Here is a 114425-nt window from a genome sequence, read left to right as displayed (position 1 = left end):
GTCAAGGTACTTGGTGACGTTCGGCTGCTTCGCCCGGTCCATCTCCTGGACCCACCCCAGCCGCACGAACCGCGCGCACATCCAATCGCTCATGACGATGAGGTCGCGGCCGGTCTGCTGGTGGTTCATCAGCGCGGGGCTGATCTTGCCGAAGAACTCGTCGTTGTCGTTGATCTCCTCGGTGTACTTGACGGAGATCCCCGTGCGCTTCTCGAAGGCCTCAAGGGTGGGCCGGCTGTTCGGGTTGTCGTCGTCCGTGTCGATGTACAGCGGCCAGTTCGCCCAGGTCAGCCGCTTGTCGCTGGCCGACATGTCCGCGACGGCCCGCTGGCCGGGCTTCACATACGCGGCCGGCACCCCGCACCCGGCCAGACCGCCGAGCACGGCGCCCCCGCCCAGCACACGCAGCAGGGACCGGCGGGAGAGCGGGGGAGTCTTCGAAGTCAGGGGCATTGACGCAGCATGCCGCCCCCACCTGTGGACGAACAATCGACGCTGCGTCGAGCGGACCACCGGGTCCGACGGACACCTTGTCGATCGCTCTCACCAGGTCAAGGCAATGAGCCAGGTTTACGGCCTTCGGGGCGCGGGCCGCGGGGCGGCAAGGGGTGCCGCGGCGGGCGGGGAGGGCGTGTCGGCGGGCGACGAGGCTGCGGCAGCGGCCGGTGGAGACGCGGCAGCGGCTGGCGGAGACGCGGCGAGCGGCGCGGACGGCGTGCCGGGCGGCACTGGCGCACCGACGAGCCCCGACGCCGGCGCGGCAGCGGCAGCGGCAGCGGCAGCGGCAGCGGCAGGCGGAGACTCGGCGAACGGCGCGGCCGACGGGCCCGGCGGCACTGGCGCACCGACGAGACCCGAAGCCGACGCGGCAGCCGACGCTGACACACCAGCGACCCGCGAGGGTGTCGCGGACTGCGCGGTAGACGGCGCGGGCGCACCAACAGGGCGCGGGGGCGACGCAGCAGCCGACGCGGGCGACACGGCGAACGGCGCGGGCGACGGGCCGGGCGGCACTGGCGCACCAACGAGACCCGAAGCCGACGCGGCAGCCGACGCTGACACACCAGCGACCCGCGAGGGTGTCGCGGACTGCGCGGTAGACGGCGCGGGCGCACCAACAGGGCGCGGGGGCGACGCAGCAGCCGAGGCGGCGGACGGCACGGGCTGCGCGGCGGACGGCACGGGCGACGCGGCGGGCAGCCCGGGCGACACGGCAGCCGACGCGGGCGGCGCAGCAGCCGACGCAGACGACGCGACGGGCGGTGCCGGTGCTGTGCGCTCGCAGCATGGCAGGGTCACCTCCACGGTCAGTCCGCCCGTCGGTCGTGTCCGGGCCCGTACCCGCCCGCCGTGCGCGGTGACGACGGCCGCGACGATGGACATACCGAGGCCCAGTCCGTCCCGCTTGCGCACCCGGTCCGGACCGAGTCGGCGGAACGGCTGGAAGAGCCCCGCCGCCTGGTCCGCCGGGATCACCGGCCCGCTGTTCTCGATCCGCAGCCCGGGCGCCCCCGCCGCGTCCACCCCCGTCCACACGGTCACCCAACCCCCCTCCCCCACCGGGAGGTTGTGCCGTACGGCGTTCTCGATCAGGTTGACCACCAGCCGCTCGATCAGCTGTGGATCCCCCAGCACGGGCGCCGCCTCCAGCCGCGCCTCGACCCGGGGCCCACCCACCGGCAGCCGCTCCCCCACGACCTCGGCGAGATCGACGAACTCCCTCCGCTCAAGCCCGCGTTGACTGCGCGCCAGCGTCAACAGGGCGTCGATCAGCCGCTCCTGCTCCTGCCCGGCGGCCCGCACCCGGCGCAGCGCGGCCCGCAGAGCCTCTTCCGTCGCGTCCGGGTCGGCGAGGGTGACGTCCACGATCGTCTGCTGGAGGGTGAGCGGGGTGCGCAGCTCGTGCGAGGCGTTGGCGACGAACTGCTTCTGCGCCTCGAACGCCCCCTCCAGCCGCGCGAGCACGTCGTCGAAGGTGTCCGCCACCGCCTTCAGCTCGTCCTCGGGCCCGCCGACCGCGAGCCGCTCGTGCAGATTGTCGGCGGAGATCCGGCGGGCGGTGGCGGTCATGCTCCGCAGCGGCGACAGCACCCGCCCGGCCATCAGCCAGCCCAGCGCGAGGGAGGCCAGCGCCATCACCGCGAGCGCGAGGACGGTGTAGACGAGCAGGTCGTGCAGCTGGTCCCGGCGGACCACCTCGGCGACGGCCCGGACCGTCGCCGGCGGGGCCGGGGCACCGTCCGCGACCGACACCCCCGGCCCCTCGACGGAGGTGATGGTCCGCGACGGGCTGCCCGCGGAGTGCGCGGCGAGGAAGTAGACGAAGCCCAGCAACAGCGAGCCCGCGACCACGAACAGCGCGCTGTACAGCAGCGTCAGCCGCCACCGGATGCTGCGCGGCCGCCAACGGAACTCCCGCATACGGCGGTTCACGGGATCCGGTACCCGGCCCGGTCCACCGTCTCGATCAACGGCGGCTCCCCCAGCTTCCGGCGCAGCCTGCTCACCGTGACCTTGACCGTCTGGCTGAACGGATCCGCGGCCTCGTCCCACGCCCGCTCCAGCAGCTCCTCGGTCGACACGACCGCCCCCTGCGCCCCGAGCAGCAGCTCCAGGACGGCGAACTCCTTGGGACTGAGCGGCAGTTGGCATCCGTCCCGCATGGCCTCCCGGCGCGCCGGGTCCAGCCGCAGCGCCCCGCGCACGAGAACCGGCGGCAACGCGGGCTGCGCACGGCGCGCCAACGCCCGTATCCGCGCGACGAGTTCGGCGAAGGCGAACGGCTTCGACAGATAGTCGTCGGCCCCCAGCCCGAGCCCCGCCACCCGGTCGGCCACGGTCCCGGACGCGGTGAGCATCAGCACCCGCGCCCGACTGCCCCCGCCGGCCAGCCTCCTGCACACCTGATCCCCGTGCAGGCCGGGCAGATCACGATCGAGTACGACGACGTCGTAACCGTTGATCTCGGCGCGCTCCAGCGCGGTCGGGCCGTCGAGGGCGAGGTCGACCGCCATGCCCTCCCGGCGCAGCCCCACGGCCACCATCTCGGCGAGCTCTTCATGGTCCTCGACCACCAGCACACGCATGGCCTTCAGTGTGGCGCGGGCGTGGTTACACGCGGATAAGCGCGGCCGTTCCGCCGCTGTAACCGCGCAGGGAGTTGCCTGGGCGGCGTAAGCGACAGCGACTCAACACCAGGAGGAACCATGCGTGTTCCGGTGACCCGGCCGCAGCGGCTCGCCCTCGGCATCGCCGTGCTGACGGCCGCCGCGCTCGGCACGGTCAGCGCCTCGGCCGCGCAGGCGTCCGGCACGTCGACCACCACGACCGAGCCGCACCACGTGCGCACCGGCTTCGGGGTGTCGTACCACCCGACGTCGAACGCCCCCGGCGACGTCAACACCGCCAACGACGACTTCGCCGCCTGCATGAAGGACCAGGGCCAGTCGGTCTACCCGGCCTTCCACGCCTCCAAGGACGCCGAGGGCCGCGTACGCCTCGAAGTGAAGGTCGGCGGCGGCGACTTCGACCCGACGTCGAAGGCGTACAAGAAGGCGATGAAGAAGTGCGGCCCGATCATGGAGAAGGCAGGCATCACCTTCCCCGCCCTGTCGGACCTGCCGCCACTCCCGGGAAAGCCGGGTAAGGAGGGCCCGACCCTGCACACGGAGAAGGGCGGCAAGGGCGAGGACAGCGGCCCCGGCCTGACGACCAGTTTCAAGGAGGCCTGACAGCAACGCCCCAAAGGGGCGCGGGGAACTGCGCGACCAGCCCCCACGCCCCTGCAGGCAACAAACAACCGACTACGCGTCCAGCGACGTCATCACATGCTTGATCCGCGTGTAGTCCTCGAACCCGTACCCCGACAGGTCCTTGCCGTACCCGGACTTCTTGAACCCGCCGTGCGGCATCTCCGCGACCAGCGGAATGTGCGTGTTGATCCACACGCACCCGAAGTCCAGCTTCTTCGACATCCGCATCGCACGCCCGTGGTCCTTGGTCCACACCGAGGACGCCAGCGCGTAGTCGACGCCGTTGGCCCACTCCACCGCCTGGTCCTCGTCCGTGAAGGACTGGACGGTGATGACCGGCCCGAAGACCTCGTTCTGGATGATCTCGTCGTCCTGCTTCAGCCCCGAGACGACGGTCGGCGCGTAGAAGTACCCCTTGTCACCGACCCGCTGGCCGCCCGCCTCGACCTTGGCGTGCGCCGGCAGCCGCTCGATGAACCCGGAGACCTGCTTGAGCTGGTTCGGGTTGTTGAGGGGACCGAAGAGCACGTCCTCGTCGTCCGGCTGCCCGGTCTTCGTCTCGGCCGCGGCCTTCGCGAGCGCGGCCACGAACTCGTCGTGGATGCCCTCCTGCACGAGCACGCGCGTGGCGGCCGTACAGTCCTGGCCGGCGTTGAAGAAGCCCGCCACCGAGATGTCCTCGACGGCCTTGGCGATGTCCGTGTCCTCGAAGACGACGACCGGCGCCTTGCCGCCGAGCTCCAGGTGGACCCGCTTGAGGTCCTTGGAGGCCGACTCGGCGACCGACATGCCGGCCCGCACCGAGCCGGTGATGGAGGCCATCGCCGGGATCGGGTGCTCGACCATCAGCCGGCCCGTGTCACGGTCGCCGGTGACGACGTTGAAGACGCCCTTGGGCAGGATCGAGCCGATGATGTCGGCGATCAGGACGGTGGAGGCGGGGGTGGTGTCCGACGGCTTCAACACCACCGTGTTGCCCGCCGCGATGGCCGGCGCGAACTTCCACACGGCCATCATCATCGGGTAGTTCCACGGCGCGACCTGCGCGCAGACGCCGACCGGCTCACGGCGGATGATCGAGGTCATCCCGTCCATGTACTCGCCGGCCGAGCGCCCCTCCAGCATCCGGGCCGCACCCGCGAAGAAGCGGATCTGGTCGACCATCGGCGGGATCTCCTCGGACCGCGTGAGCCCGATCGGCTTGCCGGTGTTCTCCACCTCGGCCGCGATCAGCTCCTCGGCCCGCTCCTCGAACGCGTCCGCGATCTTGAGGAGGGCCTTCTGACGCTCGGCCGGGGTGGTGTCGCGCCAGCCCGGGAAGGCCGCGGCGGCGGCCGCCATCGCGGCGTCCACGTCCGCCGCTCCGGACAGCGGCGCGGTCGCGTACGCCTCGCCCGTCGCGGGGTTGACCACCTCGGTGGTCCGTCCGTCGGCGGCGTCCCGGAACTCACCGTCGATGTAGTTGCGCAGACGACGCAGCTCGGTGCTCACTGCCGGCCTCCTGTGTCAGGTCGAACTGTCCATTGGCTGAGACACCCACCCTAATCCGCACGCCCACGTTTTCAACACCCCTGATCGCGCCAAGACTGCGGAATCCGCAGATCTCGCTCGCGTAAACAACGAATTTCATCGGTCCACCCTTGCGGAACCGTCGAGACGTCGTGCACAGTGAGGTCGTGGCCAGTCGAAGCGCAGAGCAGCGGGACTCGCGGGAGTCCAGGAACGGCACTCCCCATCTGGATGCCGTCTCCCTCGCCATCATCGAACAGCTCCAGGAGGACGGCAGGCGTCCGTACGCCGCCATCGGCAAGGCCGTGGGCCTGTCCGAGGCAGCCGTGCGCCAGCGCGTCCAGAAGCTGCTCGACCAGGGCGTGATGCAGATCGTCGCCGTCACGGACCCGCTCACCGTGGGCTTCCGCCGGCAGGCGATGGTCGGTGTCAATGTCGAGGGCGACGTCGAGTCCATAGCCGAGGCGCTGACTGACATGTCGGAAGTCGAGTACGTGGTGATGACCGCGGGCTCGTTCGACATCCTCGCCGAGATCGTCTGCGAGGACGACGACCACCTGCTGGACGTCATCAACAAACGCATCCGGGCGCTGCCCGGCGTGCGCTCCACCGAAAGCTTCGTCTACCTGAAGCTGAAGAAGCAGACCTACATGTGGGGAACCCGATAACCGTGAGCCAGAAGGACCTCAGCAAGACCGCGTACGACCACCTGTGGATGCACTTCACCCGCATGTCCTCGTACGAGAACTCCCCCGTCCCGACCATCGTCCGGGGCGAGGGCACCTACATCTACGACGACAAGGGCAAGCGCTACCTCGACGGTCTCGCGGGCCTGTTCGTGGTCCAGGCCGGCCACGGCCGCACGGAGCTTGCCGAGACCGCCTTCAAGCAGGCGCAGGAGCTGGCGTTCTTCCCGGTGTGGTCCTACGCCCACCCGAAGGCCGTGGAGCTCGCGGAGCGGCTGGCCGACCACGCGCCCGGCGACCTGAACAAGGTCTTCTTCACCACCGGCGGCGGCGAGGCGGTCGAGACCGCCTGGAAGCTCGCCAAGCAGTACTTCAAGCTGGTCGGCAAGCCCACCAAGTACAAGGTCATCTCCCGCGCGGTCGCCTACCACGGCACCCCGCAGGGCGCCCTGTCGATCACGGGTCTGCCCGGCCTGAAGGCGCCGTTCGAGCCGCTCGTCCCCGGCGCCCACAAGGTCCCGAACACCAACATCTACCGCGCCCCGATCCACGGCGACGACCCGGAGGCCTTCGGCCGCTGGGCCGCCGACCAGATCGAGCAGCAGATCCTCTTCGAGGGCCCGGACACGGTCGCGGCGGTCTTCCTGGAGCCGGTCCAGAACGCGGGCGGCTGCTTCCCGCCCCCGCCCGGCTACTTCCAGCGCGTGCGCGAGATCTGCGACCAGTACGACGTACTGCTGGTCTCGGACGAGGTCATCTGCGCCTTCGGCCGCCTGGGCACGATGTTCGCCTGTGACAAGTTCGGTTACGTCCCGGACATGATCACCTGCGCCAAGGGCATGACGTCCGGCTACTCCCCCATCGGCGCGTGCATCGTCAGCGACCGCCTGGCGGAGCCGTTCTACAAGGGCGACAACACCTTCCTGCACGGCTACACCTTCGGCGGCCACCCGGTCTCGGCCGCGGTCGGCCTGGCGAACCTGGACCTCTTCGAGCGCGAGGGCCTGAACCAGCACGTCCTCGACAACGAGGGCGCGTTCCTCTCCACCCTCCAGAAGCTGCACGACCTGCCGATCGTCGGCGACGTCCGCGGCAACGGCTTCTTCTACGGCATCGAGCTGGTGAAGGACAAGGCCACGAAGGAGTCCTTCAACGACGAGGAGACCGAGCGCGTCCTCTACGGCTTCCTGTCGAAGGCGCTCTTCGACAACGGCCTGTACTGCCGCGCCGACGACCGCGGCGACCCGGTCGTCCAGCTCGCCCCGCCGCTGATCTCCAACCAGGAGACGTTCGACGAGATCGAGCAGATCCTGCGCGCGACGCTGACGGAGGCGTGGACGAAGCTCTGACCTCCGGCGGTTAGACGGCTTATACGGCCCGGGGTGCACCCGTTCGAGTGAGAACGGTGCACCCCGGGCCGCGTGCTGTCCGGCCTCGGCGCCCCCGCTCCCTAGCGTGCCTGGTAACCGATCGGCCCTGCTTTCGTTCCCCCGCACGGGGGATTGCAAGGCACTACGGACCAGAACGAGGTGTACGCCGATGGAGGCACCGCCGGACAACGACGTGCTGTGGGCTCGCGCCCTGCACTTCACCCACCAGGACGGCTCACCAGGGCTGACCGGTGTCTCGCTCGGCGTCCAGGAGGGCGAGATCCTCGCCGTCGGCGGCCCGCGCGGCAGCGGCAAGACGACCCTGCTGCGCTGTCTGTCGGGACTCGTCCCGGCCCAGCGCGGCGAGGTCTGGTTCAACAGCGTGCCGGTCCACACGATGGGCCCGCTGACCCGGGAACGCCTGCGCCGCGACCGCTTCGGCTGGATCGACCCGGCGCCGGTCCTGGTCCCCGAGCTGAACGCCTGGGAGAACGCCGCGCTCCCGCTGATGCTCCGCGGCACGAGCCGCCGCCGCGCCAAGACGGCCGCGCTGGAGTGGCTGGAGCGCCTGGACATCGGCGACAGATCCCGCAGCCGCCCGCACGAGATGACGCAAGCGGAACGCCAGCGCGTCTCCATCGCCCGGGCCCTGGCCCCCGCGCCGACGGTCCTCTTCGCGGACGAACCCACGGCCCCCCTGCACCGCGCCGACCGAGCCCATGTCCTGCGGACGCTGACCACGGCAGCCCGCTCCCACGGCATCACGGTCGTCCTGGCCACCCACGACGCGGAAACAGCAGCCCTGGCCGACCGCACACTGACCCTCCTGGACGGCCGCCGCGTAAACACCCTCCACCTGCCACCGCTGCCGGAGCCGGGGGACCGGGGGGCGGCGCGGCAGGGCAGGGAAGCGACGCGGCAGGACAGGGAAGCACCGCGTCAGGGCGGGGGAGCACCGCGACAGGACCGGGAAGCGACGCGGCGAGACCGGGAGGCGGCGCAGGAAGGCAGGGCTGGCGGGCCGGAAGGCAGGGTGCGCGAGCCGAAGAGCAGGGTCGGCGGCCCGGAAGGCAGGGTCCGCGAGCCGAAGAGCAGGGTCGGCGGCCCGGAAAGCAAGGTCCGCGAGCCGAAGAGCAGGATCCGCGAGCCGCAAGACAGAATCCGCGAGCCGGAGAGCAGGGTCCGCGGGCAGGAGAGCAGCGCAGCCGGCGCGGAAGGCAGGCCCGGAGGGCCGGAGGGCAAGGTCCGCGGGCTGGAAGGTCGGGAAGCCTGGGCGACAAGCCGGGAAGCCGCAGCGGGAAGCCGGGGCGCCAGACCGGAAGGCTGGGACGCCGCGGACGGAAGCCAGGAAGCCGGGGCGGGAAGCCGGGATGCCAGGCCGGAAAGCCGGGACGCCGCGGACGGAAGCCAGGAAGCCAGGCCGGAAAGCCGGGACGCCGCGGACGGAAGCCAGGAAGCCAGGCCGGAAGGCCGGAGCGTCGCGGCTGTCACCCGGGGAACCGCGCAGGACGGTCGCGGGGCAGTGCGAGGGGCTCGCGCGGACGCGCAGCAAACGGCATACGGGAAGGCTCACGAACCCCCGACAGACCCACGGCCCGCAGCCCACGACAACGCTCACGAACCCCACGCGGACGCCCAGCGGGTAACCAGCGGAGACGCACAGCAAGCAACCCGCGAGGACGCCCGGCAAGCGACCCGCGGAGACGCACAACGAGCGACCCGCGGAGACGCCCAGCAAGCAACCCACGCGAACGCCCAACATGCGACCCGCGGAGACGCCCAGCAAGCAACCCACGCGAACGCCCAACATGCGACCCGCGGAGACGCCCAGGTAGCTCCGGAGGCCGAGCAGGGTGGTCGGGTAGCCGAGCAGGAAGGCCGGGGGGCCGCGTGCTCGCTCTCCGTCTGACCCGCGCCGCCCGCCCCGCCGTACACCTGCGCCGCCTCCTCGTGGCCACGGCCGCGGCAGGCACCGGCTTCCTCCTCCTGTGCACCCTCGGCTACGCCATGACCCACCCCGACTCCCCCTCGGCCTCCGTGCTCCGCCTCGCCTGGTGCCTCACCCCGCTCGCCGCCACGGTCCACTTCGCGGTCGCGGTGGCCCGCACGGACCCGGCCACCAAACCCCGCCCGGGCCTCTCGGCGATCGGCCTCGGTCCGGCCCGTCTGATGGCCGTCTCGGCAACGACAACCGCCCTGTCCTGCACCCTCGGCTCGATGGTGGCCCTCCTCTTCTTCCTCCACCTCCGGGGCGACCTGACGGGCATGCCCTTCGACGGCGCGGCCTCCGAATTCCTCGCCGCGGACAAGCCGTTGCCCCTACCCGCGGCCCTGACCCTGCTGGCCCTGGTCCCGGCGATCGCGTCACTGGCTGTGGGCGTGGTCCTGCGCCCCCGGGACGCCCGGCCGACCCCGACCCGGCCGCCGGGACGCTCGTACGGCCGCTTCGGGGCGTACGGACGCTCGACACGACGAGAGACGTTCGGCGCATACGGCCGCTTCGGCGCACGGTTGCGTCCGGATCCGGCCAAGAACCGGGCAGGCGATACGCCCCCCACGGCAACCCTCACCCCCGGAACCGATCCCCACAACCTGCACCCCGTCGAGGCAGCGGCCCCCCACGACCCGGACCCCACCGCTCCCCCAGCCCCCCGCACCGCCCCCTCCGGCCTCCCCTGGGGCACCGCGATCCTCGCCGTCGGCCTGGCCGTGGAGGCCTACGCCGGCCGCACCGCGGCCACCTCCACCCCCACCCTCGGCCTCCCCGGCGGCCTCACCGGCACCACCCCCGCCATCCTCGTCGGCTTCCTCCTCACCGCGGTCGGCCTCGCCCTCGCCGCCCCCGGCCTCACCCACCTCACCGGCCGCCTCCTCCAGTCCGCCCGCCCCGGCGCCCTCCGCCTCCTCGCCGGCCGCGTGCTCATGGAGGAAGCCACCCGCATCGGCCGTCCCCTCGGCATCGTCTGCGCCGTGGCCTCCGCCGCGTACGCGATGACCGCCCTTTACGACCCCGCCGAACCCTCCTTCGGCCCCCTCACCACCCTCGGCACACTCCTGGTCGCCGGCTGCACCGTCGCCACCCTCCTCACCGCGGCCGTGGAAGCCAGACAGGCCAGGGCCGACACCACCGCCGCCCTGCTCCGCCTCGGCGCCCCCGCCACGATGCTCCGCAGCGCCGCCGCCCTCCGGGCCGCCGCCCTGCTCGCCCTCTTCGGCCCCCTGACCCTCCTGGTCGCCGAACTGGCCGCCCTTCCCCTGACGCCCTGAAAATTCCTGGGATCCAAATCCCCGCTCACCGATGAGTTCCGCACGACCCCCGGGTCTACCCACCGAACAGCACGCACCAGACACGCTGCACTCGACGGGAGAGCCCCCATGTACCAGCAGATGATCTTCGTGAACCTCGCCACCGACGACGTCGTCGCCTCGAGGAAGTTCTTCACGGAGCTCGGCTACACGATCAACCCGCAGTTCTCCACGGACGACTGCACCTGCGTCGTGATCAGCGACACCATCGTCGCGATGCTGCTCAGCAAGCAGCGGTACGCCGACTTCACGAAGAAGGAGATCGCCGACTCGACGAAGACCAGCGAGGTGCTGATCTGTCTGAGTGCGGAGAGCCGCGAGAAGGTCGACGAGCTCGTGAACAAGGCGGTCGCGGCCGGCGGCACCGCCAACGACGACATCCAGGACCACGGATTCATGTACGGCCGTTCCTTCGACGACCTCGACGGCCACTCCTGGGAGGTCATGTGGATGGACCCGGCCGCCGTCCAGGGCTGACCCCGCCGCAGCCGAACGCCGTGCCTAGCATGGGCCCGTGCAGACCAGCCCGGCCCATGCGGCCCATCACGACGACCGCGAGATCGAGACGCTCGAGGACTTCGACGCGACCGTCTCGGCCCGCGGAACGCTCTCCGGACACCGAGTGCAGGCCGTCGATCTGACGGACCGCACAAGGGAGTTGCTCACCACCGACACGTCCGACGCCGTCTTCCTCGGCTGCCCGATGCGGCCGGACGCGGAGGCGAAGGTCCGCGCCGAGGGCGCCCTGGTCTTCCCGCCCGTGCCGGGCCTGCCCTTCGACCCGTACCGCGGGCATCTCTACCGCGCGGAGGAGCTGTTCGCCGGCCTCGACCAGGGGTACGAGCGGACCCCGGACGCCCTCGCCTACGCGTGGTTCCAGACCACCAAGGCCGACGGTGACATCTGGGCCTCCATGCTGCGCGCCGTGCACGACGACTCCATCTCCGACGCCCTCGACGAACTCCTGCGCGGGGCACGGGTGGTGGGCGTGATGGGCGGCCACGCGATGGCGCGCGGGACGGCGGCGTACGCCGGCGCGGCCCGGCTCGGGCGGGAGTTGAGCCGGTCCGGGCTGACCGTCGCGACCGGCGGCGGGCCGGGCGCGATGGAGGCGGCGAACCTGGGCGCGTATACCGCGCCGTACGAGGACGAGGTGCTGGAGGAGGCCTGCCAACTGCTGGGCGGGGCACCGTCGTTCACGCCGTCGATCACCGAGTGGGCGCGGGCCGCCTTCGAGGTGCGCACCCGCTGGCCGAAGGGCAACCACTCGATCGGCATCCCGACCTGGTTCTACGGCCACGAGCCGCCGAACCCCTTCGCGTCGCACATCGCCAAGTACTTCGCCAACGCCACCCGCGAGGACGGCCTGCTGGCCCGCTGCAACGCGGGAGTGGTGTTCCTGCCGGGCGCCGCCGGGACCGTACAGGAGATCTTCGACAACGCGACGCCCAACTACTACGAGTCGCGCGGGGAACCGACCCCCATGGTCCTGGTCGACCGGGCACACTGGACCGAGCGGTTGCCGGCCTGGCCCCTCTTGCAGTCACTCGCCCGGGAACGGTCGATGGAGTCCCGTATCGCCCTCGTTGACCGGATCGAGGAGGCTCCGGACGCGTTGAAACGTCTCGGTGGTTAATAACGAGGTAAAGCCAACCGTCAAGGCGTGCCTACGGATTGACACTCCTTATGGAACGCTTATAGACCTGTGAGACTCCTGGGGAACGTGAAGCCTCACCTCATCGTCGCCTCACTTCCCCTTCAAACCCCCCGCAGTTGTGCCATCCCGTGAAGGGCAAAAGTGTCCATAACTCGCCGCACCGCGCGTCGTTCCGTGCAGATCCTGGGCGTCGCCGCCGCCTCCTCCGCGCTCGCGCTGAGCGCCGCGGGCTCCGCGCTCGCCTGCAACATCAGTGAGTTCTCCGCCGAAGCCAAGTGCGACGGCAGCAAGGGCGTCATCGTCGTCACCGACAAGGACGCCTCCGGTACGCCGGCGACGATCACCGTGTTCCTGGAGAACAACGGCTCCGACGCGAAGACCGTCGGTTCGCAGGACGTCACCGGCACCAAGGAAGGTGTCGACGTCACCTTCGAAGAGGACTGGGCGCCGAACGCCGAGTACCGCATCCGTGTCCAGGCCGGCAAGGACAAGGATCACCTGATCGTCGACAAGGACATCACTCCGAACCTGACCACCCCGTCCGAGGGCTGCTCGAAGGACGAGTCGACCCCGCCGGCCACCCCGTCGCCGTCGGACTCGACCACGCCTCCGGCCGAGGAGTCCGCGACCCCGACCCCGTCGGCCTCGGAGAGCAGCACCGCTCCGGCCGACACCTCGTCCAACGCGCCGTCCCCCGCGGCCGGTGACTCCAACCTCGCCGAGACCGGTGCGAGCTCCAACACCGGCATGATCGCCGGTATCGCGGGCGCGCTCGTCGTCGTCGGCGGTGGCGCCGTGTTCTTCGGCATGCGCCGTCGTGGGGCGAACAGCAGCCGCTGACGCTCCTCGCGCACTACGCCGTGGCCCGTCCCCGTATCCCCGGGGGACGGGCCATCGTCGTTCAGGCCCTCATCCGAAGCTCGCCCGCTCCAGCCAGAACTCCAGCAGCTCCCGCTCGCCGACGATCTCCAACTCCGGGCTGTCCAGCGGGAGTCGGCGGTAAAAGGCGAGCAGCACGGAGGTGAGGGGGCCGCGCAGGGCGACCGTCGCCTTCTCGTGGCCGCGGCGCCAGGCGATCCCGTCCTCGGTGAGCTCGACGAGCCACTCGGCGTTCAGCCCGGGCGGGGCGTCGGTCGCGTGCAGGTGGAGGCTGCGGCCGGACCCGCGCAGCTCCTCGGCCGCCTGGTGCGGGTTGGTCCGCTGTACGTACTCCACGATCTCCAGCCACTCGTCGATGGCGTCGGCGGCGATGCCGTGCGCCACTTCGTACGGCATGCCCGCGGCGAGCGTGGCGTCGGCGCGGTGGATGACGATCTCGTGGGTCATCCGGCGGGCCCAGAAACCGGAGGTCTGGACCCCGGCCCAGCCCCACACCTTGGCGTCGGGCCCGGCCTCGCGCAGGGCGTCCACGACCAGTTCGCCGGCCTCCGCCAGCCAGGCGTCGAGGGCGGCGGCGTCGCCCGCGACCTCGGGGCCGTCGCCGCGCGCCACCTGCTTGTCGGGGATGTTCTCCTGCGCCCGGGTGCGCACCAGCGTGCCCGACCAGCGCAGGGCGCCGCCCATGTGCAGCACGAGCTGCTCCAGCGTCCAGTCCGGGCAGGTCGGCACGGTCGCCGTCAGATCCGCGCCGCTCGTCACCACCGCCCTCAACTGCTGTACCTGGTGGGCGATTTCGTCGACGTACCGATCGTGTGCGAGAAGCGTCATGCCCTCAGCCTAGGGACGGGCCTCCGGTCCGAGCACCACGATTTCGGCAGCGTCGAACTCCACCCCGACCGCGTCCCCGACCCCCGGCGCCTCCCGCAGCGCACAGGCCGCCTCCAGCCGCGGCGCGTCCTCCGGCTGCAGGTGTACGGCGACATGGGTGCCCCTGAAGGTGCGCGCGGCGACCGTGCAGCGCAGGCCCTCGTCGGCGGGGACGAGACGGACGCCGGCGGGGCGGACGAGGAGGGTGCGCGGGCCCTGGGGGGCGCCCTCGGGGACCGGGACCTTACCCCAGGGGGTGTCGGCGGCCTCCGCGGTCACCGTGCCCTCCACGACGTTGTCGAAGCCGAGGAAGCGGGCCACGAACTCGTCCGCCGGCCGCTGCCACACATCGAGTGGCGTACCGGACTGGGCGATCCGCCCGTCCCGCATCACCACGACCCGGTCGGCGAGCGCGAAGGCCTCGCCCTGGTCGTGTGTGACGGCGAGGACGGTGGTGCCCAACTGCCCGAACAGCTCCCGGAGTTCGACGACGAGGCGCTCCCGCAGGGAACGGTCCAGCTGGCCGAGCGGTTCGTCGAGCATCAGCAGCCGGGGACTGGGCGCGAGAGCGCGGGCGAGCGCGACGCGCTGCTGCTCGCCGCCGGAGAGCGAGGCGACGGCCCGGCGGGCGGCGCCCGGGAGGCCGACGAGTTCCAGCAACTCTCCTACCCGCTCGCCCTGTTGGGTTTTGGACGCGCCGTGCATCCGCAGGCCGAAGGCGACGTTCCCGCCCACGTCCCGCTGCGGGAACAGCTGATGGTCCTGGAACATCAGCCCGACCTCGCGCCTGTGCGCGGGAACTCCGGTCTGGTCCCGGCCGTCGAGCAACACCCGCCCCCCGGACAGGGATTGGAGCCCGGCGACCGCCCGCAGCAGCGTCGACTTGCCGCTACCGCTGGGCCCGAGCACGCACACCACCTCGTGCTCGGCGACATCGAGGCCGACGGCGTCGAGCACGGCCCGCCCGCCGAAGCGGACGGTGGCGTCCTGAAGGCTCAGCAGCATCTAGAACTCCCCGGTCCGGTCGGTACGGAGCCGCTCGAGCACCAGCAGCGCCACCGCGCACACCACCATCAGAATCGTGGAAAGGGCCATCGCCTGGCCGTAGTTGAGGTCTCCGGGGCGGCCGAGCAGCCGGGCCACGGCGACCGGCAGTGTCGGGTTGTCAGGCCGCGCGATGAACACGGTCGCCCCGAACTCCCCCAGCGACACCGCGAACGCGAAGCCCGCCGCGACCAGCAGCGCCCGCCGCACCAGCGGCAGATCGACCTCCCGCCACACCCGCCACGGCGAGGCCCCGAGGACGGCCGCGGCTTCCCTCAACCGCCCGTCCACGGCCCGCAGCACGGGCAGCATCGTCCGTACGACGAAGGGGACGCCCACCAGCGCCTGCGCGAGCGGCACCAGGATCCAGGAGGACCTCAGGTCCAGCGGCGGTTCGTCGAGGGCGATCAGGAACCCGAAGCCGACGGTCACCGCGGAGACGCCCAGCGGCAGCATCAGCAGCGCGTCGAAGCCGCGCACCAGCCGGCCGGCGTCCCGGCGCGCGAGGGCCGCGGCGGCGAGAGCACCGATCAGCACGGCGATGGCGGTGGCGGCGAGGGCGTACTGGAGCGAGTTGCCGATCGTGTCGATCGGCGGGACGAGGAAGGTCCCGCCGTCCTCGTGGGTCAGCGCGCGGTAGTAGCCGAAGTCGGGTGCGTCCAGGGAGCGTTGGACGAGCACGGCGAGCGGCAGCAGGAGCAGTACGGCGATGGTGGCCAGGACCCCGGCGAGCAGCGCCCACTGGCCTCTCCCGCGCGGCCGCCGGGCCGTGGTGCCCGCGTCCACCAGGCGCAGGGCGGTCTCCCGCCGCCGTACGGTCCACGCGTGCACGGCGAGGATCGCGCCCACCGCCACGAACTGGACGATGGTGAGGACGGCGGCCGTGGACAGGTCGAAGATCTCGGAGGTCTGCCGGTAGATCTCGACCTCGAGCGTGGAGAAGGTGGGCCCACCGAGGATCTGCACCACGCCGAAGGAGGTGAAGGTGAAGAGGAAGACCATGAGCGCGGCGGCGGCCACGGCGGGCGCGAGGGCGGGCAGCGTCACCTTCCGCCAGGCCCGCAGCGGAGAGGCGCCCAGCATCCGCGCCGCTTCCTCCTGACGCGGGTCGAGCTGTCCCCACAGCCCGCCCACCGTCCGTACGACGACCGCGTAGTTGAAGAAGACGTGCGCCAGCAGGATGGCCCACACGGTGGTGTCCAGCCGTACGCCCCACAGCTCGTCGAGCAGGCCCCCGCGTCCGAGGAGCGCGAGGAACGCCGTACCGACGACGACGGTCGGCAGCACGAACGGGACGGTGACGACGGCCCGCAGCACCTGCTTGCCCGGGAAGTCGAAGCGCGCGAAGACGTACGCGCCGGGGAGCGCGATCAGCAGCGTGAGCGCGGTGGAGGCGAGCGCCTGCCAGGTGGTGAACCACAGGACGTGCCGGATGTCGTCCTGGGCGACGACATCGAGGATCCGCCCGAACTGCCAGGCCCCGTCGACCTTGAGCCCGCGCGCCACGATCGCGGCGACGGGCCAGGCGAAGAAGACGGCGAAGAACGCGACGGGCAGGGCCATGAGCCCGAGCCGAGCCGCGCTCCCGCCTCTCGCCTTCGGCGGTCGTACTACTTCAGTACGAGTGACGTCCACGACTTGACCCACTGGTCACGGTTGTCGGCGATCTTGTCGGGCGCCATCGTCTCGGGGTCGGTGGCCGGCTTGCCGTACTTCTCGAACTCCGCCGGGACCGTCGCGCCCTCCCGTACCGGGTAGACGAACATGTTCAGCGGCATGTCCTCCTGGAACTCCTTGCCGACCAGGAAGTCGATGAACGCCTTGCCGCCCTTGGTGTTCTTCGCGTTGCTGAGCAGCCCCGCGTACTCGATCTGCCGGAAGCAGGTCCCGTACGACACCCCGGTCGGCGCGGTCTTCGGCTTCGGGTCGCCGTAGATGACCTCGGCGGGCGGCGAGGAGGCGTAGGAGACGACGAGCGGCCGGTCGGCCTTGGCCTTCTTGCCGCCCGCCGAGCCGGAGAACTCCTCGTTGTAGGCCTGCTCCCAGCCGTCGACGACCTTGACGCCGTTGGCCTTGAGCTTCTTCCAGTAGTCCTGCCAGCCGTCGTCCCCGTACTTGGCGGCGGTGCCGAGCAGGAAGCCGAGGCCGGGCGAGGAGGTGGAGGCGTTCTCGGTGACGAGGAGGTTCTTGTACTCGGGCTTGACCAGGTCGTCGAAGGACTGCGGCGGGGTCAGCTTGTGCTCGCTGAAGTACGCCTTGTCGTAGTTGACGCAGATGTCGCCGGAGTCGATGGGCGTGACCCGGTGCTTGTCCTGGTCGACGCGGAACCCGGACTTGATCGCGTCCGCGCCCTTCGCCTCGTACGACTGGAAGAGCCCGTTGTCGAGCGCCCGGGACAGCAGGGTGTTGTCGACGCCGAAGAAGACGTCGCCCTGCGGGTTGTCCTTGGTGAGGATGGCCTTGTTGACGGCCTGTCCGGCGTCGCCGTCCTTGAGGACCCGGACCTTGTAGCCGGACTGCTTCTCGAAGTCGGCGAGGACGCTCTTGGAGACGGCCCACGAGTCGTGGCTGACGAGCGTGACGGTCTTGGACCCGGAGCCCTCGTCGCCGGACGAGGACCCGCACGCGGACAGCGTGACCAGGCCGAGGCCCACGACGGCAGCCCAGTACTTCTTGGTGTTCACGGTGATGACCGAACTTCCTACCCAGAATGACCTGGGCGAGGTTCAGAGGGTCTGCGGCCCGATTGCCGCACTCTCAGCGCTGTGGCGCTCCCCTGTCGGATACGAATGCCAGATATGAAGATGTACGTACGAACGTCAGACTACCGCTCGGTGGCGGCGAGCTGTCCACACGCCCCGTCGATCTCCTGACCGCGGGTGTCCCGGATGGTCACCGGAACGCCGTGCGCGGCGATGGCCTCGACGAACGCCTTCTCGTCCTCGGGCCGGGAGGCGGTCCACTTCGAGCCCGGGGTCGGGTTCAGCGGGATGAGGTTGACGTGCACGGGCTTGCCCTTGAGCAGCCGCCCGAGCCGGTCACCGCGCCAGGCCTGGTCGTTGATGTCCCGGATGAGCGCGTACTCGATGCTGAGCCTGCGCCCGCTCTTCTCGACGTACTCGAACCCGGCGTCGAGGACCTCGCGGACCTTCCACCTGGTGTTCACGGGGACGAGGGTGTCGCGCAGCTCGTCGTCGGGGGCGTGCAGCGAGATGGCGAGCCGGCACTTGAAGCCCTCGTCGGCGAAGCGGTGGATGGCGGGGACGAGTCCGACGGTCGAGACGGTGATCCCGCGCTGCGAGAGGCCCAGGCCGTCGGGGGCGGGGTCGGTCAGCGCCCGGATGGCACCGACGACCCGCTTGTAGTTGGCGAGGGGCTCGCCCATCCCCATGAAGACGATGTTGGACAGCCGCGCGGGCCCGCCCGGGACCTCTCCGTCCCTCAGCGCCCGCATCCCGTCCACGATCTGGTGGACGATCTCGGCGGTGGACAGATTCCGGTCCAGCCCGGCCTGCCCGGTGGCACAGAACGGGCAGTTCATCCCGCACCCTGCCTGCGAGCTGATGCACATGGTCACCCGGTCCGGGTACCGCATCAGCACGGACTCGACGAGCGTCCCGTCGAACAGCCGCCACAGGGTCTTGCGCGTGGTGCCCTGGTCGGTGGCCAGATGCCGCACGACGGTCATCAGCTCGGGAAGCAGCGCCTCCTGCAGCTTGGGCCGCGCCGCGGCCGGAATGTCGGTCCACTCCGCGGGGTCGTGCGCGTACCGCGCGAAGTAGTGCTGCGACAGCTGCTTGGCACGAAACGGCTTCTCCCCGATCCCGGCGACGACGTCCTTGCGTTCGGCGGGCGTGAGATCGGCAAGATGCCGCGGCGGCTTCTGGGCTCCGCGGGGGGCGACGAAAGTGAGTTCTCCGGGCTTAGGCATGGCTGTACCAGTGTCGCAGATCGACACGGGTGGCCTCTCCTAGCGCCATTCCCAGTAGTGCGTGCGCACCGCCGCGTCACCGTGGCCGGGGGCCTCCTCCGTGGTGAAGGGAGTGAGCGGGAGGCCGGGGACCTCCGCGGTGACCGTGTGCAGGTGGTAGCGCGAGGGGAGGCCCGGGTACGACGGGGAGTCCGACTGCTCGACGGTCGGGAACGGGGCGCGGGCCGTGATCGTGACGGCGTCCGGGTCCACGCCGAGTTCCTCGGCGATGCAGCGCAGGGCCGCGGCCTCCGGGGTCTCGCCGGGGAGCATCTTCTCCGTCGGCGGGCTGTCGCGCTCCCGTACCGCTCCGTCCGCCATGAGCTGCCGTACCTCCGTCAGGCGTCTCCCGGCCGTCTCGATCGTCACGCTCACCACCGCGACCTCCCGCAGCGGCGGGCCGGAGGACAGCCAGGTCTCGCCGGCGGCGATCTCCTCCCACAGACGCCGGACCGACTTCGTGCCGTCTCGGCCCCAGGTGTCGTACGGCACGCCTTGTGCCGCCAGCCATTCGCGCAGGTCGTCGACGCTGTCCATGTCCCCCGCCCTCCTCGTGGTGTAGCGGGCTACACCATCGATCCGGGTGAAGGTTCCCTCGTGGGCGCAGCCCCCTCGCCGGGATCGTAGACGGCACACGGGCACGCAGACACACCGTGCCGCCAGCGCCTTTCCAGGAGGGGACCGTCCCATGGCCGTCAACCGCCGTCGCCAACGTCGTATCGCCACTCTCGCCACCACCGTGGCAGCCGTCGCACTGACCGCAGGACTCGTCACCGGCTGCGACCCCGACGACGTCGACAACTCGCTCGACTGCGTACGGAACTACGACGACATCGCCGACAGCCTCAAGGCGATCCACGAGGCCGGGTGGGACGCGGCGAAGGACCCCTCGCAGACCGACGAGTCCATCGACACCATCGAGAAGAACCTCGACAAGATCAAGGCCGAGAACGACGACTCGGACGGCGACAGCAAGGTGGAGAAGGCCGTCGACGACCTCAACCAGGCCATCTCCGACTACAACAAGGCCGTACTGGACGGCGAGAAGCCGGACTCAAGCAAGATCGACAAGGCTGCCGACGAGCTCAAGAACGTCTGTTCCTGACCGGTCAGAACAGCCAGACGCCGAACGCCACCACCGCCAGGCCGATCGCCAGGAAGACGCCCGCCATGACGGCGAGCGGACGCAGTTGGGTGCGCCGGCGGGACGGGTCGAGCCCGCGCCATGTGCTGCGCGCCGCGTACACCCCGGCGAAGGCGATCAGGCAGCCGACGACCACGGCCAGGAACCCGAAGAACTTGGCCCAGGTGTAGGGGTGGTCCGGGTTCGGGGTCCATACGGCGGCGAGGTCGCCGGCGCTGAGGAGGTTCACTCGTCGTTCTCGTGCTTCATCAGGTCCTGTACGTCCGCCTCGATGCCGGAACCGGCCGCGTAGACGCCGGTGTTGAGGGTCGTGCCGACGGTGTTCTTGAAGGAGCCGTCGGCAAGCTTGCCCTGGTCGCTGAGGTTCTCGCCGCCCAGGCTGCCGTGTTCCGTCAAGGCGTGGTTGACGCCGTGGTTCTGCGCGTTGCCGAAGGCGCCGGTGGCGGCGTTGGTGAGGGCGTCCTGGCCGATGGTCGACGGGTCCTGGCCGGCGATGACGTCGGCCGTGAGACCGCCCGCGACGTTGCCGGCGGCGCCGTTGACAGTCGTACCGAGAAGGCCGTCGCCACGGAGGATGTCGCCGGCCGTTCCGGTCAGACGCGCGCCCGCGGTGCCGGCGACCGCGGTGAACGCCGCCGTGCCCGCGGCGGCGCGGCTGCCGGCGGTGAGGTCCGCGCCCACCGTCACCGGCTGGCCGTGGACGGCCTGGTTCACCATGAGGCTGCCCGAGTCGGCGACGAAGTTGGTCGTGAAGCTCTCCAGGCCCGTCTTGGTGAAGTCCGCGGTGACGCGGGCGACGGTCGTGAGGACCTTCTCCAGGGTGGCGGCGGTCTCCGCGCTCAGGCCCGCGAACTCCTCCAGGAGGGCCGACACCTTCTCGGCGGCCGACTCGAACAGCCGGACCAGGTCCACGATCTTCGCGACCCGCTCGGCCACGGCGGTGTTGGCGACGAGGTCGGAGAGGAAGCCGGTGAAGAAGGACAGCGCGGCGCCGGCGATCTCCATCTCGGCGATCTCGACGCAGATGTCGATGATCTCCTCGTTGATCCCGTCGATCTGCGTGGCGTAGGCGCGCAGGCCGTCGGCGACATGGTGGAAGTTGTCGGCGACCTGTAGGACGACCTTGCGCTGCTCCTGCCAGTGCTTCTCGAAGGCGTCCCGTGCCTCGCCGTGCCAGCCCTGCTTGTCGACGCCCTCGATGGCGACGTCCACGGCGTGCACGAGGTCGGTCAGCTCCTTGCCCATGGTGTCCCAGCTGTGGGCCACGGAGCGGAGGGTGGGGCCGTCGCCGCCGGGGAGTTCCACACCGCAGGCCTCGAGGAGCTCCAGGACCTTGCCGTCGATCCAGCCGTTGAGGCTCACGCCGGGCCTCCCGGGCGCCGGACGGCGGCGTGCAGGTAGTCGACGGCGGTCTGGTCGGAGTCCGTGTAGTTGGCCGCGTTGACCCGCAGACGGTCGCCGTGGCTGCCCAGCACGGTGGGGATGTGGCCGAGCGCCTTGACGGTGTTGCTCAGCAGTTGCCCGTACTTCTGTGCCGCGCCGTCGCAGACGCCGAGCAGGCCGAACGCCTGCCCGATCTCGGACGCCCCCGCCGCGAAGCCCTCGATCGGCCCGGACAGCCCCGTGGCCTCCCGGTCGAACTTGCCCGCGAGGTCCGTCAGCGTGGCCGGGTCCACCCCGAACTGCCCGCTCATCGCGCTCCCCTGTCGAATGCCTGGCCATCGCCAGCATGTCCGGGGAACGCCCGTCCGGAAAGGATCTTTTACGCAGTCGGAGCAGGGCACTGACACACAATTTACGTGCCCCTGGTCAAGTCAATGCCCTGCTCCGCACGACGATGCGTCAGCCGGACCCGACGAACAGCACCAACAGCAGCCACACCACCGGAGCCGTAGGCAGCAAGGAATCCAGGCGGTCCATGCTGTGCCCATGTGCCGCTACCGCGGCGCGGCGCCATGGCCCGCTGCGGCGGCCGACCAGTACACATCCATCCGCCACCACCGCAACCGGCAGCCAAGCCCGCTGTCCCGCTGTCAGCCCGACCCGACGAACAACACCAGCAGCAGCCACACCACCGGAGCCGTAGGCAGCAAGGAATCCAGTCGGTCCATGATTCCGCCGTGGCCCGGGAGGAGGGTGCCCATGTCCTTGATGCCCAGGTCGCGTTTGATCATCGACTCGCCGAGGTCGCCCAGCGTGGCACTCGCCGCCACCGCGAGGCCCAGGAGCAGGCCCTGCCACCAGGTGCCCTCGTCGATCAGGAACTGCATGCACAGCGCGCCCGCCACCATCGCGAACGTCACCGCGCCGAGCAGGCCCTCGCGGGTCTTGCCGGGGCTGATGCGCGGCGCGAGCTTGTGGCTGCCGAAGCGCCAGCCGACGGCGTACGCGCCCGTGTCGCTGACCACCGTGAGGAGCAGGAAGGTCAGGACACGCCAGGGGCCGTCCTCGGCGGTCAGCATCATCGCGACGAAGGTCGCCAGGAACGGGACGTAGAAGGCCGCGAAGACACCCGCCGTGACGTCCTTGAGGTAGCCCTCGGGCGGTTCCGTCATCCGCCATACGAGGACGGCGAGCGCCGTGAGCGCCATGGCGACCCACGCACCCTCCGCGCCCCGGACGTACCCGGCGACGACCATCGCCGCGCCCCCGAGCGCCAGCGGCACCAGGGGCGCCTTGATGCCCTTGCGCTCCTGCAGCCTGCTGGTCAGCTCCCACAGCCCGACGACCACCGCGACCGCCACCACACCGACGAACACGGCCTTGACGACGAACAGCGACGCGAGGATGACCGCACCGAGTCCGACGCCGACCCCTATGGCCGCGCCCAGGTCGCGCCCCGCGCTCTTCTTCTGCGGCGGGGGCGCCGGCTGTGGGGCGTCGGGCATGGGCTCCGGATTCTGCTGCACCGGCTGATACGGCGGTGCCTGCTGCATGTCGTAAGGCTGCGCCTGCGGCGATTCGTCGCGGAACAAGGGACCGCTCAGCCGAGCGGCCCCCCGGTCGTCATCCTGGTCACCGCCGTACGCGGGTACCTCGGGCACGATGGGCATGGGGCGAGTCTGCTGCGCCTCGGGCGCATCGTACGCGGGACCCGCCGGGGCAGGCCCCTGGTCGTTCGGCCCCCAGTACCCGGTCTGTGGCGGCGCTCCCCAGGAATGGTCGTTCATCAGACCTCGAGCAGCTCCGCTTCCTTGTGCTTGAGGAGTTCGTCCACCTGGGCCACGTACTTGTGGGTGGAGTCGTCGAGCTCCTTCTCGGCGCGGCGGCCCTCGTCCTCGCCGACCTCGCCGTCCTTGATCAGCTTGTCGATCGCGTCCTTGGCCTTGCGGCGCACGGAGCGGATCGACACGCGCGCGTCCTCGGCCTTGCCCTTGGCGACCTTGATGTAGTCGCGGCGGCGCTCCTCGGTCAGCTCGGGGAACACCACACGGATGATGTTGCCGTCGTTGCTCGGGTTGACGCCGAGGTCGGAGTCGCGGATGGCCTGCTCGATGTTGCGCAGGGCCGACTTGTCGAACGGGGTCACGACCGCCATGCGCGGCTCCGGCACGGAGAACGAAGCCAGCTGGTTGATCGGCGTCGGCGCGCCGTAGTAGTCGGCCACGATCTTGTTGAACATCGCCGGGTGCGCACGGCCGGTGCGGATCGCGGCGAAGTCCTCCTTGGCGACCACGACGGCCTTCTCCATCTTCTCCTCGGCCTCGAGGAGGGTCTCTTCGATCACCACTTGCTCCTGCGTGTCTTGAGTAGGCCCGGCTGCTGTTCCGTATGCGTGGGGGCGGCGGCCGGCTGCGTCGCGTCTTCTTCCTGCACGGTTCCCGACCTGCGGGACATTGTCCATCCCCCGGTCAGGGTCCGTAGGTGTTGCCTGTCAGTCCCGGCTGTCCTGGTCACCCACAAGCGTGCCGATCTTCTCACCCTTGACGGCGCGGGCGATATTGCCCTCGGCCAGAAGCTCGAAGACGAGGATCGGGAGCTTGTTGTCACGGCACAGCGTGATCGCGGTGGCGTCGGCGACCTTGAGGTCGCGGGTGATGACCTCGCCGTAGCCGAGCGAGTCGAACTTGACGGCGTCCGGGTTGCGCTTGGGGTCGGAGTCGTAGACCCCGTCCACGCCGTTCTTGCCCATCAGCAGCGCCTCGGCGTCGATCTCCAGGGCGCGCTGGGCGGCGGTGGTGTCGGTGGAGAAGTACGGCATGCCCATACCGGCGCCGAAGATGACCACGCGGCCCTTCTCCAGGTGGCGCACGGCGCGCAGCGGGATGTACGGCTCGGCGACCTGGCCCATGGTGATGGCGGTCTGCACCCGGCTGTCGATGCCCTCCTTCTCCAGGAAGTCCTGGAGGGCGAGGCAGTTCATCACGGTGCCGAGCATGCCCATGTAGTCGGAGCGGGCCCGGTCCATGCCGCGCTGCTGGAGCTCGGCGCCGCGGAAGAAGTTGCCGCCGCCGATGACGACCGCGACCTGGGCGCCGTCGCGGACGACGGCGGCGATCTCGCGGGCGATCTTGTGCACCACGTCGGGGTCCACGCCCAGGCCCCCGCCACCGGAGAAGGCCTCACCGGACAGCTTCAGCAGAAACCGGCCGCGCACTTTGCCGTCGTCGCTCTTCTGGGGCTTGGTGGTCATGGGGATCCCGCCTCTTTCACCTGTTGCACATACGAAGAAGGCCATTGCCGGTGGGGTGTCGTTCGCATCCCATGCTCGGCAATGGCCTCCTCGTCAGATCTGCTGTCGTCCGTCACCCGCTGACAACTGCGTACGACCCTATCGGGGTCGCGCGCCGATCGCGGTACGGACTCAGATGCCGACCTTGATGCGCGTGAAGCGCTTCAGGGTGACACCGGCCTCGTCCAGGACCTTCTGGACCGACTTCTTGTTGTCGAGCGCGTACGGCTGACCGAGCAGCGTGGCGTCCTTGAAGAAGCCGTTGAGGCGACCCTCGACGATCTTCGGCAGGGCGGCCTCGGGCTTGCCCTCGGCGCGGGTGGTCTCCTCGGCGACGCGGCGCTCGGACTCGACGACCTCGGCCGGGACGTCCTCCTTGGAGAGGTACTTCGGCGCGAAGGCGGCGATGTGCTGGGCGACGCCCTTGGCGAGGTCGGCGTCGGCCTTGTCCAGCTCGACCAGGACACCGATCTGCGGGGGCAGGTCGGGCATGGTGCGGTGCATGTAGGCGTAGACGAAGCCGTCGGAGAACTGCGCGAAGCGGTCCAGGACGATCTTCTCGCCGAGGTTGGCGTTGGCCTCGTCCACGAACGCCTGGACGGTCTTGCCGGCCTCGATCTCGGAGGCGAGCAGGGCCTCGATGTCGGCCGGGGAGGTCGCGGCGACGTGCTGGGCGATCTGGTTGGCGACGGCCTGGAACTTCTCGCCCTTGGCGACGAAGTCCGTCTCGCACTTCAGCTCGACCAGGACACCGGAGGTGTTGTCGTCGGCGATGAGGGAGACCACGGCGCCGTTCTCGGCGGAGCGGCCCTCGCGCTTGGCGACGCCCTTCTGGCCCTTGATACGGAGCGCCTCGACGGCCTTGTCGACGTTGCCCTCGGCCTCGTCCAGCGCCTTCTTGCAGTCCATCATGCCGGCGCCGGTGAGCTCACGAAGCTTCTTGACGTCGGCGGCGGTGTAGTTCGCCATGAGTCGTTAAGTCTTTCTCGAAGTCGGAAGATCTACCCGGTCCACGAACCACATGTGGGTGTGGAAAGCGAACCTATGGGTGAACGGCGGGGGCGAACCGGATGTCGCCGCCCCCGCCGTCAACGCTGACTGATCAGGCCTGCTCGGCGTCCGCGGCCGGAGCCTCGGCGGCAGGAGCCTCGGCAGCCTCGGCGGGGGCCTCCGCGGCCGGAGCGGCCTCGGCGGCCGGAGCGGCCTCGTCGGCGGGAGCGGCCTCGTCGGCCTTCTTCTCGCCCTCGAGCAGGTCGCGCTCCCACTCGGCGAGCGGCTCGCCCGCGGCCTTCTCGCCCTTGTCACCGGTGGCGACGCGAGAGCGGGAGATGAGGCCCTCGGCGACGGCGTCGGCGATCACACGGGTGAGCAGGGTGACGGAGCGGATCGCGTCGTCGTTGCCCGGGATCTTGTAGTCGACCTCGTCGGGGTCGCAGTTGGTGTCGAGGATGGCGACGACCGGGATGTTGAGCTTGCGGGCCTCGCCGACCGCGATGTGCTCCTTCTTGGTGTCCACGATCCAGACGGCGCTGGGCACCTTCTGCATCTCGCGGATACCACCGAGGGTCTTCTCCAGCTTGGCCTTCTCGCGCGAGAGCACGAGAAGCTCCTTCTTGGTCAGACCCGAGGCCGCGACGTCCTCGAAGTCGATCTGCTCGAGCTCCTTGAGGCGCTGCAGACGCTTGTAGACGGTCGAGAAGTTGGTGAGCATGCCGCCCAGCCAGCGCTGGTTGACGTAGGGCATGCCGACGCGGGTGGCCTGCTCGGCGATGGCCTCCTGCGCCTGCTTCTTCGTGCCGACGAACATGACCGTGCCGCCGTGGGCGACGGTCTCCTTGACGAACTCGTAGGCGCGGTCGATGTACGACAGCGACTGGAGCAGGTCGATGATGTAGATGCCGTTGCGCTCGGTGAAGATGAAGCGCTTCATCTTCGGGTTCCAACGACGGGTCTGGTGACCGAAGTGGACGCCGCTCTCCAGCAGCTCCCGCATCGTGACGACGGCCATGGCCGTTCTCCTTGATTTTCTCGGTTGTACCGCGGGTGCCGGTGGGCACTCGCGCCTGACGCCCGCGTGCGCCGTGCCGCGAAGGACCGAGGGGCGCTGACAGGGGACCGTTGCCGGCCGCCGTGTCGGGGCGTGCGAAGTCGACCCGGTGACCCGGATCGCCAGAAGAAGTGTACGGGACCCGCGAGGTGGCGGGTGACGCCGTTGTCCACAACCCGGGAGTAGTCCACAGGTACCGGCCATGATCGGGCCGGGTACGGGACGGTTCTCGCATGCGAGCGAACCGATGTGTGCGGCTGACGTGGGCACTGCTGCTGGGACTGACCCTGGCGGTCCTTGCCGTCCTGACTCCCCGGGCCCGGGCGGACGACCCGCCAACACCACCGCCGTCACCGCCGTCCCCGACGGCGCCGGGCCCACCGGTCCCGGCCGTCGCCCGCCTCTGGCCGGTGGGCGCACACCCTTCGGTGTTACGGGGCTGGGAGCCCCCGGCGACGGTCTACGGCCCCGGCCACCGCGGCGTCGACCTGGCGGCCCCGGCCGGGACCCCGGTACGGGCGGTGGCGGCCGGCCGGGTGTCCTTCGCCGGCCGGGTCGCGGGCCGGGGCGTGGTCTCCGTGGAGCTGACGGGCACGGATCTGCGGACGACGTACGAGCCGGTGTCACCCTCCGTGCGGAAGGGCGACGAGGTCGGGCCGGGCGAGGTGGTGGGGACGGTCGAGCCGACGGGCTCGCACTGCACGGTCATGTGCGTGCACTGGGGCCTGCGGAGAGGGAGGACCTATCTGGACCCGCTGTCACTGCTCCCGCCGTGGCTGCTGTACAGGGGGCCGTCGAGACTGCTGCCGGTACTGGGGGTCCCGCTCCCCTAACCCCGGACGCCGCGCAGCGCCATGGTGACGGCCGCCTCGGTGATCGCCGTCGGGTCCTCCGCGGCGCCCAGTTCGATGCGCCGCACGGCCGCGTCCACGACGCCCTGCAGCAGCATCGCGGCCAGCCGGGGCTCGGTGTGCCCCAGCTCCCCGAGCGCCTCGACGATCATCGCGACGAGCCCGCCGTGCGCGGCCCGGATCTTCTCCCGGGCCCCCGCGTCCAGCTCGCTCGCGGAGATCGCCACGACGGCCCGGTGCCGGCGGTCCCCCACCAGCGCGAGCTGCCGGCGCACATACGCCTCGACCTTGGCCTCGGCCGTGTCCGCCCGCTCCATGGCGGCCTCGACCTCGGCGGCCCAGACGGGAAAGTCGACCGCGCACAGCTCCTCGACCACGGCCGCCCGCGACCGGAAGTACTCGTACACCGACGAGCGCGCGAGCCCCGTCCGCTCGGCCAGCGCCGGGAACGTCAGCGCCTCCGTCCCGCCCTCGGACAACAACGACCGAGCCGCGTCCAGCAGGGCGGCTCGCTGCATCGACCGGTGCTCGGCCACGGAGGCCGCTCGAATCCTTGGCACGTCAACCACTTTACGGACGCACCGCCGCCGACGGGAGGGACTCACCCTCACTCCCGCTCCGCTCAGCGTCCGAAACTCGCCAGCTTCGCCCGCAGCTGCAGCACCGACTTGGTGTGGATCTGGCTGACCCGGCTCTCGGTCACTCCGAGCACGTTCCCGATCTCGGCGAGCGTGAGCCCCTCGTAGTAGTAGAGCGTGACGACGGTCTTCTCCCGCTCGGGCAGCGTGTTGATCGCCCGCGCCAGGAACCGTCTGAGCTCCCGGTCCTCCGCCACCTCCACGGGGTTGTCCGCGGCGGTGTCCTCCAGCGTGTCCATGAGGCTGAGCCGGTCCCCGCCCTCGCCCCCGACGTGCAGCAGCTCCTCCAGCGCCACCACGTTGGCCAGCGACAACTGACTGAACACGGCGTGCAGTTCGTCCACCGGGATGCTCATCTCGGCGGCCACCTCCTGCTCCGACGGCGTCCGCCGAAGCCGCGCCTCCAGGGTCGCGTAGGCCCGCTCGACGTTCCGCGCCTTCTGCCGCACCGACCGCGGGATCCAGTCAAGGGCCCGCAGCTCGTCGATCATCGCGCCGCGGATCCGGGTGATCGCGTACGTCTCGAACTTGATCTCCCGGTCGACGTCGAACTTCTCGATCGCGTCGATCAGCCCGAACACCCCGGACGACACGAAGTCGGCCTGCTCCACGTTGGGCGGCAGCCCGACGCTCACCCGCCCCGCCACGTACTTCACCAGCGGCGAGTAGTGCAGGATCAGCTGCTCCCGCAGCCGCTCGTCCCCGGTCGCCTTGTACGACCGCCACAGCTCGTCGAGCGTCGAGGGAGCGGGCGGCCGCACGCTGCCACCGTCACGGGCGGCTGGGGGGATCGCCGCCCGGTCGGAGCCGGAGGTGTGCTGGGGCATTCGTCGCCTTGTGCCGTTCTGCCGTGAAGTACGTGAAGGGGGAGATGTGGGGGACTGTGTCGGAATCCACGTGAGCGTAGCGTGACTGGAGCGTCGCGGTGCGCGAAGAGAGGGGCGGGACGCGTACGCAGATACGTTCCTCAGGGCGCTCCACCGAGTCACGGCCGTCGCTGTACGTGACCGCCCGGGGGCGCCAACTGCGGGTATTTCCACAGGTGTCAGGCTTCCCCCGGACGGCCGAACACGCTCGGTCAGCATCGGCCCCGGCCGCCGCGGACGGAGATCATCGTCTGGCGTGTCAACTTCCAGCCGTCGCCGTGTCGTTCGACGTAACCAAGTGATCGGAGTTCGTACAGTCTCGCGATCGCGTCGTCCCGCGTGGTCAGCGCGCCCCGGGCCACCGCGTCGGCCGTGGCCGCGCCGCGTCCGGGCAGCGCGGCCAGCACCCGCCTGGCACCGGGCTCCAGCAGGTCCGTCGGCAGCACGGGGCCGCGCCGCTGCGGGGCCAGTTCGCCGATGTCACCGACCAGTTCGACGACTTCGGCGGCGTCGGTGACGAGGACGGCGTCGCCGCGCAGGAGTTCGTGCACGCCGGCGGACAGGCTGCTAGTGGCCGGGCCGGGTACCCCTATCGTGTGGCGTCCGAGGCGTTGTGCGGCCCGGGCGGTGACGAGGGAGCCGCTGCGGTGGGCGGCCTCGACGACCACGGTGCCTCTGGTGAGAGCGGCGATCACGCGGTTGCGGACGATGAAGCGGCTGGGGGTCGGGTGATCTCCCGGCGGCAACTCCCCGATGACGAGTCCCTGTTCCGCGATCCTGGTGATCAACTCGGTGTGGCCGCGCGGGTAGGGCCGGTCGACTCCGCAGGCCAGTACGGCGACGGTGGCTCCGCCGGCGCCGAGAGCGCCGCGGTGGGCCGCGCCGTCGACGCCGTAGGCTCCGCCGGAGACGACGACCCAGCCGCGCTCGGCGAGCCCCGCGCCCAGGGTGGCGGCCATGTGGGCGCCGTATTCGGTGCAGGCGCGGGCGCCCACGACGGCGACCGACCTGAGCGCCCACATCCGCAGGCTGGGCATCCCGCGCACCCACACCCCGAGCGGCCGCCCGTCGCCGAGGTCGTCGAGCTGCCCCGGCCACTCGGCGTCCCCCGGCACGACGAACCGCATCCCGGCGGCCCGGGCCACATCGAGATCCATCTCCGCCCGGTCCTCGGACGCCCGCGCCAACAATCCGCCCCACCGCTTGTCAGTGACCCCGACGAGCTGCGGCCCACCGGCCTTGAGACACCGCGCGACCTCCACGGCCCCGAGCTCCCGCACCCACCTGCCCCCGACCTCGTCACCGGGTTCGAGGACACGGGCTAGGAAGACTCGGGCGAGCAGCTCGCGGCCGGAGTCGTCGTCGCTCATGTCAGCGCCCCGATGGCCATCGGCACGCCGCGCGGCACTCCCGTGCGCAGTTGCAGCGCCAGGGCGACGTCCGTCGCGTCGGGGCGGTCATGGCCGACGAGGTCGGCGACGGTCCAGGCGACGCGCAGGACCCGGTCGATTCCCCGGGCGGTCAGCACGCCCCGCTCCAGGTTGCGCTCGGCCTCGTCCATCGCCCCGCTCACGGCATGCCAGCGACTGCGCAGCTCGCGGCCCGGTACCTCGCTGTTGGTGCGCCACGGGGTGCCGGTGAACCGTGCCGCCGCACGCTCCCGCGCCGCCCTGACCCGGTCGGCGACAGTCGCCGTCGACTCGCCTCCGGCCCCACGCCGGGCCAGCTCGGAGCGCGTCACCCGGTCCACCTCGACCCGCAGGTCCACCCGGTCGAGCAGCGGCCCGGACAGCCGTGCCTGGTAGCGGCGGATCGCCGAGGGCGGACACTCGCAGAAGTCGTCCATCTGCGAGAACCGGCCACAGGGACAGGGGTTGGCCGCGAGCACCATCAGGAACTTCGCCGGGAAGCGCACGACCCCCGCACTGCGGGCGATCACGACGTGCCCGGCCTCCAGCGGCTGCCGCAGCGCGTCGAGGGCCTGGCTGTTGAACTCGGGAGTCTCGTCCAGGAAGAGGACACCCCGGTGCGAGAGCGACACCGCGCCGGGCCGGGCGATGCCCGCTCCGCCGCCCACCAGTGCCTGCATGGTCGCCGAATGGTGCGGGGCGCAGTACGGGGCGGCATCGACCAAGGGCTTGCCCGGGGGCAGCAGGCCCGCCACCGAGTGGACGGCCGTGACCTCCAGCGACTCCTCCCGGGTCAGCCTGGGCAGGACGGCGGGCAGCCGCTCCGCGAGCATCGTCTTGCCGGCACCGGGCGGCCCTTCCAGGAACAGGTGGTGCCCACCGGCTGCCGAGACCTCCACCGCCGTCCTCGCCGAGATCTGGCCCACGACGTCCGCGAGGTCGTGGCCGTGGTCCTGCTGTGCGGCGCCCATGCTGTGCATGCCCGTGGCCGCGCCCGTACCGGGCACCCGCAGACCGGCCAGGAGCGGGTCCGGGCGGCCCGGCTCATCCGGTTCCTCGTCGGGCACGGGCTCGTCCGCGAGGACGGCGATGAGCTGCCGCAGGCTCCGCACACCCAGCACGGACACCCCGGGCACGAGCGAGGCCTCCGCGGCCGCGCACTCGGGCACGACCACCTGTTCATAGCCCGCGTCCGCCGCCGCCAGCACCGCCGGCAGGATGCCCCGGACCGGCCTCACCCTGCCGTCGAGACCCAGCTCGCCGATCATCACGATGTCGGCCAGCACCCGTGGGTCGATCCGCTCGGAGGCACCCAGCACCGCGCAGGCCACCGCCAGGTCGAAGCCGGAACCCGCCTTCGGCACCGACGCCGGGCTCAGTCCGACGGTGAGCTTCTTCTGCGGCCACTCGCCTCCCGAATTCACCACCGCCGCCCGCACCCGATCCCGACTCTCACTCAGGCTCTTGTCCGGCAACCCCACCAGCGTGAACGCCGCCACCCCGGGCTCCAGGTCCGCCTGGACCTCCACCACCACGCCCTCGACGCCCACCAGCGCCACCGAGCACGTACGCGCGAACCCCATCTCAGGCCACCCCCCGCGCGTGCTCGACGACCGGTGCCCCGCGTTGTGGCAGCAGGACGCCCACCAGGTCGATGCGGACGCCGCCCGGTGGTGCGCCTCCGTGGGTGTGGATCCAGTGCGCGGCGAGCCCCCGCAGCCGCTCCGCCTTCTCTGGCGTCACCGCGGCCATGGGGTGCTCGAAGGGCCCCGCGCGGCGCGTCTTGACCTCGCAGACGACCAGGACGTCCCCGTCCCTCGCGACGATGTCGATCTCCCCGGTCCTGCCACAGCGCCAGTTGCGCTCCAGGACCGTCATCCCGGCCTCGGCCAGCCGCCGCGCGGCCAGCTCCTCGCCGTACCTGCCGAGTGCACTGCGTGCGTTCATGTCGGCACCACCTCCGGCGCCAACGATCACGCGAACCCGCCCACCGAGTTGATCTTGGTGGACTACTCAGCGGTTGTGGAGAACTCCGTCACCCCCACGGGTGACACTCAGCTGCCCGGCAGCTCCAGATCGCTCTTGTTCAGCTCCTCGATGTTCACGTCCTTGAACGTGAGCACTCGCACCTGCTTGACGAACCGAGCCGGTCGGTACATGTCCCAGACCCACGCGTCCGCCATCGAGACCTCGAAGAACACCTCGCCCTGGACCGAGTGCACCTGCATCTCGTAGTCGTTGGTCAGGTAGAAGCGCCGCTCGGTCTCGATCACGTATTTGAACAGACCGACGACATCGCGGTACTCCCGGTAGAGCTTCAGCTCCATCTCGGTCTCGTACTTCTCGAGGTCCTCGGCGCTCATGGCATGTTCCCCTTCAGCCGTGCGATCCCACCATTGTGCGCCAGTCCCATGAGCCTCTAGACGATTTCCGTGTCGAGGGTCACGGGTCCGGCAGGGGGACCTTCGTCGAGCAGCCTGCGGAGCAGCTCGGCGAGTCTGGTCGGATACACCGTCTCATGTGCCCGGGTCAGTTCCGCACACGTCCACCAGCGTGCTCCGGCGACACTGCGCCGCTCCAGCTCCGTCAGCCCTCTGGCCCCGGGCAACGCGTCGGACGTCTGCGCCGTCCTGGCCAGGTAGTACCACTCGTCCTGGTCCCAGCGGCGGCCGGCGAACGGGAAGGAGCACTGCCGACGCCACAGCACGGGCCCGAGCTCGACCTCGGTGATGCCGGTCTCCTCGGCGAGTTCCCGTACCGCGGCCTCCTCACGCGTCTCGTCGCCCTCGACGCCACCGCCCGGCGTGAACCACCAGTCGTCCGTCGGGTCGTCCGGTTCGTGGCCGTACAGGAGCAGGATGCGGTCGTCGGGATCCAGCAGCACGACCCGGGCCACCTTGCGCGGCGCGGTCCCGGGGCCGTCCGCCGGCTCAGCGGGCACCCACGGGCTCCGTCCGGGTGCGGGCGCGGCGGTTGCCCATGCGCTTGGCGATCGGGCCGTACGCCCCACCGCCGAGGACCAGGACCGCGCCGACGACGATCAGCGTGACGATGATGCGCAGCGGGCCCGCCGTCGACAGGGCGCCCAGGGCCTCGAAGCCCGTGGGGCGCTCCAGCATGCCCTTCATCGGCCAGACCACGGCGTCCACGCGAGCCGTCACGGCGGACTCGGCGACCGTGCCCTGGGCCGCGTCGCTGAGGTGGGCGGAGGAGTCCAGGGAGCCCTGGCGCTCGTCGCCGAGGAGGAACAGGCGGCCCTTGGGGACCTTCACGGTCGGGATCTTCTTGTCCTCGACCGCGCTGCCCTTGAGGTAGCCCTCGTCGATCTGCTTGCCGTTGACGGTCAGCTTGCCGTCGGTGCAGCAGGAGACCGTGTCACCGCCGACCGCGACCACGCGCTTGACCACGGGGGCGTTGGTCACCCACGTCTTGTCGGTGAAGACGACCACGTCGCCCCGGTGTATCTCGCTGCCGTCGACGCGCTGCGCCAGCACCCGGTCGCCGGCGTCGATGGTCGGCGTCATCGAGGTGGTCGGCACGGTGTACGGCCGGTACACCACCGCTCCCCAGGCGAAGCCTCCGAGGAACAGCACAATGCCCAGTGCGACCGCGATCCCGGACAGTCGCTGTCCGGCCTTGCTGCCCACCGGGCCCGTGCTCCTGCCGCCGCTGCGCGGGGCCGTACGTGTAGTGCTCTCGCCACCCATGGGTCCGCACCCTACCCGGCGGTACCTGGAGCGGTCAGCCCTTCCCTGGCCGCCGAGGTCACAGCTGCACCAGGCTTTCACCAAGGCGGGGTCGAGGACCCCGCTCAGCGGGTCTCGGCGGGCGCGATCCTCCTGCGGCGCCACAGCGCGACCGGCACGACACCGGTGAGGGCGAGCGCGTTCGGTGCCGCCGTCAGGGCGCCGGCCGCCGAGGACTGGTCGCCGAGACCGGGCTGGTCGAAGGTGTCCGGGATCGGCAGGGTGTCCCAGCGGTTGATCGGCCAGGCGATGACGATGGCGCGTCCGACGACCTTGTCGACCGGGACCATGCCGTGGTTCTTGTCGCTCTGGTTGTAGCGGGAGTCACGGGAGTTCTGCCGGTGGTCGCCCATGACCCAGATGTAGCCCTTGGGGACCTTCACCGTGAACTGGCCGCCCTGGTCGTCCACGCTGCACGGGGTGTTGCCCGCGTACACGAACGACGTGTCGTTCAGCGGCTTGCCGTTGACCTTCAGCGGGCCGCTGCCCTTGCAGGAGACCGTGTCGCCGCCGACGCCGATGACGCGCTTGATGAGGTCCTTCTCCTCGGCGGACGGCATCAGGCCGATCCAGCTGAGGACCTTCTGCAGCGCGTTCGGGTTGGCGGTGGGCTCGCCCGCCAGCCAGTTGTCCGGGTCGTGGAAGACGACGACCTCGCCGCGCTCGGGCTTGGAGCCGAACCAGGGGGTGAGCTTGTCGACCAGAACGCGGTCGCCCTGCTGGAGGGTGTTCTGCATCGAGTCCGACGGGATCGAGAACGCCTGCACCAGGAAGGTCTTGATCAGCAGCGCGAGGACGAGCGCGATGCCGATGAGGATGGGCAGCTCCTTCCAGAAGGAGCGCTGCTTCTTCGCCCTGGGCGCCGCGTCGCCCGGCCCCTGGCCGTCCGCCCTGGTCTGCGCGTCGCGCGGCACGCCGTCGTCGTCCGCCGAGGGGTCACTCCCGGAGGTCACGGCGCCGTCCGCGGCCGGGACGGCTGCCGACATCCCTTGACCGGGCTGCCCGCGGTGCTCCTCGCCGTCGTGTCCGGACCGTGCGCCAACCGCCACATCCCCCACGCCAACTCCTTACTCTGTGCCGCTGCCTGCCCCATACGCGACGCAGGCCCACCACTCCCATAACGAGCGGGAGTTCCGCAGGGGTCGGGAGCTGGATGGCTGTGTTCAGATCGTCGGGAGCAACCCTATGCGACAGCTGCGGGGCCGCGGTCGTCCCCGACACGGAGTTGGAAACGGAGGCGAAAGTTTTAGGTTCTTCCAAGGAAGTCCAGTGCCCCATGGGCCAGGCGATGACCTTCGCCCGTCCCACCACGGAGTCCAGGGAGACCGTGCCGCCGTAGGCGGTGTTCATATGGGCGCGGGAGTCCGCGGAGTTGGCCCGGTGGTCGCCCATCACCCACAGCCGGCCCTTCGGGACGGTGATGTCGAACTCCTGTGTGGACGGGGCGTTTCCGGGATACAGGTAGTCGCCCTCGGTCAGCGGCACGCCGTTGACGGTCATCCGGCCCTGTGCGTCGCAGCACTTGACGTGGTCGCCGCCGACGCCGATGACCCGCTTGATGAGGTCCTTCTCGTTGTTGGACGGCAGCAGGCCGATGAACGTCAGCGCCTCCTTGACCTGCTTGACCACGATGGGGTCGTTGCCGGTCGTCGTGGTCTGCTCGTCCGCGAGCCAGCCGCCGGGGTCCTTGAAGACGACGACGTCGCCGCGCTTGGGCTCGGAGCCGAACCACGGGGTGAACTTGTCGACCAGGACACGGTCGCCGATCCGGATCGTCTGCTCCATGGAGCCCGACGGGATCACGAACGCCTGGACGAGGAACGTCTTCAGGACCAGGGCTATGAGTACGGCGACGCCGACCAGGAGCGGTATCTCCTTGACCGCGCTGCGCCTGCGCTTTCGCTTGACCTTGCGCTGAAGCTTGCGCCGCTCCGCCCGGGAGCGGCCGCCGGCCGGGCCGGCGACGCCCGCGGAGCCACTGGTGCGCCGCGATCCGGTGGGCAGCAGGTTCTCGGTGCCGAAGGGGCTGCTGGGCGCCGCGCCGCGCGGCTTGCCGCGGTTACCCATGCGCACCGCCGGCTCTCTTCGCGGTCGCCTCCGAGGCGTCGGCGGGCACGCGCGCGTAGGCGCTCGGCCGGTGCAGGCGCGTGAGGTGGCCGGCGGGCCAGACGATCCAGTCGGCTCGTCCGATCACGTCGGAGAGCGGGATCATGCCGCCGCCGGGCGAGCCCAGGTGGTCGCGGGAGTCGCTGGAGACGCTGCGGTGGTCGCCGAGGACGAAGAGGGTGCCGTCGGGCACGACGACGCTGAAGGGCACCGTGGACGGGGTGTCCCCGGGGTACAGGAACGACGACTCGTCGACCGACCGGCCGTTCACCTCGATCCTCCCCTCCTTGTCACAGCAGACCACTCGGTCTCCCCCCACACCCACGACGCGTTTGATGTAGTCGGCGCTCCCGAAGTAGCCGGTGCCGTCGAACACAACGACATCTCCCCGCCGCGGCTGGGCACCGAAACGGTACGCCAACTTATTTACGAGAACGCGGTCGCCGATCCTCAATCCGTTTTCCATGGATCCGCTGGGAATCTGGAAGGGTTGCACCACGAAAGTGTTGAGGAGCAGCAAAAAGACCAGGCAGACCAGCACGGTCAGGGTGATCCGCCCGCCCGGCAGCCAGTCGGTGACCTTCGCCACCAACGCGAAACGCGACCGTCCCTCCGCGGCCACTGGATCAGGGCGGGAGGAGCGGTCGCGCTCCGTCTGCTGTGCTTCGGTCTCCATCGAGGCCAGATGCTATCCGGCGGTTCTATGGATCCCGGCGCGAGCTCAGCTGTCGCGCTTCTCCTTGATCTTCGCGGCCTTACCGCGCAGCTCGCGCAGGTAGTACAGCTTGGCGCGACGCACGTCACCGCGGGTGACGAGCTCGATCTTCTCGACGATCGGAGTGTGCACCGGGAAGGTGCGCTCGACGCCGACGGAGAAGGAGACCTTGCGGACCGTGAAGGTCTCGCGGACACCGGCGCCCTGGCGGCGGATCACAACGCCCTTGAACTGCTGCACACGGGAGCGGTTGCCCTCGATGACGCGGACGTGGACGTTGACGGTGTCACCCGGGCGGAAGGCCGGGACGTCGCTGCGCAGCGACGCGGCGTCGACGGAGTCGAGCAGGTGAGACATTTCGTCTGCTTTCTTCACCCATGCCACAGGTCATAGGCGGTAACTAGGTTTCCGAGAGGATGCTGTCCGTGTCGGGGCGGGCGTCGTGTCCCCCTGTGGCAGGGGCGCACGCCGGACGACGCACAACAGCGACCTATTCTTCCACGCCCTCGGGCCTGCGCCAAAATCGGCCGTACGGCTCCCCCGCCGGGTCCGGGGCCCAGCCCAGGATGGAGAGCATCTCGCGGTCCTTCTTGTCGAAGGCCTTGGGGTCGCAGCGCTCGATGAGGTCGGGCCGGTTGGCCGTCGTACGCCTGAGCGCCTCGTCGCGGCGCCAGCGGGCGATCCTGCCGTGGTGGCCGCTGAGCAGCACGTCCGGGATCCCGCGGCCGCGCCACTCAGGGGGCTTGGTGTAGACGGGGCCCTCCAGGAGGTTGGCCATGGCACCGGGCGCGAAGGAGTCGTCGCGGTGGGACTCGGCGTTGCCGAGGACGCCGGGGAGCAGTCGCGCCACCGCTTCCGTGATGACCAGTACGGCCGCCTCGCCGCCGGCGAGGACGTAGTCGCCGATGGACACCTCGTGGACCGGCATCCGGGTCGCGTACTCGTCGATCACACGGCGGTCGATGCCCTCGTAGCGCGCCGGTGTGAAGATCAGCCAGGGGCGCTCGGAGAGCTCGACGGCGAGTTCCTGGGTGAAGGGGCGGCCGCTGGGGGTGGGGACGATCAGGGCGGGCGTGTGCGAGCCGGTCTCGTAGCCGTCGGCGAGGGCCGAGTCGAGGGCGTCGCCCCAGGGCTCGGTCTTCATGACCATGCCGGGGCCGCCGCCGTAGGGGGTGTCGTCGACCGTGTTGTGGCGGTCGTACGTCCACGCGCGCAGGTCGTGCACATGGACGTCGAGCTGTCCACGCGCGCGTGCCTTGCCCACGAGGGAGACGTTCAGGGGTTCCAGGTACTCGGGGAAGATCGTGACGACGTCGAGGCGCATCTCTTACGACTCTTCCCGCGAGCCCGCGATCTCCGCCTGGCCGTCGATCAGCCCGGGCGGGGGCTTGATGACCGCCCTCTGCTCCTCCAGGTCGATCTCGGTGACGATCTCCTGGACGAAGGGGATCATCACTTCGCTCCCGTCGGGCCGCTCCACGATGAAGAGGTCCTGGGAGGGCAGGTGCGAGATCTCGGTGATGCGGCCGACCTCGACGCCGTCCGCGGTGACCACGTCCAGGTCCATCAGCTGGTGGTCGTAGTACTCGTCCTCCTCCTCGGGCAGCTCCTGAGGGTCGACCTCGGCGATCAGGAGGATGTTGCGGAGGGCTTCGGCGGCGTTGCGGTCCTTGACGCCCTCGAAGCGCAGGAGGAGGCGGCCGCTGTGGACGCGGCCGGTCTCGATCGTGAGGGGTCCCGCAGTGGCGGGATCGGTGGCGAGCACGGCTCCGGGCGCGAGCCTGAGCTCCGGCTCGTCGGTGCGTACCTCGACGGTGACCTCGCCCTTGATGCCATGGGCACGGCCGATCCGTGCGACTACCAGCTGCACGTGTCCACATCTCCTGTCATACGACTACGGGCCGGGGACGGCCCAGTGGCCCTCCCCGGCCCGAGCCGGTGCTGTGTTCGGCGTCAGCGGACGTGGTCGACGTCGACGAGGTCGACGCGGACACCGCGGCCGCCGATGGCGCCCACGACGGTGCGCAGAGCGCGTGCGGTGCGGCCGTTGCGGCCGATCACCTTGCCGAGGTCGTCGGGGTGGACCCGGACCTCGAGCACGCGCCCGCGGCGCAGGTTGCGGGATGCGACCTGCACATCGTCAGGGTTGTCGACGATGCCCTTCACGAGGTGCTCGAGAGCCTCCTCGAGCATGCTCAGGCCTCGGCCGACTCGGACTCGGCGGCAGCCTCGTCCTTCTTCTCCGCCTTCTTCTTCTGGGTGATCGCCTCACCCTTGCCCTCGTCCTCGCCACCGAGGGCCTCGAACGACGGGCGCGCCTTCTTCGGCTCGGCGACCAGCAGCGGAGCCGGGGCGGGCTCGCCCTTGAACTTCTGCCAGTCGCCGGTCTTCTTCAGAATGGCGAGGACGGGCTCGGTCGGCTGCGCGCCGACACCCAGCCAGTAGGCCACACGGTCGGCGTCCACCTCGATGACCGACGGGTTGTAGGTCGGGTGGTACTTGCCGATCTCCTCGATCGCACGGCCGTCACGGCGGGTGCGGGAGTCGGCGACGACGATGCGGTAGTGAGGCGAACGGATCTTGCCCAGACGCTTCAGCTTGATCTTGACTGCCACGGGAGTGGGTTCTCCTGGTTTTGACGTGGTTGGGCACGGCGAGATTGCCGCGTGGGGTTGCGGTACCCGAGTGCCCGATGGACGCGTCAGCCGGAGGAGAGAGGGGTCCTGTGCGGCTGTCGAGTACAGCTAGCCATTGTGCCACACCCGGCCGGTCGGTTCCGCCGCCGGGGACGGACCGCCCCAGGACACCCGCGCGGACATGCCGAAGCGGCACCCGGCGTGGAGGTGAGTCACGCCGGGCGCCGGCCGCACCGGCAGCCACGAGATGCCGGTACTTCGTGCTCCCGCGTTACGCCGCGACCGCCTCGGGAATCCGGAAGGGCTTCCCGCAGCCGCCGCACACGATCGGTGCCTGGGCAAGGACCGACGGAACGACCCGGACGTTACGACCGCAGTCGCAGACCGCCTTGACGCGCACCCCGCCCCCGGAGGAGCCGTGCCGGGCCGCCGGGCCGCGGAAGCTCTTCGGGGTGTCCGCGGAGGTGGCCGCCGTGTGGGCCTTGAGGGCGCGCTGCAGCCGCTCCATGGTGGGGCGGTAGCGGCGCTTGGCCTCGGGGTTGAGCGTGACCAGCGAGAAGCCGCTGCTGGGGTGCGGCTCCTCGGGGTGGTCCAGGCCCAGCTCCTCGGCGATCGCGAGGAATCTGCGGTTGTGGTACCGGCCGGCGCGGGACGTGTCTCGCACGCCGCGTGCCGCGGCGATGCCGTGGACTGCTTCATGGAGCAGTCGCTCGAAGGAGAGCTCGTGACCGCACGCGGACGAGGACTCTCCGATCAGGGACTCTGGCGCGGCAAGGTCCGGCAGCTCGGGGTGGTACCGCTGAATGTCGGCCCACGCCTCTGCCAGCTCTGCGGCGAGAACAGGTGGTGTCTGTGTCGTGCTCACGTAATGACAACGAGCGGGGGTGCCGCTGTGTTCCTATTCCGGGGCATCCCAAATAATTTGCACGTACCCGTCAGTTGCCGCTGATGCGTGGAGACGAGGGCGGGTGCGCTGATCTGCGGAGAAGCCTCACAGCTCGTACCAAGCCGGTACGTAGCCTGACGTACGCACCGGCGCGTAGCGGATGTCCACGCGCCGGTGCGGCTGTGATCCGCAGGTGCGCAAGAGGCGTTTCGGTCGCTCTCGCGGCGGAAGCCCTGTGTCTCAGTAAGCGCGCGCGACGACCGCGACGTTACCGGGTGCGTCCTGGGAGTCCGGCACCGACCCGTCGGAAGCGACCAGACACCGTACGGTCACCGCGTGCTCGGCCAGCCTGGCCTCGCCCTCTTCGCCGAGGTCGGCCCACGGGATGCGGGCCCAGCCGCCGGCACCGGTCGCCTCGACGGCCTCCTCGATCGTCGACACGTCGGACGTACGCGCCTGGCGGCGCTCCCGGGACTGGGCGAGCAGCAGCGCCTGGTCCTCCTCCAGGATCGCGGGCAGCAGTCGTACGAGGGAGTCGATCGCGACCGGCTCCTTGCCGCCCGGGATCCGGCGGGCGAGCATCGCCGTGCCGTTCTCCAGGTCACGGGGGCCGACCTCGATGCGGACCGGCACGCCCTTGAGCTCCCAGTCGACCGCGCGGCGGCCGAAGGGGGTCTCGGTGCGGTCGTCGACGTGGACGCGGACGCCCGCCGCCGTCAGCCGGTCGCCGATCTCGCGGACCTTGGCCAGAACCGGCTCGTCGCCCTTGACGGCGAGGACGACAACCTGGATCTGCGCGAGCCGCGGCGGGACGCGCAGGCCGTTGTCATCCCCGTGAGTCATCACCAGGGCGCCGATCATGCGGGTGGTGGAGCCCCAGGAGGTCTGCCAGACGAGTTCCTGCTTGCCTTCCCTCGACAGGTACCGGGTGTTGAAGGCCTTGGCGAAGTTCTGGCCGAGCTCGTGGCTGGTGACCATCTGGAGGGCCTTGCCGTCGCCCATCATGCTTTCCAGCGTGAGGGTGTTGATCGCGCCGGCGAAGCGCTCCTTGACCGTCTTGCGGCCGGCGACGAAGTCCATGGCGAGGACGTTCTCGATGAACTCCCCGTACACGTCCCGCTGGATGTGCGCGGCGAAGTCGCGCGCCTCCTCGTAGCTCGCGTGCGCGGTGTGGCCCTCCTGCCACAGGAATTCCGTCGTACGGAGGAAGAGACGGGGGCGCAGCTCCCAGCGGACCACGTTGGCCCACTGGTTGATCTTCAGGGGCAGGTCGCGGTAACTCTGCACCCACTTCGAGAAGTAGTCGTTGATGATCATCTCGGAGGTGGGGCGGACGACCGCGGGCTCCTCCAGCTCCTTGCCGCCGCCATGGGTGACCACGGCCAGCTCGGGCGCGAAGCCCTCGACGTGGTCGGCCTCCCGGGCGAAGTACGACTGGGGGATCAGCAGCGGGAAGTACGCGTTCTGGGTGCCCGTGGCCTTGATCCGGGCGTCCATCTCGGCCTGCATCCGCTCCCACAGCCCGTACCCGTACGGTCGGATGACCATGGTGCCGCGCACCGGACCGTTGTCGGCCAGCTCGGCCTTGTTGACCAGATCCTGGTACCAGCGGGGGAAGTCGTCCGCCCGGGGTGTGAGTACGGGTGCCTTTGCCATGACGGGATGTTACGGGCTCACGTTGCGCCGATGTGAATTCTTTTTCCCCCGCACAGTCAACCCACAAGCCGGGCCCCAAAACCCTGGACGAGCGGTCGAGTGCGGAGTTACCTGGCATACGGGGGGAGAGCGAGCGCACGTCACGGGGGCTACGGAAACGGGCACAGCGGCAACTCTCGGCGGATTGGGGCGCTTTGATGACACCTACGCTCGTGCGGCGGCACCCACCCCATGCGGGCGGTTCGCCCCGCGTGGATCTGTGTGCACGCGCGCGTGACTGGTCCGAGATCCAGGAGCGGATGCTGGTGCCGCTCTACGAGGCCGTCTACGAGCGACTCGAAGTGGGCCAGGGCACCCGGATGATGGGGATCGGCTGCGGTTCCGGGCTGGCCCTGCTGATGGCCGCGGCGAGAGGCGCGGCGGTCACCGGTGTCGACCACTCCTCCCCCGAACGGCTCGCCCTGGCGCGCGAGCGGCTGCTTCCGGACGCGTCGGACGCACGCGCGCGTGCGGACACCCGGCTCGTCGACGGTTCGCCCGCCGACCTCACGTCCGCGGGCGGCGCGGAGACGCCCGCGTACACCCTGGTGACGGCTTTCGAGCCGATCGGGTGTCTGGCGGGCGACTCGGAGGGGCTCGGCGGGCTGCTGCGGGCAGCGACACCGCTCGCCGAGCGCGGGGCGCCCGTGGTGCTCGCCGGCTGGGGTCCGCCGGAGCGCTGCGCCACGTCGTCCGTACTGCGGGTGGCCACCAGGCTGGCGGATCCGCTGCGCAGTGCGGGCAGTTGGCGCCCCGCCCTTCGCGACGACCTGGAGGAGGTGGCCCAGCGGGCGGGGCTGAAGCCCGACGGCTCGGGCCGGGTCGCCTGCCCCTTCGGCTACGCCGGCATGGACAGCGCGGTGCGCGGGCTGCTGTCGACGGGCCTGTTCGACGCGGCGATCGCGGCGACCGACGCGACGCAGGTCGAGAAGGAGCTGGCGGAGGCGCTGCACCCGTACCTCCGCACGGACGGGACGGTGTGGATGCCGAACGTCTTCCGGTACCTGATCGCACGCACGCCCTAGACGTCCGCGCGCACGCCCTAGACGTCGGCGTCCTTCTTGAGGCGGGTGATGCCGGCGATGTGGTACGCGTCGGCCTCCTCCAGGGTCTCGCGTTCCAGCAACGCCTCGGCGAGCGCGTCCAGCTGGCCGCGGTGGTCGACGAGCTTGCGGCAGGCCTCCTCGTAGCACTCGTCGACGATGCGGCGCATCTCGCCGTCGATGACGTCGAGGGTCTGCGGGGCGGCGGCGAGGCCGTACGCCTGCTGGGCGTCGTTCGGGAGGGCCGAGAGGCGGCCGACGCGCTCGCTCATGCCCCAGCGGGCGACCATCCCGCGCGCGATGTTGGTGACCTGTTCGAGGTCGTTCTCGGCGCCGGTGGTGATCACCCCGTAGACGACCTGCTCGGCCGCCATGCCGCCGAGCGCGCCGATGATCCGGCCGCGCAGGTACTCCTCGGTGTAGGCGTACTTGTCGGACTCCGGCGTGGAGAGGGTGACGCCGAGGGCGCGGCCGCGCGGCACGATGGTGATCTTGCGGACGGGGTCGGCGCCGGGCTGGAGCATACCGAGGAGGGCGTGGCCGCTCTCGTGGTACGCCGTCCTGCGGCGCTCCTCCTCGGGCATCACCAGGGGCCGCTCGGCGCCCAGTTGGACCTTCTCCAGGGCCTCGGAGAGGTCGGACTGGGTGACGCGCTCCTGCTTGCGCTTGACCGCGAGGAGGGCGGCCTCGTTGGCGAGGTTGGCGAGTTCCGCGCCGGTCATGCCCGGGGTCGTACGGGCCACCTGGGCGAGGTCGACGTTCTCCGCGAGGGGGATCTCGCGGGTGTGGATCCGCAGGATGGCCTCGCGGCCGCCGCGGTCCGGGGGCGAGACCTGCACGACCCGGTCGAAGCGGCCCGGGCGGGTCAGGGCCGGGTCGAGGATGTCGGCGCGGTTGGTGGCGGCGATGACGATGACGCCCTCGGAGCCGGAGAAGCCGTCCATCTCGGTGAGGATCTGGTTGAGGGTCTGCTCGCGCTCGTCGTGACCGCCCATGGAGGCGCCGCCGCCGCGGGCTCGGCCGATGGTGTCGATCTCGTCGATGAAGATGATGGAGGGGGCCACCTTGCGGGCCTCCGCGAACAGTTCACGCACGCGCGAGGCGCCGACGCCGACGATCATCTCGATGAACTCGGAGGCGGAGGCCGAGAAGAACGGCACGCCGGCCTCGCCGGCGACCGCCCGCGCGAGCAGGGTCTTGCCGGTGCCGGGCGGGCCCGCGAGCAGGACGCCCCGGGGCATCTTGGCGCCCATGCGGCGATAGGCGTCCGGGTTCTTCAGGAAGTCGACGACGTCGTTGAGCTCGCCCTCGACCTCGTCGATGCCGGCCACGTCCTCGAAGGTCGTGCGCTGCTGTCCCGGTTCCAGTTCGACCGGCTTGGGCGGCGCCTTGCGCCCGAGCATGCCGCCCGCGCCGCCGAGGCCCGAGCTCATCCGGCGCGCGATGAACACCCACACCGCGATCAGCAGCAGCATCGGCGCCAGCGAGATCAGCAGGTTGGCCAGAAAGCTGCGGTGCTGGACGACCGGCTCGGCCGTGACCGTGACGTTGTGCTTGGTCAGGTCCTCCCAGAGCTGGTCGTCCGCGAAGGACGGGCGCTGGGTGTTGAACTTGGTGTACTTGCCGCCGCCGTCCGGGTTGTCCTGCTCCTTCTTGAGCTGGCCCTGGATCGCGTCGCCCTTGGCGTAGATCTTGGTGACGTTGCCCGCGTCGACCTGCTTGCTGAACTCCGTGTAGGAGATCGTCGGCTCGTTGCCCTCGTTGAAGAACGACAGGATCAGGTTGGCGATCAGGTACACGACCAGCGCGGTCAGGATGAGGCTCCACCAGCCGCCGCGCATCTTCCGGCCGCCCGGCGGCGGCTTCGGCGGCTCCTCCGGGGTGCCCTCGGTACGCCAGGGCTGGTCGGGCGACTTGCGCGGCGGCGCGGGGTTGGTCATATCGGGACGTTACGACAACGACCAACCCCCGGCACGTGCAGAGAGTGAACTCAGCCCATGAACTTCTTGAACTCGTCCGGCAGCTCGAAGTCCTGACCGCCCTGCTGGCCCGGCAGCCCGAAGGCGCCGCCCGGCACGGCGCCGCCCTGGGCGCCGGCGGCCCTGCGCTCGGCCTCCTCCTGCTCCTGCTGCTTGCGCTTCATCGGGTTGCCCGAGCGCTGCTTGCCCTTGGCCTTCTTGGGCTGCTTCTTCGTACGACCCGGACCACCGCCCATCCCGGGCACTCCCGGCATACCGGGCATGCCGCCGCCCTGGGCCATGCGGGACATCATCTTGCGGGCCTCGAAGAACCGCTCGACGAGGTTCTTGACCGCGCTCACCTCGACGCCGGAGCCCTTGGCGATACGGGCGCGACGCGAGCCGTTGATGATGTTCGGGTCCTGGCGCTCGCCCGGGGTCATCGACTTGATGATCGCGGCGGTGCGGTCGACGTCCCGCTCGTCCAGATTGTTGATCTGGTCCTTGATCTGGCCCATGCCGGGCAGCATCCCGAGCAGCTTACTGATGCTGCCCATCTTCCTGACCTGCTCCATCTGGGCCAGGAAGTCGTCCAGGGTGAAGTCCTGGCCCTTTTTGGACGCCAGCTTGGAGGCCATCTTCTGGGCCTCTTCCTGGCTGAACGTCTTCTCCGCCTGCTCGATCAGGGTGAGCAGGTCACCCATGTCGAGGATGCGGGAGGCCATCCGGTCCGGGTGGAAGGCGTCGAAGTCCTCCAGCTTCTCACCGTTCGACGCGAACATGATCGGCTTGCCGGTGACCTGGCGGATCGACAGGGCGGCACCACCGCGGGCGTCACCGTCGAGCTTGGAGAGCACCACGCCGTCGAAGCCGACGCCGTCGCGGAAGGCCTCGGCGGTGGTGACCGCGTCCTGACCGATCATCGCGTCGACGACGAAGAGGATCTCGTCGGGCGAGACCGCGTCGCGAATGTCCGCCGCCTGCTGCATCAGCTCCTGGTCGATACCGAGCCGGCCGGCGGTGTCCACGATCACGATGTCGTGGACCTTCGACTTCGCGAACTCGATGGAGTCCTTGGCGACCTTGACCGGGTCGCCCACGCCGTTGCCCGGCTCCGGGGCGTACACGGCGACGCCGGCGCGCTCGGCGACCACGCTCAGCTGGTTCACGGCGTTCGGGCGCTGGAGGTCGGCGGCGACCAGGAGCGGCGAGTGACCCTGCTCCTTCAGCCAGTGGCCGAGCTTGCCCGCGAGGGTGGTCTTACCGGCACCCTGCAGACCCGCCAGCATGATCACGGTGGGCGGGTTCTTGGCGAAGCGCAGCCGCCGGGTCTCGCCGCCGAGGATCGTGACGAGTTCCTCGTTCACGATCTTCAGGACCTGCTGGGCCGGGTTGAGCGCGCGGGACACGTCGGCGCCGAGAGCGCGCTCCTTGACGTTCTTGATGAACGTCCGGACGACCGGCAGCGCCACGTCCGCTTCGAGCAGCGCGATACGGATCTCGCGCGCGGTGGCGTCGATGTCCGCCTCGCTCAGACGCCCCTTGCCGCGCAGATTCTTGAAGGTCGCTGAGAGGCGATCGGAGAGAGTGTCGAACACGGCGGCGTCGGTCCTCGGGAGTCGGGGGCAGGGTGAGCGTCTTCAAGGGTATCCCGGCTCGGTACGACACCGGGATCCCGCGTCCGTCATCCCCTGAGGGTCTCCTCCAGCTTGCGCGCCACGGACGCCGCCTCCTCGCCGGGCAGGGGCGCACCCTCCGGCCCGGTCACGTAGAAGGCGTCCACGGCGTTCGCGCCCAGCGTCGACACGTGCATGCTGCGCACCCGCACCTTCGCGTCGTCCAGCGCCCGCCCGATCCGGTGCAGCAGCCCCGGGGCGTCCTGCGCGCGCACCTCGATCACCGTGGCCAGCCGGGAAGCGGCCGAGGCGACCGTCACCCGCGGCGGCGGCGCCACGACACCCCGGCGGCGCGGATAGGCGGCGTCCCGCTCGGCGAGCCGACCCGCGATGTCCAGGGACCCGTCCAGGGCCCGTACGAGATCGGCGCGCAGCCGGGCGGCCTGCGGCAGTGAGCCGTACTCGGCGGCGACCCGCCAGTCAAGGAGCAGCACCGAGCCCTCGACGCCGTCCGGCAGGTCCAGGGCGCGCAGTTCGGCGGTGCGCACGGTCAGCCGGTGCACGGCGAGCACGCCGGCCACCGCGGGCAGCACGCCCGGCTGGTCCGGTACGGCGATGAGCAGCTCGACGCCGAGCGGCTCGGGGTCGCCGGAGGGCGGCTGGTCCTCGGTCGGCGGCTCGGTCTGGGCGCGCAGGGACAGCACCGGGCTGCCGGTGGCGACCGCCTCGATGGCGAGCCGCTCCTGCTCGGCGGTGGGCGCGGCGGCCTCGGGCTCCTCGGGCAGGTCCCCGGCGAGCACGGCGCCGACCCGCTTGACCAGGTCGGCGACGAGCGAGCCCCGCCAGGACGACCAGGCGGCCGGTCCGGTGGCCAGCGCGTCGGCCTCGGTCAGCGCGTGCAGCAGCTCCAGCGTGGACTGGGTCCCGACGGCCTCGGCGACCGACCGGACCGTCGCCGGGTCCTCCAGGTCACGCCGGGTGGCCGTGTCGATGAGCAGCAGATGGTGACGTACGAGAGTCGCGAGTACGGCGACGTCCTCGCGGTCGAAGCCGATGCGGGCGGCGACGTCCTTGGCGATGATCTCGCCGGCCACCGAGTGGTCGCCGGGCCAGCCCTTGCCGATGTCGTGCAGCAGCGCCGCGACCAGGAGCAGGTCGGGGCGGTGGACGCGGCGGGTGAACTCGGAGGCGCGGACGGCCGTCTCGATGAGGTGGCGGTCGACGGTCCAGATGTGCACGGCGTTGCGCTGCGGCCGGCAGCGCACCCGCTCCCAGTCGGGCAGCAGCTGGGTGATCAGGCCCTCCGCCTCCAGCGCCTCCCACACCTCGATGGTGGGGTGGCCGGAGCCGAGCAGGGTGACCAGCTGTTCGCGGGCCTCGGCGGGCCAGGGCGTGGGCAGGGGGCGCGCGATGGACGCCATGCGCCGTACGGCGTGCAGGGAGAGCGGGAGGCCGGCCTGGGCGGCGGCGGCCGCGGCGCGCAGCGGCAGCACCGGGTCGCGCTCGGGGCGCGCGGTGCGGGCGAGCACCACCTCGCCGTCGTGCTCGACCACGCCCTCCGCCAGGGGCGACCGTTCGGCGACGGGCTTGCCGCCGCCGAGCATGGCGCGCAGCCGCGGCCGTACGGCGCGCGACCTGAGCACGCGCCCCACCTCGCGCCAGGTGACGTCACTGGCGTACGAGATGACTCGCGCCGACTCGTACACCTGGCGCAGCAGCGTGTCCGCGTCCAGCAGGCCGAGCTCGGCGGCGACCTGGTCCTGCTCCTGGAGCGCCAGCCGGTCGGTCGCGCGGCCCGTGGCGAGGTGCAGGGCGTCGCGGACGTCGAGGAGGCGGCGCCGGGCGTCGTCGAGGCCCTCGCGCGGGGCGTCGGCCAGCCAGGAGGCGGCGACGGCGCGCAGGGCGGTGGCGTCGCGCAGGCCGCCGCGGGCCTCCTTGAGGTCGGGTTCGAGGAGGAACTGCAACTCGCCCTGGCGCTCGGCGCGTTCGGAGCACAGCTCCTGGAGTTCGGGGAGGCGTTTGGGCGCCTGGTTGCGCCAGTCGGCGAGGACCGCGGTGCGCAGTCCGGCGGTCAGGCCCAGGTCACCGGCGATGTGGCGGGCGTCCAGGAGGCCGAGCTGGACCTTCAGGTCCTCGGCGGCGGTCTTGCGTGCCTCCCCCGGGGTGCGCACGGAGTGGTCGAGGGCGAGGCCGAGGTCCCACACGGGGTACCAGATGCGGTCGGCGAGCGCGGCCACCGCCTTGGCGTCGCCGCCGTCGTGCAGGAGCAGCAGGTCCAGGTCGCTGCGCGGGGACAGCTCACCGCGGCCGTAGCCGCCGACGGCGACCAGGGAGACCCCGCGCAGTCCTTCGGCACCGGCCCCGAAGAGGCCGGTCAGCCAGTCGTCGGTGAGCTCCGACAGGGCCGCACGGCGCGGCGGCCCGGACTGCACCCCCTCGGTGAGGAGACGCAGCCGGGCCGCCGCATAGCCGCTGGGTCCCGAGTCCTCTGCTTCGCTGTGCACTTCAGTACTCGACACCCAGCAGCTCCTGTTCTTCTTCTGTCAGAGCGCGTCGGGGCCGCGCTCGCCGGTCCGTACCCGGACGGCCGTCTCGACCGGCAGGGACCAGACCTTGCCGTCACCGATCTTGCCGGTACGGGCCGCCTTGACGATGACGTCGATCAGCTGCTCGGCGTCGTCGTCCTCGGCCAGCACCTCGATCCGGATCTTGGGGACCAGGTCGACGGTGTACTCGGCGCCGCGGTAGACCTCGGTGTGGCCCCGCTGACGACCGTAGCCGCTCGCCTCGGTGACCGTCAGGCCGTGGACTCCGAAGGCCTGGAGGGCTTCCTTGATCTCGTCGAGCCGGTGGGGCTTGACGACGGCGGTGATGAGCTTCATGCGTCCACCTTCTTGGACTCGGCCGCGGCAGCCACGGCGACCTTGGCGGAGCCGCCACCGGCACCGCTGAAGTCGTATGCGGTCTCGGCGTGCTCGGCCTGGTCGATACCGGAGACCTCTTCGTCCTCGGTGACCCGCATTCCGATGGTCTTGTCGAGGAGGAAGGCGAGCACCGCGGAGGCGACCAGGGAGTAGCCGAGGACCGCGCCGACACCGGCGAACTGCTTCCACAGCTGGGTGAAGGAGTGGTCGCCGTAGAAGACGCCGGTCGCGGTGGACTGGCCCTTGCCGGTGGCGAAGAAGCCGATGAGCAGGGAGCCGGCGATACCGCCGACCATGTGGACGCCGACGACGTCGAGTGAGTCGTCGTAGCCGAACTTGTACTTCAGGCCGACGGCCGCGGCGCAGGCGACACCGGCGATGACACCGACCGCGATCGCGCCGAGCGGGGAGACCGCACCACCGGACGGGGTGATCGCGACCAGACCGGCGACCGCGCCGGAGGCGGCGCCCAGCGTGGTGAACGCGCCGTGGCGGATCTTCTCGTAGGCGAGCCAGGCCAGCATGGCGGCGGCGGTGGCGACCTGCGTGTTGACGAACATCAGCGCGCCGACGCCGTCGTCGTTGCCCAGCCACGAACCGGCGTTGAAGCCGAACCAGCCGAACCACAGGAGACCGGCGCCGAGCATGACCAGCGGGAGGCTGTGCGGGCGCATCGGGTCCTTCTTGAAGCCGACGCGCTTGCCGATGACCAGGATGACGCCGAGGGCGCCGGCACCGGCGTTGATGTGGACCGCCGTACCACCGGCGAAGTCGATCACACCGAGCTTGAAGGCCCAGCCGTCGGCGCCCCAGACCCAGTGGGCGACCGGGACGTAGACGACCGTCAGCCACAGGGCCACGAAGAGCGACCAGGCCGAGAACTTGACGCGGTCCGCGATGGCGCCGCTTATCAGGGCCGGCGTGATGACCGCGAACATCATCTGGAAGACCATGAAGACGAAGATCGGGATCGTGTAGCCGTCCCAGAGCTCCGTCAGGCCGACGTTGCTCATGCCCAGCCAGTCGGAGTTGAAGCCGATGAAGCCGTTGCTGGAGCCGAAGGCCAGGGAGAAGCCGTAGAGCACCCACAGGATGGTGACGATCCCGATGCTGACGAAGCTCATCATCAGCATGTTCAGGGTGCTCTTGACGCGGACCATGCCTCCGTAGAAGAAGGCCAGGCCCGGGGTCATGAGCAGCACCAGGGCGGAACAGATGAGCATGAAGCCCGTGTTGGCGGCAGACAGCTTGGGAGCTTCTGCGGCGAGCGTGATGGCTGGGGCCATCGGCGTCTCCTCGTCATTGGTACGGCCCCGTGCGGGCGAAGCCTGAAGCGGGCATGAGGGGTGGGCCGGTTATGCGCCAAGAGATTGGCGCAGCGCGGTTTCGGTGGAAGCCCCTCGTTGTTTCGCCGCAGTGACGAAGGCGCCTCGTGTGTTACGCCTCGATGAACTGCTGGATCCCGGCAGCGTCGATCGTTATCGTGGCGCAACCTTCCGGGACGGAAAGGATCCGGCCGCGACGGGCCTTCCGATGACCTGGCACGGGGGAGCCGAGTCGGGCGGTTCGGGAAGGCCGGCCGCGGCCGGGGTTCAAGGGATACGGCGGTTTCTCAGACCGCCTCGGCGGTCTCCGGCAGCTCGACGGAGAGCTTCTCGGTGAGGTCGACGACCTCGGCGAGGTCCCCGAAGTCGCGCACCGCCGTGTCGACGGTCTTTCGAATACGAGTGTTCACCCGCTCGGAGCGGACCTTCTTGGCGATGTGCATGGCCTGTTCGGCCAGCACCGTGCTCTGCTCGGGCTCGCGCTGGAGCAGGTGGACCGTGGCCATCCCGATGAGGTTCAGTGCGTACGACCGCTGGTGCTCGGCGTCCTTGGCGAACAGGTCTACGGCCCGCTCCATGACGGGCTGGGCCAGGGATGCGTAGGTCGGGCTGCGCCCCGCGACATAGGCGAGGTCGCGGTAGGAGTGGCTGTTCTCGCCGTGCAGCTCGGCCTCGGAGAAGAAGCGGATCCAGTCCGGGTCCGGCTCGTCCCACTCCTCGACGTCGGCGAAGGTGTCCTCGGCCATCCGGACGGCCCGCTTGCACTTTCCGGGCTGGCCCATGTTGGCGTAGGCGCGGGCCTCCATCGCATACAGCATCGACTGGGTGCGCGGGCTCGCGCAGTCCCGGCTGCCGTACTGCGCGAGGTGGATCAGCTCCAGCGCGTCGTCGGGCCGGCCGAGGTGGATCATCTGGCGGCTCATGCTGGACAGCACGTACGAGCCGAGGGGCTTGTCGCCGGCCTCCTTGGCCGCGTGCAGGGCGAGGACGAAGTACTTCTGGGCGGTCGGCTGGAGCCCCACGTCGTACGACATCCAGCCGGCCAGCTCGGCCAGCTCGGCGGCGACCTTGAACAGCTTGCGGGTGGTGGACTCGGGCTGGGGTTCCTGGAGTAGGTCGGTCACCTCGTGCAGCTGGCCGACGACCGCCTTGCGGCGCAGGCCGCCGCCGCACTGGGCGTCCCACTGGCGGAACATCACCGTGGTCGACTCCAGGAGGTCCAGCTCGGGCTTGGAGAGCCGGCCGGCGCGGCGGCTCGCGCCGACGGGCTCGGGCTCCGGCTGGGCGGCCTGGGCCGTGGGCACCAGCCAGCGCTGCATCGGCTCGATGAGGGACGGGCCCGCGGACAGGACCAGCGAGGTCCCGAGGAAGCCGCGCCGCGCCAGCATCAGGTCGCTGCGCGAGAACTCGCTGAGCAGGGCCACCGTCTGCGGGCCCGTCCAGGGCAGGTCGACGCCGGACACGGAGGGTGACTGGCGTGCCGCGCGCAGGCCGAGGTCCTCGACGGAGACCACGCAGCCGAAGCGCTCGGAGAACAGCTCGGACAGGATCCTGGGGATGGGCTCGCGGGGGTTCTCGCCGTCCAGCCAGCGGCGCACCCGGGAGGTGTCGGTGGAGATGTGGTTGGCGCCCAACTGGCGTGCCCGGCGGTTGACTTGGCGGGCGAGTTCGCCCTTCGACCAGCCGCTGCGCACGAACCAGGACGTGAGCAGTTCGTTCGGGCGCTTGTCCGTGCTGGTCGCGGTCGTCCCGCTTCCGCCGTTGCCGCTCACTGGAACGCCCCCATCCCTGAGACCACTTGTCGCCGAGTGCGCCAAGCCCTATCAGAATGCCGGTAAATAGGTCCGCCCGTCCGGTAGTTCTCACCCTTCGAACGGAAACCCGAGTTGCCTCCGGCATACCCACGAGTGCATGTGCCCCCAGGACTCGTGCACTCAAAGTAATCCTACGATCACCCGTCCAGCCATGGCGATCCCGGAAACGCCACCATTCGCCACCCCTTCGAATGAACTGACGGTCGCCCGCACGCGATTCACTTGACATAGGACGACCGGGTGCGGGCGGAGCGATGCACTCAGGGGCGCGCGTCGCCCAGCTCACCACCCGGGGTACTTCAGAGCGCCGCCTGGACCACGCGGGGCCGGGAAGTCGGGAACACAGCGTCACGTTCCGCATCCGCGTCGTAACCACCGACGCGTCGGACCCGTTGGAGGGGGCATGGGCTTCACGATCGGCGGCATCCGGGAGATCCGCTCCGGCACGCGCAGGCGCGGCGGCCGCTCCTCCGAGTGCACCGCCGTCGCCGAGTTCACCGGCCTCTGGGGCTGGGACGTGGTGGCCGGGGCACGGGCCGCCGGAGGCGCCTGTTCCTGCGGCCGGACGGATTGTGGTGAACCGGGGGCGCATCCACTGGAGTTCGCGCCCCAGGTGCAGGCCGGCGCCACCCTCGACGAAGTGACCAAGACCTGGAGCGAGTTCCCCGGCGCGTCGGTCATGCTCGCGGTGGGCCGCGCGTTCGACGTCATCGAGGTCGCCGAGCCGGCCGGCCGCCGCGCCCTGGTCCGCCTGGAGCGCATGGGCCTCCCGGTCGGCCCGGTCACCGCCACCCCCGAGGGCCGCGCCCACTTCTTCGTCGCCCCCGGCGCCGCCGCCGAGCTCTCCGAGCTCCTCTACCGCATGGGCTGGGACGACCCGACCTCCCTCGACCTGCGCGGCCTGGGTCCGGGCACGTTCATCACGGCCCCGCCGTCCGACCGGGGCGGCCTCGGCCCCGTCCGCTGGCTGCGCCAGCCCGCCCTGGACTCGGCGACGAAGCCACCGGCGGCCCGGCTCCTGCTGGGGACGCTGGCGTATGTGGCACACCGGTCGCGCGCATAGCCGTACACGACGAAGCGCCCGTTCCCAACTGCACCTTGGGGGCGGGCGCTTCCTGCGCGTGTACGACCGTGTGGACGACGTGTCTCACTCGCCGATAAGCGCATCCACGAACGCCTCCGGCTCGAACGGTGCCAGATCGTCCGCGCCCTCACCCAGACCCACCAGCTTGACCGGCACGCCCAGCTCGCGCTGGACCGCGACCACGATGCCGCCCTTGGCCGTGCCGTCCAGCTTGGTGAGCACGATGCCGGTGATGTCGACGACCTCGGCGAAGACGCGGGCCTGCACCAGGCCGTTCTGCCCGGTCGTGGCGTCCAGGACGAGCAGGACCTCGTCCAGCGGGGCGTGCTTCTCGACGACGCGCTTGACCTTGCCGAGCTCGTCCATGAGCCCGGTCTTGGTGTGCAGGCGCCCGGCGGTGTCGATGAGGACGACGTCCGACCCCATCTCCTTGCCCTCCTTCACCGCGTCGAAGGCGACGGAGGCGGGGTCGCCGCCCTCGGGCCCGCGCACGGTGTGGGCGCCGACCCGCTCGCCCCAGGTCTGCAGCTGGTCGGCGGCGGCGGCCCGGAAGGTGTCGGCGGCGCCCAGCACGACGCTGTTGCCGTCGGCCACCAGGACCCGGGCGAGCTTGCCGGTGGTGGTGGTCTTGCCGGTGCCGTTGACCCCGACGACCATCACGATGCCGGGCTTGCGGTCCTCGGGCTCGGTCCGCACGGTGCGGTCGAGGTCGGTGCCGACCAGCTTGAGGAGTTCCTCGCGCAGCAGGCCGCGCAGTTCCTCGGGGGTGCGGGTGCCGAGCACCTTCACGCGTGCGCGCAGCCCCTCGACCAGCTCCTGGGTGGGGGCCACGCCGACGTCGGCGGTGAGCAGCGTGTCCTCGATCTCCTCCCAGGTGTCGTCGTCGAGGTGCTCGCGGGACAGGAGCGTGAGCAGCCCCTTGCCGAGCGCGTTCTGCGAGCGGGAGAGGCGGGCACGCAGGCGCACGAGCCGGCCGGCGGTCGGCTCGGGGACCTCGATCTCGGGGACTTCGAGGGACGGGGGCTCCTCGACGGTGACCGGGGCCGAGCCGTCCGGAAGATCCACCTCCTCTATCGTCCGGCGCGGTTCGTCGCGCGGCGTCTCGGCCTCGTCGCCGATGTGCGGTTCGGCCGGAGGGGCGGTGATGTCGGGGGCGGCGGGGGGCGGCGGGGGCAGCGACTTCTTGCGTCGGCTGCCGACGACGAGCCCACCGAGCGCACCGAGCACGACCACGGCGATGACTACAGCAAGGATGACGGTTTCCATAACCCGTCCAGTATCAGTCATGGAGTCCTACGACACCCCTCTGGATGTCTGACACACCGTCAGCTAACGTCCCCCTCCACATCCGCCCGGCGAAGGGGACCCCCATGCCCGTCACGGTCGTACGTTTCAATCTCGTCGAACCCGGCGCCACCCCCGCCTCCCTCAGCGCTCGCTACCGGGCCGCCCTGGAGATGGCCGCGTACGCCGACGAGCACGGGATCACCACCGTGCAGACCGAGGAGCACCACGGCGTCGACAACAACTGGCTCCCCTCCCCCTTCGCCTTCGCGGCGGCCGTCTTCGGGGCCACCCGCCGGATCGCGGTCACCGTCGGGGCGATCATCGGCCCGCTGCACGACCCGCTCCGGCTGGCCGAGGAGATCGCGGTACTCGACCTGCTGAGCGGGGGCCGCCTGGTGACGGTCGCCGGGATCGGCTACCGGCCCGAGGAGTACGCCCACTTCGACGTGGAGTGGAAGCGGCGCGGCAAGCTCCAGGACGAGCTGCTGGAGACGCTCCTGAAGGCCTGGTCCGGCGAGGAGTTCGAGTACCGGGGCCGTACGGTACGGGTCACCCCGCGCCCCTTCACCGAGCCGCACCCCCTGCTGCTGGTCGGCGGCTCCTCGAAGGCCGCCGCCCGCCGGGCCGCCCGCCTGGGCCTGCCCTTCTTCCCCAGCGCCCACCTCCCCGAGCTGGAGGCCTACTACAAGGAACGGCTCGTGGAGTACGGCACCGAGGGCTGGACCATGATGCCGACCGCCGAGACCCCGCTGCTGCACCTCGCCGAGGATCCGGACCGGGCCTGGGCCGAGCACGGCGAGCACTTCCTGCACGAGGCACGGACGTACGCCTCCTGGCAGTCCGGTGACATCACCTCGGCGGTGCGGTCGGCGGCCACGACCGTGGACGAGCTGCGCGCCGAGGGCGTCTACCGGATCCTCACGCCGGACGAGTGCGTGGCCCAGGGCCTCGACAACCTCGTACTGCATCCGCTGGCCGGCGGGATGCCGGTGGAGGAGGGCTGGCGGAGCCTGCGGCTGTTCTGCGACGACGTACTGCCCCGGCTCGGGGGGTGAGCCGGGGCAGTACGCCTTGGGGATACGGGGAGAGGGGCAGCGGGGACTTGGCCCTTCTCCCCGGGTTCGGGTGGGCGGTCAGCCCATCTCCTCCAGGGCCTTGCCCTTCGTCTCCTTCACGAACTTCAGGACGAAGGGGATGGAGAGCGCGGCGAAGACCGTGTAGATCACGTAGGTCGCGGAGAGGTTCCAGTCGGACAGGGACGGGAAGCTCGCGGTGATCGCCCAGTTGGCGATCCACTGCGCGGAGGCGGCCACGCCCAGGGCGGCGGCGCGGATCTTGTTCGGGAACATCTCGCCGAGCATGACCCAGACGACCACACCCCAGGACAGGGCGAAGAAGAGCACGAAGACATGGGCGGCGATCAGCGCGGTCCAGCCCTGCGCGGCCGGCAGCTTGCCGTCGACCAGGTCGTACGAGAACGCCCAGGCCTCCAGCGCGAGACCGATCACCATGCCGACCGAGCCGATCAGGGCCAGCGGCTTACGGCCGATGCGGTCCACGAAGATCATGGCGATCACGGTGCCGACGATGTTGATGATCGACGTCGTGAAGGAGTAGAAGAACGAGTCCGTCGGGTCGACGCCGACCGACTGCCACAGGGTCGAGGAGTAGTAGAACGCGACGTTGATGCCGACGAACTGCTGGAAGACCGAGAGGCCGATGCCGACCCAGACGATCGGCTTGAAGAAGAAGGAGCCGCCGAGCAGGTCCTTGAACGTGGACTTGTGCTCGCTCTTCATGGCGTGCTCGATCTCGGTGACCCGGGCGTCGAGGTCGACGCTCTTGCCCTCGACCTCTTCGAGGATCTCGCGGGCGCGCTCGTGCTTGCCGACGGAGATCAGGAACCGCGGGGACTCGGGGATGGCGAAGGAGAGCAGGCCGTAGAGGACGGCCGGGATCACCATGACGCCGAGCATGACCTGCCAGGCCTCGAGGCCCATCAGCTTGCCGCGCTGGTCGCCGCCGGCCGCGTTGAGCAGACCCCAGTTGACCAGCTGCGAGATGGCGATGCCGACCACGATCGCGGCCTGCTGGAAGGAACCGAGCCGCCCGCGGTACGCCGGCGGGGCGACCTCGGCGATGTAGGCGGGGCCGATCACGGAGGCCATGCCGATGGCGAAGCCGCCGACGACCCGCCAGAAGGCGAGGTCCCAGAGGGCGAAGGGGAGCGCCGAGCCGACGGCGCTGATGGTGAACAGCACGGCGGAGATCTGCATGCAGCGGATACGGCCGATGCGGTCGGCTATCCGGCCGGCGGTCGCGGCGCCGATGGCACAGCCGATCAGGGCGATGGCGATGACCTGCGCGAGGGCCGCGGAGCCGATGTCGTACCGGCCTCGGATGGCTTCGACGGCGCCGTTGATCACGGAGCTGTCGTAGCCGAAGAGGAAACCGCCCATCGCGGCCGCCGCCGCGATGAAGATGACGTGCCCGAGATGATCGGGATGAGCCGGCCTGGCTCCTGACTTCTGTGCCTGCGCTGTGCTGGTCACGTTCAACTCCTCGGGCCACCGGCAACGCTGCCGGGTGGGGGACCCTTCCAGGTAGGTGGTACCTGAAGGTAAAAGCAACGTTGCCGAGACTATGCCTTCAAGTTTCGAAGTCAAGAGGGTCTGGCTGTGACTTTTCAGCGCAGGAGTAACGGGAATGTGTTCAACTCTTGAAGAGAACGTTGGAAGAGACGGTCTTGAGGCGACAGCTCAGCGGAGTCGTTGGCTGATGACCTTCGAGACGCCGTCGCCCTGCATGGAGACGCCGTACAGCGCGTCGGCGACCTCCATGGTCCGCTTCTGATGCGTGATCACGATCAGCTGCGAGGCCTCCTGCAGCTCCTGCATGATCCGGATCAGCCGCTGCAGGTTGGTGTCGTCGAGCGCCGCCTCGACCTCGTCCATGACATAGAACGGGCTCGGGCGAGCCTTGAAGATCGACACCAGCAACGCTACGGCCGTGAGTGAGCGCTCGCCACCGGAGAGCAGGCTGAGCCGCTTGACCTTCTTGCCCGGCGGCCGGGCCTCGACGTCGACGCCCGTGGTGAGCATGTTGTCCGGGTCGGTCAGGATGAGCCGCCCGTCGCCGCCCGGGAAGAGCCGGCTGAAGACGCCCTCGAACTCGCGGGCCGTGTCCCGGTAGGCCTCGGTGAAGACCTGCTCGACCCGCTCGTCGACCTCCTTGACGACCTGGAGCAGGTCGGCGCGGGTCTTCTTCAGGTCCTCCAGCTGCTCGCTGAGGAACTTGTGGCGTTCCTCCAGCGCGGCGAACTCCTCCAGCGCCAGGGGGTTGACCTTGCCGAGCTGCTGGTAGGCCCGCTCGGCCGCCTTGAGCCGCCGCTCCTGTTCGGCCCGGTGGAAGGGCCTGGGCTGGTTGCGCGGGTGCTCCGGGTCCTCGGGCAGCTCCTCGCCCTCGGCGGGCGGGGACGGCGGTACGGGCTGGTGCGGGCCGTACTCCTCGACGAGCCCGGCGGGCTCCACGCCCAGCTCCTCCAGCGCCTTGGTCTCCAGCTGCTCGATCCGCATGCGCTTCTCGGCGCCGAGCACCTCGCCGCGGTGCACCGAGTCGGTGAGCTTGTCGAGCTCGGACTTGAGGTCGCGGCCGGTGTTGCGGGCGGCGGTGAGTTCCTGCTCCCGGTGGGCCTTGGCGGCCTCGGCCGCGGCCCGCTCCGCCTCGGCGCGGGCGAGGGAGACCTCGACGTGGGCGAGCAGCTGGCGGGCGCCGGAGGCGACGGCCTCGGCGACGGCCGCCTCGTGGCGCAGCCGGGCGCGGCGCTGCTCGGCACGCGCGCGTGCGTCGCGCTCCGCTCGGGCGGCGCGGTCGAGGGAGTCGGCGCGGCCGGCCAGGCCCTTGACGCGTTCCTCGTGCGTACGGACCTGGAGGCGGGCCTCCATCTCGGTCTGGCGGGCGTTGGCGCCGTCTGCCGCGAGGCGGTCGCGGACGGAGGTGTCGGGTTCCTCCTCCACCGGCATCTCCTCGGCCACGGCGAGGCGTTCGGCGAGTTCCTCCACCTCTTGGAGGGCCTTGTCGAGGGACTCCTGTGCGCGGGTCGCTGCCGCGGCTGAACGGTCTGCCTCGCCCGCAGCGCCCTTGGCCTGGCCGGCCAGCCTGCCGAGCTGCTGGGCCACGGCGGACTTCTCGCGGTCTGCTGCCCGGCGGCGGTCGGCCAGCTCCTCGACGAGGGTGGCGCACTGCTTACGGCGGTCCGCTGCCGCGTGTTGGGCCTCGGTGAGTTCCTCGCAGCGGATCGCGAGCTCTTCCAGCTCGGCTGCGGCTTCGTCCACGGAGGCCTGTACTTCGAGGAGGCTGGGGGCGCCTGCGGAGCCGCCGTGGGCGAAGTGGGCGGCGAGTAGGTCGCCTTCGGAGGTCACGGCGGTGAGGTGGGGGTTTGCGTAGACCAGTTCTTCGGCGTCTTCGAGGGTGGCGACGACGACGATGCCGTGGAGGAGGCGGCGGATGGCGGGCATGAGGTCGGAGGGGGCGCGGACGAGATCTGCCGCGTGCTGATGTGTGGCGTCTGCGGGTTCGTCGTGGCTGGTCGCGCAGTTCCCCGCGCCCCTTGGGTGCGCTGCAGTGGCCGCGTCTTCAGGGGCGCCAGCCAGCAACAGCGACGCCCGTCCGCCGTCCTGCTTCCTCAGCAGTCGGATGGCGTCGGCCGCAGCCGACGGAGAAGTGACCGCCAGCGCGTCCGCCGCTGCTCCGAAAGCCGCCGCCAACGCCACCTCGTAGCCCGGCGTGATCGTCAGCAGTTCCGCCGCCGGGCCCAGCAAGCCGCTCAGGCGGTCCTTCGCGCCCAGCAGCGCGCCCGTGCCGTCCTTCCTTCGCAGCCCCAGGGCCAGGGCCTCGTGGCGGGCCTGGGTTGCCGCGCGGCTGCGTTCCGCCGTTGTCGCCGCCTCCCGGGCCGCCGACAGGGTCGCCTCCGCCTCCTTCAGCTGCTGCTTGGCCGCCTCGTGCTGGTCGGCGAGGGTCTCGTCGCCCGCGTCGAGGGCGTCCACCTCGGCCTTGAGGGCCTCGTACTCCTCCTGGGCAGCGACGGCACGTTCCTGCGCCTCGTCGCGGGCCGCCGCCAGGCGGTCGATCTCGGCCTGGGCGGAGGCCGCGCGGGAGCGGGCCGCGTTCACCTGGCCGTTGAGGCGGGCCAGGCCCTCGCGGCGGTCGGCGATGGCTCGGGCCACGTCCTTCAGCCGGCGTTCTTCCTGGGTGAGTTCGCGCTCCAGCTCGGCGCGGTGGGCGACCGTGTCCTCCAGGGCTCGCTCGGCGGCTTCCAGGGCCGCTTCGAGCTCGGCCTCCTGCTCGCGGATGCGGGCGGCCTCGCGCTCCATGTCCTCGGGGTCGCGGCCCCGGCGCTCCTCGGGCGGTACGGAGGTCGCGCTCTTCACGCGTGCGTCGGCGAGGGAGATGGTGCCCCGGACGCGTTCGGCGAGCTGGGAGAGCTCGTACCAGGTCTGCTGGGCGCGCTGGAGGCGCGGGGTGAGCTGCCGAACCTCGTCCTCCAGGAGTGCCTCGCGCTGCAGGGCCTTCTTCAGGTCCTGCTCGGCGGTCTCCTTGCGCTCCTTGAGGGCGGCCTCGTCCGCGATCTCGGTCTGCAGTGCCTGGCGCAGTCGTACGAGATCGTCGGCGAGCAGGCGGAGGCGGGAGTCGCGGAGGTCGGCCTGGATGACGGCCGCCCTGCGGGCCACGGCGGCCTGGCGGCCCAGGGGCTTGAGCTGGCGGCGGAGTTCGTCGGTGAGGTCCTGCACGCGCGCGAGGTTGGCCTGCATCGCGTCCAGCTTGCGCAGGGCCTTCTCCTTGCGCTTGCGGTGCTTGAGTACGCCCGCTGCTTCCTCGATGAAGGCCCTGCGGCCCATCGGGTCGGCGTGCAGGACGGAGTCCAGCTGGCCCTGGCCGACGATGACGTGCATCTCGCGGCCGATGCCGGAGTCGGAGAGGAGTTCCTGGATGTCCAGGAGGCGGCAGGTGTCGCCGTTGATCTGGTACTCGCTGCCGCCGTTGCGGAACATGATCCGCGTGATGGTGACCTCGGCGTACTCGATCGGGAGGGCGCCGTCGGAGTTGTCGATGGTCAGGGACACCTCGGCGCGGCCCAGCGGCGGGCGGCCGGTGGTGCCGGCGAAGATGACGTCCTCCATCTTGCCGCCGCGCAACGACTTGGCGCCCTGCTCGCCCATGACCCAGGAGAGGGCGTCGACGACATTGGACTTGCCCGAGCCGTTCGGCCCCACGACACACGTGATGCCCGGCTCGAACCGGAGCGTGGTCGCCGAGGCGAACGACTTGAACCCGCGGAGGGTCAGGGCCTTGAGGTGCACGCCGCTGGACTCTACCTCCCGGGGGTGTCTCACTCCATGAACCCGCGGTTTCACCCATGAACGTGCAGGGCACACCAGACGTTAAAGAGAGTGAAAGAGTGCGCGGGGGCAAGGAAGACGGGGGCAAGAAAGAAGGGACGCCGAAGCGTCCCTTGCAAACTCTGACAACTTAGCGGTTGACACGGGCAGCCCAACCACTGCTGTCGTTGTTCGATGCAGTGATCAGGTGAGCGCAGGCTCCGCCTGGTGTGCGTCGATGCTCTCCATAAGCGAGTCGTGAGAAGCGGCAGCCGTCAGCGCGTCGTTCTCCGCCTGGATCCGTACGAGCTCGGATTCCAGGTCCTGGACGCGCTGCTGGAGCCGTCGCATCTCGGCGAGGAGTCGCGGGTCGGAGCCGCCGACGTAACCGAGAAGCGCCTTTGCCATGATGGATGGTCCTCCACACTGAGTGACCGACCGAAGCGGTGTGGGTCGTGAGGGAATCGCACCCGCGGTGCTTGGCACTGTTGAGTTTGTGCTGCCGTTCATCCATGCCAAACAGCTAAGGTGCGCGGGGCTTTCAGCGTCTCACCAAAAAGTTTGACGGTCAACACGATCACGCCCTGTATTGGCGGGCAACCGGGGGCTGCGCGGCCTGAAACGGCGGCGCTGCGGCTCCTGCGGGGCCCTCAGGGCGTGACGATCATTCTTAGGTGCGGAGCCTGCCAGAGCCGGGGGTTCTTGGCAACCACCAGGCTCTTTCCGCTCGGGGCAACTGCCGGTGGCAGGTCCCGCCGCTTGTACCTGGTCCGCTTTACAGAAACCGCTCAGCGGATGGCGAAGCCGTCGTAACCCCCACGAGGTGTGTCCCAGATCTCGGTGACACCCTCCACGCGGCCGGGCGTGTCGTCGCTCTGAAGCCAGTCCAGAAGACCTTCACACCGCTCCCGCGGGCCCTCCGCAACCACCTGGACCCGGCCGTCCCCCAAATTGAGAGCAAAACCACTAAGGCTCCCCAGCTCCAGCGCCTTGGCACGCGTGAACCAGCGGAAACCCACACCTTGGACACGTCCCCGCACCCAGGCGACCAGTCGCACATCCTCGCTCATGGGTGCAACCTAACCGGCCAATGTCTCTCGGGGCACTCCTTCCTCTGGCGCCATGCGGTACCGTCCCCACCCAATGAATCTCATATGAAACTCACTCGAAGGAGTGAGTCGCGTCACTCGCAGGATCTTCACGACGCGGGTTGACCGCATGGACGAGGAAGGCAAGGACATGGGACGCCACCGACGCTCCGCCGCCGGCCGCGCCGCCACGGGCCGCGCCACGGGGGTCACAGGAACGGACGGCTCGTACACGAGCGGCTACGACCCCCGGTACCACTCGCCCAGCTACGACTACAGCTACGACCCGCCGGAGGCGTTCGCCGGCGGCGGGAACAGCACCCTGGGCACCGCTCCGTACCTGAACACCGACGAGCTCACGCGGACGTCCGCGGAGCACGAGCGGGCCTCGGCGCGCAGTGCCGCGTACCTGTTCGCCACGGAGGACGACTACGCGACCGTCTTCCCGGAGCACGGGCTCTCTTCCGACAAGGGCCGGCGCGGTGGTTCGCGCCGCCGTAAGAAGAAGGTCGTCACGCCGGTGAAGACCGGGCTGCTCGGGGTCTCGGCGGCGGTCGCCATCGGCACGGTCGCGGTCGCCACGGGCGCGGTCCCGGGCCTGGAGAACTACAAGCTCGGCGGTGGCGGCAACGACAAGGTGCGGGCCGCGAGCACGCCGACCAACTCGGCGGCCGAGCAGGGCGGCACCTCCGGCAGCGTCGACGGCCGCGACCAGGGCTCCTCCACGAGCCGCGACTCGGACCGTACGGCCTCGCCCTCGCCGAGCGTGTCCGCGTCGGCCGCGCCGACGACCGAGGCGCCGACGAAGAAGCCGAAGGCGACACCCAGCAAGAAGCCGAAGACGACGCCCTCCCAGAAGGAGACCAAGCCGCCGAAGGAGACCACCGCCCCGGTGACGGTCTCCGTGGAGGCCGCCGCCGAGGCGGAGGTGCTCAAGCTGGTGAACGAGGAGCGGGCCAAGGTCGGGTGCAGCCCGGTCGCCGCCAACAGCGCGCTGTCGGACCTCGCGGAGCAGTTCAGCGACGCGATGGCCGCGGACGGCTTCTTCGACCACACCGACCCCAGCGGGGCGACCCCGTGGGACCGGGCGGCGAAGCTCGGCATCACCAACCTGGGCGGCGAGAACATCGCCCGGGGCCAGGCCACCGCGGCCGCGGTGATGGAGGCCTGGATGAACAGCGAGGGCCACCGCGCGAACATCCTGAACTGCGACTTCAAGACCCTCGGCGTCGGCGTGCACTTCGGCACGGGCGGCCCTTGGTGGACGCAGGACTTCGGCTACTAGTCCCGTACCGGTCCCGGGCCTCGGGCAGGACGGTCCCCGTTGCGACGGTCAGGCGGCGCGGCCCTGCAGGAACACCCGCGCCGTCCGAGTCACCCGGCGGCCGAGGTGCTCCGCCGTCTTGATGTCCGCCTTGTGCACGGCGTCCGGGCCCTCGTCGACGTTGGTCTGGGCGGCCGCGCCGGCGAAGACGCCGAGGCGGTTGAGGTCGTGCTCGGAGCCCTCGCTGTTGTTCCAGCCGGGGTGCAGGCCGAGGTTGACCCAGTGCATGCCGTGCTGCGCGGCGAGGATCTGGAAGAACTGCAGGGTGTGCAGCTTGTCGCCGCTCTTGGAGCCGGAATTGGTGAAGCCGGCGGCCAGCTTGTCCTTCCAGTCCTGGCCGAACCAGCGCTTCGAGGACGCCTCGGCGAAGACGTGGAAGGCGCCGGAGGCGGTGCCCATGTAGGTCGGCGAGCCGAAGACCACGGCGTCGGAGCGGTCCAGCAGTGCCCACTGGTCCTCGGTGATCTCGTCGACCTTGATCAGATGCACCTCGGCACCCGCCTCGGCGGCGCCGTTCCGGACGGCCTCCGCGAGGACGGCGGTGTGGCCGTAGCCGGAGTGGTAGGCGATGGAGACAACAGGGGTGGTCACGATGGGTACTCCTGGAATGAGCAGGTCGCTGACAATGAGAAAAGGAAAGCACTAACTTATGATTAGTGCAACCTATCGGTTAGCGCTGCCTTCGAGTACGCTTGTGGTATGGACATCACGCAGGAGCGCCCCGAGGTGCAGGACCTCCCGTACAACGTGTTCGCCAAGGCCTGTCCCTCGCGCGGCACCCTGGAGCACGTCACGGGACGCTGGGGCGCGCTGACGCTCGGCGCCCTGCACGAGGGCTCGCTGCGCTTCAACGAGCTGCGCCGCCGCGTCGACGGCGTGAGCGAGAAGATGCTGTCCCAGACGCTGCACGCGCTGGAGCGCGACGGCCTGGTGCACCGCGAGGCCCAGCCGACCAACCCGCCCCGCGTGGACTACGAACTGACCCCGCTCGGGCATGAGGTCGCCGAGCGGCTGCTCGGACTCATCCACCTGCTGGAGGGCCGCATGGACGACGTCCTCGCCGCCCGGGAGCGTTACGACGGGACGCGCGGCGCCCTCTGACACTTCGGGCAGAAGTAGCTGGAGCGGTTCATCCAGGGACGCCGGCGCATCGGCGTACCGCACCGCTTGCACGGCAGCCCCTCGCGGCCGTACGCGTCCAGTGACCGGTCGAAGTACCCCGACTCGCCGTTCACGTTGACGTACAGGCTGTCGAAGCTGGTGCCGCCGACGGCCAGCGCGGCGTTCATCACATCCCTTACGTGGCCCAGGAGTTCGGCCGTGCGCGGGCGGGTGAAGCCGGCCGTGGGGCGCTCGTAGTGGACGCGGGCGCGCCAAAGGGCCTCGTCCGCGTAGATGTTGCCGACGCCGCTGATCAACGACTGGTCCAGCAGGGCCCGTTTGATGGTCGTGCGCTTGCGGCGCAGGGCCTGGTGGAAGGCCTCGTCGTCGAACAGCGGGTCGAGGGGGTCGCGGGCGATGTGCGCGATGACGTCGGGCAGGCCCTCGGGGGTGTTGTCGTGCAACGACAGTCCGCCGAAGGTGCGTTGGTCGACGAAGCGGAGTTCGGTGGCGAGGTCGTCGGCGAAGCGGACGCGGATGCGCAGGTGCTTCTCGTCGGGCGCCGTGTTCGGCTGGACGAGCAGCTGGCCGCTCATGCCGAGGTGCGCCAGGACCGACTGGTGGGTGTCCTCCAGGGGCAGCCACAGGTACTTGCCACGACGGCTGGGCACGCCGACGCGGTGTCCCTTGAGGCGGTGCGCGAAGTCGTCGGCGCCCGCGATGTGGCGGCGCACGGCACGCGGGTGCAGCACCTCGGCGTCGGCGACGACACGGTGGGCGACCCACCGTTCCAGGCCACGCCTGACGACCTCGACCTCGGGCAACTCGGGCATCACGACCCCCGTACCGAACCACTGTTGATGAACCGAGCGCCCGCCCCATGGCGGGACGGGCGCTCGGGTGCGCTGTTCTCTCGGGACGGCGACTCCGCCGTACGGCGGAGAAACCGTCAGGCAGAGACGGAGGCGGGGCCTTCGCCGTGCTCGGCGGCCTGTTCGGCCGCCGCCTTCTCGGCTGCGGCCTTCTCGGCCCGCTCGTCCGCCGCGGCCCGGATGGACCGCCAGGCGGACTCGGCGGCCTGCTGCTCCGCCTCCTTCTTGCTGCGGCCGGTGCCGGTGCCGTACGAGACGCCTCCGACGCGGGCGGCAGCAGTGAAGGTCTTCTCGTGGTCGGGGCCGGTCTCCGTGACGAGGTACTCGGGCACGCCGAGGGACTCCGTCGCGGTGAGCTCCTGGAGGCTGGTCTTCCAGTCCAGGCCGGCTCCGAGGTTCGAGGACTTCTCGATGAGCGGGTCGAACAGGCGGTGCACCAGTTCGGAGGCCGCGTCGAGGCCCTGATCGAGATAGACCGCGCCGATCACCGCTTCCAGGGTGTCGGCGAGGATGGACGCCTTGTCCCGGCCGCCCGTGCCCTCTTCACCACGGCCGAGCCGGATGAAGGAGCCCAGGTCGAGACCACGACCGACCTCCGCCAGCGCACGCGAGTTGACCACCGCGGCCCGCAGCTTGGCCAGCTGGCCTTCGGGCAGGTCGGGGTGGGTGCGGTACAGCGTGTCCGTGACGACCAGGCCGAGCACGGAGTCCCCGAGGAACTCCAGCCGCTCGTTGGTCGGCAGACCGCCGTTCTCGTACGCGTACGAACGGTGGGTCAGCGCACGCACCAGAAGGGCGGACTCGAGCTTGTACCCGAGCCGCCCTTCCAGAAGCGTGTGGGACGAGGCCGTGTTGTCCGACTTTTTCCGGGCGGATGGGTCCGCCTTGGCGTCTTCCGCCTTCTTGGCAGTGGACACGGTGCCTCTCACCAGCCGCTCAGACCTCGAGGACCTGGCGCTTGTTGTAGGTGCCGCAAGACGGGCACGCGATGTGCTGCTGCTTGGGCTCGTGGCAGCGCTCGCACGCAACCAGGGTGGGGACCGCAGCCTTCCACTGCGACCGGCGGTGGCGCGTGTTGCTGCGCGACATCTTCCGCTTCGGAACAGCCACGGCTACTTCTCCTGCTTCTCGTCGACGCCCGCTTCCGCGTCAGCGCCGCTCATCTCGTCCTTCTCGCCGTCTCCGAGTGAACCGGCGAGTCCCTGCAGTGCCGCCCAACGGATGTCGACGGCGTCGTGGTGGTGGTCCGGGTCGTCCGCCAGCCGGGCTCCGCACTCGGAGCACAGGCCGGGGCAGTCGTCCTGGCACACCGGCTGCATCGGCAGTGCGAGCACCACCGCATCACGCAGCACGGGTTCGAGGTCGAACAGGCCGTCCTCGATGAAGAGCCTGTCCTCGTCTTCCTCGGCGTCGTCGGTCGGTTCCGCCTTGGGGCGGCCCCGATCGTCGGCGTCAGGGTACGAGAACATCTCCTGGAATTCCGCTTCGACGTCCAGCTGAAGCGGCTCCAGACACCTTACGCACTCCCCCTCGGCCTGTGCACGGGCGGTGCCTGTGACAAGCACCCCTTCCATGACCGACTCGAGGCGGAGTTCGAGCTCCACCGGAGCACCTTCCGGTACTCCGACGACTCCCTGGACACCGAAGTCCTTGGGAGCGTCGATCGTGCGGGACAGCCGCTGCAGCGCACCGGGACGCCGACCCAGCTCGTGCGTGTCGAACACGAGGGGGTTGCGGTGATCGAGGCGAGCGTTGGGAGCCATCCTGCTTTCGTTCTTCTGAGCTCAGAGGGACGCCACCCTATGGTGTTCCGGGGCAGCGCTGATCGCGGACGTACACGCGACCGAAGAGCCAGGATACTGGACCTTTCGCTCACGGCCCAATCCGGTGGTCCCTTACTGGCCGCGCCCCTGCTCGTAGGCCCTCAGCTGCTCCGGCGTGATCATGCCAGTGTCGAAGAGGCTGGTCTCGTCGAGGGCGTACGACTGCTGCTGGGGCTGCTGGGGCTGCTGGGGCTGGTGCGCCTGGTTCGGGTCGTACACCGCGTGCTGGCCGGTGTCGTAGCCCTGGTAGGCGTAGGGATCGGCCTGCTGGTAGCCGTAGGCGTCCTGCTGGCCGTAGCCCTGCTGCTGGTACTGGCCCGCGTACGGGTCCGCCTGCTGCTGGTAGCCGTAGACCGGCTCCGGCTCGGCGTAGCCCTGCTGCTGAGCGGCGGGCTGCGGCTGCTCCGCCGGGGCGTCCTGCTGGGCCAGGGCGGCGAGGTCGGCCAGGTAGTCGGCGTCGCTGGAGTGCTGGAAGGACGTCTGGTCGTCGGCGAGGGCGCTCAGGTCGTCGGTGGCGATACGGCCGTGCAGCTTCTGCCGGCCGCGGCCGACCGCCTCCAGGGTCTTGGCCAGGACCGCCTCGAAGGCGCCCAGCTTGGCGTCCACGTAGGCGTCGGCGTCCTTGCGCAGGGTCTCCGGGTCGTGGCTGCGCTCGGGGGCGTCCTCGTCCTCGTAACCCTGCTCGTCGAGGCCCGGGCCGGTGCCGAGGAGCTTCTCGCGGCCGCGGCCGACGGAGCCGAGGGTCTTGGTGAGGACGACCTCGAAGTTGGCGAGCTTGGAGTCGACGTAGTCGTCGGCCTCGGCGCGGACCTCCTCGGCCTCCTGGCGGGCCTCGGCGAGGATCCGGTCGGCCTCGGCCTGGGAGCGGCGGGCGACCTCGGTGTCGGAGATCAACGAGCCGCGCTCCTGGTGCGCCTGGCCGATGATCCGGTCGGCCTCCTGGCGGGCCTGCTCGACCATCTGCTCCCGGTCGCCGATCAGCTCCTGGGCCTGTGCCAGGGAGCCGGGCAGCGCCTCACGCACCTCTTCGAGCATGGCGAGCAGTTCCGCGCGGTTGACCACGCACGACGCGGACATGGGCATCGACCGGGCGCTGGAGACCGCCGCGACGATCTCGTCGAGCTTCTTCTGCACGTCCACCGTGTGCTCGCCACTCTCTACCGATGTGTTGGAGACGGACGGGACGACTGTAGCCCCATCGGTCCCCGCGCCTCATCAGTCCTTGCGCAGACGCTCGTTGAGGGCCTGCAGGACCAGCGGCGGCACCAGGTGGGAGACGTCTCCGCCCCAGGTCGCGACCTCCTTGACGAGCGAGGAGGACAGGAAGCTGTAGGTGGGGTTGGTCGGCACGAAGAGGGTCTCCACGCCGGACAGGCCGTTGTTCATCTGGGCCATCTGCAGCTCGTAGTCGAAGTCGCTGACCGCGCGCAGGCCCTTGACGATGGCGGGGATGTCACGCTGCTTGCAGTAGTCCACGAGGAGGCCGTGGAAGGCCTCGACCTTCACGTTGCCGTACTCGGCGGTGACCGCGCGGATCAGGTCGATCCGCTCGTCGATCTCGAACAGGCCCTTCTTGGACTTGTTGATCATGACCGCGACATAGACCTCGTCGTACAGACGGGAGGCGCGGGAAATGATGTCGAGGTGTCCGTTGGTGATCGGGTCGAACGACCCGGGACAGACGGCACGGCGCACTTGAGGTCCCTCGCTCTCCGGTCCGGTCATCGTGCGTCTTCGCACGTAGAGGCGGCGCGACCGTACCAAAACGTTCCCTCGCCGTAACGGCGGGACCGGAGTGCTTCAAAACCCTCCGGCCACCCGAATTCACCGCCTCTGGTGCTGCGCTCCACGGTGACGAGGGCCTCCGGCGCGAGCCAGTGTTCGGTGCGGAGTGTGAGCAGAATCTCGCGAAGATCGTGATCTGTCACACGGTACGGGGGGTCCAGGAAGACCAGGTCGTACGGGGCTGTCGGCGGACCCGTCTGGATGATCTGCTCGGCCTTTCCGGCCCTGACCTCGGCGCCGGGAAGGCCGATGCTCTTGACGTTCTCGCGGATGGTGCGGGCGGCTCTGGCGTCGGCCTCGACGAGGAGGGCGTGGCCGGCGCCGCGGGAGAGGGCCTCCAGGCCCACGGCTCCTGAACCGGCGTAGAGGTCCAGGACTCGTTCGCCGTCCAACGGGCCGCCGAGGAGGGACTGCCAGGTGGAGAAGAGACCTTCGCGTGCGCGGTCGGAGGTGGGGCGGGTTCCGTTGCCGGGTGGGACGGCTAGGCGTCGTCCGCCGGCTGCGCCGGCGATCACGCGGGTCATCTTCGGTCCTTGTTCGAGGGTGGTTACGGATTCAGTTTGGCAGCAGGTCCGTCGTGGTTGCTCGCGCAGTGCCCCGCGCCCCTGAAAGCAGGTCGGCTCCCTTCTAGCCCTTTTCCAAGTACTGCTCCCTCTCCTCGTCCAAGAGGGCGTCCAGGGCCGTTCGCAGGCCGGGCAGGCTCGTCAGGTCCGGGTCCGCCTCCACCACGGCCATTGCTTCCTCCCTCGCCTCCGCGATGACGTCCTCGTCCTCGATGACTGCCAGGACCCGGAGGCTGGTCCGTGCCCCCGACTGGGCCTGGCCCAGGACGTCGCCCTCGCGGCGCTGCTCCAGGTCGATGCGGGAGAGCTCGAAGCCGTCCAGTGTCGAGGCCACGGCGTTGAGGCGTTGGCGGGCCGCGCTCGCCTCCGGCATCTCCGTGACCAGGAGGCACAGGCCCGCCGCCGAGCCTCGGCCCACCCGGCCGCGGAGCTGGTGGAGCTGGGAGACGCCGAAGCGGTCGGCGTCCATGATCACCATGGCGGTGGCGTTGGGGACGTTGACACCGACCTCGATGACCGTCGTGGCGACCAGGACGTCGGTGTCGCCCGCGGCGAAGCGGCGCATGACCGCGTCCTTGTCGTCGGGGTGCATACGGCCGTGCAGCACCTCGACCCTGAGGCCGCTCAGCGGGCCCTTGGTGAGCTGCTCGGCGACCTCCAGGACGGCCAGCGGCGGGCGCTTCTCGGCCTCGTCCTCGGCGGACTTGCGGGCCTTCTTGGGGTCGTCCTCGTCGTCGCCGATGCGGGGGCAGACGACGTACCCCTGATGGCCGTTCTCCACCTCCTCGCGCACCCGCTGCCAGGCGCGGGCCAGGAAGTGGGGCTTGTCGGCGGCCGGGACGACATGGCTGGCGATCGGGGAGCGGCCCGCCGGGAGCTGGTCGAGGACCGAGGTCTCCAGGTCGCCGAAGACCGTCATGGCGACGGTGCGCGGGATGGGCGTGGCCGTCATGACCAGGAGGTGCGGGGGCTGTTTGCCCTTGCCGCGCAGGGCGTCGCGCTGCTCGACGCCGAAGCGGTGCTGCTCGTCGACGACGACCAGGCCGAGGTCGTGGAACTGGACCTTGTCCTCGATCAGGGCGTGGGTGCCGATGACGATGCCGGCCTCGCCGGTGACCAGGTCGAGCAGGGCCTGTTTGCGCGCGGCAGCCCCCATGGACCCGGTCAGCAGCACCACCTTGGTGGCGTGCTCGGCGCCGCCCAGCATCCCGCCCTCGGCCAGCTCGCCCATCATCTCCACGATCGAGCGGTGGTGCTGCTGGGCGAGGACCTCGGTGGGCGCGAGCATGGCGGCCTGGCCGCCCGCGTCGACGGTGGCGAGCATGGCGCGGAGGGCGACCATGGTGTTGTGGGTCACTGTGAAGTTGTCGGTGACGTAGGCGTGGCTGGGGTGCGCGACACTGATGCACTGGACGGGCTTCCGTCCCACATGCTCGACCGCCCGGACACCCCGTCGAAACGTGTTGTACTTCGGGCGGGGACCTACCCGTTCGGCCTTGCGCCCCAGCCTGAACGGGGGGTATTCGTCGGGCAGAGAGACGAAGACGTTGAACGCGGCCCGCTTCGGCAGCACTCGCGCCCTTCCGCCCAAGGAACGGACCAGCCACGCGACGTCTTCCGCCAGCCTCCGTGAAGCGGAGCAGAACGAGATGCTCAGGCCCGCCTTGTCGACAGTCCCGTCCGTGTCCATGAGCCCTTGCAACACGGCGAGACGGTTTTTGATCGACGTGTTCTTGAACTCGTCGGGTACGAACTTGCCATGCGACGACACTCCCCAGAGGCCCAGGTCCCGTACGGCCTGGATCACCGGATTGCGCACGCCGCCCGCGCGGTGGGTCAACTGGATCGTGTAGTCGCAGCGGGAACCGCTCACCGGCACCAGTCGGCAGTCCGGTGCCACGGCGGCCTCCACCGCATCACGGATCTCGGCATCGACCGTGGACAGCCGCAGGTTGTGCCGGAAGGAGCCGTCTCCCAGGAGAAGGCCGAACAGGTACGGATCGAGAGGCAGCCCACAGTCGTCTCCGAGATCGACGGGGGTGGCGGCCGGGAGGTACCACTTCGACGATCCGTTGGCCTTGAAGGTGTCCAGCCGAATCTCGCGCGTCGTCATGACCTTGGGGGTCTGGCCACGGTGCCAGCCGCAACTCGTGCCGACGATCCACAGATGTTCGTCATCGCACTCGACGGAGCTGCCGTCCGAGAGAACCAGGCGCCAGACATCGCGCTCGCCCTGCGGAAAGACGCCGTCGATCAGCGCGATCTCCCCGTCGGGCACAACGATCTCGTCACCCACTCTCATGTCCCCCATGCGGCGGAAACCGGCAGGCGTGAGGACAAGCGAGTCGAGAGGCTGGGCCTTGCCCGATCCCACTTCCCCCTGCAACAGCCGGTGCATCGGATGCTCCGTCGCCAGGTCGTCGAAGATCTCCTTCGAGACCTTCTGCTGGCCCTCCGTGAGGGTGAAGGGGAGGCGGTCGTCGAAGGCTGCGAGGAGGCCGTCCGGCTTGGGTTTGCGGGCCACCGCGGGGAGTTGGGCGTCCGCGTGGCGGCGGCGGGCCAGGGCCACCTGGAGGACGAAGGCCTCGTCCCACTTGAGGCGGGAGCGGGCGTCCTCGATGTCGGCCTTGGTGTGCGGCCGGTGGATCTTGAGGAGGGCCTCGGGGAGGGTGACCAGGCCACGGCCCGACCTCAGTGCCTCGGGGAGGGGGTCGATGGCCTCCTGGGCGGTCGGCAGGACCGTCTGGATCGCCTTGCCGATCTTCCAGGACTCCAGCTTGGCGGTGGCGGGGTAGATGGGGATCAGGGCGCCGGCCCAGGTCTCGACGGTCTCGTCCGTGTCGCCCCGGAGCAACTCGTAGGCCGGATGGGCCAGTTGCAGGCGGCGGTTGAAGGCGGAGACCTTGCCCGCGAACATCGCGCGTGTGCCCGGCAGCAGTTCCTTGTGGGGCTTGTGGACGCCGTTGCCGAAGAAGACCAGTTGGAGGCGGCCGCTGCCGTCCGTGATCGTGACCTCCAGGCGCTGGCCCTTGCCACGGGGCGCCTTGGCGGAGGCGAAGGTGTGCAGGCGGGCGTCGGCGACCATGGCGACCACCGTGACGTGCTCGTCCATGGGGAGGTCGGCGAGGTGGGTGAGCTGCCCGCGCTCCTCGTATCTGCGCGGGTAGTGGTGCAGGAGGTCGCCGACGGTGTGCAGGGCGAGGTGCTCGGCCATCACCTTCGCGGTGGCTGGTCCGAGCACCGACTTCAGCGGCTGTTGCAGCGGTTCTTGCAGTGCGGGCACGAGATCCATTGCACACCACGCCACTGACATTGCCGTATACGTACCCAGAAACCCCTGGTCAGACGGCTGGTTCGGGCTCTAGGATGACGCGCTCCGGCCATCCCCCGCGGTCACCGCCCCATCCGGGACCGCCCGACCCCGCGCCGACACGAAGTCCCCCCCACCGGCGCTGCGACGATGGACTCCCAGACCTCGAAGTCACCCCAGCCGTCCCAGTCACCCCAGCCGCCTCACACCTTCCAGGTCGACCTGCGCGGCCTGGTGGACCTGCTCTCGCACCACCTCTACTCCAGCCCCAAGGTGTATCTGCGGGAGCTCCTGCAGAACGCCGTGGACGCCATCACCGCCCGGCGCGCCGAGCAGCCCGACGCCCCGGCGCGGGTGCGCTTGTACGCGGAGGGCGGTGCCCTGCGTGTCGAGGACACCGGCGTGGGGCTCACCGAGGCGGACGTGCACAACCTGTTGGCCACGATCGGGCGCAGCTCCAAGCGGGCCGAGGGGCTCGAAGCGGCCCGGTCCGAGTTCCTCGGGCAGTTCGGCATCGGGCTGCTGGCCTGTTTCGTGGTGGCCGAGCGGATCCGGGTCGTCAGCCGCAGTGCTCGTACGCCGGACGCGGCGCCCGTGGAGTGGACGGCGAGCGACGACGGCTCCTACACCGTGCGGACGCTGCCCGCGGAGGCCCGGCCCGAACCCGGTACGACCGTGCATCTGGTGGCGCGGGCGGGGGCCGGCGAGTGGCTGACGCCCGAGCGGGTGCTCGCGCTGGCGCGGGACTTCGGGTCGCTGCTGCCGTACGACGTGCGGGTCGGCGAGGAGGCGGTCACCGACCTGCCGGCTCCGTGGGACCGGGCGTACCCCTCCCCCGCCAACCGGCGCGTGGCGCTGGCCCGGCACTGTCACGACCTGTTCGGCTTCACGCCGCTGGACACGATCGAGCTGAGCGTTCCGCTGGCCGGGATCCGCGGGGTCGCGTATGTGCTGCCCTCGGCGGTCAGCCCCGCCCAGCGGGCCACGCATCGTGTGCACCTCAAGGGCATGCTGCTGACCGAGCGGGCCGAACAGCTGCTGCCGGACTGGGCGTTCTTCGTGCGCTGCGTGCTGGACACGGACAGTCTGCGGCCCACGGCCTCTCGCGAGGCGCTGTACGAGGACGAGACGCTGGCCGCCGTACGGGACGCGCTCGGCGAAAGGATTCGGTCCTGGCTGACGGGGCTCGCGGCGGGGGATCCGGAACGGCTCGCCGCCTTCCTGTCCGTGCACCACCTGGGCGTGAAGTCCCTTGCCCGGCACGACACGGAGATGCTGCGGACGATGCTGCCGTGGCTGCCCTTCGAGACGACCGACGGGCGGCTGTCGCTGGAGGAGTTCGCGCAGCGGCACCCGGTGGTGCACTTCACGCGGACCGTCGAGGAGTACCGGCAGGTCGCGCCGATCGCGTCCGCGCAGGGCGTCGGGGTGATCAACGGCGGCTACACGTACGACAGCGAACTGGTCGAGGCGCTGCCGTCGGTGCGGCCGGGGACGGTGGTCGCGGAGCTGGACTCGGACACGGTGACCGCGCATCTGGACGCGGTGGATCCGGCGGAGGAGCTGGCGTTGTCGGGGTTCCTGGCGGCGGCTCGGGCCCGGCTGGACGCAGTGCAATGTGACATAGTACTGCGCTCCTTCCACCCCATCTCGGTGCCGGCCCTGCACCTCGACGACCGCCGGACCCGCCACGAACAGGCCCGCGCCGAGGCCGAGGAGCAGGCCGACGACCTGTGGGCGGGCATCCTGGGTTCGCTGCGTGGCAGCGCCCCGCGCGCGCGTCTGGTGCTCAACCACCTCAACCCGCTGGTCCGCAGGATCAGTTCGCTGGGTGACGCGGAACTGATCGGCACCGCCACGGAGTCCCTCTATGGGCAGGCGCTGCTGATGGCGCAGCGCCCGCTGCGGCCGGCGGACACCGCGCTGTTGAACCGGGCGTTCATCGGTCTGCTGGAATGGGCGACCCACGGCGAATCCGACACGCCGGGCAACTCCGCGGGGGGCGGTCACTGATGAGCGAGATCACGGACTTCGACGCCCTGCGCCGGGCGATGGCGGAGAACTCCGAGCGGCCGGAGGGCCCGGCGCGCAACGCGCGCGCGGAGGAGCTGCTCGCCGAGGCCGAGAAGCTGGGCATTCCGCTCGCCGTCGTGGAGGCGCTCGGGCACCAGCTGAAGGTCTACAACTACAGCTCCGAGAAGGACAAGATGTTCGTCCCCTTCGCGCGTCTGCTGCGCATGTGGGACGAGCGGCCCGAGGACTTCGACGAGTACGAGGTGCACTCGCTGCACTGGGTCTTCAAGTGGATGTCGTCCGGCATGCTCGACCAGCCGCACGTGCCGCTCGCCTCGATCGAGAAGTGGCTCGGCGAGATGGAGCACCGCTACCGGCTCGCCGGGCACTCCGAACGGGCCGTGCGCAGCGCGGAGTTCAGCGTGGCCGCGCATGTCGGGGACGTCACGCGCGCGCAGCGCGCGTATGCCGCGTGGCTGGCCGCGGACCGGGACGACATGGCCGACTGCCACGCGTGCGAGCTGCACGGGCAGGGCTGGTGGCAGGCGGAGCAGGGGCGGGACGCGGAGGCGCTGCTGCTGTGGCGGCCGGTCCTGGAGGGCGAGTTCACGTGCGCGCACGAGCCGCACACGGTGCTGGCGTCGTCCCTGGTGCCGCTGCTGCGGCTGGGCCGCACGGACGAGGCGCGCGCGAACCATCTGCGCGGCTTCCGGCTCGTGCGGCCCATGGAGAGCATGCGGGGCGCGTACGCGGATCACGTCGAGTTCTGCGCGCTGACCGGCAACGAGGCGCGCGGTCTGGAGCTGCTCGCGGAGCGGCCGGCGTACTTCACGGACACCGGGCATCCGCGCAGCCGGCTGGATTTCCTGAGCGTGGTGGCGCTGCTCATGGAGCGCCTGGACGAGGTCGGGCTGGGCGACCGTGAGGTGCCGGGGCCGGCCGGCCGCAAGTGGACCGCGCGCGAACTCGCCGCACACGCGCGTGCGGAGGCGCTCGCGCTGGCGGCGCGTTTCGACGAGCGCAACGGCACGGCGTACGTCAGTGAGCGGGCACGCGCGCGTATGGCGCAGCGCCCGCTGGTGGACCGGCTGCCGCTCGGGGTGCGCGCGGCGGTGCGCCCGGTCGCGGCCCCGGCCGCCCCGGTGGCACCGGTCGCCGTGACCGCGGTGGAGCCGGATCTGCCGGCGCTGCTGGCCGAGGCGCGGCGGCTGTCCGACACCTTGCAGCCGAACGCCGTGGAGGCGTGGGCGGCCGTCTCCCGGGCCGCGGAGGGCGTCGAACTGGACGTCCGCGACCGCGCGGAGATCGTCGACCACGAGGCGATGGACCGGGGCCCCGAGGGCGCCGAGCTCTTCGAGCGGGCCGCCGAGCTGTACGCCGAGGCGGGCGACCCCGGGGAGGCGCTGGCGGCACGCACGCGTGCGGCGTACGTACGCGCCCTGACGGGCCGGGTGGACGAGGCCCTCGCCGCGGTCGCCGAACCGTACGACGAGATCCTCGCGCTCTACGCCGACGACGCGACGGAGGTGCGGCAGACGGCGTCGGTGCTGATGGGCCGGGCGCGGATCCTGATGCGGCGGGTGCACGAGGCGAGCGAGGCCGCGGAGGACGCCGGGCAGGTCAACGGTGTGACGGACGAGGCGGGCGCGGCCGACCGGCCGTCCGGTGAGACGGTTCTGGTCGAGGCCGAGGCCGCCGTGCGGGAGTTGCTCGCGTTGGTCGGTGGGTACGCCGGGGCCGACGTGCGGATCGCCGCGCGGGAGGCCGAGGGGCGGGCCATGCTCGCCGAACTGGCGCTGCAACGCGGTGACCTGGAGGGGGCCGTCGAGCTGTTCGGGCGGGCCTCGGCCGGGTTCGTGGCGGCCGGGCTGCCGTGGTTCGCCGTGGAGTACGAGGCGCGGCTGGCCGGTCTCGCGCACCACCTCGGCGACATCGCGGAGACGGAGCGGGCGCTGCGGGCGGCCCTGGAGCACGGCGGAGCCCATCTGGAGGCCGTCGGGCGGGCCCAGCTGCACCTCCAGCTTGCCGAGGTGCTCGGTGGCCGCGGGCTGTCCGTGGAGGCCTCGGAGCACGCCCTGGAGGCCGCGCACTGGGCCGACGAGGCGGGCGAGGGCCGCACGCTGGGCGCCTGGGCCCGGCATCAGCTGGGCGGGTTCCTGCTGCGCCAGGGGCGCTGGGCCGAGGCCGCCGAGGTGCTGGAGTCGGCGCTGCCCGACCTGAGCGCCGAGACGCACGGCGACGGCGCGGTCGTACAGACGCAGTGGTGGCTGGGCGACTGTCTGAGCGAGCTCGGCGAGCACCGGGAGGCGGCCGAACGGCGGCTGCAGGCGGCCGAGACCGCCCGGCACTGGCCCGAGCAGCACGACCACGCGACACTTGCCCACCTCGCCGCGGAGTCCCTCGGGGCCGCGGGGCTGCCCGCCGAGGCGGACCGGGCGTACGCGCGCGCGGGCGAGCTGTGGCGATCGCTCGGCAATGTGCACGGCCTGGTGCGTTCCCTGCGCGCACGCGCGTGGCTGGCGCTGCGCGCGGACGACGGGGCGGACCAGGCGCGGGAGTTGATGGCGGCCGCGGTCCGGGAGTGCGAGTCGGTGCTGGGCGACGGCGTGGACGACGAGGAGGCGCGCGAGCGGCTCGTCGCCGAACTCGGGCACACCCACCGCCAGTTCGGCGACCTGCTGGCCCGCTCGGCCGCCGAGGACGCCGACGACGACTCGATACGGGCCGCCCTGGAGGAGGCCCTGGCCCAAGTCGGCGAGGCCGTCGCGGTGTTCGCCTCCCTCGGGGACGACGCCCTGCACAGCCGTACCGGCGCCGAACTCGCCGCGGGCTGGCTGGAGGCCGACCTCAGCCGCCCCGCTCGTGCGGCGGCACGCGCACGTGCGGTGCTGGCGGCCTACGACGGCGCCGACGAGGCGGACGAGACGGCCCAGGAACGGCGCTCGGAGGCGGAGCAGATGCTCCAGGTCGTGGAGGAGCAGGGGGCGGGGTAGCGGAGGCCCGTAGGCGGCCTTGAGCCGGTTGTTCGACGGCCGGCTCGGGCCGGTTATTCGACGCCGATCAGCAGCAGGGCGCCCTGCCGGCCGCCCCGGTACACCACCGTGTCGACGGCGAGGTACGACTCACGCACGCGTGCCTCCAGGTGCGCGGCGACGGACTCGGGGGCCTCGTCGCCGATGACCAGGGTGACGAGTTCGCCGCCGGCCTGGAGCATGCGGTCCAGGACGGACTCGGCCGTGGTGGTGACGTCGGTGCCGATCACGGCCACATCGCCGTCGACGAGACCCAGGACGTCACCGGCCTGGCAGATGCCGGCCATGGTCCAGGACTGGCGCTCGGCGACGGCGACCTCGGCGTAACGGGTCGCGCCGGCCGCGCTGGTCATCGACACGACGTCCTCGTCGAAGCGGCGCTCCGGCTCGTGCACGGCGAGCGCCGCGATGCCCTGGACGGCGGACCGGGTCGGGATCAGCGCCACGCGGATGCCCTCGGCGCGGGCCTGCTCGGCCGCCGCGGCGGCGGTGTGGCGCAGGTCGGCGTCGTTGGGCAGCAGCACGACCTCGCGCGCGTGGGCCCGCCGTACGGCGTCGAGGAGCTCGCCGCTCGCGGGCGGCTCCCCGGGGCGCGCGAGCACGGTGGTCGCGCCGGCCTCGGTGTACAGCCCGGCCAGGCCCTCGCCGGGCACGACGGCCACCACGGCCCGCTGGACACGCTCCCGGGGCGGCCGTTCGGCACCGGTGGTGTGCACGTCACCGGCGCCGAAGTGGGTGATCCGGATCCGGTACGGCCGCCCGGCCTCGACGCCCGCCTCCACGGCGGCGCCGGCGTCGTCGACGTGCACATGGACGTTCCACAGCCCGTCGCCGCCGACCACGACCAGGGAGTCACCGAGGGCGTCGAGCCGGCTGCGCAGGCGGGACACTGCCGCGTCCTCGGCCTCCAGCAGGTAGATCACCTCGAAGGCGGGGCCGCCCTCCCCCGGGGCGCAGTCGTCGGCGAGGGCGTCGGGGGTGACGGCCGTATCGCCGTCCACGCGCGTGTGGAGCGCGTCGGCGCCGGGTGCTTGGAGCGCGTCGGCGCCGAGTGCATGGAGCGGATCGGCGCCGTATGCCTGCGAATGTGCCTGAGAACGGGATTCGCCGGCTTCGCCGCCCCCCGAGTCTCCGTGCGCGGCCCACGGTTCCGTACCGCCGCGCCTCACGCGCGCGTGCCCCGCCGAAACCGCGACCGCCCCCGGCACCTCGCCCGTGAACGTCTCCACCAGCGCCCCGAGCACCGCCACGAGCCCTCGCCCGCCGGCGTCGACCACCCCGGCCCGCCCCAGGACCGGCAGCTGCCCGGGGGTCGCGGCCAGGGCGGTGCGCGCTCCCTCGTAGGCGGCGCGGGCGACCGCCCCGCAGTCGCCCTCCGTCCCGTCGGCCGCGTCGGCGGCGGCCGAGGCGACCGACAGGACCGTGCCCTCGACGGGGTGCGCGACGGCCTCGCGGGCGGAGTCGGCGGCGTGCCGCAGGGCGAGGCGCAGGCCGGGGCCGTCGGTGTGAGGCGTCTCACCGTCGGCGGCGAGGACCTGGGCCATGCCGCGCAGCAGCTGGGCGAGGATGGTCCCGGAGTTGCCCTGGGCGCCTATCAGCGCGCCGTGCGCCATCGCGCGCACGGCATCGGTGAGCGCGGGCTTCCCAGCCTCCGCGAGGCCGACCGCGTGACCTGCGAAGACGGCCTCCACGGCGGCGACCGCGGACTCCACGGTCAGATACAGGTTGGTGCCGGTGTCCCCGTCCGCCACGGGATAGACGTTGATCGCGTCGATCTCCTCGCGCGCGCGCCCGAGCGCCTCCAGCGCGAGGCCGCACCAGGTGCGCACCGCGAGAGCATCGAAGAATGTCTGCGGCACCTGCGCCACCTACGGCCTCCCTGAGCTGCTGGACTGCACGCAGCGTAGAGCAGCCATGGTAGTTTCGTTCTACTGGCGCAGTCGTTGTATGCTGCTCCGGTTGCCCGATCCGATCGGGCCGTTCCCCTGGCAGCGCCACTCAGATCTCAGATCTCGATCCCGGCATGCCGGGATTAACCGTAAGTGCATCTGAAGCTTTTGGAGTGACCCGTGGCTGCCAACTGCGACGTCTGCGGCAAGGGCCCGGGCTTCGGCAACAACATCTCGCACTCGCACCGCCGTACGTCCCGTCGCTGGAACCCCAACATCCAGCGCGTCCGTACCGTGGTCGGCGGGACGCCGAAGCGCGTGAACGCTTGCACCTCGTGCATCAAGGCCGGCAAGGTCTCGCGCTGACGCACAGTTAAGCGCGCGGCCACTGCTGGTTCGCTGCATCGAGCCGGTCCACCGGAAGGTGGGCCGGCTTTTTGCTGTACCTGACAAGCTGTACGCATGCGCTTCGGCATCCTGGGCCCCCTGGAGGTACGCACCGACGACGGCACCCCCGTCGACCCCGGCGGCCCCCGCCCCCGCGCCCTGCTCACCCTCCTGCTCCTGGACGTCGGTCACGCGGTCTCCACGCAGCGCCTCACAGACGGCCTGTACGGCGCCGAGCCGCCCTCCGGGGCCGCCAACGCCCTCCAGTCCCAGATCTCCCGTCTGCGCCGCCGTCTGGCCCCGCACACGGACATCGAGGCGGGCTCGGCGGGCTACCGTCTCACCGCCTCCGCCGAGAGCGTCGACGCCCACCGTTTCGAGCGCCTGGCCGCGCAGGGCCGGGAAGCGCTCGACGCCGGTGATCACGCGCTGGCCGTGGACCGGCTCCGCGAGGCACTCGCCCTCTGGCGCGGCCCCGCCCTGCCCGACCTCCCGGACGCCCATGCCGAGGCCGCCCGGTTCGAGGAGCTGAGGCTGGCCGCCGTGCAGAACCGCGTGGAGGCGGAGCTGGCGCTCGGCGGCGGTCCCGACCTCGTACCGGAGCTGCGGGCGCTGCTGACCGCGCATCCGCTGAGCGAGCGGCTGTACGGGCAGCTGATGCGGGCGCTGCACGCGGCGGGCCGGCCGGCGGAGGCGCTCACCGTGTACGAGGAGGCCCGGCGCACCCTCGCTGACGAGCTGGGCGCCGACCCGTCACCCGAACTGTCCGCCCTGCACCTGGAACTCCTCCAGGGCACCGGGCCCGAACGCCCCCGCCTCCCCGTCCAGCTCACCCGCTTCGTCGGCCGCGAGCCCGAACTCACCCGCATCGCCACCCTCCTGACCGACGCCCGCCTGGTCACCCTCACGGGCCCCGGCGGGGCAGGCAAGACCCGCCTGGCCATCGAGGCGGCAACCGCCCTCACGACCCGCTCGCCCAGGACGGGCACAAACACCCGGGCACGTTCCGCGACGCCGGTGAGAGACCCCCACCCGGTCGCTCCCCACCCCACCCCCGACGTCTGCTTCGTGGAACTCGCCCCGCTCACCGACGGGCGCCACATCACCCACGCCGTCCTGAGCGCCCTCGGTGTCCGCGAAGGCTTCCGCACTCCGGCGAGCGACGGTCTCGGGAGGCTGTTGGCCGCGCTGGAGGACCGTGAGGTTCTGCTGGTTCTCGACAACTGTGAGCATCTCGTCGAGGACGCCGCGAGGGTCGCCTCCATGACGCTCGCCGCCTGCCCCGGCGTGCGCGTCCTCGCCACCAGCCGGGAGTCGCTCGGCGTCACCGGTGAGGTCCTGGTCCCGGTGCCGCCGCTGCGGCCGGAGCCGGCGACCGCGCTGTTCCTGGACCGGGCCCGGGCCGTGCGCCCCGGTTTCGACGGCCACGCGCGCGTGGGCGACATCTGTGCCGCCCTCGACGGGCTCCCCCTCGCCATCGAGCTCGCCGCGGCCCGGCTGCGGACCCTCACCCCGGACGAGCTCGCCGACCGCCTCGACGACCGGTTCCGGCTGCTGTCCCGGGGCGACCGCTCCAAGGCACCCCGGCACCGCACCCTGCGCGCCGTCGTGGAGTGGAGCTGGGAGCTGCTGGACGAGGAGGAGCGGGAACTGGCGCGGCGGCTGACGGTGTTCTCCGGGGGCGCGACGCTGGAGGCGATCGAGGCGGTGTGCGGGCTGCCGTATCCGGAGGACGTGCTCGCCTCGCTGGTCGAGAAGTCCTTCGTGGAGTTCGTGGCGTCCGCCGACGTGCCCGAGGGGCGCTACCGGATGCTGGAGACGATCCGGGCGTTCGCCGCGGAGGACCCACCGGACCTCAAGGACGCGCACGCCGCCTACTTCCTGAGGCTCGCCGAGGAGGCCGAGCCCCGGCTGCGCGGCGCGGAACAACTGCCCTGGCTCGCCCGGCTCACCGCCGAGCACGGCAATCTGGACGCCGCGCTCCGTCACCTCGCGCGCCACGACACCGGCGGGGCCCTGCGCCTCATGGGACCGCTCTCCTGGTTCTGGCGGCTGCGCGGCGTGTACGGCGAACGGGTGGCGACAGCACGGGAGTTGCTGACCGCCGTGGGGGACGCGCCACCGCCGGGCCTGGAGGAGGAGTACGTCCTGTGCGCGATCAACGCGCTCTCCGGCGCGGGCGAGGAGCCGGAACTCATCGCGCGCGTGGACGCGATCCTGAACGCGTGTCAGGGGCCGTTGCGGCTGCCGTACATCCTCGTGCTGTGGGCGGTCGCGGCCGGTCCCCGGCCCGCCGTCGACGCGCACGCCCGCGCCTTGGCGGGCGGCTCGCCCTGGGCGAACGCCCTGCTCGACGTGGGCCTCGGCTTCCGGGCGCAGTTCGCGGGCCGGCCGCGGGAGTCCGAGGAGTGCTTCACCCGGGCGCTCGCGGGATACCGGGCCACCGGGGACCGCTGGGGCATGGCCAACTGCCTCGACCCGCTCGGCATGTTCGCCCACGCGCGCGGTGAGTCCGAGCGCGCCCTGGAGCTGCTCGACGAAGGGCTGGCGCACGTACGGGAGCTGGCCGCGCCGGAGGAGACCGCCGACGTGCTGCGCACCCGGGGCACCGTGCTGCTGCACCTGGGCGACGGGGCCGGCGCCGAGGCCCACTTCGAGGAGGCGCTGACGCTCGCGCGTGGCGCCGGGCTCCCCGACAAGGCGGCGGGCGCCCGGCGCGGCCTCGGCGACACGGCCCGGCTGGCCGGGGACACGGCACGCGCGCGCGTGCACTACGAGAACGCCCTCCAGGAGTGCGCCGCCAACTGGTTCAGCGTCGGCGAGACCGTCCGGGGCCTCATCGGGCTCGGCCGTACGGCCGCCGCCGAGGGCCGCACCGAGGAGGCCCGCGACTGGTTCCGGCAGGCCGCCGAGCTCGCCACCGAGGGTCCCGGCGTCCTCGAACTCGCCGACACCGCGGAGGCGTTGGCCGCGGTCGCCGAGTCCCCGGAGCGGGCCGCCGTGCTGCTCGGCGCCGGGGCGGGCCTGCGGGGCGGCCGGGTCGAGGGCGACCCCGATGTCGTACGAGTGGAGCGGGACGTACGCGCGAAACTGTCGCCCGCGGCCTACGAGGAGGCCTTCGAGCAGGGCCGGAGCCTGCGGTCAGCGGCGGTCAGCGAACGGTAGGAGGACGGTCAGCGCCGCCGCCGAAGCTCGACCCATGACGAAGACACCCAGCACGAACAACACGCAGAGCACGAACACGCAGGGCACGACGAACGCGCGGAGCCTCGCCCACCTGAACGTCCTCATCTCCGGCGCCAGCGTCGCCGGCCCGGCCCTCGCCCTCAACCTGCTCCGCTACGGCGCCCGCGTCACCGTCGTCGAGAAGGCGCCGGAGCTGCGCGGCGGCGGCTTCGCGGTCGACTTCCGCGGCCATGTCCACCGCAGGGTCCTCACCGACATGGGTATCTGGGACGACATCCACGCCCGCCAGACGCACATGGGCCGTCAGACGGTCGTCGACGCGGACGGCTCCCCGAAGGTGGACCTGCCCTCGGAGATGATGAGCGGCGACGTCGAGATCTTCCGGGGCGAGCTCGCGCGGATCATGTACGAGCGCACCCGCGACCGCGTCGAGTACGTGTTCGGCGACTCGATCGCCACGCTCACCGACACGGGCGACGGCGTCGACGTCACCTTCGAGAAGGGCCCCGCGCGCCGCTTCGACCTGGTCGTCGGCGCGGACGGACTGCACTCCCACACCCGTCGGCTCGCCTTCGGCGACGAGTCGCGTTACCTGCGCTTCTTCGACCACTACGTGGCCGGCTTCGAGGTCCCCAACCACCTGGGCCTGGACCGCACGGGCCGCGTCTACAGCGAACCCGGCCGCGCCATCGTCATCGCCAACTACGACGGCGATCCGGAGCGCTCGCACGCCCTGCTGTGCTTCCGGTCCGAGCAGCTCTCGTACGACCGCAGGGACCTCACGGCGCAGAAACGGATCCTCATGGAGCGGTTCGCCGGTATGGGCTGGGAGGTCCCGGCCGCCCTCAAGGCCCTCGAGGAGACCGACGACCTCTACTTCGACGCGATCGCCCAGATCCACGTCGACCGGCTCACCAAGGGGCGCGTGGCGCTCCTCGGGGACGCGGGCTACGGGGCGACCATGGGCGGCATGGGGACGGGCGTGGCGGTCGTCGGCTCGTACGTCCTCGCCGGTGAGCTGGCGCTCGCGGGCGGGGACCACCGTACGGCGTTCGCCGCCTACGAGGCCCGGATCACCGACTTCGCCAAGGGCTGCCAGAAGACCTCGGGCAACGCGGGCCCGTTCTTCGCGCCGCCCACCGAGCGGCGCATCCGCAGCCGGGACCGCATGTACCGGCTGCTGGCCTCCCGCCCGCTGGCCGCCTTCTTCAAGAAGATCACCGTGAAGGCGGCGACCGCCATCAAGCTCCCCGAGTACCCCGCGTAAGGGCCCAGCCGTGGTCCACGGGCCCGATCCCCCCGCCGAGCGCGAACCCGGCGGCGATCGCCCCGGTGACGTACTCCTTGGCCGCCGCCACCGCCTCCGGCACGGACCGCCCCCTCGCGAGCTGCGACGCGATCGCGGACGCGAGGGTGCAGCCCGTGCCGTGCGTGTGCCGGTTGTCGAGACGGGGAGCACGGAACCAGTGCTCCTGACTGCCGTCGGTGAGCAAGTCGACCGCGTCACCGGGCAGATGACCGCCCTTGACGAGGACCCACGTCGGCCCGTACGCCAGCACGGCCGCCGCGGCCTCCCGCAGCTGCTCCTCCGACTCGACCTGTACTCCGGTGAGTTGGGCCACCTCGTCGAGGTTCGGCGTGGCGACGGTGGCGACCGGGAGCAGGCGCCGGCGCACGGAGTCAAGCGCCTCCGCGGCCAGCAGGGAGTCCCCGTGCTTGGAGACGCCCACCGGGTCGACGACCGCCGGAGCGTCCGTACCGGCGATCAACTCGGCGACCGCGTCGACGAGTTCGGCGGACGCCAGCATCCCCGTCTTGACGGCCTGTACGCCGATGTCGTCGACGACACTCCGGTACTGCGCCCGCACCGCCTCGACCGGCAGCGGCCAAGCCCCCTGCACACCAAGGGAGTTCTGGGCCGTGACCGCCGTGATCACGCTCATGCCGTGCACGCCGAGCGCGAGCATGGTCTTCAAGTCGGCCTGGATTCCGGCCCCTCCACCGGAGTCGGAGCCGGCCACCGTCAGAACGCGGGGCTTCACGACTCGATGTCCCCGAAGTGGTCCCAGCCGCCCTTGCTCGTCCACGGCGCCCCGTCCACCGTCACCTGGGGCAGCGCCGACGGGTTGAGCACCTCGCCGATCACCTTCCAGCGGGCCGGCAGCTTCACGTCCGGCGGGAAGGTCGCCACGATCGCGTGGTCCTCTCCCCCGGTCAGCACCCACTGCATCGGGTCGACGCCGACGGCCTGCCCGATGTCGTTCATCTGGGACGGGATGTCGATCGCGCCGGAGCGGATGTCGATGCGGACCTTGCTGGCCTCGGCGATGTGCCCGAGGTCGGCGATCAGCCCGTCGCTGACGTCGCACATGGCCGTGGCACCGAGCCCGGCCGCCGCCGGTCCCGCGTGGTACGGCGGCTCGGGGCGCCGGTGCGCCTCCACGAAGGCGCGCGGCGAGCGGAAGCCGCGGGAGAGCACCGCGTACCCGGCCGCGGACCAGCCCAGCCAGCCGGTCACCGCGACGAGGTCGCCGGGCTGGGCGCCGGCCCGGGTGATCGGCTCCTGGTTGCGCAGATCGCCGAGCGCGGTGATCGACACCATGATCGTGTCGCCTCGTACGACATCGCCGCCCACCACCGACGCGCCCGCCACCTGGCACTCGTCGCGCAGCCCGTCCATCAGCTCGCTGGGCCAGGTCACCGGGAGTTCGGCGGGGACGACCAGGCCGAGCAGCAGGGCGGTCGGTACGGCGCCCATGGCGGCGATGTCCGCGAGGTTCTGGGCGGCGGCCTTGCGGCCCACGTCGTAGGCCGTGGACCAGTCGCGGCGGAAGTGCCGGCCCTCCAGGAGGATGTCGGTGGACGCCACGACCCTTCGGTCGGGCGCGGCGACCACCGCGGCGTCGTCGCCGGGGCCGACCCGGACCGCCGAGGTGGTGGTGAGACGGGAGGTGAGCTCCCTGATGAGCCCGAACTCCCCGAGCTCACCAACAGTGCCCTTCATTGCCCTTGCTCCCCTTCTGTCCCTTGCCGTGCCCGGTCGCGCGTCACCAGTGTCCTCGATACGGTCGAGACATCCGTCAACCCGTGTCGTCCCGGCACCCCGGCGCGGGGGCCCCGGGTCTCCCCGCGGCGAGCGGCGACGCGATACCGTGGCGTTCCTTTTCCCCACATGATCCTCGTGGCCGCCCTGGAGGTTCCGTGGTACAGGCGTACATCCTGATCCAGACGGAGGTCGGCAAAGCGTCGACCGTCGCCGAGACGATCAGCAAGATTCCTGGGGTGATCCAGGCCGAGGACGTGACAGGACCCTATGACGTGATCGTGCGGGCACAGGCCGACACCGTGGACGACCTCGGCCGCATGGTGGTCGCGAAGGTCCAGCAAGTGGACGGCATCACCCGCACACTGACCTGCCCGGTCGTGCATCTGTAGCCCCCGTCTACCCTTGGCCGGTGAACTTCTTCCGTCACCGGCTCATCGGCCTGCCCGTGCTCGCCCTGCTGATCACGGTCGCGGGCTGCTCATCAGCAGACGACAGTGCCCGGGCCGCGGTTCCCTCGCCGGGTACGAAGGTCGCCGAGCTGTGCCGGAACCTGGACAAGGTGGTGCCGGCCAAGGTCGACGGTCAAGGCCGCCGGGATCCCGAGCCCGCGTCCGCGCTGACCGCGGGCTGGGGGAACCCGGCGATCATACTGCGCTGCGGTGTCGAGCGGCCCGCGAAGATGAGCGACCCGGAGGCCGACGGCGTCGAGGTCAACGGCGTGGGCTGGCTGCTGGAGAAGCAGAGCGACGGGTCGTTCCGCTTCACGACGACCCTGCGCAGGGCGTACGTCGAGGTGACCATCCCGAAGGACCGCACGGGGGACGGCATGGCGCCGTTGGTGGATCTGGCCCCGGCGATAAAGAAGGCGATCCCCGAAGGGATCGCCGACTAGGTCAGCGAAGTCCGGTGGAGCGGCGCAGCGCCGCCTGGATGAGCCGGTCCACCAGCTCCGGGTAGCTGATTCCGCTCGCCGCCCACATCTGCGGGTACATCGAGATCGGTGTCATGCCCGGCATGGTGTTGATCTCGTTGATGACGAACTCGTCGTCCTCGGTGAGGAAGAAGTCCGCGCGGACCAGGCCCTCGCAGGACGCGGCCTCGAAGGCGTCCACCGCGAGGCGCCGCACCTCGGCGGTCTGCTCCGGCGTGAGCGGCGCCGGCACGATGCCCGGCGTCGAGTCGATGTACTTGGCCTCGAAGTCGTAGTAGGCGTGCGCCTGGGCCGGCGGGATCTCCGAGGGCACGCTCGCCCGCGGCCCGTCCGCGAACTCCAGCACCCCGCACTCGATCTCGCGGCCCCGGAGCGCCGCCTCGACCAGGATCTTCGGGTCGTGCCGCTGCGCCTCGGCGATCGCCTCGTCGAGCCCGGAGAGGTCGTCGACCTTGGTGATGCCGATCGAGGAACCCGCGCGCGCCGGCTTCACGAACAGCGGCCAGCCGTGGTCGCCGGCCAGGTCGACGATCTTCTTGCGGGCGGCGGACTCGTCCAGCTCCCACTCGCGCGGCCGGATCACCACATACGGGCCGACCTTGAGCCCGAAGGAGGTGAACACCCGCTTCATGTACTCCTTGTCCTGGCCGACGGCCGAGGCGAGCACGCCCGAACCCACGTACGGGACACCGGAGAGCTCCAGCAGGCCCTGGAGGGTGCCGTCCTCGCCGTACGGGCCGTGCAGCACCGGGAAGACGACGTCGATCTCGCCGAGCGCCTTGGGCACCGATCCCGGTTCGCTGTAGACGACTTCGCGGCTCGCCGGGTCGACGGGGAGCACCACGCCGCCCTCGCTGGACTCCGCGAGGTCGTCGACCTCGGGGGTGCGGCGGTCGGCGATCGCCATGCGGTCGGGCTCGTCGGCCGTGAGCATCCAGCGGCCTTCCCGGGTGATGCCGATCGGCAGGACGTCGTACTTCGTCCGGTCGATGGCACGCAGCACGGCGCCGGCGGTGACCACGGAGATCCCGTGTTCGGAGCTGCGGCCGCCGAACACGACGGCCACGCGCGGCTTGCGGGCGGGCTGCTCAGGGCTCTGGGGAAGGTTCTCGGTGCTCATATCGCGATGAGAGTACCCGTTGGTAGTGCGCTGAGACAGCGACCGCCCCGCCGGGGAGAACGGCGTCGCTCAGCGTCGTTCGGGCTTCGCGCTGCGCGACATCAGCTCCTTGAGGGCGACCACCGGAGGCTTGCCCTCGTGCACGATGTCCACGACCGTCTCGGTGATCGGCATCTCCACGCCGTGCCGGCGGGCCAAGTCCGCGACGGACTCACAGGACTTGACGCCCTCGGCGGTCTGCTTGGTGACCGCGATGGTCTCCTGGAGGGTCATGCCCTTGCCGAGGTTGGTGCCGAAGGTGTGGTTGCGGGACAGCGGCGAGGAGCAGGTCGCCACCAGGTCGCCGAGGCCCGCGAGTCCGGAGAAGGTCAGCGGGTCGGCGCCGAGCGCGATGCCGAGCCGGGTGGTCTCCGCGAGGCCGCGCGTGATCAGCGAGCCCTTCGCGTTGTCGCCGAGCCCCATGCCGTCCGCGATGCCGACGGCGAGCCCGATCACGTTCTTCACCGCGCCGCCGAGCTCGCAGCCGACCACGTCGGTGTTGGTGTACGGCCTGAAGTACGGCGTGTGGCAGGCCGCCTGGAGCCGCTGGGCCACCGCCTCGTCGGTGCACGCGACCACCGCGGCGGCCGGCATCCGGGCGGCGATCTCCCGCGCGAGGTTGGGTCCGGTGACGACGGCGATGCGGTCGGCGCCGACCTTGGCGACGTCCTCGATCACCTCGCTCATCCGCATGGCGGAGCCGAGTTCGACGCCCTTCATGAGGGAGACGAGGATGGTGTCGGGCGCGAGCAGCGGCGTCCACTCGGCGAGGTTCGCGCGCATGGTCTGGGACGGCACCGACAGGATCGTGAAGTCGGCGCCCGCGGCTGCCTCGGCGGGGTCGGTGGTGGCCCGCAGGTTCGCCGGGAGTTCGACGCCGGGCAGGTAGTCGGGGTTCGTACGGCCGGAGTTGATCGCCTCGGCCACCTCCGCGCGCCGCGCCCACAGGGTGACCTCGCACCCCGCGTCGGCCAGCACCATCCCGAACGCCGTACCCCACGAACCGGCGCTGAACACCGCCGCCTTGACGGGCTTGCTCACGTACCCTGCCCCTCTTCCTGGTGTTCCCGCTGTTCCTTCTCCTGCGTCTGGGCCTCGGTCCTGCGGCGCTGCTCGATCCGCTCGCGGCGCGGGTCGTAGGGCGTCTCGGGCGCCTTCTCGCCGCGGATGTCCTCCAGCTGGCGGGTGACGGCGGCCATGATGACCTCGGTCGCCTCCTTGAGGACGTCCGCGGACATCTCCTTGTCGTAGAAGCGCGAGAGGTCCACCGGCGGGCCGGCCAGGACGTGGTGGGTCTTGCGCGGCAGGATGTACGCCTTCTTGCTGTACGGCGGCAGGAGTTCGTTGGCGCCCCACTGGGCGATGGGGATCACCGGGCACTTGGTCTGCAGGGCGACGCGCGCGGCACCGGTCTTGGCGGTCATGGGCCAGCCGTCCGGGTCGCGGGTGATCGTTCCCTCCGGGTAGAACACCACGCACTCGCCGCGCTGTACGGCGTCCACGGCGGCCCGGAAGGCGCTGAGCGCGTCGGTGGACTCGCGGTAGACGGGGATCTGTCCGGTGCCGCGCATCGCGGCGCCGACGAATCCCTTCTTGAAAAGCCCGCTCTTCGCGAGGAATCGCGGAACCCGTCCGGTGTTGTACTGATAGTGCGCGTACGCGAAGGGGTCCACGTGGGAATTGTGGTTCACCGCGGTGATAAATCCGCCCTCGGCCGGAATGTGCTCCATTCCGCGCCAGTCCCGCTTGATCAGAACCACCAGCGGCGGTTTGCAGAGCACCGCGGCGAAGCGGTACCAGAATCCGACTCTGCGGCGGGGCACGCGCGCACCTTTCTCTAGGCGTCGAGGACATCGGCCCATGGGGCCGCACAAGTGTCGCCCCAGGCCGCCGGTCTGTCGAGAACACGGTACGCCCCGATGGCGCGACCGCCAGATGGCCGAGGTGACGGCTGAGTGACAATGGCCGCGACAAGAGAGGGACGGAACGCTCGTGCAGTGGACGTTGGTCATACCCGTGAAACCCCTGGCGCGGGCCAAGAGCAGGCTCTCGGACACCGCGCACGACGGGGTGCGCCCGGGCCTCGCCCTCGCGTTCGCGCAGGACACCGTGGCGGCGGCGCTGGCCTGCCCGGCGGTCAAGGATGTGGCGGTCGTCACGGACGACGCCCGCGCGGGCCGTGAGCTGGCCGCGCTGGGCGCCCGGATCGTCGCCGACGAGCCCTCCGGCGGCCTGAACGCGGCGCTGGCGCACGGGGCGGCCGTCGTGCGCGCCGAGCGCCCGGAATGCGCCGTGGCCGCCCTGAACGCGGATCTCCCGGCTCTGCGCCCCCTGGAATTGTCCCGGGTCCTGGACGCGGCCGCGGAATTCCCGCGCGCTTTTCTCGCGGATGCGGCGGCCATCGGCACCACGCTGCTGACCGCGGCCCCGGGCCTGGAATTGCTCCCGGCATTCGGCCCCGATTCCCGGGCCCGCCATCGCGCGTCGGGAGCGGTGGAACTCCGCCTGGCCGCGGTGGATTCCGTACGCCAGGACGTGGACACCGGCGACGACCTGCGCACGGCCCTCGCCCTCGGCGTGGGCGCCCGGACGGCCGCGGTGGCCGCGCAGTTGCTGATCCCCGGGCAGTAGGCTGCCGGCATGCAGGCGACCGCGTACACGTACGACCCCGAGACCCGCAGCGGGCAGGTGTTGCTGGACGACGGCACGCCCGTGTCGTTCGACGCGGCGGCGTTCGACGCGGGTGGGCTGCGGCTGCTCCGGCCCGGTCAGCGGGTCCGTATCGAGACGGAGACCGAGGGCACGGTCGTCCGGGTCACCCTCGTGACGCTGCAGACGTTCTGAACCCGGGCTGAACCCAGTCCCGAACACGCCGCGGGCCGGACTCCGATGCGGAGTCCGGCCCGGCGCGTGAGTACCCCTGTGCCCTTACCTCTTGCGGGCGGTGGCCTTCTTGGCGGTGGTGGTGCGAGCCGTCGACTTCTTGGCGGGCGCCTTCTTGGCGGTCGCCTTCTTCGCCGGGGCCTTCTTGGCCGTCGCCTTCTTGGCCGTGGTCTTCTTCGCCGCGGTGGTCTTGGCGGCGCCGGTGGCCTTCTTGGCCGTGGTCTTCTTCGCGGTCGTCTTCTTGGCGGTGGCCGTGGTCTTCTTGGCCGTCGTCTTCTTCGCGGTGGTCTTCTTCGCCGCGGCCGTCGCCTTCTTCGCCGGGGCGGCCTTCTTCGCGGCGGCCTTCTTCACCGTCGCCGTCGCCCCGCCGGACAGGCTGCCCTTGGGCGCCTTCTTTACGGCCACCTCGCCACCGCGCGGCAGCTTCTTCGAGCCGCTCACCAGGTCCTTGAACCCCTGGCCCGCGCGGAAGCGCGGCACGGAGGTCTTCTTGACCCGAACCCGCTCGCCCGTCTGGGGGTTGCGGGCGTAGCGGGCCGGACGGTCGACCTTCTCGAACGAACCGAAGCCGGTGACCGAGACCCGGTCCCCCGCGACGGTCGCGCGGACGATGGCGTCCAGGACCGCGTCGACGGCCTCGGCGGCCTGCTGACGGCCACCGACCTTGTCGGCAATCGCTTCTACGAGCTGCGCCTTGTTCACGTCTTCCCCTTCGGAGACATTGCCAGAACGAAAGTGTTCAAGCTTTTTCGCACGTTAGGCAGATATATACCGCAAATCAAACACGAAACGGGCTTATCACCCATGCGCCGCAACGAACTCGGCTGTCTCGGCTGCGTTCAGCAGTCCTCTTCGGGGATTCGACCCTCGTCGAGGTCCGCGGTGAACGCCTCCAGTCGCCTTGCCGCGTCGGCGAGATCGTGCTTGGCCGCGGCCGTAATGACCAGCAGCTTCCGGGTCAGCGCCATCCGTACGCCCTCCGGGACTTGCAGTGCGCGCACCCTTGTGTGCGCTTCCTTGAGTTGGACCGCGACTGCCGCATAGAGCTCGAGTTGGCCGTCGTGTTCCATGCACAGATTGTGCCATCTGGGGCGAGTTGTCGCCTGCGGGGGTCGCAACTGTGCCCTCAAACGGCCTTCCAGGCGTGTGCGAAAGCCACGGTCTCTGCATCCGCGTACCCCCGCAACACCCTTTGTAACGTGGGAAGTTGAACGAAAGCCAGTGCCTGTGCGAAGACATTCGTCCGCAGACACGGCTGTACCCCCGATCGGGCTGATCGGGGGTACAGCGGGGGGTGTGGGTGGCCGGATCTCGACCTGTTCAGTTGCTCCGAAGGAGGGTTGCCGTCACGCCTGGAGCGTGCGCGGCTTGAACGAGGGGCGCTTGGCCTCGTACGCCGCGATGTCCGCCTCGTTCTGGAGGGTGATGGAGATGTCGTCCAGCCCGTTCAGCAGCCGCCAGCGGGAGTTCTCGTCCAGCTCGAAGCTCGCGGTGATGCCCTCGGCGAGCACCTCGCGGGCCTCCAGGTCGACGGTGATCTCGGCCTGGGGGTCGTTCTCGCTGAGCTCCTGCAGCGCTTCCACGATCTTCTGGTCCAGAACCACCGTGAGCAGGCCGTTCTTGAGCGAGTTGCCGCGGAAGATGTCGGCGAAGCGGGAGGAGATGACGGTCTTGAAGCCGTAGTTCTGCAGCGCCCACACGGCGTGCTCGCGGGAGGAGCCGGTGCCGAAGTCGGGGCCCGCGACCAGGACCGTGGCTCCCTTGCGCTCGGGCCGGTTGAGGATGAAGTTCTCGTCCTTGCGCCAGGCCTCGAACAGCCCGTCCTCGAAACCGTCCCGGGTCACCTTCTTGAGCCAGTGAGCAGGGATGATCTGGTCGGTGTCGACGTTCGAGCGGCGCAGCGGGACGGCCCGGCCGGTGTGCTTGGTGAATGCTTCCATGACTGATCAGACTCCAGCGGGGACGTCGGCGAGGTCGGCGGGCGAGGCGAGGTGGCCCAGCACGGCCGTGGCCGCGGCGACCTGCGGCGAGACCAGGTGCGTACGACCGCCCTTGCCCTGCCTGCCCTCGAAGTTGCGGTTGGAGGTGGACGCGGAGCGCTCACCCGGGGCCAGCTGGTCCGGGTTCATGCCCAGACACATCGAGCAGCCCGCGTGCCGCCATTCGGCGCCGGCCTCCTTGAAGACGACGTCCAGGCCCTCGGAGACGGCCTGCAGACCGACGCGAGCGGAGCCCGGGACGACCAGCATCCGTACGCCGTCGGCGACTTTGCGGCCCTTGACGAGCTCGGCCGCCGCACGCAGGTCCTCGATGCGGCCGTTGGTGCACGAACCTACGAAGACGGTGTCCACCTTGATGGAGCGCAGCGACTGCCCGGCCTCCAACCCCATGTATTCCAGGGCCTTTTCGGCGGCGAGGCGCTCCGAAGCGTCTTCGTACGAAGCCGGGTCGGGGACGGCGGCCGAAAGCGGCGCGCCCTGACCGGGGTTGGTGCCCCAGGTGACGAACGGCGACAGTTCGGCGGCCTCGATGACGACCTCGGCGTCGAACTCGGCGTCCTCGTCCGTCTTCAGGGTCTTCCAGTACGCGACGGCCGCGTCCCAGTCCTCGCCCTGCGGGGCGTGCGGGCGGCCCTTGAGGTACTCGAAGGTGGTCTCGTCGGGGGCGACCATGCCCGCGCGGGCACCGGCCTCGATCGACATGTTGCAGATGGTCATCCGGGCCTCCATCGAGAGTTTCTCGATGGCCGGGCCCCGGTACTCCAGGACATAGCCCTGGCCGCCGCCGGTGCCGATCTTCGCGATGATCGCGAGGATCAGGTCCTTGGCGGTGACGCCCTCGGGCAGTTCGCCGTTGACCGTGATGGCCATGGTCTTCGGGCGGGCCATGGGCAGCGTCTGGGTGGCCAGCACGTGCTCGACCTGGGAGGTGCCGATACCGAAGGCCAGACCGCCGAACGCGCCGTGCGTGGAGGTGTGGGAGTCGCCGCACACGACCGTCATGCCGGGCTGGGTCAGGCCCAGCTGCGGGCCGACGACGTGCACGACGCCCTGCTCGACGTCGCCCAGCGAGTGCAGGCGCACGCCGAACTCGGCGGCGTTCTTGCGCAGCGTCTCCAGCTGGACGCGGGAGACCGGGTCGGCGATCGGCTTGTCGATGTCGAGGGTCGGGGTGTTGTGGTCCTCGGTCGCGATGGTGAGGTCGAGGCGGCGCACCTTGCGGCCGCTCTTGCGCAGTCCGTCGAAGGCCTGCGGGCTGGTCACCTCGTGCAGGAGGTGCAGATCGATGAAGAGGAGGTCGGGCTCGCCCTCGGCGCGCCGGACGACATGGTCGTCCCAGACCTTCTCCGCGAGTGTCCTACCCATCGCTTTCCCTCCGGCCGGCAAACGTCCACCGGCCCAACTAGAGATCTTGAGGAGACGGCACCCGGCCCCAGTTCACGGGCAACCGTCATCCGGCCCGTCCGGTCAGCGGGCCGCTGTGCATACAAGGGTTGCGCGTCTCACGGAAAAATGAACTTGCGTTTCACAGAGTGAGACGTGAGTATCGTTGCATGGACAACAGTAGCGGCGTCGGCGTTCTGGACAAGGCAGCCCTTGTCCTGAGCGCCCTGGAGTCCGGGCCCGCCACGCTCGCAGGATTGGTGGCGGCCACCGGACTGGCACGACCAACGGCCCACCGACTGGCCGTGGCCCTGGAGCACCACCGCATGGTGGCACGCGACATGCAGGGCCGTTTCATTCTCGGCCCCCGTCTCGCGGAGCTGGCCGCGGCGGCCGGCGAGGACCGTCTGCTCGCGACCGCGGGCCCGGTGCTCACGCATCTGCGGGACGTGACGGGCGAGAGCGCCCAGCTCTACCGCCGCCAGGGCGACATGCGCATCTGCGTCGCCGCCGCGGAGCGCCTGTCCGGACTGCGGGACACGGTCCCGGTCGGTTCGACGCTCACCATGAAGGCCGGCTCCTCCGCGCAGATCCTGATGGCCTGGGAAGAGCCGGAGCGCCTGCACCGGGGCCTGCAGGGCGCCCGCTTCACCGCCACCGCGCTCTCGGGCGTACGCCGCCGCGGCTGGGCCCAGTCCATCGGCGAGCGCGAGCCGGGCGTCGCGTCCGTCTCCGCGCCCGTGCGCGGCCCCTCCAACCGCGTGGTGGCCGCCGTCTCGGTCTCCGGCCCCATCGAGCGCCTGACCCGCCACCCGGGCCGGATGCACGCCCAGGCGGTCATCGACGCCGCGGCCCGCCTCTCGGAGGCCCTGCGCCGCACCGGCTGACGTACCGGGCCGGCACACGGGAGCGTTAGCGGGGAGAGCCGCCCCAACGCCGCGGCAGGCCCTCCCCGCTCCCCCGATGCCCCCCCTGGTCACCCGGTCTTCTCGGCCACCGCCTCCGGCTGCGAGCGGTGGGCGAACCGGTCCTTCGCGTACCGGCCTCGCTTCTCCAGCGGGATCTGCCCGTGCGCGGCAGCGAGGCCGAACGCCGGCATGTCCCCGTAGATCGCCTCGTACGAGCCCTCCGGCACGACGTACGCCTCGTGCCAGATCCCCACCTCACCTCGCAGCCTGCCCTCGCGCTCCTTGCGGTTGAGCGTGGCCCACGCCTTGTGGTGGAAGGCGTCCGGCGCGGTCGCGTAGGCGTACAGCTTCTCCTTGGACTCCCAGTACTGGACGACGTAGTACGTGCGGGGCGAGGCCGTCAGCAGGACACGGCTGAGCAGGCCCCGGGCGGGGTCCTTCTCCAGCTCCCGCAGCATGCGGAACATCGCGAGCATCACCGGCAGCCACAGATGGATGGCCCAGAAGCGGTTGACGCGCATGCCGATCAGCAGGACGACGACATCGCCCTTCGCATCGGCTGTCGTACGGGACACCATGACGACTCCCCCTCGTTGGTGAGCAGCGCTATCCGAGCGACGATGCTTGGATAGTGCCGGTATCCGAGAAGGAGCGCAAGACATGCGGCTCGCCGAACTGAGCACGCGCAGTGGCGTGTCCACCGCGACGATCAAGTACTACCTGCGCGAAGGCCTGTTGCCGCCGGGCCGCCAGATCAACACGACGACCGCCGAGTACGACGAGGAGCATCTGCGCCGGCTGCGGCTGGTCCGCGCGATGATCCAGGTGGGCCGGGTGCCAGTGGCGACGGTCAGGGAGGTGCTGGGGCATGTGGACGACGACTCCCTGCCCCGCACGATCCGTCTGGGCGCGGCACTGTGGTCACTGCCGCAGGTGCCCGAGCCGGACGAGGACGACGAGTACGTACAGGCCGCCCAGCAGGAGGTGGCCGCGCTCCTGGACCGGCTGGGCTGGGAGAACGCCAAGCAGCTCGCGACCATCTCCCCCGCGTACCGCTCACTGGTGGTGTCGGTGGCCGCGTTCCGCCGGCTCGGTTACGGCTGGGGGGCGGAACTGATGGCGCCGTACGCCGAGTTGATGCACCGCACGGCCGTCCTCGACCTGGACAACATGGAGACGCATCCCTCGGAGGAGGAGCGGATCGAGTTCGCGATCCTCGGGGCGATCATCAACGAGCCGATCCTGCAGTCGCTCCACCGACTGGCCCAGGAGGAGGAGACGGCACGGCGGTACGGCTTCGGCGAGTGACCGGCGGACACGACGAAGGCCCCCCGCCTCAGCGGAGGGCCTTCCTTTCGAGTACCCCCGACCGGATTCGAACCGGCGCTACCGCCTTGAGAGGGCGGCGTGCTAGGCCGCTACACAACGGGGGCGAGGATCTTGCGAGCGTTGACGTGCACCGCCGCAGATCCGAGCTGGTCTACCTGGACTCGAACCAAGACTAACTGAACCAGAATCAGTCGTGCTGCCAATTACACCATAGACCAATGATGGTTTAGACCAGTTTGTACCCCCGACCGGATTCGAACCGGCGCTACCGCCTTGAGAGGGCGGCGTGCTAGGCCGCTACACAACGGGGGCCCTAGCGATCATCCGTAGAAGATCTCCGTACCCCCGACCGGATTCGAACCGGCGCTACTGCCTTGAGAGGGCAGCGTGCTAGGCCGCTACACAACGGGGGCTTTTGCGGATGAGCTCCGCGAGCTGGCCTACCTGGACTCGAACCAAGACTAACTGAACCAGAATCAGTCGTGCTGCCAATTACACCATAGGCCACTGGAACGCAAGCCCCTGCGGGGATCTTGTTCTAGTTCGCTCCGTCGGTTCCGGCCTTTCGGCCCGCTCCCCGGCGGCGCAGGAAGAACATTACCCGAAGGTGGACGGGGCTCCAAAACGGGTATCCGCGCCGAGGATCGCGGGGAGTTCGGCGAGGGAGGCGATCCTGCGGCGGCCGACGGGGGCATCGTCGCCGATGTGGACGCCCGCACGGTCGATCCACACGGACAGCAGCCCGGCCTCGGCGGCGCCGCGTCCGTCGATCTCCGGGTGGTCGCCGACGTACGCGACCTCCCGCGGTGCGAGGTCGAGGGCGTCGCAGGCGGCCAGGAAGGCGCCGGCCTCGGGTTTGGAGACACCGAGTTCGGCGGCGCAGAGGATGACCTCGAAGCGGTCGTGCACACCGAGGGCGCGCAGCTTGCGGTCCTGGACGTGGATGCTGGAGTTGGACAGCACGGCGTGCCGGTGGCTGGCGGCGAGGGCGTCCAGGACCGGCAGGACGTCCGGGAAGAGGGCCCAGGCGGCCTCGTAGTGCGTCAGGTACCGCGCGAACCAGCCGTCGGCCTCGGCGTCGCTCAGCGCCTCGCCGAGGAACACCCGGATCCGCTCGCGCCGCTGGTCCTCGAAGGACAACTCCCCCGCGGAGAACCGCGCCCACTGCAGATCGGTGACCTCCCGCCACCGCACGAGGGCCTGCTCCACGGTGTCGTACCCGCCGAGCAGGCCCTCGGCGGCGAGATGCGCCCCCATGCCGACGCGGTCCGCGGTCGTGTAGTCGAAGAGGGTGTCGTCGACGTCCCAGACCACGGCGCGAATGCTCATGATCCGACGGTAACGCCCCGAGGGGTGTGCCGGGAGGCGGAACGTGCGCAGGCCTGGGGAAAAGCCGAAGGGCGGCAGCCGTGTCGGCCACCGCCCTTGTCGCGCTGGTGCGTTACGACGTCAGCTTCGCCAGGGCCCTGTCGATCCTCGCCAGGGTCTTCTCCTTGCCCAGGACCTCCAGGGACTCGAAGAGGGGCAGGCCCACCGTGCGGCCGGTGACCGCGACGCGGACCGGGGCCTGAGCCTTGCCGAGCTTGAGGCCGTGGGCCTCGCCGGCGGCCAGGACGGCCTCCTTGAGGGACTCCGCGGAGGTCCAGTCGGCGGACTCCAGCTTCTCGCGGGCGGTCGTCAGGAGCGCGTCGCTGCCCTCCTTCATCGCCTTGTTCCAGGACGCCTCGTCGAAGACCGGCTCCGGCAGGAACAGGAAGTCGACGTTGTCGGTGATCTCCGACAGGACCTTGAGGCGGGTCTGGGCGTGCGGGGCGATCGCGTGCCACTTGGACTCGTCGAAGTCCTCCGGGGCCCAGGGCGCGAACGGCGCCCGCAGCCAGGGGGCACAGCGCTCCGTGAAGTCCTTCACGTCCAGCATGCGGATGTGGTCGCCGTTGATCGACTCGCACTTCTTCAGGTCGAAGCGGGCCGGGTTGGGCTGGACGTCCGCGATGTCGAAGGCCGCGACCATCTCGTCGATCGTGAAGATGTCCTGGTCGGCGGAGAGCGACCAGCCGAGCAGGGAGAGGTAGTTGAGCAGCCCCTCGGGCAGAAAGCCGCGCTCGCGGTAGAGGTTGAGCGAGGACTCCGGGTCGCGCTTGGAGAGCTTCTTGTTGCCCTCGCCCATGACGTAGGGCAGGTGCCCGAAGGCCGGGGTCTGCTTGGCGATGCCCAGCTCGATCAGCGCCTTGTAGAGCGCGATCTGCCGCGGGGTGGAGGACAGCAGGTCCTCGCCGCGCAGGACGTGGGTGATCTCCATCAGGGCATCGTCGACCGGGTTCACGAGCGTGTACAGGGGCGCGCCGTTGGCTCGTACGATCCCGTAGTCCGGGACGTTCTCCGGGGTGAACGTCAGCTCGCCGCGGACCAGGTCCGTGAAGGTGATCGTCTCGTCGGGCATCCGGAAGCGGACGATCGGGGTGCGGCCCTGGGCCTTGTACTCCTCGACCTGCGCCTCGGTGAGGTCGCGGCAGTGGCCGTCGTAACCGGACGGCCGACCGGCGGCGCGGGCGGCCTCGCGGCGGGTGTCCAGCTCCTCCTGGGAGCAGTAGCAGTGGTAGGCGTGCCCGGCGGCGAGGAGCTTCCGCGCGACGTCGGCGTAGATGTCCATCCGCTGCGACTGGCGGTAGGGCGCGTGCGGGCCGCCGATCTCGGGGCCCTCGTCCCAGTCGAAGCCCAGCCAGCGCATCGCGTCGAGGAGCTGGTCGTACGACTCCTCGGAGTCGCGGGCCGCGTCGGTGTCCTCGATGCGGAAGACGAGCGTGCCCTGGTGGTGGCGGGCGAAGGCCCAGTTGAACAGGGCGGTGCGGACCAGGCCCACATGGGGGTTACCGGTGGGCGACGGGCAGAAACGTACGCGGACGGGTGCGCTAGCCACGCTTGACAACCTTGTTGGTGAGAGTGCCGATGCCTTCGATGGTGACGGCGACCTCGTCGCCGACGGTGAGCGGCCCGACGCCTGCCGGGGTGCCCGTGAGGATCACGTCGCCGGGGAGCAGCGTCATGGCCTCGGTGATGTTGACGATCAGATCCTCGATCGGGTGGATCATCTCGCTGGTGCGGCCGAGCTGGCGTTGTTCGCCGTTGACCGTGAGCTGGATGGTCAGGTCGGACGCGGTGGCGAGGCCGATGTCCGTCTCCACCCAGGGGCCGAGCGGGCAGGAGGTGTCGAAGCCCTTGGCCCGGGCCCACTGCTTCTCGCGCCGCTGCACGTCACGCGCGGTGACGTCGTTGGCGCAGGTGTAGCCGAAGATCACGTCGGCCACCCGCTCGCGCGGGACCTCGCGGCACATCCGGCCGATGACCACGGCGAGCTCGGCCTCGTGGTGCAGTTCCTCGGAGAAGGAGGGGTACTGGATCTCGTCGCCGGGGCCGATCACGGAGGTGGCGGGCTTGAAGAAGGCGAACGGCGCGTCCGGCACCTCGTTGCCCAGCTCGCGCGCGTGCTCCGCGTAGTTGCGGCCGAAGGCCACGACCTTGTTGGGGAGCACCGGCGGCAGCAGCCTGACCTTGCTCACCGGGACCTTCGTGCCGGAGAGCTCGAAGTCCGCGAACGGGATGCCCTTGATGATGTCGAGGACGAGCTCGTCCGGCCTGTCGCCCTCGACCGCGCCGAAGGCGACGTTCCCGTCGATGGAGAATCTGGCGATGCGCACGGGATCCTGGCGCCCCTCACTGAAGCCGGTGGAGTCTGACGCTCCAGGCTAACGCGGGAGCAAGCCGCCGACTTGCGCATTACTGCGGGCGGGCGGCTTGAGTGATCAGTGCGCCGGGTGCGTACTACTCCGCGACGGAGGCGGTGGCGGGGATCTCCATGAGGACGGTGCGCCTGGGGTTGGCGGTCTGTGCGGGAAGGTCGAGGGCGTGCTCCTGCTCGGGGGTCTGCAGGGTGTCGGCGTCCTCGAGGTGCGCCAGGGTCGTGCGCCGCGGGTTGGCTATGTTGTGGAACATCATCGTCGTCTTCACGGTTGTACTGACCCTGTCGTCGGTGTGTGGGTTGGCAGTTGCCTGCATCTTGTAAAGCGTCAGGCTAAACATCCAATTCCCACGGGAAGCCGTGAGGAGCCCATGATCGGCGTGTGAGTTTGCTCACGGGGCGACCGGCAAACCGGTCAATTCAGGCCCGCAACCCACCCCAACGAAACGGACATTGACCCCCTGAAGGCATCATTCCGCTCCTGATCATGGCGACTGGGACACCGCCCGATCCCGTCCAACTCGCGGAGTTACGCCCGTTTTAGGGAAGATCCCTTTCTACGCCTGGTTACTCCGTACTCACGTGCTGTCACTTAGGTCACGGCATGACCCGTGAGCCTTGTTGGAGATCCTGCACTGTGCTGGAATGCCACGGACCGCCGCAGGATCGAGCCGGCGCACAGGGGGCGCAACCGAGCGCCGAGTGGCGGCGAGAGGGGGAACCAGCGCCGGTCACTCAAGACCATCAGGGGGGCGCGTTCAGGGCGCTCCCCAAACGCCGACACCGTGTCTTTCCGTTCACGCGGAGGGGCGCCTGGTCCAGAGGTTGCGACGCTAGTGCAGGGACGTTTCAAGAGGGATGGCAGTGCTTCGGCTGAGCCGGAGCCGCACGGCGGGACTGGCCCCGTAAACGGCAGTTCCTCGCCCCAGCACGCCCAGAACCCGGGCCCGGCACCGTCCGGCGACGGCGGTGAGCGCTCCGGGCGCCCCGGCGCGTCGGCCCCCACCGGATCGCCGGCCACCGCTCCGCCGGTCAAGCCGCCCAAGGGTCCGAGCGGCCCCGGCTCGCGCGTCGCGCTGCGCAACTGGCGTATCTCCACGCGCCTGGTCTCGCTGCTCGCGCTCCCCGTGGTCGCCGCCACCTCGCTGGGTGCCCTGCGCATCAGCGACAACATGGACGACATCCAGCAGCTCGACAACATGAAGCTGCTGACGGAGATGACCAAGCAGGCCACCGAGCTGGCCGCCGCGCTCCAGGAGGAGCGCGACCAGTCGGCCGGTCCGCTGGCGCACGGCTCCAAGGCGAGCGACTACACGGTCAAGGGCTACCGGGACAAGACGGACCGGGCCAAGCAGAACTTCATCGACGCCGCCGAGCAGATCGACACCTCCAACGGCGACGGTTCCCTCCAGGGTGTCCGCGAGAGCCTCGTCGGCGTGGTCAGCGACCTGGAGGACCTGCCGAAGGACCGGGCCAGCGCGTACGAGGCGAAGCTCAACTCCTCGCAGACCGTCGAGGCCTACCACCGGCTCATCACGCACCTGCTGGACCTCTCCCAGGACATGGCCGAGGCCACCAGCAACCCCGAGATGATCCAGCGCACCCGCGCCCTGGCGGCGTTCTCCTCCGCCAAGGAGTACGCGTCGATGCAGCGTGCGATCCTGGCGGCCGCCCTGCCCGCGAACAACTCCAGCTTCGGCCAGCTGTCGGAGAACGACCGCCTCTACGCCGACTCGGCGCTGGAGAGCCAGATCTCCGAGCTGCGCAGCTTCAAGAGCATCTACGGCACCGAGAAGGCCGCCGCGCTCCTCAAGCCCATCGAGGAGAACAACGCGACCATCAAGGCCACCGACACCTACGCCAGCCGCGCGCTGGCCGGCCAGGGCGGCTTGCAGGACCTGCAGAAGCGGTCGTACCAGGACTGGGTGGACGACAGCTCGACCAAGATCGAGCAGATGAAGAAGATCGAGCACACGCTGCTCGAGGACATGGAGCAGAAGGCCCGCGAGCTGCGCTCCGCCTCCGAGCGCGAGGCGATCATCTCCGGTGCGCTGATCCTGCTCGTGCTCGGCGTCTCCCTCGTCGGCGCCTTCGTCATCGCCCGCTCCATGATCCGCTCGCTGCGCCGCCTGCAGGAGACCGCCAACAAGGTCGCCCAGGACCGGCTGCCCGAGCTGGTCAAGCAGCTGTCGGAGTCGGACCCGCAGGACGTCGACACCTCCGTCGAGTCGGTCGGTGTGCACTCCCGGGACGAGATCGGCCAGGTGGCCGCGGCCTTCGACGACGTGCACCGCGAGGCGGTCCGCCTCGCCGCCGAGCAGGCCCTCCTGCGGGGCAACGTCAACGCGATGTTCACCAACCTCTCGCGCCGCTCCCAGGGCCTCATCCAGCGTCAGCTCTCGCTCATCTCCGAACTGGAGTCCCGCGAGGCCGACCCGGACCAGCTCTCCTCGCTGTTCAAGCTCGACCACCTCGCGACGCGCATGCGCCGTAACGGTGAGAACCTCCTCGTCCTCGCGGGTGAGGAGCCCGGCCGCCGCTGGACCCGCCCGGTCCCGCTGGTCGACGTGCTCCGCGCCGCCGCGTCCGAGGTGGAGCAGTACGAGCGCATCGAGCTGGCCGCCGTGCCGACGACCGAGGTCGCCGGCCGAGTGGTCAACGACCTCGTGCACCTGCTCGCCGAGCTCCTCGAGAACGCGACCTCCTTCTCCTCCCCGCAGACCAAGGTCAAGGTCACCGGTCACGCGCTGCCCGACGGCCGCGTGCTGATCGAGATCCACGACACCGGTATCGGCCTCTCCCCCGAGGACCTCGCGGCGATCAACGAGCGGCTCGCCTCGCCGCCCACCGTGGACGTCTCCGTCTCCCGCCGCATGGGTCTGTTCGTGGTCGGCCGGCTGTCCCAGCGCCACGGCATCCGCATCCAGCTGCGCCCGTCCGACTCCGGTGGTACGACCGCGCTGGTCATGCTGCCCGTGGACGTCGCCCAGGGCGGCAAGAAGCCGCAGGGCAAGCCCGGTCAGGGCGCCGGTGCCGGTGGCCCGGCCGCCGCGCAGGCCGCCGCCGGTGTGGCAGCGGCCCGGCGCCAGGCGGGTGCCGGTGCGCCCGGTGGTCCCGCCCTCGGCGCGGGTGCGCCGGGCGGTGCTCCCGGTGGTGCCCTCGGTGCCGGCGCGCCCTCCGGTGGCGGGCGGCTCGGGGCCGGTCAGGGGCCGCGGGCCGCACTGCCGGGCGCCGGGGACGGCAACGGCCGTCCGGGTGCGCCGGGTGGTGCGCGTGGACCGCAGTCGCCGACCGCTCCTCCGCAGGGCCGGCCGGCTCCCGCGGGCGCGGGTGCCGGGTTCGGGCAGGCGCCGGGCGCGCCGCAGGGCCTCCAGGCCGCGGGCACGGGCCGGGACGGTTTCGGCGCCCAGGACGCCTTCGGCGGTCAGGACAGCTTCGGCGGCGCTCGTGGCGCCGTACCGCCGCAGTCCTCGCAGTCCCCGCAGTCCGGCAACTCCTCGAACCCCTCCGAGCAGAAGCAGGGCCGCGGACGTCGTGGGCGCATCCCGCAGCTGCCGGGGCGTGGTGGTCCGCGCGCCGAGCTGCCGGGCGGCAACCAGCCGCGCACGCCGAGCTGGAGCGACGAGAACGCGCAGCCGCCGGTGCCGCGCGCCTCGCTCGACACCCCGCGCGGTCACGACGAGACCTCCCGGATGCCGCGCATCGACGCGACCTCCGAGATGCCGGCGATCGGGCGCACCGACGAGCGCCAGGGTCCCGCCGCCACCTCCGAGTTCCCCCGCCCCGACTTCGGCGCGAGCAACCCGAACAACCCGCAGCACACGGGCCAGTACGGCCGTCCCGGCGCCAACCCCTCGCAGAACACCGGGCAGTTCCCGCGTCCGGGCGCCGAATCGCCGCAGAACACCGGGCAGTTCGGCCGCCAGGAGTACGCGCAGCCCGGTGCGAACGGCAGCTCGGGTCAGTTCGTCCGCTCGGACGTCTTCGGCGGGCCGAGCGGCCAGAACAACCCGAACAACCCGGCGAACACCGGCCAGTTCGCGAGCCCGACGGCCTACGACCCCAGCTCCACGGGCCAGTTCGCCACCCCGGGCTACGACGGCAGCTCCACCGGCCAGCACTCGCTGCCGGGCCGTCAGAACGGCGGCGGCACCGGGCAGTTCGAGCGTCCGCAGGGCGACTTCGGTGCCCAGCGTCCGCCGGTCCCGCCGCGTCCGCAGCAGCGGCCCGCCCGCCAGGAGCCCGAGGCGCTGCCGCCGGCCTCCGGCCCCGGCGACGGTCGTACCCCGCTGTACGACACCCTGGAGACCAACTGGTTCCACGGCGGACCGGGCGGTGGCCGGCCGAACGGCAACGGCTCCGCTCCCGCCCCGCAGCAGTCGCAGGCTCCGGCCGCGCCCGCCGCACCCCAGCGTCCCGCGACCTCCAGCTGGCGCAGCTCGCCGAACGACGACCTCGTCCGGCAGGCAGAGCGCGTCCGGCAGCCGGCCGCGGGCGGCGTCACCACCTCCGGCCTGCCGCGCCGGGTGCCCCGGGCGAACCTCGTCCCGGGCACGGCTCAGCAGCAACAGCACCAAAGCGGTCCGGCAGTCTCGCGTGCGCCTGACGACGTACGCGGCCGTCTGACCAATCTCCGTCGGGGCATCGCGCAGGGTCGACAGGCCGGTACCGGCCAGACCGGCAGCTTCCCGAGCCCCACTCACCAGCAGGAGCGTTAGTTGAGCCAGATGAGCCAGGCGGCACAGAACCTCAACTGGTTGATCACCAACTTCGTGGACAACACCCCTGGTGTGTCCCACACCGTCGTCGTCTCCGCCGACGGTCTCCTTCTGGCGATGTCGGAAGGCTTTCCGCGCGACCGCGCCGATCAGCTGGCGGCCGTGGCCTCCGGGCTGACCTCACTGACGGCCGGGGCCTCCCGGATCTTCGAGGGCGGCAACGTGGCGCAGACGGTCGTCGAGATGGAGCGCGGGTTTCTCTTCCTCATGTCCGTCTCGGACGGTTCGTCCCTGGCCGTGCTCGCGCACCCCGAGTGCGACATCGGCCTGGTCGGCTACGAGATGGCGCTGCTCGTCGACCGTGCAGGTGCGGTCCTCACACCGGACCTGCGCGCCGAACTACAGGGCAGTCTGCTCCACTGACCGGCTAGGATCCACCCCCCTCACGACATCACCGTCCGGCCGACACAATCCCCCCACCGGCCCCGAAAGACGGCCAGCCCGACCGACTTGCTGTCCCGCCCGGAGGATTCATGACCCCGCCCACCGCCTCTCATGATCCGTACGCGGAGCCGTACGAGGATGAGGGCGACCAGCCGCTGGTACGTCCGTACGCGATGACCGGTGGCCGGACCCGGCCGCGCTATCAGCTCGCCATCGAGGCGCTGATCAGCACCACGGCCGATCCCGCAGCACTCATGGGGCTGCTCCCGGAGCACCAGCGCATCTGCCACCTGTGCCGTGAGGTCAAGTCGGTCGCCGAGGTGTCCGCGCTCCTGGCCATGCCGCTGGGCGTGGCCCGCATTCTCGTCGCGGACCTGGCGGAGGCCGGGCTCGTCGCCATCCACCAGCCGGGCGGCGACGAGACGACCGGTGCGCCGGACGTGACACTGCTCGAAAGGGTGCTCAGTGGACTTCGCAAGCTCTGACGGAGGGCGGGCCACCACCTCCGCGAAGATCGTGGTGGCGGGTGGTTTCGGCGTCGGCAAGACGACCTTCGTCGGCGCCGTCTCCGAGATCAACCCGCTGCGCACCGAGGCCGTCATGACGTCCGCGTCCGCGGGCATCGACGACCTCACCCACACCGGGGACAAGACCACCACCACGGTGGCCATGGACTTCGGCCGCATCACGCTCGACCAGGACCTGATCCTCTACCTGTTCGGCACGCCGGGCCAGGACCGTTTCTGGTTCATGTGGGACGACCTGGTCCGTGGTGCGATCGGCGCGGTGGTGCTCGTGGACACCCGGCGCCTGGCCGACTGCTTCCCCGCGGTCGACTACTTCGAGAACAGCGGACTGCCGTTCGTCGTCGCCCTCAACGGCTTCGACGGACACCAGCCCTACCAGCCCGAAGAGGTGCGCGAGGCCCTGCAGATCGGCCCCGACACCCCCATCATCACGACCGACGCCCGGCATCGGGCCGACGCCAAGAGCGCGCTGATCACGCTGGTCGAGCACGCGCTCATGGCACGGCTGCGATAGCACTCAAGTCAGCCATGTCGTACGGCAGTTGTCGTAGACGCATCGGAGCCGGCTGTGGCCTTTGACACGGTCGGCCCCGGTGTTCATAACGTTTCGGCAGAGGAATCGGGTGGTACGGCCACGGGTCGTTGCCAACTGGTGTCGCTGCGCACACAAAGGCCCCGTCTTTTGACGGGGCTCGCTCTTTATGACCGTTTTATCTGGGGCTTACATCACACGGAATCCTCGCTTTCCACTGTTTGGAAGAGCGCTGGTCGTCGTGCTGGAATGCCTGAACTGCCCAATAGTCAAAGACGTACTCAGTAGTACTGCGTACTCAGTGGCGAACTGGGCTCTGAGACACTGCGGCACAACGTTGGTGCCCGCCGCCGAGAGGTTGTTGGTCGAGTGAGGCGAAGCAAGAACGGTCCCGAGCCGTCGGCCCGGGGCAACTTCACCCCGCCGCCGCGCGGAGCGGCGCCCGCCCCTGTGCCCGGATCGGAGCCAACGGCCGCGCCGGCCCCAAGCGGCGGCCGTCTCTCCCCGCGCAACTGGCGCGTTCCGACCCGGCTGAACGCGATCCTGCTCATACCCGTGGCGGTCGGCCTGGTGATGGGCGGCTTCCAGGTGAAGGGCTCGATCGACACCTGGCAGGACGCCAAGGACGCGGAGAACACCGCCCGTCTGGTGCAGGCCGCCCTGACCTACAGCAACGCGGTGCTGGTCGAGCGTGACGCCACCGCCGCGCCGCTGCTCAAGGGCAAGAGCATGACCGCCGCCGACAAGGCGACCGTCGCCAAGCTCCGCAAGGACACCGACGAGGCCGCCGACGTCTTCGACGAGGCCGCCCAGAACATGCCGGACCGGCCCAACCTGGTCCGCCGCCTGGAGCGCTTCCGCAAGGTCGAGCCGGAACTCGCGACCATCCGCGAGAACGCGTACACCTCCAAGTACTCGGGCGTGCAGACCGAGGAGAAGTACGTCGACATCGAGCACCCGCTGCTCGAGTTCTCCAACGAGCTCGGCCTCGGCACCGGAAACATCACCAGCTACGGCCGCTCGGTCTACGCCATCGCACTCGCCAAGGGCGCTCTCTCGCTGGAGCGCGCCATCGGCATGCATCTGCTGGTCAACCCGGGCCCCAAGGCCAGCGACCTGGCCACCCAGCGCGTCGCCCTGACCTCGTACGCCTATCTGGAGGGCATCGCGCTCCAGGAGTACCAGGCCGGTGGCACCGACGAGGACCTCGCCAAGCTGAACGCGGCCGTCGCGCAGATCAAGGCCGACGGCACGGCGCTGGCGAAGCAGGCGGCCGCGAAGGCCGCCGCCGCGGGCACGAAGTACGTGCCGCCGCCGTCCGACGACCCGACCGACATGGTCAAGGGCATGGCGTCCCTGCAGACCACGGACCCCGCCGCGCGCGAGGCCCTGGCGGAGCAGGGCATCACGGCCGAGAACTGGTGGGGCATCACGACCCTCAAGTTCGACGCCTACCGCAAGCTGGAGAAGACCAAGGCCGACACCGCGGTGAGCGAGGCGTCGACCATCGCGGACAACGCCAAGCGTGACGCGCTGATCACCGGTGCCGTCGTCGTGGTCGCCCTGCTGCTCGCGTTCATCCTGGCCGGCGCCGTCGCCCGGCAGATGTCCCGCTCGATGCGCCAGCTGCGCAACGCCGCCTTCGGCATCGCCGAGCAGCGGCTGCCGATGCTGGTCGACCAGCTCTCGCGCACCGACCCCGGCCGGGTCGACACCCGGGTCGCGCCCATCCCGATCAACACCCGGGACGAGATCGGCGAGGTCGCCCGCGCCTTCGACCAGGTCCACCGTGAGGCCGTCCGGCTCGCCGCCGAGCAGGCCCTGCTGCGGGGCAACATCAACGCGATCTTCACCAACCTCTCGCGCCGCAACCAGTCGCTGATCGAGGGCCAGCTGACCCTGATCACCGACCTGGAGAACAACGAGGCCGACCCGGACCAGCTGGAGAACCTCTTCCGCCTGGACCACCTCGCGACCCGTATGCGCCGCAACGGCGAGAACCTCCTGGTCCTCGCCGGCGAGGAGCCCGGCCGCCGCTGGGACCAGCCGGTCCCGCTGGTCGACGTGCTGCGCGCCGCCTCCTCCGAGGTGGAGCAGTACGAGCGCATCGAGCTCTCCGGCGTCCCGGAGGCCGAGATCCACGGCCGCGCGGTCACCGACCTCGTGCACCTGCTCGCGGAGCTGCTTGAGAACGCGACGACGTTCTCCTCCCCGCAGACCAAGGTCCGCGTCACCGCGACCCGGCTGCCCGACGGCCGCATCATGATCGAGATCCACGACAAGGGCATCGGCCTCACCGCCGAGGACTTCGCGGACATCAACCACAAGCTCGCGAACCCGCCCACCGTCGACGCCGCGATCTCCCAGCGCATGGGCCTGTTCGTGGTCGGCCGGCTGTCCGACCGGCACGGCATCCGGGTCCAGCTGCGCCCCTCGGGCGAGCAGGCCGGCACCACCTCGCTGGTCATGCTGCCCGACGCGATCACCCACGGCGGTGGTGGCGAACAGCAGGCTCCGGTCGACGAGTTCACCGTCTCGCAGATCATCCCGGAGCAGAACTTCCAGGGTGAGGACTTCAACAACGGCCTGCCGATGCGCACGGCCGCCGAACTCGGCTTCGACGACAGCCGCTACGCCGAGATCCCGGACGACATCCGCGAGCTCGACCCGGTCGGCCGCTCACTGATGCGTGAGGAGCGCCGCGCGGCCCTGGAGGGCCGGCAGGGGCAGGGCCAGCCGGGCCAGGACTCCCCCGAGTCCGCGCCGTACGCCGACGCGTTCGACGCGCCCCAGGCCTACGACAACGGCCACGGCGGCTTCCCGGAGCAGAACACCGGCTCCTTCGACCCGCGCCCGGCGTACGAGGAGCAGCAGCAGACTCCGTACGAGGAGCAGCAGCGCCCGTCGTACGAGGAGCCGTACTTCGCGCCGAACGGCGGGCTGCCGCAGAACGACACGTTCTCGTCCAACGGCGGCTACCCCGAGCCCTCGTATGCGGAGCCGGTCCAGGACGAGCCCGGGTCCGTCCGCGGTGGCGTACCGGAGTCCTTCCCGGCCTTCGAGGAGCGCCGCCACCAGGACGACTGGCCGCAGCAGGACAGCTACCAGACCGGGTACCAGGACCAGTACGCTCCGGAAACGGAATCTGCGCAGGCCGCTGACGTCAGTGAGCGCGACCGCGTAGGCTTCGAGCGTCCGGGACCGGCTCCCTCCGCCGCCCACGAGCTGACCGACGCCGGACTGCCGCGCCGCGGTTCCTTCGCGAACGGCACGAGCGGTTCGAACGGCACTCGGCACGTGAGCCAGGAGGCGCCGGCACCGGTCTCCGCGCCGGAGAGCAACACCGGCACCAACGGGAACGGCGACTGGCGCTCGGCCAACGACGAGCGCTGGCAGCAGGCTTCCGCGCTCCGGAAGCCCAAGGCGGGCGGGGTCACCTCCTCCGGTCTGCCGCGGCGGGTCCCCAAGGCCAACCTGGTCGAGGGAGCCGCCACCAGCACCCCCCAGGGAGGCCCACAGGTCTCCCGCGCTCCGGAGGACGTCCGGGGCAGGCTGAGCAACCTGCGTCGCGGCGTCCAGCGCGGGCGCAACGCAGGCAGTGAAACGAACGGCCAGGGCTTCGGTCCTGACAGCACCTACAACCAGGAGCGTTAGTGTGAGCCCGATGAGCCAGGCGGCACAGAACCTGAACTGGTTGATCACCAACTTCGTGGACAACACCCCGGGGGTGTCCCACACCGTGGTGGTCTCCGCCGACGGACTCCTTCTGGCGATGTCCGAAGGGTTTCCGCGCGACCGCGCCGATCAGCTCGCGGCCGTCGCCTCCGGTCTGACCTCGCTGACCGCCGGTGCCTCGCGCATCTTCGAGGGCGGCAGCGTGAACCAGACGGTTGTGGAGATGGAGCGGGGATTCCTGTTCATCATGTCCATCTCCGACGGATCCTCGCTCGCGGTCCTGGCCCACCCCGAGGCGGACATCGGCCTCATCGGGTACGAGATGGCCCTTCTGGTGGACCGTGCCGGTACGGTCCTGACGCCGGATCTCCGTGCGGAACTCCAGGGCAGCCTGCTCAACTGACAGACAGACGGTGCGTTTTGGCGTCCCGAGGCCATAAGGTTTCGGGACGCGGCTCCACAGGGATGGGTGCCCGGCACAGTCGGAGGAGGAGAAAGTGGCAACACCCCCAGGCGGTTCGAATTCGGGCAACTGGTCGTACGGCCCTGCCCAGGGCCCGAACGACGGTTCCCAGAACCCGAACCGTTACAACTTCCCCTCCGCCCCGAGCCAGCGGCGTGGACCGTACGCGCCCCAGGGCCCCCAGGGTCCCGGGCCGTCGCCGTACGACCAGCCGCCGGCGCCGCGTATCCAGCCCGTGCAGCCGCAGCGACGCTCCCCCGAGCCGGCGCCCGCGGGGGCGTCGAACAACCCGCTGGTGCGTCCGTACGCCATGACCGGTGGCCGGACCCGCCCGCGCTACCAGCTCGCCATCGAGGCGCTGGTGCACACCACCGCGCAGCCGCACCAGATGCAGGGCCAGTTGCCCGAGCATCAGCGGATCTGCAACCTCTGCCGTGAGATCAAGTCGGTGGCCGAGATCTCGGCCCTTCTGACCATCCCTCTCGGCGTGGCCAGGATCCTCGTCGCCGACTTGGCGGAGGCGGGACTGGTCGCCATCCATCAGCCCGGCGGCGACGAGAACGCCGGCGGCCAGCCAGACGTGACACTGCTCGAAAGGGTGCTCAGTGGACTTCGCAAGCTCTAGCGGCGGTCCTTCCCGCTCCACCACCTCCGCGAAGATCGTGGTGGCGGGCGGCTTCGGCGTGGGCAAGACCACGTTCGTCGGCGCCGTCTCGGAGATCAACCCGCTGCGCACAGAGGCCGTGATGACATCCGCTTCGGCGGGCATCGACGACCTCACCCACACCGGAGACAAGACGACCACGACGGTCGCCATGGACTTCGGCCGCATCACCCTGGACCAGGACCTGATCCTGTACCTCTTCGGTACGCCGGGCCAGGACCGCTTCTGGTTCATGTGGGACGACCTGGTCCGCGGCGCGATCGGCGCGATCGTGCTGGTCGACACCCGGCGCCTGGCCGACTGCTTCCCCGCGGTCGACTACTTCGAGAACTCGGGTCTTCCCTTCGTCATCGCCCTCAACGGCTTCGACGGCAACCAGCCGTACAACCCCGACGAGGTGCGCGAGGCCCTGCAGATCGGCCCCGACACCCCGATCATCACGACGGACGCCCGCCACCGCGCGGACGCGAAGTCGGCACTGATCACCCTGGTCGAGCACGCCCTGATGGCCCGCCTGCGGTAGCAGTCCCTGCGGAACAGGCCCCTCCTCGGAGGGGCCTGTTCTGTTCGGGGGCGACGACGTGCACGCAGAAGGGCCCCTCCCGGCCGGGAGGGGCCCTTCTGCGTGCTGCGGGGCTCAGTGCCAGCTGTGCGGGGCCCGGAAGCCGCCCTCGCGCTCCAGGCGACGCCAGCCCGCCTTGGGGCCGCGGTGGGCCGGGGTCTCGGCGGGCCGGGCGGCGGCGCGGGCGAGGAGGACGGCCGTGATGGCGGCGACTTCCTCGGGCTCGGCGTGGCCCTTCTCGACGCGGATGTCAGGGGTGTTCATAGGTCTCAGTCTCCGTGAGAGAGGTTTCCGCGAGGGTGTCGCGGAGGGTCCGCTGGGTTACTGCGGGGGGTTGCCGTGCTTGCGGGAGGGCAGGTCGGCGTGCTTGGTCTGCAGCATGGCGAGGGAGCGGATGAGGACTTCGCGGGTCTCGGTCGGGTCGATGACGTCGTCGACCAGGCCGCGCTCGGCCGCGTAGTAGGGGTGCATCAGCTCGGACTTGTACTCCTTGACCATGCGGGCCCGCATGGCCTCGGGGTCCTCGGCCTCGGCGATCTGCCGCCGGAAGATGACGCCGGCGGCACCTTCGGCGCCCATCACGGCGATCTCGTTCGTCGGCCAGGCATACGTGAGGTCGGCACCGATGGACTGGCTGTCCATGACGATGTACGCACCTCCGTAGGCCTTGCGCAGGATCAGGGAGATCCGGGGCACGGTCGCGTTGCAGTAGGCGTACAGGAGCTTCGCGCCGTGGCGGATGATCCCGCCGTGCTCCTGGTCGACGCCCGGGAGGAACCCGGGGACGTCCAGGAAAGTGACGATCGGGATGTTAAAAGCGTCACACATCTGGACAAAGCGCGCAGCTTTTTCGCTGGCCTCGATGTCCAGGACGCCGGCGAGGGTCTGCGGCTGGTTGGCGACGATGCCGACCACCTGGCCGTCGAGGCGGGCCAGCGCGCAGATGATGTTGCGCGCCCAGCGCTCGTGGACCTCCAGGTACTCGCCGTCGTCGACGATCTCCTCGATGACCTTGGCCATGTCGTACGGGCGGTTGCCGTCGGCCGGGACCAGGTCGAGCAGGATGTCGCTGCGGCGGTCCACGGCGTCCGTGGGCTCCACCCGCGGCGGGTTCTCGCGGTTGTTCTGCGGCAGCAGCGAGAGCAGGTAGCGGACCTCGGCGATGCAGGTCTCTTCGTCGTCGTAGGCGAAGTGGCAGACCCCGCTGGTCTCG

General features: G+C 70.6%; 106 protein-coding genes, 5 tRNA genes and 1 pseudogene (1 of these 112 running past the window's edge). 34 read left to right on the top strand and 78 right to left on the bottom strand.

The window, feature by feature from the left end; translation table 11 throughout:
• The 3 genes from MQP27_RS42660 to MQP27_RS42650 form a co-directional block, all read right to left on the bottom strand.
• Window positions 1-453: the beginning of a polyamine ABC transporter substrate-binding protein gene (locus MQP27_RS42660; protein WP_242775672.1), read on the bottom strand. It extends 738 nt beyond the left edge of the window; the window shows 453 of its 1191 coding nt (coding positions 1-453); the start codon lies at window positions 451-453; its stop codon lies off the left edge, out of view.
• Between the two features lie 117 nt (window positions 454-570).
• Window positions 571-2433 carry a sensor histidine kinase gene (locus MQP27_RS42655; RefSeq protein ID WP_242775670.1) on the bottom strand — a complete coding sequence of 621 codons (1863 nt, stop codon included), beginning with the start codon at window positions 2431-2433 and terminating at the stop codon, window positions 571-573.
• Complete coding sequence (locus MQP27_RS42650; protein ID WP_242775668.1) at window positions 2430-3086, bottom strand: response regulator transcription factor; 657 nt, start codon at window positions 3084-3086, stop codon at window positions 2430-2432. Before MQP27_RS42650 ends, MQP27_RS42655 begins: the two co-directional genes overlap by 4 nt.
• Window positions 3087-3206: 120 nt before the next feature.
• Here MQP27_RS42650 and MQP27_RS42645 point away from each other — a divergent pair, with 120 nt between their 5' ends.
• Window positions 3207-3731 (top strand): hypothetical protein, encoded by a 525-nt coding sequence (locus tag MQP27_RS42645; RefSeq protein ID WP_242775665.1) that lies wholly within the window; start codon window positions 3207-3209, stop codon window positions 3729-3731.
• Window positions 3732-3803: 72 nt separating this feature from the next.
• On the opposite strand, the gene MQP27_RS42640 is transcribed toward MQP27_RS42645, so the two are convergent.
• Window positions 3804-5243, bottom strand: coding sequence for a gamma-aminobutyraldehyde dehydrogenase (locus MQP27_RS42640; protein ID WP_242775664.1), 1440 nt, complete (start codon window positions 5241-5243; stop codon window positions 3804-3806).
• Between the two features lie 170 nt (window positions 5244-5413).
• Between MQP27_RS42640 and MQP27_RS42635 the strand changes: the two genes are divergently transcribed.
• The 7 genes and pseudogenes from MQP27_RS42635 to MQP27_RS42605 all read left to right on the top strand — a co-directional run bounded on the left by MQP27_RS42635 (window position 5414) and on the right by MQP27_RS42605 (window position 13120).
• The gene (locus MQP27_RS42635) at window positions 5414-5929 is read left to right on the top strand and encodes an Lrp/AsnC family transcriptional regulator (RefSeq protein WP_242775662.1); all 516 of its coding nucleotides are present in this window, start codon (window positions 5414-5416) and stop codon (window positions 5927-5929) included.
• Window positions 5930-5931: 2 nt separating this feature from the next.
• Window positions 5932-7296 carry an aspartate aminotransferase family protein gene (locus MQP27_RS42630; protein WP_242775660.1) on the top strand — a complete coding sequence of 455 codons (1365 nt, stop codon included), beginning with the start codon at window positions 5932-5934 and terminating at the stop codon, window positions 7294-7296.
• A gap of 190 nt (window positions 7297-7486) precedes the next feature.
• Window positions 7487-8209 (top strand): annotated as a pseudogene (locus MQP27_RS42625) (ABC transporter ATP-binding protein); the annotation flags it as partial.
• 998 nt (window positions 8210-9207) lie between these two features.
• The gene (locus tag MQP27_RS42620; RefSeq protein ID WP_242775659.1) at window positions 9208-10584 is read left to right on the top strand and encodes a hypothetical protein; all 1377 of its coding nucleotides are present in this window, start codon (window positions 9208-9210) and stop codon (window positions 10582-10584) included.
• Between the two features lie 108 nt (window positions 10585-10692).
• Entirely contained in the window at window positions 10693-11100 is a 408-nt protein-coding gene (locus MQP27_RS42615) for a VOC family protein (protein WP_242775658.1), read from the top strand.
• Between the two features lie 37 nt (window positions 11101-11137).
• Window positions 11138-12259: an LOG family protein gene (locus tag MQP27_RS42610; protein WP_242775657.1), complete on the top strand. Its 1122-nt coding sequence runs from the start codon at window positions 11138-11140 to the stop codon at window positions 12257-12259.
• 162 nt (window positions 12260-12421) lie between these two features.
• On the top strand, window positions 12422-13120 hold the full coding sequence (locus MQP27_RS42605; protein WP_242775656.1) for an LAETG motif-containing sortase-dependent surface protein: 699 nt from the start codon (window positions 12422-12424) through the stop codon (window positions 13118-13120).
• Window positions 13121-13189: 69 nt separating this feature from the next.
• Here the strand turns inward: MQP27_RS42605 and MQP27_RS42600 are convergent, their stop codons facing one another.
• The 6 genes from MQP27_RS42600 to MQP27_RS42575 all read right to left on the bottom strand — a co-directional run bounded on the left by MQP27_RS42600 (window position 13190) and on the right by MQP27_RS42575 (window position 19577).
• The gene (locus MQP27_RS42600) at window positions 13190-13987 is read right to left on the bottom strand and encodes a maleylpyruvate isomerase family mycothiol-dependent enzyme (RefSeq protein ID WP_242775655.1); all 798 of its coding nucleotides are present in this window, start codon (window positions 13985-13987) and stop codon (window positions 13190-13192) included.
• Between the two features lie 9 nt (window positions 13988-13996).
• Window positions 13997-15031, bottom strand: coding sequence for an ABC transporter ATP-binding protein (locus MQP27_RS42595; RefSeq protein ID WP_242775654.1), 1035 nt, complete (start codon window positions 15029-15031; stop codon window positions 13997-13999).
• On the bottom strand, window positions 15032-16633 hold the full coding sequence (locus MQP27_RS42590) for an ABC transporter permease (RefSeq protein ID WP_242775652.1): 1602 nt from the start codon (window positions 16631-16633) through the stop codon (window positions 15032-15034). It lies immediately after the preceding gene.
• Between the two features lie 47 nt (window positions 16634-16680).
• A complete protein-coding gene (locus MQP27_RS42585; protein ID WP_242775650.1) occupies window positions 16681-17754 on the bottom strand; it encodes a thiamine ABC transporter substrate-binding protein in 1074 nt (357 codons plus the stop codon).
• Between the two features lie 140 nt (window positions 17755-17894).
• A complete protein-coding gene (rlmN, locus tag MQP27_RS42580; protein WP_242775648.1) occupies window positions 17895-19001 on the bottom strand; it encodes a dual-specificity RNA methyltransferase RlmN in 1107 nt (368 codons plus the stop codon).
• A gap of 39 nt (window positions 19002-19040) precedes the next feature.
• Window positions 19041-19577, bottom strand: a complete 537-nt coding sequence (locus tag MQP27_RS42575; RefSeq protein ID WP_242775647.1) for an NUDIX hydrolase — start codon at window positions 19575-19577, stop codon at window positions 19041-19043.
• Window positions 19578-19728: 151 nt separating this feature from the next.
• Between MQP27_RS42575 and MQP27_RS42570 the strand changes: the two genes are divergently transcribed.
• Complete coding sequence (locus MQP27_RS42570; RefSeq protein WP_242775645.1) at window positions 19729-20145, top strand: hypothetical protein; 417 nt, start codon at window positions 19729-19731, stop codon at window positions 20143-20145.
• Between the two features lie 4 nt (window positions 20146-20149).
• Here MQP27_RS42570 and MQP27_RS42565 read toward each other — a convergent pair whose 3' ends face one another.
• The 8 genes from MQP27_RS42565 to rpsB all read right to left on the bottom strand — a co-directional run bounded on the left by MQP27_RS42565 (window position 20150) and on the right by rpsB (window position 26864).
• Entirely contained in the window at window positions 20150-20413 is a 264-nt protein-coding gene (locus tag MQP27_RS42565) for a hypothetical protein (protein ID WP_242775643.1), read from the bottom strand.
• Window positions 20410-21546, bottom strand: coding sequence for a WXG100 family type VII secretion target (locus tag MQP27_RS42560; RefSeq protein ID WP_242775642.1), 1137 nt, complete (start codon window positions 21544-21546; stop codon window positions 20410-20412). The genes MQP27_RS42565 and MQP27_RS42560 overlap by 4 nt, the downstream gene beginning before the upstream one ends.
• Window positions 21543-21878, bottom strand: a complete 336-nt coding sequence (locus tag MQP27_RS42555; protein WP_242775640.1) for a type VII secretion target — start codon at window positions 21876-21878, stop codon at window positions 21543-21545. Before MQP27_RS42555 ends, MQP27_RS42560 begins: the two co-directional genes overlap by 4 nt.
• 339 nt (window positions 21879-22217) lie before the next feature.
• Complete coding sequence (locus MQP27_RS42545) at window positions 22218-23354, bottom strand: phosphatidate cytidylyltransferase (protein ID WP_242775639.1); 1137 nt, start codon at window positions 23352-23354, stop codon at window positions 22218-22220.
• The gene (frr, locus tag MQP27_RS42540; protein WP_186286237.1) at window positions 23354-23911 is read right to left on the bottom strand and encodes a ribosome recycling factor; all 558 of its coding nucleotides are present in this window, start codon (window positions 23909-23911) and stop codon (window positions 23354-23356) included. Before frr ends, MQP27_RS42545 begins: the two co-directional genes overlap by 1 nt.
• Window positions 23912-24058: 147 nt before the next feature.
• Window positions 24059-24817 (bottom strand): UMP kinase, encoded by a 759-nt coding sequence (gene pyrH / locus MQP27_RS42535; RefSeq protein ID WP_242775638.1) that lies wholly within the window; start codon window positions 24815-24817, stop codon window positions 24059-24061.
• Between the two features lie 171 nt (window positions 24818-24988).
• On the bottom strand, window positions 24989-25825 hold the full coding sequence (gene tsf, locus MQP27_RS42530) for a translation elongation factor Ts (protein WP_242775637.1): 837 nt from the start codon (window positions 25823-25825) through the stop codon (window positions 24989-24991).
• Window positions 25826-25958: 133 nt separating this feature from the next.
• Complete coding sequence (rpsB, locus tag MQP27_RS42525) at window positions 25959-26864, bottom strand: 30S ribosomal protein S2 (RefSeq protein ID WP_242775636.1); 906 nt, start codon at window positions 26862-26864, stop codon at window positions 25959-25961.
• Between the two features lie 272 nt (window positions 26865-27136).
• Here rpsB and MQP27_RS42520 point away from each other — a divergent pair, with 272 nt between their 5' ends.
• The gene (locus MQP27_RS42520; protein ID WP_242775635.1) at window positions 27137-27736 is read left to right on the top strand and encodes a murein hydrolase activator EnvC family protein; all 600 of its coding nucleotides are present in this window, start codon (window positions 27137-27139) and stop codon (window positions 27734-27736) included.
• Here the strand turns inward: MQP27_RS42520 and MQP27_RS42515 are convergent.
• The 18 genes from MQP27_RS42515 to proS form a co-directional block, all read right to left on the bottom strand.
• Window positions 27733-28290 (bottom strand): TetR/AcrR family transcriptional regulator, encoded by a 558-nt coding sequence (locus MQP27_RS42515; RefSeq protein ID WP_242775971.1) that lies wholly within the window; start codon window positions 28288-28290, stop codon window positions 27733-27735. The genes MQP27_RS42520 and MQP27_RS42515 overlap by 4 nt on opposite strands.
• Window positions 28291-28376: 86 nt before the next feature.
• Window positions 28377-29219 (bottom strand): RNA polymerase sigma factor WhiG, encoded by an 843-nt coding sequence (gene whiG, locus MQP27_RS42510; protein WP_242775634.1) that lies wholly within the window; start codon window positions 29217-29219, stop codon window positions 28377-28379.
• 251 nt (window positions 29220-29470) lie between these two features.
• The gene (gene dprA, locus MQP27_RS42505; RefSeq protein WP_242775633.1) at window positions 29471-30628 is read right to left on the bottom strand and encodes a DNA-processing protein DprA; all 1158 of its coding nucleotides are present in this window, start codon (window positions 30626-30628) and stop codon (window positions 29471-29473) included.
• Window positions 30625-32250, bottom strand: coding sequence for a YifB family Mg chelatase-like AAA ATPase (locus MQP27_RS42500; protein WP_242775631.1), 1626 nt, complete (start codon window positions 32248-32250; stop codon window positions 30625-30627). Before MQP27_RS42500 ends, dprA begins: the two co-directional genes overlap by 4 nt.
• 1 nt (window position 32251) lies before the next feature.
• The gene (locus MQP27_RS42495) at window positions 32252-32614 is read right to left on the bottom strand and encodes a YraN family protein (protein ID WP_242775629.1); all 363 of its coding nucleotides are present in this window, start codon (window positions 32612-32614) and stop codon (window positions 32252-32254) included.
• A gap of 107 nt (window positions 32615-32721) precedes the next feature.
• Window positions 32722-33030: a DUF2469 domain-containing protein gene (locus tag MQP27_RS42490; RefSeq protein ID WP_005311352.1), complete on the bottom strand. Its 309-nt coding sequence runs from the start codon at window positions 33028-33030 to the stop codon at window positions 32722-32724.
• Between the two features lie 56 nt (window positions 33031-33086).
• Window positions 33087-33608, bottom strand: coding sequence for an NUDIX hydrolase (locus MQP27_RS42485; protein WP_242775628.1), 522 nt, complete (start codon window positions 33606-33608; stop codon window positions 33087-33089).
• Complete coding sequence (gene lepB / locus MQP27_RS42480; RefSeq protein ID WP_242775627.1) at window positions 33598-34374, bottom strand: signal peptidase I; 777 nt, start codon at window positions 34372-34374, stop codon at window positions 33598-33600. Before lepB (MQP27_RS42480) ends, MQP27_RS42485 begins: the two co-directional genes overlap by 11 nt.
• Window positions 34375-34478: 104 nt before the next feature.
• Window positions 34479-35399: a signal peptidase I gene (gene lepB / locus MQP27_RS42475; protein WP_242775626.1), complete on the bottom strand. Its 921-nt coding sequence runs from the start codon at window positions 35397-35399 to the stop codon at window positions 34479-34481.
• A complete protein-coding gene (gene lepB / locus MQP27_RS42470) occupies window positions 35350-36480 on the bottom strand; it encodes a signal peptidase I (RefSeq protein ID WP_242775968.1) in 1131 nt (376 codons plus the stop codon). The genes lepB (MQP27_RS42475) and lepB (MQP27_RS42470) overlap by 50 nt, the downstream gene beginning before the upstream one ends.
• Entirely contained in the window at window positions 36473-37195 is a 723-nt protein-coding gene (gene lepB, locus MQP27_RS42465; RefSeq protein ID WP_242775625.1) for a signal peptidase I, read from the bottom strand. Before lepB (MQP27_RS42465) ends, lepB (MQP27_RS42470) begins: the two co-directional genes overlap by 8 nt.
• Before the next feature lie 45 nt (window positions 37196-37240).
• Window positions 37241-37591, bottom strand: coding sequence for a 50S ribosomal protein L19 (gene rplS, locus MQP27_RS42460; RefSeq protein ID WP_003973398.1), 351 nt, complete (start codon window positions 37589-37591; stop codon window positions 37241-37243).
• A 133-nt stretch (window positions 37592-37724) separates the two neighbouring features.
• Window positions 37725-38558 (bottom strand): tRNA (guanosine(37)-N1)-methyltransferase TrmD, encoded by an 834-nt coding sequence (trmD, locus tag MQP27_RS42455; protein ID WP_242775624.1) that lies wholly within the window; start codon window positions 38556-38558, stop codon window positions 37725-37727.
• Between the two features lie 3 nt (window positions 38559-38561).
• On the bottom strand, window positions 38562-39104 hold the full coding sequence (gene rimM, locus MQP27_RS42450) for a ribosome maturation factor RimM (RefSeq protein ID WP_242775622.1): 543 nt from the start codon (window positions 39102-39104) through the stop codon (window positions 38562-38564).
• 83 nt (window positions 39105-39187) lie between these two features.
• A complete protein-coding gene (locus MQP27_RS42445; protein WP_003973401.1) occupies window positions 39188-39427 on the bottom strand; it encodes an RNA-binding protein in 240 nt (79 codons plus the stop codon).
• Between the two features lie 2 nt (window positions 39428-39429).
• Window positions 39430-39849, bottom strand: coding sequence for a 30S ribosomal protein S16 (gene rpsP, locus MQP27_RS42440; protein ID WP_242775620.1), 420 nt, complete (start codon window positions 39847-39849; stop codon window positions 39430-39432).
• A 292-nt stretch (window positions 39850-40141) separates the two neighbouring features.
• The gene (locus MQP27_RS42435; RefSeq protein WP_242775618.1) at window positions 40142-40735 is read right to left on the bottom strand and encodes a hypothetical protein; all 594 of its coding nucleotides are present in this window, start codon (window positions 40733-40735) and stop codon (window positions 40142-40144) included.
• Window positions 40736-40996: 261 nt separating this feature from the next.
• Window positions 40997-42412 (bottom strand): proline--tRNA ligase, encoded by a 1416-nt coding sequence (gene proS, locus MQP27_RS42430; RefSeq protein ID WP_242775617.1) that lies wholly within the window; start codon window positions 42410-42412, stop codon window positions 40997-40999.
• 197 nt (window positions 42413-42609) lie between these two features.
• Here proS and MQP27_RS42425 point away from each other — a divergent pair, with 197 nt between their 5' ends.
• Window positions 42610-43476, top strand: a complete 867-nt coding sequence (locus MQP27_RS42425; RefSeq protein ID WP_242775616.1) for a class I SAM-dependent methyltransferase — start codon at window positions 42610-42612, stop codon at window positions 43474-43476.
• Between the two features lie 17 nt (window positions 43477-43493).
• Here the strand turns inward: MQP27_RS42425 and ftsH are convergent, their stop codons facing one another.
• The 6 genes from ftsH to nsdA form a co-directional block, all read right to left on the bottom strand.
• Window positions 43494-45434, bottom strand: coding sequence for an ATP-dependent zinc metalloprotease FtsH (ftsH, locus tag MQP27_RS42420; RefSeq protein WP_242775615.1), 1941 nt, complete (start codon window positions 45432-45434; stop codon window positions 43494-43496).
• Between the two features lie 50 nt (window positions 45435-45484).
• Window positions 45485-47050, bottom strand: a complete 1566-nt coding sequence (ffh, locus tag MQP27_RS42415; protein WP_242775614.1) for a signal recognition particle protein — start codon at window positions 47048-47050, stop codon at window positions 45485-45487.
• A gap of 86 nt (window positions 47051-47136) precedes the next feature.
• Window positions 47137-49587 (bottom strand): [protein-PII] uridylyltransferase, encoded by a 2451-nt coding sequence (locus MQP27_RS42410; protein WP_242775613.1) that lies wholly within the window; start codon window positions 49585-49587, stop codon window positions 47137-47139.
• 24 nt (window positions 49588-49611) lie between these two features.
• Window positions 49612-49950: a P-II family nitrogen regulator gene (locus MQP27_RS42405; RefSeq protein WP_003997576.1), complete on the bottom strand. Its 339-nt coding sequence runs from the start codon at window positions 49948-49950 to the stop codon at window positions 49612-49614.
• A complete protein-coding gene (locus MQP27_RS42400; RefSeq protein WP_242775612.1) occupies window positions 49947-51278 on the bottom strand; it encodes an ammonium transporter in 1332 nt (443 codons plus the stop codon). Before MQP27_RS42400 ends, MQP27_RS42405 begins: the two co-directional genes overlap by 4 nt.
• 326 nt (window positions 51279-51604) lie before the next feature.
• On the bottom strand, window positions 51605-53089 hold the full coding sequence (nsdA, locus tag MQP27_RS42395; RefSeq protein WP_242775610.1) for a transcriptional repressor NsdA: 1485 nt from the start codon (window positions 53087-53089) through the stop codon (window positions 51605-51607).
• 445 nt (window positions 53090-53534) lie between these two features.
• Between nsdA and MQP27_RS42390 the strand changes: the two genes are divergently transcribed.
• Window positions 53535-54194 (top strand): bifunctional DNA primase/polymerase, encoded by a 660-nt coding sequence (locus MQP27_RS42390; protein WP_242775608.1) that lies wholly within the window; start codon window positions 53535-53537, stop codon window positions 54192-54194.
• 84 nt (window positions 54195-54278) lie between these two features.
• On the opposite strand, the gene ftsY is transcribed toward MQP27_RS42390, so the two are convergent.
• Window positions 54279-55481 (bottom strand): signal recognition particle-docking protein FtsY, encoded by a 1203-nt coding sequence (ftsY, locus tag MQP27_RS42385; RefSeq protein WP_242775606.1) that lies wholly within the window; start codon window positions 55479-55481, stop codon window positions 54279-54281.
• Between the two features lie 104 nt (window positions 55482-55585).
• Here ftsY and MQP27_RS42380 point away from each other — a divergent pair, with 104 nt between their 5' ends.
• Entirely contained in the window at window positions 55586-56557 is a 972-nt protein-coding gene (locus tag MQP27_RS42380; protein WP_242775604.1) for an LLM class flavin-dependent oxidoreductase, read from the top strand.
• A 78-nt stretch (window positions 56558-56635) separates the two neighbouring features.
• On the opposite strand, the gene MQP27_RS42375 is transcribed toward MQP27_RS42380, so the two are convergent.
• The 4 genes from MQP27_RS42375 to MQP27_RS42360 all read right to left on the bottom strand — a co-directional run bounded on the left by MQP27_RS42375 (window position 56636) and on the right by MQP27_RS42360 (window position 62949).
• Window positions 56636-58054 (bottom strand): sugar porter family MFS transporter, encoded by a 1419-nt coding sequence (locus MQP27_RS42375; protein WP_242775602.1) that lies wholly within the window; start codon window positions 58052-58054, stop codon window positions 56636-56638.
• 207 nt (window positions 58055-58261) lie between these two features.
• Complete coding sequence (gene smc, locus MQP27_RS42370) at window positions 58262-61861, bottom strand: chromosome segregation protein SMC (protein WP_242775600.1); 3600 nt, start codon at window positions 61859-61861, stop codon at window positions 58262-58264.
• A 222-nt stretch (window positions 61862-62083) separates the two neighbouring features.
• Window positions 62084-62287 (bottom strand): hypothetical protein, encoded by a 204-nt coding sequence (locus tag MQP27_RS42365; protein ID WP_009327638.1) that lies wholly within the window; start codon window positions 62285-62287, stop codon window positions 62084-62086.
• 380 nt (window positions 62288-62667) lie between these two features.
• Window positions 62668-62949: an acylphosphatase gene (locus MQP27_RS42360; protein WP_242775599.1), complete on the bottom strand. Its 282-nt coding sequence runs from the start codon at window positions 62947-62949 to the stop codon at window positions 62668-62670.
• A gap of 169 nt (window positions 62950-63118) precedes the next feature.
• Between MQP27_RS42360 and MQP27_RS42355 the strand changes: the two genes are divergently transcribed.
• Window positions 63119-64252 carry a CAP domain-containing protein gene (locus tag MQP27_RS42355; RefSeq protein WP_242775598.1) on the top strand — a complete coding sequence of 378 codons (1134 nt, stop codon included), beginning with the start codon at window positions 63119-63121 and terminating at the stop codon, window positions 64250-64252.
• Window positions 64253-64300: 48 nt separating this feature from the next.
• Here MQP27_RS42355 and MQP27_RS42350 read toward each other — a convergent pair whose 3' ends face one another.
• A complete protein-coding gene (locus MQP27_RS42350; RefSeq protein ID WP_242775597.1) occupies window positions 64301-64882 on the bottom strand; it encodes a flavodoxin family protein in 582 nt (193 codons plus the stop codon).
• A 108-nt stretch (window positions 64883-64990) separates the two neighbouring features.
• On the opposite strand from MQP27_RS42350, the gene MQP27_RS42345 reads away from it, so the two are divergent.
• Window positions 64991-65392 (top strand): winged helix-turn-helix transcriptional regulator, encoded by a 402-nt coding sequence (locus MQP27_RS42345; protein ID WP_242775596.1) that lies wholly within the window; start codon window positions 64991-64993, stop codon window positions 65390-65392.
• Here the strand turns inward: MQP27_RS42345 and mutM are convergent.
• From mutM to MQP27_RS42305, 8 genes are all read right to left on the bottom strand, one after another.
• Entirely contained in the window at window positions 65365-66225 is an 861-nt protein-coding gene (gene mutM, locus MQP27_RS42340; protein WP_242775595.1) for a bifunctional DNA-formamidopyrimidine glycosylase/DNA-(apurinic or apyrimidinic site) lyase, read from the bottom strand. The two genes, MQP27_RS42345 and mutM, sit on opposite strands and share 28 nt — an antisense overlap.
• Before the next feature lie 116 nt (window positions 66226-66341).
• Window positions 66342-67193 (bottom strand): ribonuclease III, encoded by an 852-nt coding sequence (gene rnc / locus MQP27_RS42335; RefSeq protein ID WP_242775594.1) that lies wholly within the window; start codon window positions 67191-67193, stop codon window positions 66342-66344.
• A 7-nt stretch (window positions 67194-67200) separates the two neighbouring features.
• Window positions 67201-67374 (bottom strand): 50S ribosomal protein L32, encoded by a 174-nt coding sequence (rpmF, locus tag MQP27_RS42330; RefSeq protein ID WP_003951102.1) that lies wholly within the window; start codon window positions 67372-67374, stop codon window positions 67201-67203.
• Window positions 67375-67376: 2 nt separating this feature from the next.
• Window positions 67377-68027 carry a YceD family protein gene (locus MQP27_RS42325; protein ID WP_242775593.1) on the bottom strand — a complete coding sequence of 217 codons (651 nt, stop codon included), beginning with the start codon at window positions 68025-68027 and terminating at the stop codon, window positions 67377-67379.
• A 132-nt stretch (window positions 68028-68159) separates the two neighbouring features.
• Window positions 68160-69227, bottom strand: coding sequence for a F0F1 ATP synthase subunit B (locus MQP27_RS42320; protein WP_242775592.1), 1068 nt, complete (start codon window positions 69225-69227; stop codon window positions 68160-68162).
• 75 nt (window positions 69228-69302) lie between these two features.
• Window positions 69303-69782: a pantetheine-phosphate adenylyltransferase gene (gene coaD / locus MQP27_RS42315; RefSeq protein WP_242775965.1), complete on the bottom strand. Its 480-nt coding sequence runs from the start codon at window positions 69780-69782 to the stop codon at window positions 69303-69305.
• A gap of 26 nt (window positions 69783-69808) precedes the next feature.
• Window positions 69809-70465, bottom strand: coding sequence for a 16S rRNA (guanine(966)-N(2))-methyltransferase RsmD (gene rsmD / locus MQP27_RS42310; RefSeq protein ID WP_278197212.1), 657 nt, complete (start codon window positions 70463-70465; stop codon window positions 69809-69811).
• Window positions 70466-70499: 34 nt separating this feature from the next.
• Window positions 70500-73727 (bottom strand): helicase-related protein, encoded by a 3228-nt coding sequence (locus MQP27_RS42305; protein WP_242775590.1) that lies wholly within the window; start codon window positions 73725-73727, stop codon window positions 70500-70502.
• 168 nt (window positions 73728-73895) lie between these two features.
• Here MQP27_RS42305 and MQP27_RS42300 point away from each other — a divergent pair, with 168 nt between their 5' ends.
• The gene (locus MQP27_RS42300; protein ID WP_242775589.1) at window positions 73896-75758 is read left to right on the top strand and encodes an HSP90 family protein; all 1863 of its coding nucleotides are present in this window, start codon (window positions 73896-73898) and stop codon (window positions 75756-75758) included.
• Entirely contained in the window at window positions 75758-78751 is a 2994-nt protein-coding gene (locus tag MQP27_RS42295; RefSeq protein WP_242775587.1) for a tetratricopeptide repeat protein, read from the top strand. Before MQP27_RS42300 ends, MQP27_RS42295 begins: the two co-directional genes overlap by 1 nt.
• Window positions 78752-78804: 53 nt before the next feature.
• Here MQP27_RS42295 and MQP27_RS42290 read toward each other — a convergent pair whose 3' ends face one another.
• Complete coding sequence (locus tag MQP27_RS42290) at window positions 78805-80658, bottom strand: DAK2 domain-containing protein (protein WP_242775585.1); 1854 nt, start codon at window positions 80656-80658, stop codon at window positions 78805-78807.
• 201 nt (window positions 80659-80859) lie between these two features.
• Here MQP27_RS42290 and rpmB point away from each other — a divergent pair, with 201 nt between their 5' ends.
• From rpmB to MQP27_RS42275, 3 genes are all read left to right on the top strand, one after another.
• Window positions 80860-81045 carry a 50S ribosomal protein L28 gene (gene rpmB / locus MQP27_RS42285; protein WP_003993230.1) on the top strand — a complete coding sequence of 62 codons (186 nt, stop codon included), beginning with the start codon at window positions 80860-80862 and terminating at the stop codon, window positions 81043-81045.
• A 96-nt stretch (window positions 81046-81141) separates the two neighbouring features.
• Entirely contained in the window at window positions 81142-84231 is a 3090-nt protein-coding gene (locus tag MQP27_RS42280; RefSeq protein WP_242775583.1) for an AfsR/SARP family transcriptional regulator, read from the top strand.
• 34 nt (window positions 84232-84265) lie between these two features.
• The gene (locus MQP27_RS42275) at window positions 84266-85519 is read left to right on the top strand and encodes an FAD-dependent monooxygenase (RefSeq protein WP_242775581.1); all 1254 of its coding nucleotides are present in this window, start codon (window positions 84266-84268) and stop codon (window positions 85517-85519) included.
• Here the strand turns inward: MQP27_RS42275 and thiD are convergent.
• Together thiD and MQP27_RS42265 are read right to left on the bottom strand one after the other, a co-directional pair.
• A complete protein-coding gene (gene thiD, locus MQP27_RS42270; protein ID WP_242775580.1) occupies window positions 85494-86294 on the bottom strand; it encodes a bifunctional hydroxymethylpyrimidine kinase/phosphomethylpyrimidine kinase in 801 nt (266 codons plus the stop codon). The two genes, MQP27_RS42275 and thiD, sit on opposite strands and share 26 nt — an antisense overlap.
• Complete coding sequence (locus MQP27_RS42265) at window positions 86291-87256, bottom strand: thiamine-phosphate kinase (protein WP_242775579.1); 966 nt, start codon at window positions 87254-87256, stop codon at window positions 86291-86293. The genes thiD and MQP27_RS42265 overlap by 4 nt, the downstream gene beginning before the upstream one ends.
• A gap of 197 nt (window positions 87257-87453) precedes the next feature.
• On the opposite strand from MQP27_RS42265, the gene MQP27_RS42260 reads away from it, so the two are divergent.
• Both MQP27_RS42260 and MQP27_RS42255 read left to right on the top strand, forming a co-directional pair.
• Window positions 87454-87687 (top strand): Lrp/AsnC family transcriptional regulator, encoded by a 234-nt coding sequence (locus tag MQP27_RS42260; protein ID WP_003997603.1) that lies wholly within the window; start codon window positions 87454-87456, stop codon window positions 87685-87687.
• A 20-nt stretch (window positions 87688-87707) separates the two neighbouring features.
• Window positions 87708-88190: a DUF3515 domain-containing protein gene (locus MQP27_RS42255; RefSeq protein WP_242775578.1), complete on the top strand. Its 483-nt coding sequence runs from the start codon at window positions 87708-87710 to the stop codon at window positions 88188-88190.
• A 1-nt stretch (window position 88191) separates the two neighbouring features.
• Here MQP27_RS42255 and MQP27_RS42250 read toward each other — a convergent pair whose 3' ends face one another.
• The 3 genes from MQP27_RS42250 to MQP27_RS42240 all read right to left on the bottom strand — a co-directional run bounded on the left by MQP27_RS42250 (window position 88192) and on the right by MQP27_RS42240 (window position 91211).
• A complete protein-coding gene (locus MQP27_RS42250; RefSeq protein WP_242775577.1) occupies window positions 88192-89349 on the bottom strand; it encodes a D-alanine--D-alanine ligase family protein in 1158 nt (385 codons plus the stop codon).
• Window positions 89350-89418: 69 nt separating this feature from the next.
• Complete coding sequence (locus tag MQP27_RS42245) at window positions 89419-90429, bottom strand: NAD(P)H-dependent glycerol-3-phosphate dehydrogenase (RefSeq protein ID WP_242775576.1); 1011 nt, start codon at window positions 90427-90429, stop codon at window positions 89419-89421.
• A complete protein-coding gene (locus tag MQP27_RS42240) occupies window positions 90426-91211 on the bottom strand; it encodes a lysophospholipid acyltransferase family protein (RefSeq protein WP_242775575.1) in 786 nt (261 codons plus the stop codon). Before MQP27_RS42240 ends, MQP27_RS42245 begins: the two co-directional genes overlap by 4 nt.
• Before the next feature lie 169 nt (window positions 91212-91380).
• Between MQP27_RS42240 and cofC the strand changes: the two genes are divergently transcribed.
• A complete protein-coding gene (gene cofC / locus MQP27_RS42235) occupies window positions 91381-92019 on the top strand; it encodes a 2-phospho-L-lactate guanylyltransferase (RefSeq protein WP_242775573.1) in 639 nt (212 codons plus the stop codon).
• Between the two features lie 9 nt (window positions 92020-92028).
• A complete protein-coding gene (locus MQP27_RS42230) occupies window positions 92029-92232 on the top strand; it encodes a hypothetical protein (protein ID WP_242775571.1) in 204 nt (67 codons plus the stop codon).
• Window positions 92233-92316: 84 nt separating this feature from the next.
• Here the strand turns inward: MQP27_RS42230 and MQP27_RS42225 are convergent, their stop codons facing one another.
• From MQP27_RS42225 to leuC, 4 genes are all read right to left on the bottom strand, one after another.
• A complete protein-coding gene (locus MQP27_RS42225; RefSeq protein WP_242775569.1) occupies window positions 92317-92973 on the bottom strand; it encodes an HU family DNA-binding protein in 657 nt (218 codons plus the stop codon).
• A gap of 137 nt (window positions 92974-93110) precedes the next feature.
• Complete coding sequence (locus MQP27_RS42220; protein ID WP_242775567.1) at window positions 93111-93341, bottom strand: SCO5555 family protein; 231 nt, start codon at window positions 93339-93341, stop codon at window positions 93111-93113.
• A 276-nt stretch (window positions 93342-93617) separates the two neighbouring features.
• Window positions 93618-94211, bottom strand: coding sequence for a 3-isopropylmalate dehydratase small subunit (gene leuD / locus MQP27_RS42215; RefSeq protein WP_242775566.1), 594 nt, complete (start codon window positions 94209-94211; stop codon window positions 93618-93620).
• A 6-nt stretch (window positions 94212-94217) separates the two neighbouring features.
• Window positions 94218-95636 carry a 3-isopropylmalate dehydratase large subunit gene (leuC, locus tag MQP27_RS42210; protein WP_242775565.1) on the bottom strand — a complete coding sequence of 473 codons (1419 nt, stop codon included), beginning with the start codon at window positions 95634-95636 and terminating at the stop codon, window positions 94218-94220.
• 188 nt (window positions 95637-95824) lie between these two features.
• Here leuC and ndgR point away from each other — a divergent pair, with 188 nt between their 5' ends.
• Complete coding sequence (ndgR, locus tag MQP27_RS42205) at window positions 95825-96541, top strand: IclR family transcriptional regulator NdgR (RefSeq protein ID WP_015036427.1); 717 nt, start codon at window positions 95825-95827, stop codon at window positions 96539-96541.
• An 89-nt stretch (window positions 96542-96630) separates the two neighbouring features.
• On the opposite strand, the gene MQP27_RS42200 is transcribed toward ndgR, so the two are convergent.
• Window positions 96631-97140, bottom strand: coding sequence for a DUF4188 domain-containing protein (locus MQP27_RS42200; RefSeq protein WP_242775564.1), 510 nt, complete (start codon window positions 97138-97140; stop codon window positions 96631-96633).
• An 82-nt stretch (window positions 97141-97222) separates the two neighbouring features.
• Between MQP27_RS42200 and MQP27_RS42195 the strand changes: the two genes are divergently transcribed.
• Window positions 97223-97870, top strand: coding sequence for a MerR family transcriptional regulator (locus MQP27_RS42195; RefSeq protein ID WP_242775563.1), 648 nt, complete (start codon window positions 97223-97225; stop codon window positions 97868-97870).
• Between the two features lie 52 nt (window positions 97871-97922).
• Here the strand turns inward: MQP27_RS42195 and MQP27_RS42190 are convergent.
• The 9 genes from MQP27_RS42190 to MQP27_RS42150 form a co-directional block, all read right to left on the bottom strand.
• A tRNA-Glu gene (locus MQP27_RS42190) sits at window positions 97923-97995 on the bottom strand.
• Window positions 97996-98037: 42 nt separating this feature from the next.
• Window positions 98038-98109 (bottom strand) — tRNA-Gln (locus MQP27_RS42185).
• Window positions 98110-98130: 21 nt separating this feature from the next.
• Window positions 98131-98203 (bottom strand) — tRNA-Glu (locus tag MQP27_RS42180).
• Between the two features lie 28 nt (window positions 98204-98231).
• Window positions 98232-98304: transfer RNA gene (locus MQP27_RS42175), tRNA-Glu, on the bottom strand.
• A gap of 22 nt (window positions 98305-98326) precedes the next feature.
• A tRNA-Gln gene (locus MQP27_RS42170) sits at window positions 98327-98398 on the bottom strand.
• Window positions 98399-98488: 90 nt separating this feature from the next.
• A complete protein-coding gene (locus tag MQP27_RS42165; RefSeq protein ID WP_242775562.1) occupies window positions 98489-99220 on the bottom strand; it encodes an HAD family hydrolase in 732 nt (243 codons plus the stop codon).
• Between the two features lie 112 nt (window positions 99221-99332).
• Window positions 99333-100817, bottom strand: a complete 1485-nt coding sequence (gene gltX / locus MQP27_RS42160) for a glutamate--tRNA ligase (RefSeq protein WP_242775561.1) — start codon at window positions 100815-100817, stop codon at window positions 99333-99335.
• Window positions 100801-101586, bottom strand: coding sequence for a fumarylacetoacetate hydrolase family protein (locus tag MQP27_RS42155; RefSeq protein WP_242775560.1), 786 nt, complete (start codon window positions 101584-101586; stop codon window positions 100801-100803). Before MQP27_RS42155 ends, gltX begins: the two co-directional genes overlap by 17 nt.
• Window positions 101587-101710: 124 nt before the next feature.
• Window positions 101711-101896 (bottom strand): hypothetical protein, encoded by a 186-nt coding sequence (locus MQP27_RS42150; RefSeq protein WP_242775558.1) that lies wholly within the window; start codon window positions 101894-101896, stop codon window positions 101711-101713.
• Window positions 101897-102463: 567 nt separating this feature from the next.
• Between MQP27_RS42150 and MQP27_RS42145 the strand changes: the two genes are divergently transcribed.
• The 8 genes from MQP27_RS42145 (at window position 102464) to MQP27_RS42110 (ending at window position 113173) form a co-directional block, all read left to right on the top strand.
• Complete coding sequence (locus tag MQP27_RS42145; protein ID WP_242775556.1) at window positions 102464-106345, top strand: sensor histidine kinase; 3882 nt, start codon at window positions 102464-102466, stop codon at window positions 106343-106345.
• 9 nt (window positions 106346-106354) lie between these two features.
• The gene (locus tag MQP27_RS42140) at window positions 106355-106768 is read left to right on the top strand and encodes a roadblock/LC7 domain-containing protein (protein ID WP_003973453.1); all 414 of its coding nucleotides are present in this window, start codon (window positions 106355-106357) and stop codon (window positions 106766-106768) included.
• Window positions 106769-106878: 110 nt separating this feature from the next.
• Complete coding sequence (locus MQP27_RS42135) at window positions 106879-107274, top strand: DUF742 domain-containing protein (RefSeq protein WP_016432454.1); 396 nt, start codon at window positions 106879-106881, stop codon at window positions 107272-107274.
• The gene (locus tag MQP27_RS42130) at window positions 107255-107830 is read left to right on the top strand and encodes a GTP-binding protein (RefSeq protein WP_133046741.1); all 576 of its coding nucleotides are present in this window, start codon (window positions 107255-107257) and stop codon (window positions 107828-107830) included. The genes MQP27_RS42135 and MQP27_RS42130 overlap by 20 nt, the downstream gene beginning before the upstream one ends.
• 387 nt (window positions 107831-108217) lie before the next feature.
• Window positions 108218-111502: a nitrate- and nitrite sensing domain-containing protein gene (locus MQP27_RS42125; RefSeq protein ID WP_242775554.1), complete on the top strand. Its 3285-nt coding sequence runs from the start codon at window positions 108218-108220 to the stop codon at window positions 111500-111502.
• Between the two features lie 10 nt (window positions 111503-111512).
• Window positions 111513-111926 carry a roadblock/LC7 domain-containing protein gene (locus tag MQP27_RS42120; protein ID WP_004983065.1) on the top strand — a complete coding sequence of 138 codons (414 nt, stop codon included), beginning with the start codon at window positions 111513-111515 and terminating at the stop codon, window positions 111924-111926.
• Between the two features lie 94 nt (window positions 111927-112020).
• Window positions 112021-112611, top strand: coding sequence for a DUF742 domain-containing protein (locus tag MQP27_RS42115; protein WP_242775553.1), 591 nt, complete (start codon window positions 112021-112023; stop codon window positions 112609-112611).
• Window positions 112592-113173 carry a GTP-binding protein gene (locus MQP27_RS42110; protein ID WP_026248371.1) on the top strand — a complete coding sequence of 194 codons (582 nt, stop codon included), beginning with the start codon at window positions 112592-112594 and terminating at the stop codon, window positions 113171-113173. Before MQP27_RS42115 ends, MQP27_RS42110 begins: the two co-directional genes overlap by 20 nt.
• 114 nt (window positions 113174-113287) lie before the next feature.
• Here the strand turns inward: MQP27_RS42110 and MQP27_RS42105 are convergent, their stop codons facing one another.
• Window positions 113288-113476: an acyl-CoA carboxylase subunit epsilon gene (locus MQP27_RS42105; RefSeq protein ID WP_242775552.1), complete on the bottom strand. Its 189-nt coding sequence runs from the start codon at window positions 113474-113476 to the stop codon at window positions 113288-113290.
• Between the two features lie 57 nt (window positions 113477-113533).
• Window positions 113534-114425 (bottom strand): acyl-CoA carboxylase subunit beta (locus MQP27_RS42100; protein WP_278197197.1); only part of this gene is annotated, 892 nt, incomplete at its 5' end.

Source organism: Streptomyces cylindrosporus (assembly GCF_022698165.1).
Classification (GTDB): domain Bacteria; phylum Actinomycetota; class Actinomycetes; order Streptomycetales; family Streptomycetaceae; genus Streptomyces; species Streptomyces cylindrosporus.
Note: the sequence above shows the minus strand (reverse complement) of the source record. Positions and strands in the feature narration are given on the sequence as shown.

Bases quoted from the DNA above. Each gene is read 5' to 3' on its own strand.
- MQP27_RS42305 (WP_242775590.1), bottom strand. From the start codon at position 73,727: ATGGATCTCGTGCCCGCACTGCAAGAACCGCTGCAACAGCCGCTGAAG.
- MQP27_RS42520 (WP_242775635.1), top strand. From the start codon at position 27,137: ATGCGAGCGAACCGATGTGTGCGGCTGACGTGGGCACTGCTGCTGGGA.
- MQP27_RS42295 (WP_242775587.1), top strand. From the start codon at position 75,758: ATGAGCGAGATCACGGACTTCGACGCCCTGCGCCGGGCGATGGCGGAG.
- MQP27_RS42140 (WP_003973453.1), top strand. From the start codon at position 106,355: ATGAGCCAGGCGGCACAGAACCTCAACTGGTTGATCACCAACTTCGTG.
- MQP27_RS42220 (WP_242775567.1), bottom strand. From the start codon at position 93,341: ATGGAACACGACGGCCAACTCGAGCTCTATGCGGCAGTCGCGGTCCAA.
- MQP27_RS42425 (WP_242775616.1), top strand. From the start codon at position 42,610: ATGACACCTACGCTCGTGCGGCGGCACCCACCCCATGCGGGCGGTTCG.
- MQP27_RS42230 (WP_242775571.1), top strand. From the start codon at position 92,029: ATGCAGGCGACCGCGTACACGTACGACCCCGAGACCCGCAGCGGGCAG.
- whiG (WP_242775634.1), bottom strand. From the start codon at position 29,219: ATGCCCCAGCACACCTCCGGCTCCGACCGGGCGGCGATCCCCCCAGCC.
- MQP27_RS42650 (WP_242775668.1), bottom strand. From the start codon at position 3,086: ATGCGTGTGCTGGTGGTCGAGGACCATGAAGAGCTCGCCGAGATGGTG.
- proS (WP_242775617.1), bottom strand. From the start codon at position 42,412: ATGGCAAAGGCACCCGTACTCACACCCCGGGCGGACGACTTCCCCCGC.
- MQP27_RS42545 (WP_242775639.1), bottom strand. From the start codon at position 23,354: ATGAACGACCATTCCTGGGGAGCGCCGCCACAGACCGGGTACTGGGGG.
- ftsY (WP_242775606.1), bottom strand. From the start codon at position 55,481: ATGGAAACCGTCATCCTTGCTGTAGTCATCGCCGTGGTCGTGCTCGGT.
- trmD (WP_242775624.1), bottom strand. From the start codon at position 38,558: ATGCGCCTCGACGTCGTCACGATCTTCCCCGAGTACCTGGAACCCCTG.
- MQP27_RS42200 (WP_242775564.1), bottom strand. From the start codon at position 97,140: ATGGTGTCCCGTACGACAGCCGATGCGAAGGGCGATGTCGTCGTCCTG.
- MQP27_RS42265 (WP_242775579.1), bottom strand. From the start codon at position 87,256: ATGAAGGGCACTGTTGGTGAGCTCGGGGAGTTCGGGCTCATCAGGGAG.
- MQP27_RS42105 (WP_242775552.1), bottom strand. From the start codon at position 113,476: ATGAACACCCCTGACATCCGCGTCGAGAAGGGCCACGCCGAGCCCGAG.
- MQP27_RS42615 (WP_242775658.1), top strand. From the start codon at position 10,693: ATGTACCAGCAGATGATCTTCGTGAACCTCGCCACCGACGACGTCGTC.
- MQP27_RS42380 (WP_242775604.1), top strand. From the start codon at position 55,586: ATGCCCGTCACGGTCGTACGTTTCAATCTCGTCGAACCCGGCGCCACC.
- rplS (WP_003973398.1), bottom strand. From the start codon at position 37,591: ATGTCTCACCTGCTCGACTCCGTCGACGCCGCGTCGCTGCGCAGCGAC.
- MQP27_RS42500 (WP_242775631.1), bottom strand. From the start codon at position 32,250: ATGGGGTTCGCGCGTACGTGCTCGGTGGCGCTGGTGGGCGTCGAGGGC.
- MQP27_RS42120 (WP_004983065.1), top strand. From the start codon at position 111,513: ATGAGCCAGGCGGCACAGAACCTGAACTGGTTGATCACCAACTTCGTG.
- leuD (WP_242775566.1), bottom strand. From the start codon at position 94,211: ATGGAAGCATTCACCAAGCACACCGGCCGGGCCGTCCCGCTGCGCCGC.
- lepB (WP_242775968.1), bottom strand. From the start codon at position 36,480: ATGGGTAACCGCGGCAAGCCGCGCGGCGCGGCGCCCAGCAGCCCCTTC.
- MQP27_RS42645 (WP_242775665.1), top strand. From the start codon at position 3,207: ATGCGTGTTCCGGTGACCCGGCCGCAGCGGCTCGCCCTCGGCATCGCC.
- MQP27_RS42365 (WP_009327638.1), bottom strand. From the start codon at position 62,287: ATGGCAAAGGCGCTTCTCGGTTACGTCGGCGGCTCCGACCCGCGACTC.
- MQP27_RS42390 (WP_242775608.1), top strand. From the start codon at position 53,535: ATGGGCTTCACGATCGGCGGCATCCGGGAGATCCGCTCCGGCACGCGC.
- lepB (WP_242775627.1), bottom strand. From the start codon at position 34,374: ATGGGTGGCGAGAGCACTACACGTACGGCCCCGCGCAGCGGCGGCAGG.
- MQP27_RS42445 (WP_003973401.1), bottom strand. From the start codon at position 39,427: ATGCTCGAGGAGGCTCTCGAGCACCTCGTGAAGGGCATCGTCGACAAC.
- MQP27_RS42250 (WP_242775577.1), bottom strand. From the start codon at position 89,349: ATGAGCACCGAGAACCTTCCCCAGAGCCCTGAGCAGCCCGCCCGCAAG.
- lepB (WP_242775626.1), bottom strand. From the start codon at position 35,399: ATGTCGGCAGCCGTCCCGGCCGCGGACGGCGCCGTGACCTCCGGGAGT.
- mutM (WP_242775595.1), bottom strand. From the start codon at position 66,225: ATGCCCGAGTTGCCCGAGGTCGAGGTCGTCAGGCGTGGCCTGGAACGG.
- MQP27_RS42360 (WP_242775599.1), bottom strand. From the start codon at position 62,949: ATGAGCGAGGATGTGCGACTGGTCGCCTGGGTGCGGGGACGTGTCCAA.
- rpsB (WP_242775636.1), bottom strand. From the start codon at position 26,864: ATGGCCGTCGTCACGATGCGGGAGCTGCTGGAGAGCGGCGTCCACTTC.
- lepB (WP_242775625.1), bottom strand. From the start codon at position 37,195: ATGGAGACCGAAGCACAGCAGACGGAGCGCGACCGCTCCTCCCGCCCT.
- ftsH (WP_242775615.1), bottom strand. From the start codon at position 45,434: ATGACCAACCCCGCGCCGCCGCGCAAGTCGCCCGACCAGCCCTGGCGT.
- tsf (WP_242775637.1), bottom strand. From the start codon at position 25,825: ATGGCGAACTACACCGCCGCCGACGTCAAGAAGCTTCGTGAGCTCACC.
- MQP27_RS42165 (WP_242775562.1), bottom strand. From the start codon at position 99,220: ATGAGCATTCGCGCCGTGGTCTGGGACGTCGACGACACCCTCTTCGAC.
- MQP27_RS42590 (WP_242775652.1), bottom strand. From the start codon at position 16,633: ATGGCCCTGCCCGTCGCGTTCTTCGCCGTCTTCTTCGCCTGGCCCGTC.
- MQP27_RS42575 (WP_242775647.1), bottom strand. From the start codon at position 19,577: ATGGACAGCGTCGACGACCTGCGCGAATGGCTGGCGGCACAAGGCGTG.
- MQP27_RS42595 (WP_242775654.1), bottom strand. From the start codon at position 15,031: ATGCTGCTGAGCCTTCAGGACGCCACCGTCCGCTTCGGCGGGCGGGCC.
- MQP27_RS42195 (WP_242775563.1), top strand. From the start codon at position 97,223: ATGCGGCTCGCCGAACTGAGCACGCGCAGTGGCGTGTCCACCGCGACG.
- MQP27_RS42135 (WP_016432454.1), top strand. From the start codon at position 106,879: ATGACCCCGCCCACCGCCTCTCATGATCCGTACGCGGAGCCGTACGAG.
- MQP27_RS42300 (WP_242775589.1), top strand. From the start codon at position 73,896: ATGGACTCCCAGACCTCGAAGTCACCCCAGCCGTCCCAGTCACCCCAG.
- MQP27_RS42600 (WP_242775655.1), bottom strand. From the start codon at position 13,987: ATGACGCTTCTCGCACACGATCGGTACGTCGACGAAATCGCCCACCAG.
- dprA (WP_242775633.1), bottom strand. From the start codon at position 30,628: ATGAGCGACGACGACTCCGGCCGCGAGCTGCTCGCCCGAGTCTTCCTA.
- MQP27_RS42345 (WP_242775596.1), top strand. From the start codon at position 64,991: ATGGACATCACGCAGGAGCGCCCCGAGGTGCAGGACCTCCCGTACAAC.
- MQP27_RS42555 (WP_242775640.1), bottom strand. From the start codon at position 21,878: ATGAGCGGGCAGTTCGGGGTGGACCCGGCCACGCTGACGGACCTCGCG.
- ndgR (WP_015036427.1), top strand. From the start codon at position 95,825: ATGGACAACAGTAGCGGCGTCGGCGTTCTGGACAAGGCAGCCCTTGTC.
- pyrH (WP_242775638.1), bottom strand. From the start codon at position 24,817: ATGACCACCAAGCCCCAGAAGAGCGACGACGGCAAAGTGCGCGGCCGG.
- MQP27_RS42405 (WP_003997576.1), bottom strand. From the start codon at position 49,950: ATGAAGCTCATCACCGCCGTCGTCAAGCCCCACCGGCTCGACGAGATC.
- MQP27_RS42400 (WP_242775612.1), bottom strand. From the start codon at position 51,278: ATGGCCCCAGCCATCACGCTCGCCGCAGAAGCTCCCAAGCTGTCTGCC.
- MQP27_RS42490 (WP_005311352.1), bottom strand. From the start codon at position 33,030: ATGAGCGCCGAGGACCTCGAGAAGTACGAGACCGAGATGGAGCTGAAG.
- rlmN (WP_242775648.1), bottom strand. From the start codon at position 19,001: ATGCCTAAGCCCGGAGAACTCACTTTCGTCGCCCCCCGCGGAGCCCAG.
- MQP27_RS42280 (WP_242775583.1), top strand. From the start codon at position 81,142: ATGCGCTTCGGCATCCTGGGCCCCCTGGAGGTACGCACCGACGACGGC.
- MQP27_RS42570 (WP_242775645.1), top strand. From the start codon at position 19,729: ATGGCCGTCAACCGCCGTCGCCAACGTCGTATCGCCACTCTCGCCACC.
- MQP27_RS42325 (WP_242775593.1), bottom strand. From the start codon at position 68,027: ATGGCTCCCAACGCTCGCCTCGATCACCGCAACCCCCTCGTGTTCGAC.
- leuC (WP_242775565.1), bottom strand. From the start codon at position 95,636: ATGGGTAGGACACTCGCGGAGAAGGTCTGGGACGACCATGTCGTCCGG.
- MQP27_RS42355 (WP_242775598.1), top strand. From the start codon at position 63,119: ATGGGACGCCACCGACGCTCCGCCGCCGGCCGCGCCGCCACGGGCCGC.
- MQP27_RS42275 (WP_242775581.1), top strand. From the start codon at position 84,266: ATGACGAAGACACCCAGCACGAACAACACGCAGAGCACGAACACGCAG.
- MQP27_RS42495 (WP_242775629.1), bottom strand. From the start codon at position 32,614: ATGAACGCACGCAGTGCACTCGGCAGGTACGGCGAGGAGCTGGCCGCG.